This is a genomic window from Aminomonas paucivorans DSM 12260, from assembly GCF_000165795.1.
In the GTDB taxonomy this organism is placed as follows: Bacteria; Synergistota; Synergistia; order Synergistales; family Synergistaceae; genus Aminomonas; species Aminomonas paucivorans.
In genome coordinates, this window is the sequence record NZ_CM001022.1 from 1,965,812 (window position 1) to 2,078,717 (window position 112,906).

Below are 112,906 nucleotides of genomic sequence, written 5' to 3' on the forward strand. Positions count from 1 at the left end.
GGATACGACGTGGCCCTCATGGCGGACTCCACCAGCCGCTGGGCGGAGGCCCTCCGGGAGATCTCCGGTCGCCTGGAGGAGATCCCCGCGGAGGAGGGCTTCCCCGCGTACCTGCCCACCCGTCTGGCGGAGTTCTACGAGCGGGCGGGGCGGGTGGTCACCCAGGGCGGGGAGACGGGGAGCATCACCATCATCGGCGCCGTGTCTCCCCCGGGGGGAGACTTCACGGAGCCCGTCACCCGACACACCAAGCGGTTCATCCGCTGCTTCTGGGGGCTGGACAAGAACCTGGCCAACGCCCGGCACTTCCCCGCCATCTCCTGGCTGGACTCCTACAGCGAGTACGCCCAGGAGGTGGAGGACTGGTTCTCCTCCCACGTGGACCCCCGATGGGGCTCCCTGCGGGACCGGGCCCGAGAGATCCTGGCGGAGGACGAGCGCATCCAGCAGATCATCCGCCTCGTGGGGGAGGACGTGCTCCCGGACGACCAGCGCCTCCTGGCCTTCACCGCCTTCCTGGTGAAGAACGGCTACCTCCAGCAGAGCGCCTTCGGGCCGGACTCCTACTCCCCTCCGGAGAAGGGCTTCGCCATCCTGGACCTGATCCTGCACTTCCACGAGAAGGCCGCGGGGCTGGTGAAGAAAGGGGTGCCCCTGTCCCTCCTGAAGGACGGGGAACCCGTGGACGCCATCACCCACCTGCGGGAGCTGAAGGCGGAGGACAAGGGAGCCTTCGAGGACCTGCGCAAGAGACTGGACGCCCACCTGGACCGGGTGGGGGCCGAGCGGACTCCCACCCGGGAGCCCCGACCCGGCGACGCGGGAGGAGATGCGTCATGGCGCTAGCGGAATTTCGCGGCATCCAGCAGATCAACGGGCCCTTCGTGCTGGTGGAGGCGGTCCCGGGGGTGGGGTACGGGGACCTGGTGGACGTGGTGGTCCCCGACGGCACCCTGCGCCGGGGACGGGTGGTCTCCCTCACGGAGAAGGCGGTGCTCATCCAGGTGTTCGCGGGAACGGGCGACCTGGTGCCCGCCACCACCCGGCTGCGCTTCCTGGGCAAGCCCCTGGAGATGCCCCTGGCCCCTTCCATCCTGGGGCGCACCTTCACGGGCCTGGGGGAACCCCGGGACGGCTGCGGCCCCGTGTACGGGGGCAAGCGGGTCAACGTCAACGGCCTGCCCCTGAACCCCATGGCCCGCAAGTACCCCCGGGACTTCATCCACACGGGGATCTCCGCCATCGACACCCTCACCACCCTGATCCGGGGCCAGAAACTGCCCATCTTCTCGGGCAACGGGCTGCCTCACAACCAGCTGGCGGTGCAGATCGCCACCCAATCCCGCCTGGTGGGGGCGGAGAACTTCGCCGTGTGCTTCGCGGGCATCGGCATCAAACACGACGACGCGGCCTTCTTCACCCAGGAACTCTCGGTGAAGGGACGCACCAACAGCATCGTCACCTTCCTGAACCTGGCGGACGACCCGGTGATCGAGCGGATCGCCACCCCCCGCATGGCCCTGACCGCGGCGGAGTACCTGGCCTACGAGCTGGGAATGCACGTGCTGGTCATCATCACCGACATGACCAACTACTGCGAAGCCCTGCGGGAACTGGGAGTGGCGGCGGGAGAGGTGCCCAGCCGGAAGGGCTACCCCGCCTACATGTACAGCGACCTGGCCTCCCTCTACGAGCGGGCGGGGGTGGTGCGAGACCTGAAGGGCAGCGTGACCCAGCTTCCCATCCTCACCATGCCCAACGACGACATCACCCACCCCATCCCGGACCTGACGGGGTTCATCACGGAGGGGCAGATCGTCCTCTCCCGGGAGCTGGACGCCAAGGGGATCTACCCCCCCATCGACGTGCTCACCAGCCTCTCCCGGCTCATGAAGGACGGCATCGGCAAGGGCTACACCCGGGACGACCACCCCGGCGTGGCCAGCCAGCTCTTCGCCTCCTACAGCCGGGTGCAGGACATCCGCTCCCTGGCGGGGGTGGTGGGGGAAGACGAGCTCTCCAAGAACGACAAGATGTCCCTGGAATTCGGCCGGTTCTTCGAATCCCGCTTCCTGAAGCAGGGAAGGGAGGAGGACCGGGACATCTCCCTTTCCCTGGACATGTCCTGGGACATCCTGCGGGCTCTCCCCAAGAACGAGCTGACCCGCGTCTCCATGGACGAGATCCGAGGACACCTCAAGCCGTGAGCCTCTCCCGGGGTCCCTTCCTCTCCCTTCGGGGGTGTTGGACCCTGGTGTGGCTCGCCTGCTTCCTGGGCGCGGCGCTGCCTGCCCTGGCGGCTTTCCGCGCCCAGGACCCGCGTTTGCTCTGGCTCTGGGTCCCCTCGGGAGCCCTCCTCTACCTGCTGGGCTCCCGGTGCATCGTGCGCCCCACCAAGGAGCTTCTGACCTGGGCGCAGACCCCCCTGGACGCGGCCCCTCCCACCTTCCCCCGGCTCCACCTCCTTTCCGTGGAGCTGGTGGACCACACCCAGAACCTGGTCTCCCTGGTCCAGCAGCTCTGGGCCAACGAGGAGAGCCTCCGGGATCAATACGAGCAGATCACCCGGCGGGAGCGACAGATCGACGCCCTCTTCCGGGCCGCCCGCATCCTGGGGGAGGGGCAGGAACCGTCGGTGTGGTTCCGCCTCCTGGGCTCCTTCCTGGGAGAGCGCTTCGACCTCCTGGGGGCGGACCTGTATCTCCACGATCCCCGGCAGAACCGCCTGGTGCGCCGGGCCTGCTGGGCCCGAGCCCAGGATCTCTACGACGACATGGAGGTCCTTCCCCTGACGGGGATCTCCTCCGTGTGCACCCAAGCCTTCCGCACCGGGGAGATCCAGAACGTGGGGACCGTGGAGAGCTGCCCCTTCTACCTCCCCGGAAACGACACCACACGAAGCCAGCTGTCCCTGCCCCTGTACCACTGGGGAAAGCCCCTGGGGGTGCTGAACCTGGAGAGCGCGACCCCCAACGCCTTCCCGGAGGAGGACTCCCTCTTCTACCAGGGCCTGGCGGAGCTGACCTCCCAGGAGATGGACAACTTGCTGCACCACGAGGGGCAGCAGGCCCACATCGTCCAGGCCCTCACGGGCCTGGCCCGGGCGGTGGAGCTGCGGGACCCCTACACGGGGCAGCACCAGGAGCGGGTGGCGGGACTGGCGGTGCAGCTGGGGGAAAATCTGGGGCTGCCCTGGCCTCAGGTACAGGACCTGAAGACCGCGGCGCTGCTCCACGACATCGGCAAGATCGGCATCGCCGACACCCTCCTGCTCAAGCCTGCGGGGCTGAACCCCCAGGAGTTCCAGCAGGTGCGCACCCACGCGGAGAAGGGAGCGGAGCTGCTGCAGAACCTCCGGTTCCTGGAGAACTGCCTGGCGGGGGTACGGCACCACCACGAACGCTGGGACGGCAACGGCTACCCCGACGGCCTTCGGGGGGAGGACATCCCCCTCATGGCCCGGATCATCGCCCTGGCGGATTCCTACGACGCCATGACCACCCAGCGGGTCTACCGAACCCCCCGCACCCCCAAGGAGGCCCTGTCGGAGATCCGCCGGTGCGCGGGGAAGCAGTTCGACCCCCGGCTGGCCCGACAGTTCTGCTCCCTGATGGAGTCCCAATCAGCGCCCCACCCCCACGGGGTCTTTTCCTGAGGCAAAGGCATAAAAAAACGGAGCCGACCGAAGTCGGCTCCGCAGTCTCCATTCAACTCCGTCCCCAGGTCCCGGACCTCGTTCCCGAAAGGGGCGCCGCCTCGACGGGCGGTTTCGGTCCTTGCGCCCCCCGCAGGAACCAGGCTCCCCGGGAGTCTTTCTCCCAGCCGCTTCCCCAAGCCGTTCCCACGAGACCGTTTCCCGAAGCCTCTTCCGTACCTTTCCATCCGTTCTGCATCATGCCCCTCCACTCCTCCCGAAACATCGTCCCCGGCACATTTCCGGCTCGTCCAGGCTGATCTCGATGTTCCGTTCGTCGTCGTCGCAGGCCGCAGCGGATCGCAGGCTTCATGGCGTCTTCCTCCTTCGAGGCCCCCGAAGGGGCTCGGAGGCTTTATACCACCCCGGAGCCGGCACGTCAACGTGGGTTCACTAAACATGACCAAGTAAACCAAAATCCCCTATGGTTTCCTCTTCTCCTCCCGGGGCAGGGGTTCTCCTCGGGAATCCCGGGGGTGCACCAGCCACCGCAGCTTGGGAAAGAGCGCTTCGGGATGCCGCAGGCGTCTTTGCAGAAGCCGCCCCGCGGCGACGCCGATCTCGAAGGCCCCCCAGGGAAGACAGCAGAGCCCCAGGAGGGCGGCGATCCGGGCGTCGCCGCACCAGAGGGAAGGGCCGGGGGGCAGCGCCTGCGCTCCGTCCACCAGGGCCAGGGGAAGCCCCTCGCCCTCCTCCTCCAGCCGGGAGAGGAAGGGGAACAGGGCGCCGGGTCCCCCGCAGTAACGGAAACGTCGGCCCGGAAAGGCCCGTCGGACGCCCCGGAGCACCCCCGGGGCGTCCAGCCCCAGGCAGGCTCCCTCGTCGGCCCCCCAGCGCACCGTGGGAAGGAAAAACCCCTCCGGGGGCAGGATGCGCCCCTCCGCCCACAGGACCCCCTCCACCCTTCGGGCGACGAGGCGCTCCGCCCCCCGAAGGGCTCCCCGGGGATCCCGCCCCGATTCCAGGGGCAGCAGGTCCCACCCCGCAGATCCCAGGCTCCGACGGGCTCCCTCCAGAAACGGGCCCACCCACCACTCCCCCAGGGAGGGCACCAGGACCCCCGCCAGGCCCGTGCGCCCGCTGGAAAGCCCCCGGGCGGTGACGTCCATGCGGTAGCCCAGCTCCCGAGCGGCCTCCCAGACCCGTCGTCCCGTGGCGTCGGAGATGCGCGGGTCTCCCCGAAGCACCCGGCTCACCGTGCCCTTGTCCACCCCCGCGACCCGGGCCACGTCCTTCATGGTCACCCCAAGGGCGCTCCCCCCCTTCCCCCGGATTATGGACAAAGCGTCCCCAGGCGTCCACGGCGGGTTTGACGGGCCCGGTGCCTTTCGTTAGGCTGTGCTGCGACAAGCCATCAACCCAAGGAGGCCCGCGCCATGACCCACCCCACCGTCCCGACCTGCCCCGCTCCCCCATCCTCCCCAGGGTTCGCCTCTTCCCGAAGGCCCCACGAGGCGTCATGAGGGATCGGGTGCGGCCTCACCTCCTCTTCTGGACCCCCTGTCTTCTGGGCCTGGCCCTGCTTTTTCTCCCCAGCTCCGCTCGGGGGGACGACCGCATCCTGGCCTTCGACAGCGTGGTGCGCGTCGCCGAAGACGGGACCCTGAAGGTCACGGAAAACCTGCGTCTGGTCGCGGAGGGGGACGGAGCCCGCAGGGGGCTCCTCCGCGTCTTCTCGAGCCCCTCCCGGGAGGCAGCCGCCCCGCCGTCGGAGATGGGGTTGGAGGTGCTGGAGGTGCTGCGGGATGGGGAGAAGGAGCCCTGGCGTGCGGAAAGCCGGGGGGGGACGGTCCGGCTCTTCCTGGGGGAACCGGGACGCCCGGCCCCCCCGGGGGTGCACACCTACCTGATCTCCTACCGCACGGCGGGACAGATCGCCTTCCGGCCGGACCGGGACGAGCTGCGCTGGAACGTCACGGGGTGCGGCTGGACCCTCCCCGTCGAACGGGCCACCTGCCGCGTCCTCCTGCCCGAGGATTCCGGGGAGGTCCCCCCGTTTCTGGATCTCTCGGCCACCACGGGGCTGGGAGAGGATCGGGAGGGAGATGTTTCCTACCGGGTGGACGCCGACGGCAGCGCCGCCTTCGAGTCCACCCGGACCCTCCAGCCCCGGGAGGACCTGAGGGTGACGGCCTCCTGGCCCAAGGGGACGGTGATCTCCTCGGAGGAGGCGGCGGAGCGTCTGGAGACCCGGAGAGGACACGGCTGGTTCCTCGGGGGGTGCGCCCTCTCCGTTCTGACACTTTTGTACTTCCTGGGGGTGTGGAGCCGGGTGGGCCGACCTCCCCGCCCGGAATCCCTGACGCCCCGCCTCGCCCCGCCGGTGGACTTCTCCCCGGCGGCCTGCCGCCTGTTCCGCCGCAGGGATTTCGACGGGAGGACCTTCGTCTGCGCCCTCCTGGACGGGGCGGTGAAGGGTGCCCTGCACCTCCGCCGGGAGGGGGAGGACTACGTCCTGGAGCTGCGGGACCAGGGATGGGAGAACCTCGCCCCGGAGGAGACGGGGCTGCTGCGGTCCCTTTTCCCCGGGACGGACAAGGTCTTCCGGGCCTGTCCTCCGGGGGGACCGGCCCTTCGGGACGCCCGGGATCGGGTGCGAGCGGCCCTGGAGAAGGGGCTGGAGGACCTCCTGGGGGACTCCAACCGGGGGTGGTGGCGGGGGGGCGTCCTCCTTTCCCTGCTGGCGGCGGGGGTCCTGACGGCGGGGCGCCCGGAGGCGCCCTGGGCCCCCCTCCTGGGGGCGGCCTTCCTGGCCTGGACCCTGGGGGTCCTGGGGCTGCTCCAGAAGGTCCGGTCCCGATGGAGCCTCTGGTGGAGGGCCTCGGAGGGGCGCACCCTCCGGCTCCTCCAGGCCCTGACCACCACCCTCCTGAGCCTGCCCTTCGTGGTCGGGGAGGTCCTGGGGGCAGGACTCCTGAGCCAGGAAGCAGGGGTGCCGGCGGCGGGAACGGTGGCCCTCCTGGGGGGGCTGGACGCGGTCTTCCGCAGGCTCCTGGCCACCCCCGGCGGGAGGGGGCTGCGCATCCTCCGCCAGATCGAGGCGTTCCGTCTGTACCTCGCCTGCGGGAAGGGTGGCCCGGGGGATCGGGACAAGCCGCCGACCCGCACGCCGGAACTCTACGAGCGCTTCCTCCCCTACGCCCTGGCCCTGGACGCGGAGCGTCCCTGGGGGGAGTCCTTCGCCCCCCCTGCGCCCTCGCCGGAGGTGGCAAGGCGGATCGAAGCCCCCTTCTGGTACGAGGGGGAGGACTTCGACCCGACCCTCCCGGGGGCCTTCCTCCCCGCACTGGAGGGTCGCCTCCTGACCCTCCTCCAGCCCCCCTCCCCCGAGGAGGAGGCAAGGACGCCCAGGGAGGAGACCGACACGGAGGGGGCGGCCCCGCACATTGACGACGCCCCCGGAAATGGTTAGGCTGCGGTCGAATCCACCCACTCCACGAGGAGGCCCGAACCCATGAAATGGATCGTGCTCGGCATCGTCGCCGCCGTCGCCCTGTGGTTCCTTGGCATCTACAACCGCTTCGTCCGGCTGCGCAACCTGGCCCAGGAGGCCTGGAGCGGCGTGGACGTGCAGCTCAAGCGGCGCTGGGACCTGGTGCCCAACCTGATGGAGTCCGTCAAGGGCTACGCGGCCCACGAGAAGCAGATCTTCGAGGACGTGGCGAAGCTGCGGAGCGAATCCCTCTCCGCCACCACCCCTTCGGCCAAGGCGGCGGTGGAGAACGCCTTCACCCAGTCCCTGCGCAGCGTCTTCGCGGTGGCGGAAGCCTACCCGGAGCTGCGGGCCACGGAGAACTTCCAGGACCTCCAGCGCAACCTGGCGGAGCTGGAGGAGCAGATCCAGATGGCCCGGCGCTACTACAACGGCTCCGTGCGGGATTACAACATCCTGGTAGACTCCTTCCCCAGCCTGCTGGTGGCCCGGGCGTTCTCCTACGGCAAGATGGACTTCTTCGACCTGGACGAGGCGGAGCGGGCCGTCCCGAAGGTGGCGTTCTGACCCCATGAACCGCACCCCAAGCCGCGCCTCCTTCGGGGGGCGCGTTTCCTTTGCGGCCCTGGTCCTGACCTTGACCCTGCTCCTTTCGGCCCTCCCCGGGGGGGCGGAGGAGCGGATCCTGGGCTACGAAAGCGTGGTGCGCGTCGCCCCCGACGCCTCCCTGGAGGTGACGGAGACCCTGAAGGTCCGGGCGGAGGGGGATCAGATCCGCCGGGGCATCTACCGGGACTTCCCCACCCGCTACCGGAACGCCCAGGGGAAGAGGGTCCGGGTGCCCTTCGACGTGCTCCGGGTCCTCCTGGACGGGCACCCCGAGGACTGGCACACCGAGGACCGGGACAACGGGGTGCGCCTCTACGCGGGAAGCCGGGACCGGACGGTGGTCCCGGGGGTGCACACCTACACCCTCGTCTACCGCACCGCCCGGCAGGTGGGACACTTCGAGGGCCACGACGAGCTGTACTGGAACGTCACGGGCAACGGCTGGGTCTTCCCCATCGACCGGGCCACCTGTCGCATCCTCCTCCCCCGGAAGGAGGGGGGGACGGCACCCTTCCTCCGCCAGGCCGCCTTCACGGGCGCCCAGGGGGAACGGGGCTCCGGTGCGATCTGGCGGATCGGCGGGGACGGCTCCGCCTTCTTCGAGACCACCCGGCCCCTGGGGCCCCACGAGGGGCTCACGGTGGTGGCCTCGTGGCCCGCAGGGGTGGTGGCCCCCACGGAGGAGACCCGGGCGGGGGCGGAGGAGGGACGAGGGCTGATCCTGGCGGGCTGGGCCCTGGGAGGGCTCACCTTGCTGGCCTTCGTCCTGGCCTGGGTGAAGGTGGGGCGGGACCCCAAGAAGGGCACCCTGGTCCCCCGCTTCGCCCCCCCCGAGGGTTTCTCCCCCGCCGCCTGCCGAACCCTCTGGCGCATGGGAGGGTTCGACTCCCGCACCTTCGCCTGCGCCCTCATCCACGGGGCGGTGAAGGGAGCCCTGACCCTGGTCCAGGAGGAGGACTCCTTCCGCCTGGAGCTGCGAAACCGCAACCTCCCGGGGCTGGCCCCGGAGGAGGCCCTCCTGGTGCGGTCCTTCTTCCCCGGGGACCGGGGAGCCTTCACCTTCGGGGACGAGGAGGACGAGACGGTCCGGGCAGCCCAAGACGGGGTCCGCCGGATCCTCAAGAGAGGCACAGAGGGGACCTTCTTCTCCTCCCATCGGGGCTGGTGGGCCCTGGGGGCGTCCCTCTCCCTGCTGGCCGCCGGAACCCTCCTGATGGGGGAAGGGGGAGGCGATCCGGGCCCCCTCGCCCTGGGCGTGGGGGCGCTGGCCCTCCTGGGGGTGACGGGGGTGCTGATCCGCAACGTTCCCGCCGCCTGGAGACGCTTTCGGGAAAGCCGGGGCCTCCGCAGGGGGCTCTCCCGCCTCCTGGGGCTGGTGGGGGCGGTCCTCGCCGTCCCGGCGTTCCTGGCGGCGGACCTGGTGCTCCTGGCCCTCCTGGCGGAGGAGGGCTCCCCCGCCGCCGCCCTGATGACGACGGTCCTGGGAGCCGCCGACGCCCTGTTCTTCTGGCTCCTCAAGGCCCCCAGCGTCGCGGGGAGGAAGGCCCTGGACGAGCTGGAGGGCTTCCGCATGTACCTCTCCGTGGCGGAGAAGGACCGCATGAACCTGCTCAACCCGCCGGAGCGCACCCCGGAGCTTTTCGAGCGCTTCCTCCCCTATGCCCTGGCCCTGGACGTGGAGCAGCACTGGTCGGAGCAGTTCGCCGACGTGCTGGCCCGGGCCGCCCGGGAGCCCGGAGGGTACACCCCCCTCTGGTACGCCGGGGGGAGCTTCGACCCGACCCGGCCGGACCGGTTCGCCTCCTCCCTGGGGGACAGCCTCTCCTCCCACATCGCCTCCGCCGCCACGCCCCCGGGAAGCGAGTCGGGCTTCAGCGGCGGCTCCTCCGGGGGCGGGGGAGGAGGCGGGGGAGGCGGCGGCTGGTAGGGATCAAGCCCCCGAGGCCGCGCCGAGGGAGCGGGGCTCTCCTCGATGCGGCCGGGAACGGTCAGTCCCCCTCGTAGAACGCCCGGTAGGCCTCCCGGGAGGCCAGCACGTCCGCCGTGCTCACCAGCTCGTAGGGGGCGTGCATGGACAGAAGCGCGGGCCCCAGGTCCAGCACGTCCATGCCTGAGCGGCTCAGGTACTTGGCCACGGTGCCGCCGCCCCCCTTGTCCACCCGCCCCAGGCTCCCGGTCTGCCAGGGCACGTTCTCCCCCTCCAGTGCCCGGCGAACCCGGGCGACGAACTCCCCCCGGGCCTCGCTGGCGTCGTACTTTCCCCTCTGCCCGGTGACCTTCATCATCGCCGGGCCGTCCCCGGGCCGGGGGGTCTGCCGGGGATCGAAGGACTCCTTGTACAGGGGGTTGCCCCCCTCGGTGACGTCGGCGCTCAGGGCCTCCGAGGCGGCGAGGCACCGCCGCAGGTCCAGGACGGAACCGCACCCCTCCCGGCCGAGCAGCTCCCCCAGGAACAGCTCCAGCAGGGCCCCCTGGGCGCCTCCCACCCCCTCGCTGCCGATCTCCTCCCGGTCCAGGGCCAGGAAGACCGCCCCCCGGGGCAGGTCCCGAGCCTCCAGGAACGCCTCGAAACCGCAGAAGACGCAGACCCGGTCGTCCAGGCCGTAGGCCCCCACCAGGGCCCCGTCGACCCCCACCCTTCGGGCGGGCCCCGCGGGAACCAGGGCCAGGTCCGAGGAGGTGAGGTCTTCTTCCCCGAAGCCGTAGCGCTCCTCCAGCAGGGCCAGCACCGCCGCCTTCACCGGGTCCTTCTCCTCACCCGTCCGGGGACGATGCCCCAGAAGGGCGTCCAGGTTCTCCCCCGTCACGGTCTCGCTGGCCTTGCGGTTCTCCTGCTCCCGGTCCAGGTGGGGGGCCAGGTCGGGCACCAGAAGCACCGGATCTGACGGGTCCTCCCCCAGGGCCAGTCGCACCGTCGTGCCGTCGGTGCGGTGCACCTCCCCGTGGAGCGCCAGGGGCAGGTTCACCCACTGGTACTTCTTGAGCCCCCCGTAGTAGTGCCCGTCCCCCATCAGGAGCCCCCCGTCCTCGTAGAGGGGACGGGGCTTCAGGTCGATGCGCGGGGAGTCGGCGTGGGCCGCCACCAGGCGAACCCCCGCGCCCAGGGGCTTCCTCCCCGATCGGTAGGCCGCCAGGGCCCGATCCTTCCAGTTCAGGAAGACCCCCTTGGGGCCCGGGGCCTCCAGGGGGCCGAAGCCCTCCTCCCGAAGCCGCCCTTCCAGGTGCCGCACCGTCTCCCGCTCCGTCTTGCACCGGGTGACGAAGTCCATCAGCCCCTCCACCGCCGCCTCCCTGCGGGGATCGTCCCCGTAGCGCTCCCAGGCCTTGCTCCCCGGGGCGGGGGCGGCCTTCCGACCCTTCTCCTCCATGACATCGCGACCTCCCTTCGTCCGTTCCGCACCAGGGTACCACGACTCCCTCCGGGAACGGGGCAACGTGGTAGGATGGGAACACCACGCCCCTCAGGAGGGATGAGGCATGATCTGCGAACAGTGCGGCTTCACCAACGCTCCCGACGCCCGGTTCTGCATCCTCTGCGGCGGCGCCCTCGTCCCGCCCGAAGCCTCCGCCCTCCAGGACCCGGACCCCAAGCTCTGCCCGGGCTGCGGAACCCCCAACGAGGGACTGGCCCGCTTCTGCTCCCGATGCGGGGCCTCCATGGAGGGGGCACCCAGACGCTCCGAGGCGCCGGAGGCCGCAGCCCCCCTCCCCCACGACCCGGAGGAGGTCCCCCCTGCCCCTCTGACCGAAACGCCTTCCGTCTCTTCCCTCCCGGAGGATCCGTCCCCCCAGGAGGTTTCTTCCCCCGAGGGGGCACCCGCCCCGGAGCCGGAGGAGCCCTCGGACCAGGAAGAGGATGCCCTTTCCCCCCCCGAGGGGGAGGAGCCCGATCTGCCAAGCTCTCCCGAAGACGAGCCCCTTGCCGACGATCTCCCCGAACCCTCTTCGGGCCCCGAGGGCGAGACCGCCCTTCTCCCCCCCGAGGCCGCGCCGCCCGAGCCGACAGGCCCCGAACCGGAGGCCCCGGCGAGGGAAGACGAGGCGTCCCTCCTGGACGAGGCCCTCTTCCCCCGGGAAGAACCGCAGGTCCCCGAATCCCCCGAGGAGGGCCCCAGGGAGGAAGCGCCGGAACGCCGGGACGACCCCGCCCCGGAACCGGAGGCTACGCCCGAGGCCGCGGCCTCTCCCTCCCCCGAAGAGGAGATAGGCATGGGGCGTCGCCTTCCCCGCCTCTCCCTGCCCCGCCTCTCTGCGGGAAAAATCCTCCACGCCCTGGCTCGGTTCCTGGTCCTGGCGCTGCTGCTGGCGGTGGGATTGGGCATCGGAGTGCTCTGGTCCTTTTTTCAGGGCGGTTGACAGACGGGGAAAAATCGTCATAATGGTTCGGTAGCTTCGATGGGCGGTTCGAGGGAGCGTGCCTGAGGAAGGACGCTCCCCTTTTTTGTGCCGCCTCGAGGCGCCATCCACCGGATGGCGCGCAGGGATTCCGTATCGCCCGCTCAAGAGAGCCCGTCCCGAAGGACGAGCCCGCCCCGCCCGGGGCGCTGAAGGAGGGACGCTGCGGACGACGGAAACCGTGCCGCAGACACCCACACCTTCAGGAGGTACATCCATGACCACCCCGCGATTCGATGAGTTTTCCCTTCGGCCCGAGCTGCTCCGCGCCTTGGAGCGCAAGGGCTTCGAGAATCCCATGCCCGTGCAGGTCCGCATCCTTGAGGACGACACCCTGCTGGACGGGGACCTGATCGTCCAGGCCCGCACCGGCTCCGGCAAGACCCTTGCCTTCGCCCTGCCCCTGCTCCAGAGGATGGAACGGGGCGAACGGACCCCCCAGGTCCTGGTGCTCTCCCCCACCCGAGAGCTGGCCCAGCAGACCGCCCGGGAGTTCCAGTGGGTGGGCGGCGAGATGGGCATCCGCCCCGCCAGCCTGGTGGGAGGCATGGACATGGACCGGCAGATCCGTTCCCTCCGGGACGGGGCCGCCGTAGTGGTGGGCACCCCGGGACGGGTGCTGGACCACCTGCGCCGGGGCACCCTCCGGCCCGAGGGCATCCAAAGCCTCATCCTGGACGAGGGGGACCACATGCTGGACCTGGGCTTCCGGGACGAACTGGAGTCCATCATGAGCGCCCTGGGGACGGTGGAGCGCACCTGGCTCTTCTCCGCCACCATGCCCGAGGACGTGGTGACTCTGGCCCGGAAGTACCTCAACGCCCCCCGGAAGATCTCCCTGGTCACCGACGCGGCCCGACACGAGGACATCGCCCAGCGGGCCTACGTGATCCCTTCCCGCCGCCGCTTCGAGGGACTGGCCAACGTGCTCCTCTGCGAGCACCCCAAGCGGGCCCTGCTGTTCTGCGCCACCCGCATGGAGACCCAGGAACTGGCGGAGCGTCTGGGGGACGAGGGCTTCCGCGCCATGGCCCTCCACGGGGACATGACCCAGAGGGAGCGGAACAACGCCCTGGAGTCCTTCCGCCGCGGTCGGGTGGACCTGCTGGTGGCCACGGACGTGGCCGCCCGGGGCCTGGACATCGACGGCCTCTCCCATGTGATCCAGTACGGCCTGCCCGGCTGCCTGGAGACCTTCATCCACCGCAGCGGCCGCACCGGCCGGGCGGGGCACGAGGGGCGCAACGTGATCCTCCTCACCGCCCGGGAGGCCCGGCAGTTCAAGAGCCTGGTGTCCCACACCGCTCTGGACATCGAGTGGCTCCCCGCCCCGGACGCCTCGGAGGTGGAAGGCATTTCCCGGGCGGAGTTCGAGAAGACCCTCCTGGAAAGCCCCGAAGACGAGGAAGCCTACCGGGAATGGGCCCAGCAGCTCCTCCAGAGGGAGGACACGGAGGAACTCCTCGCGGGGCTCTTGGCTCGGGCCTTCGGCAGCCAGGCCCGGGGCTACGCCATCCGGGAGGACGTGGAGGCGGAGATGGCCCGGGAGCAGAACCGGCGCTACGACCCTCGCCCCACCGGACGGGGTTCCGACCGTCCCCTGCGCAAGCTCCTGGACGGAGCGGTGACCATGAAGTTCGCCCAGGGCCGCCAGGACGGCTGGGAGGTGGGAGCTCTTCTGGGCGCCCTCTGCCGGGGTCTGGGGGTTCGCCGGGAGGACGTGGGGAACATCCGGCTCCGGGACCACTGCGCCTTCGTGGAGCTGTCCCCCCACGCCGCCGCCCAGCTGGAGGGCCGCCGGGAGCGTCTGGCCCGGGAGGGACTGAACGGCGCCCAGGAAGCGGACGCCCTGCCCCCGCGTCCCCGCCGGGACGGCGCCCGGCCCGCCCGGACTCGCCGCTAGAACCGTCCCCATCCGGAAACGTGCTATGCTCCTCCCCGAGGCATCCGCCTCGGGGAGGTTTTTTCATGGTCCCATGCCGATCCTTCCGTGCCCTCTTCTGGCTTCTTCTCGCCGCGTCCCTCCTTGGGGCGCTTCCCTGCCTCGCCCAGGAACCCGTGGCGGACCTGGAACGGCTCCCCCAGGACGTGCGGACCTACCTGCCCCCGGATCCGGACCGACCCCTGCTGGAGGGAGCCGCCCGGGAGGAGGCCACCGACCGGTTTCTGAAGCGCCACTTCTCCCCCTGGGCCCCGGACTTTCCGCTGCCCGACGCGGCGAAAACCCGAAAGGGCTGGCAGGAACTGGCGGGATCGGAAGGGCTGGGGGAGAACCGCCGCCCCGTCCCCGCCTCCCTCCGGCGCTCCTGGCTGGAGGCGGCCTGCGCCGCCCCCTTCGGGGAGGAGAACCGTTGCGGCGTGGTGCTCCTCCCGGCGGACCTGCGTCTCCTGCCCACCTCCCGAGCCCTTTTCGAACCCCTCACCCGGGACGGGGGCGGAGGCTACCCCTTCGACCAGCTCCAGAACAGCACCCTCAAGCCCGGGGAGGCGGTGCGTCTCCTCCACCGCACCCCCGACGGAGCCTGGGCCTTCGTGGCGGCGGGAACCGCCAACGGCTGGGTGGAGTCCTCCCGGGTAGCCCCGGCGGACGAGGCCTTCCGCTCCCTCTGGCTGGCGGGACCCTACCTGGCGGTCCTGGACGACCCCACCGCCCTCAAGGACGAGACGGGACGCTTCCGATGCCTGGCCCCCCTGGGGACCCTGCTCCCCCGCACACCCGACGGCGCGGCGCTGATCCCCGTGGCGGACGAGGCCACGGGGCTGGCCAGGGGGATCCCCGTGCACCTGCCCGAGGGATCCGCCGCCCCCTTCCCCCTGGAGGCGACACCCCGCAACCTGGCGGAGACGGCAAACCGCCTGGTGGGTCAGACCTACGGGTGGGGCGGCTCCTTCGGCCTGCGGGACTGCTCCGCCACCACCCGGGACCTCTTCCTCCCCTTCGGGGTCTGGGTGCCCCGCAACTCCGGCGAGCAGGCCAAGCTGCCCGGGCGGGACCTGGCCTCCCTGTCTCCGGTGGACCGGGAGGCGGCGCTGATGCGGGAGGGGGTACCCTTCGCCACCCTGGTGCACATGAAGGGACACATCCTCCTCTACCTGGGTCCCTACGAGGGGAGGCCCCTGGTACTGCACAACTTCTGGAGCCTCCGCACCCGGGACACCGGGCGGATCCTGGTGGGGCGCTGCGCCGTCACCACCCTCACCCCCGGGGCGGAGCGCCGGGACCTGGACCCGGAAAAGAGTCTTCTGCATCGGGTCCGCCGCATGGTCTTCCCCCTGGAGGGAAGGGATCTCCCGTGAAGGACCGTTCCCGTTTGCCCCGTACCGGGACCGGCGGTATACTGACCCACGGACCCAAGACCCAGAACCACCACGGACCACGAGGGGGAGGAATGGATTGATGACCTGGAAACTGGCTCTGGCGGGCTGCGGCAACGTGGGAACGGCCCTGCTGGAGATCCTGCACCGCAAGGGGGCGGAGCTGGCGACGCGCCACGGTTTCGACTGCCGGGTCTGCCTCGTCACGGACCCCCTGCGGGGGGTGGCCCTGAATCCCGAGGGGCTGGACCTGGGGACGCTGCTGGAGAAGCTGCGCAACGGGGGCACCTTCAACGGCCTGCCCGAGGGCCTGGGCTCCTTCGAGTCCCTCCTGGCCCGCTCCGGGGCGAACCTCTTCGCCGACGCCACCCCCACCAACCTGACCACCGGCGAGCCGGGGCTGACCCACCTGCGGGTGGCCCTGTCCCGGGGAGTCCACGCCACCACCAGCAGCAAGGGCCCCCTGGCGGTGGCGGCGGAGGAGCTGGAGAGCCTGGCGAAACGCCACGGCGCCCTCTTCCGCTACGAGGGGGCCGTGATGAGCGGCACCCCCCTGGTGGCCCTGATCCGGGAAAACCTGGCGGGCTGCGCCGTCACCAAGGTGGAGGGCATCCTCAACGGCACCACCAATTACATGCTCACCCGCATGGAGGAAGGGCTCTCCTACGGGGAAGCCCTGGCGGAGGCCCAGGGAAAGGGCTACGCCGAGGCGGATCCCACGGCGGACGTGGAGGGATGGGACGCGGCGGTGAAGGTGGCCATCCTCTCCCGGGTGGTCTCCGGCGTCGCCCTGCCCGTGGACCGGGTGGACCGGACGGGCATCTCCGCCCTCACTCCGGAGGACCTCCGCACGGCCAAGGAGGAAGGGCGGCGGATCCGGCTGGTGGCCACCCTGATCCCCGACCCGGAATCCCCGGTGGCCAAGGTGGCCCCGGAACGCCTGCCCCTGGACCACCCCCTGGCTTCGGTCCGGGGGGCCACCAACGCGGCGACCCTCCACACGGACCACCTGGGCCCGATCACCATCACCGGCCCCGGGGCGGGACGCACCGAGACGGGACAGGCCCTGCTGACGGACCTGCTGGCCATCGCCCGCCTGGCGAGAGAAGAGAACTAAAAAGACACGACACAGGATGGCGCTCCCGTTTGCCCGCCGAGGCAAACGGGAGCGCTTCTTCATGGGGGGACCGTTCCCCAGAAGGCGGCACCCGGGACTTCCACCGACGGTGCCACGTTCGCAGCTCGCGGTAAAATGGGGGTGCCCCTTCTGGGGCCCGAAGGAGGGATACCCATGTCTCGGGTAGTGTCGGAAACAGCCGCTGGAAAGGAACTGTACCGCCGTTTCCGGCGTCTCTCGGAACGAGACGCCGCCCGGGTGCTCGGCTACATGGACGCTCTGGAGGAAAAGCACCCCAACGAGGAAACCCAAGCCGCACTGCATGAGGCGGAGCGGATCGCCCGAGACCCCTCGGTGAAGGGGTTCACCGACGTGGCCGAACTGATGGATTCGATTCTCAACGATGTACGTGATTAAACCCACATCGCGTTTCAAGAAAGACATACGGGGGATCGCCAAGAGCGGGGGCGATCTCTCGCGCATGGTTCGCGTGGTGGAACTGTTGGCTCAAGACATCCCCCTGCCATCTCGCTACCGAGACCACGAACTCAAGGGGGAGTGGCTCGGACACCGGGAGTGTCATCTCGCCCCGGACTGGTTGCTGATCTACATGAAGGACCGGGAGATTCTCGTCCTGACCCTCACCCGTACCGGAACCCACTCGGAGCTTTTCAAGGAGTAGCCTCAAGGGCTCCACTCCAGACGCGGCAGACCCCGTCCTGGACCCTCGCCAAGGGGCATCGCAGCAGCCGCCACGGCGACGACGAGGGTCCTGTCCGGGACAATCCCGCTGCCCTGCGTTCCAGCCCTACTTCCTGGGACCGACCTTCAGGGTACCGTGGGCCTCGCCCCGGGCGTGGATGCCCTGGCCGTCCACCCGGACGCCCACCACCCCCAGGCCTTCCACCTTCCCCGTGAGGACCAGGTCGCCGTAGGGACGCCCGCCCGCCAGGGCTCCCTCCAGGAGGGAGCGAAGCTGGTCCAGCCTCTCTCCCACCGGAAAGACCAGGCTGTCCCCCAGGGCCTGGATCCAGGGCCCCTCCAGCAGCCACGCCGCCTGGGCGGAGACCGCCCGGACCGTTCCCGGGTCCGCCGTCAGCCCCGTGACCCGAAGGGTCCGGGTGGCGGGGTCGTACACGGGCTTCCCGGAGAGCTGCATCCGCCCCTGGGCGGACCGGCCTTCGGAACCCGTCCCGGTGACCTCCGCGGTGATCACGAACCGGTCCCCGCTGCCCCCCACGCCGAATCGCTCCAGGTGGACCTTGCCCCCCATGGGCAGATCCACGTCCCGGCCGGACCAGTTCTGGGCGATGAGGCCGTTGATGAAGGCATAGTGCACCGTGGCGGGGAGGATCACCCGGAAGGCCCCGTCCAGAGGCCCCCCGGTGGCAAGGGGGGGAAGGGAGGGGTAGGCCAGGGGAAGCACCGGGATCGCCCCGGCCAGGGCGGTGATCCGGGCGTCCAGCCCCGCGGAGAGCTTCACGCCCCCCGGCCCCGTCTCCAGAGCGGAGGCTCGGAAGCGCTCCGGCCGCACCACCAGCCACAGGGGAGGCTCCTCCCCGATCTTCAGGGGCTTGCCCAGGTCCTTCCAGACCTTCTCGGCCCGCTGCTTCAGCTTCAGGTTCTCGTTGAGGATGGGGTCCAGTCGGGCCTTCTTGGACTCCACCCAGTCGTTCAGGAACCGGTCCGCCAGGCCCTGGAAGGTGAGTCGCGCCCCCAGGACGTGGATCCCCGGGGCCTTGCGCCAGGCCAGGCGCACCACCGGCCGGGTGGAGACGGTCCAGTCCGGGTTCAGGACGGGCCGGGTCACCAGGGTGGCGGTGAGGGAACCGTCCGCCTCTGCGGAGAAGGGAAGCCCCAGCCCCCCCGCTCCCCCGGAGAACCGGGCCTTGAAGGCCAGGGGCACCTCCAGGGCGATGCCTCCCCCCTCGGGGCGCACCTTCAGTGCCCCCTCCCGGGTCACGGTGTAGCGTACCTCCCCGGTGAGGGAGCCCTGGGTCACCCGGTCCTTGCCTTCCAGCCGCCGGGGGAGCTTTCGGTCCCCCAGGGCCTGAAGTTCCCCGTAGGTCGCCTCAAAGGTCACCGCCAGCTGGGATAGGGTTCCCGCGTCCTCCGGGACGAAGGGAACCTGCTCCGGCTCCGGGGGCGTCCAGGTGACCGTCTCCTCGGCCGAGGCCGAAAGGGCCCCTCCCAACAAACAACACAACAGACCCAACGCGCACAGAACCTTCACTCGTCCATGCCTCCTGAATGCCGCAGCCGCTCCGCCAAAGCGCCGAACCGGGCGCGGATCGTCTCGTTGTGCACCGCCAGGGACAGGGCCCTCCGGGAGCCCACCAGCACCACCAGGCGCTTGCCTCGGGTGACGGCGGTGTACAACAGGTTCCTCTGGAGCAGCACGTAGTGCTGGGTCACCAGGGGGACCACCACGGCAGGATACTCGCTTCCCTGGGCTTTGTGAACCGTCACGGCGTAGGCGGGCATGAGGCAGTCCAGGTCCTCGTCCAGGCAGGGAACCTCCCGCCCCTCGAAACGCACGTGCAGCAGGTTCCCCTCCGGGGCCACCCAGGTGATCCGCCCCAGGTCCCCGTTGTAGATCTCCCGGTCGTAGTCGTTGCGCAGCTGCATCACCCGGTCCCCCTCCCGGAAGACGCGGCTTCCCCGGCGCAGTTCCCGGCCGAAGGGGTTCAGGGCGTGCTGGAGCCGGGCGCCCAGGCTCTGGGCCCCCGCATCTCCCCGGTGCATGGGGCAGAGCACCTGGATGTCCAGCAGCGGGTCCAGGCCGAAGCGGGCGGGGATGCGGGAGGAGACCAGTTCCACCACCAGCTCCGCCGTGCGGACCGGGTCCTCCTGAGGGACGAAGTAGAAGTCCTGCAGCTCCGGGGTGTTCTCCCACTCCGGAAGGTGCCCCCGGAGGATGCGGTGGGCGCTGCGGACGATGCGGCTCTCCTCCGCCTGTCGGAACACCTCCTGGAGGGTCACGGAGGGGACGGCCCCGGAGGCCAGGAGGTCCCGGAGCACGCTCCCCGGTCCCACGGAGGGGAGCTGGTCCGCGTCCCCCACCAGCACCAGGGAACCGTGTCGGGGCAGGGCGGAGAGGAGGCACGAGAAGAGGGGCAGGTCCACCATGGAGACCTCGTCCACCACCAGGCGGCTTCCCTCCAGGGGGTTGGAGGCGTTCCGCTGGAAGCGTCCCGTGTGGGGCTCGAACTCCAGGAGGCGATGGAGGGTCTTGGCCTCCCGGCCCGTGGCCTCCCCCAGGCGCTTGGCCGCCCGGCCCGTGGGAGCCCCCAGGAGCACCGATTCCCCCCGGGCTTCGCAGAGGTTCACCAGGAGGCGCACCAGGGTGGTCTTTCCCGTCCCCGGTCCCCCGGTGACCACCACCACCCGGGAAAGCAGGGCCGCCAGCACCGCCTCCCTCTGGGCGGGGGCCAGGGTGATCCCCAGGGAGGCCTCCAGCTTTCCCAGGTCTTCCTGGGCCTCCCGGGGATCCTCCGAAGAACCCGGCCGAGCCAGGAGATCCCGCAGGCGGGCCGCCGCTGCCTCCTCCGCCCGGCAGAGGGAGGGGACGTAGACCCCTCGGGCCTCCCCCTTCCAGGGCTCGGGGGAGAAGGTCTCCTGCACCAGGAGGCCGTCCTCCAGGGCTCCCTCCAGGGCCGGCTCCAGATCCGCCGTCAGGTCCAGCAGGTCCCCCGCCCGGCGCAGCAGCTCCCCCCGGGGAAGGAGCACGTGCCCCTCCTCGGCGGCCTTGCGGAGGGCAAAGAGAAGCCCGGCCCGCACCCGAGCCGGGTCTCCGGGGTCCAGGCCCCCTTTGAGGGCGATGCGGTCCGCCGTGGCGAAGCCGATGCCCTCCACGTCCTCCGCCAGCTGGTAGGGGTTGGCCCGCACCACCCGCTCCGCCTCGTCCCCGTACCGGCGCACGATGCGGTTCGCCGTGGCCGCGCCGATGCCGTGGTCGTGGAGGAACAGCAGCACTCCCCGCCTCTGGCGGTGGGCCTCCCAGGCCAGGCGAAACTCCTCCCGGCGGCGCTCGCCGATCCCCGGGACCTCCCGCAGGCGCGGGAAGTCCTCGTCCAGGACCCGGAGGGTATCCGCCCCGAAGACCCCCACGATGCGGGCCGCCAGCACCGGGCCGATGCCCCGGATCACCCCGGAACCCAGGTAGCGGATCAGCCCCTCCTCGGACACCGGCGCCTCGGCCCGACAGAAGGAAACGTCGAACTGGGGGCCGAAGCGGGGGTGCACCTTCCAGCGTCCCTCGAAGCGAAGCCGCTCCCCCGGGGAGGGGAGGGGGAAGCACCCCACCACGGTGGCTTCCTCTCCCCGGGAGGTCTCGACCCGGGCCACGGTGTACCCCGTGACGTCGTCCCGAAAGGAGACCGACGTCAGCTCTCCCTCCAGGGACGTGCGGTCCTCCAAAGAGGCCGTCCCGGGGTCCCGGCCCATGCCCTAACGGGCGAGGGCGTGCCGCTGATCCAGGATGTCGATGATCACCCGATCCACGGTCTTCATGCCCTCCCGGTTCACCCGGGCCACGTTCTCCACGGTCTGCTCCAGGGAGGCTCCCACCACCCCCTGGGGGAGGCTCAGGGCGCGTCCCTCCAGGGCGAACCGGGCGGACAGGAACGCCTCGCAGGCGCCGACCCCCACCTTGAGGGCACAGCTCTCCTTGGCCCCGTCGCAGAGCATCCCCGCCAGGTTGGCCAGAAGCAGCTCCATGGACGCGGACACCACCTCCGGGGTGCCGTCCAGGAGGGCCGTGATCCCCGCGGCGGCCCCCGCTCCGGCGGCCACGGCGCAGCCGCACACCGGGGAAAGGCGTCCCAGGCGGCGCTTCACGAAGCTGGTGGCCAGGTGACTGGCCCCCAGGGCCCGGGCGATGTCCCGGCGGCTCTTGCCCAGGTGCTCCCCCGTCAGGGCCACGGGCAGGATGGCGGTGATGCCGTGGTTGCCGCTGCCGGCACTGCTCATCACGGGAAGCAGCGCCCCCGCCATGCGGGCGTCCGCCGCGGCGGTGCAGGCGACGCGGATGCGCGTGGGGAGGTCGTCACAAACATCCCCCGAGGACAGGAGGTCCTGCAGCGCCCGGCCGAAGCCCGCCGCCCCCACGTCCCCCTCCAGGCCCACGTCGGCCATGGTCCGGTTCATGACCACCCCTTCCATGAGGAAATCCTCGTCCTCCCGATCCATCTGGTCCAAGAGCTTCAGGGTCTCCTCCAGGGTCTCGGGAAGGTCCTCCTCCGAGGCCGCTCCGGACGGCGAACCCGGAGTCTCGGGGAGTTCGAAGGTCCTCTGGCCGTCCAGGGTCACCTGGACGATCCGGTCATGGCTTCCGGAGATGAGGCACACCGCCTTGTGGGTGGGGGTGAACACCGCCGCCAGCACGTAGACCCCCGTGCGTTCGGGATCGCAGACCACGGAGACCCGCTCGTCCTCCACCCAGCACTGGGCCTTCCGCACGTCCTCGTCCGTCGTGTCCCGCAGCACCTCCAGGCCGTAGGCGGACCGCCCCACCAGGGCTCCCAGCCCCGCGGCCAGAGCGTTGCCCCGAGCCCCCTTGGCCCCGGGGATCCCCACGGCCATGCCGTTCTTGTAGATGCTGCCGCTCACGGTGACCCGGATGGCGGCCACGGATTCCCGGTCGGTGAGTTCCTCGCAGGCTCGCGCCACCGCAAGGGCCACCGCGCCGGGCTCCGTACAGCCCAGGGCGGGCCGAACCTCTCTGCGAAGAAACGCCTTCAGTGTGGTCATCTTTTCTTCTCCCTCCCGAAGTGAAATGGTCAGACCAGATGCCTCAGGACCCCGCCGCAAATCGTGAGCCCCACGGGGATGGCCCCGATCTCCTCCCCCTCCACGCGGAAGGGGTCTTCCATGAGCACCACCAGATCCGCCGCTTTGCCGGGCTCCAGGGTGCCACGCCGCCTTCCCTGTCCGCAGACGTGGGCCGCCCCGCCGGTGTAGAGCCAGAAGGCCTCGGGCACCTCCAGCCGCTGCTGGGGCATCCAGCCGTAATCCGGCTGCCCCGCCAGGTCCTTTCGGGTCACCGCCGCTCGGATCCCCTCCAGGGGACCGGGGGTCTCCGCCGGGGCGTCGGATTCCCCCGCCAGGACCACCCCCCGGTCCAGGAGGCTCTTCCAGGCGTAGCCCGTGCGGGCCCGATCCGCCCCCAGGCGGTCCAGGATCATGGGCCAGTCGGAGGCCACGAAGGCGGGCTGCACGTCCGCCGCCACCCCCAGGCGGACCATGCGGTCGTAGAGTTCCTCGTCCCCCACCTGACAGTGGAGGATCCGGGGGGGGTGGCCGCAGCGCGTCCCCGCTCCGGTAGTCTCGAAAGCCTCCAGAGCCTGCTCCAGCGCCGCGTCCCCGATGGCGTGGCAGGCCACCTGACACCCCGCCGCTTCAATGCGCCCCACCAGGTCCACCAGCTCCCGGGTCTCGAAGGCCAGAAGCCCCCGACCGGGACCGTCGGCGTAGTCCTCCCGAAGGGCCGCGGTGCGGGCCCCGAGGGTCCCGTCCAGCACCAGCTTCACGGGGCCCAGGCGGCAGAGCCGCCCCTGGTGCGCCTTGGCCCGGGCGAGGATGCGGGACAGGGCCTCCAGGTCCCGGTGCCCCGAAAGGAGGAGCTGGAGGTCCACCCGCAGGGGCAGCCGCCCCGCCGCGTCCTCCTCGAAGTAGAAGTCCGTCAGGCGCTCCAGGTCCCCCACCAGGGAGAAGTCGTCGGTCTGCACCGTCGAGACCCCCCCGCGGGCCAGTCCCTCCGCCCCCAGACGCAGCCACTCCCGAAGCTGCTCCTCCTCCGGGGGGGGAAGGTGGGCCTGCACCCAGTTCAGGGCGCCCTCCCGCACCACCCCCGTGGGTTCCCCCCGGTCGTCCAGATCCACCACGCCCCCGTGGACGTGCAGGTCCCCTCGGACTCCCAGCCGCTCCAGGGCGGGGGAGTTGAGGACCCCCACGTGCCCGCACACCCGTTCGTAGAGGATGGGCCGGGTGTCGGAGATCCGGTCCAGATCCTGCCGGGAGGGGAACCGCTCCTCCGCGAGGCGGTTCTGGTCCCACCCCCGACCGAAATGCCACAGTTCCCTCGCCCCGGCGCTTCGAGCCAGGGCATCCCGTCCCCGCTGCACCATCCCTTCGATGGAGGTCACGTCCCGCAGGTCCGGGGACACCAGGGACCGCCCGTACTCCAGCAGGTGCAGGTGGGTGTCCTGAAAGCCCGGGAAGACGTAGCGTCCCCGCAGGTCCAGCACCACCGTCCGGGCGTCGCACCGTTCCAGCACGTCCCGATCGTCCCCCACCACCTCCAGGACCCCGTCCCGGGAGAAGACCCCCGAGGCCTTCCCCGGGGCGGCGAAGGGGTAAACCGTTCCGTTGATGAGCGCCAGGGTCGGTCCGGAGCGTTCCATGGGCCTACAGGGTTTCCAACCAGGAGGCGAGGCAGCGGACCCCGAAGCCCGTGGCCCCCTTGGGGGACCACCCGAAGGGCTCCTTCACCGTGTCCACCCCCGCGATGTCCAGGTGGGCCCAGGCCGTCCCCGGGGGCACGAAGGCCTCCAGAAACAGGGCCGCGGTGATGGCCCCGCCCCACCGGGACCCGCAGTTCACCAGGTCCGCCACGGGAGACTTGAGCTGCTTCTTCAGCCGCTCGTCGTCCATGGGAAGCCGCCACAGCCGCTCCCCCGAGGCTCGGGATGCCCCGGCAAGGGCCTCCGCCAGGGCGTCATCGGGGGAGAAGAGCCCCGCGGTGTTCTCCCCCAGGGCCACCACGCAGGCCCCCGTGAGGGTGGCCAGGTCCACCAGCCGGTCGGGATGCTGTTCTCCCGCGTAGGCCAGGGCGTCCGCCAGGGTGAGGCGCCCCTCCGCGTCCGTGTTGTCCACCTCGATGGTCTTGCCGTTGTAGGCCCGGAGGATGTCGTCGGGACGGAAGGACCCCCCGTCGGGCATGTTCTCCGCCGCCCCCACCACCACGTGAAGCTCCAGGGGCAGGTCCAGCTCGCAGACCGCCCGGAAGACCCCCAGGGCGACGCAGGCCCCGGACTTGTCCCCCTTCATGGTGCGCATGGAGTCCCCGGGCTTGATGTTGAGCCCTCCGCTGTCGAAGGTGACCCCCTTGCCCACCACGGCCACCCGCACCCGGGCCTCGGGGTGCCGACGGATCAGGTGCACCAGCCGGGGAGGGTTCGCGGACCCCCGCCCCACCGCCAGGAGGGCGTTCATGCCCTTGGCGGCCAGCTGTCCCTCGTCCAGCACCACGCAGGTCCCGTCGTACCGCCGGGCCAGGGCCCGAGCCTCCCGGGCGAAGGCCTCCGGGGTGACCACGTTCCCCGGCTCGTTGGCCAGATCCCGGGCGTAGTTCTGGCACGCCCCCAGGATCGCCCCCCGACGGCACCCCTCCTCGTTCCCCCCCGCCACTGCCACCCGGTCGGGCAGGCGAAATCGGTCCTTCTCGTCCCGAGCCTTGTACTTGTGGAAGCGGTAGGTCCCCAGGACCACCCCCTCCGCCAGAGCACGGCTTCGGACGGGGTCCGAGGCTCCGGGAGCGGCCAGAATGATGGAGACGCACCCCTTCTCCGCGGCCCGCCGAGCCACTTCCGCCGCTCCGGCCCGGAAGAGGTCCTCCCCCCGGGCCTCCTCGGGCTTGCCCAGCCCGACGAGGAAAAGCCGCGTCCCCCGGGAGTCCTCCACGAACCCCTGGGCGTGGGCCCCCTTGGCCCCGGTGAAAGCCTCCCGCTCCGCCAGGACCCGACACCGGGTCTCCAGCTCCGGGGCAAGCAGCCCCTCGCAGCTCTCCATCCCTTCCCGCCAGAAGACCCCCAGGGCCTCCGCCTCGTCACCCCGGACCGGACCGGGGACATAACTCCACTCCATACCGACACCCCCATGGGCGACCCGACAATCCGCCCCAAGATTCACGAAACGATGATACACCAAGGGGCTGCCGGCCCGGAAAGCGTTTCGAAAAGCAGGGACCCTGGAGGCGCGGCGACGTTTTCTGCTATCATGACGGTGAAGCGAAGGGAGGCGACACCCCATGGCCGAAACCACGGAAACCCTTTTCCCCATGAGGAAGTTCTTTGCCCCGGAGTTCGTCTTCGGCGTGGGGGCCTTGGACCTGGCGGGGCGTTACGCCCGCAACCTCGGGGCCAGCCGGGTCTTCCTGGTGAGCGATCCGGGAGTTCGGGAGGCGGGCTGGGTCAGGGACGTGGAGGCCAGTCTGGAGGCGGAGGAACTCCCCTGGGTCCTCTTCGACCAGGTCTCCCCCAACCCCCAGATGGAGGAAGTGGAAGCGGGGACCCGGGCCTTCGAGGAACACCGGTGCGACATGATCTGCGCCGTGGGGGGCGGTTCCCCCATCGACTGCGCCAAGGCCGTCTCCGTGCTCTCCACCAACGGGGGAAACATCCGGGACTACCTGGGGGTGGACCAGGTACCCCAGCCGGGGTGCCCCCTCCTGATGATCCCCACCACCGCAGGCAGCGCCGCGGAGGTCTCCCAGTTCGCCATCCTCTCGGACCCCCGGGCCCGGCGCAAGTGCGGCATCATCAGCAAGCTCATCGTCCCCGACGTGGCCCTCGTGGACCCCCGGACCCCCTGCAGCCTGGACACCCATCAGGCGGCGGGAGGGGCCATGGACACCCTGACCCACGCGGCGGAGGCCTACGTGTCCAACGCCCACTCCCCCGTGACGGATCTGCTGGCCCTGGAGGCGATCCGCCTGGTGGGGGCGCATTTCGAGGAGGGCATCGCCCACCCCGCCCGGCCGGAACACCGGGGACACCTGCTGAAGGCCAGCCTGCTCTCGGGCCTGGCCTTCTCCAACGCCAGCCTGGGGCTGGTGCACGCCATGGCCCACGCCCTGGGGGGGATGCTGGACTCCATCCACGGGGACAGCAACGCCCTGCTCCTGGACGGTGTGGTGCGCTTCAACCTTTCCTCGGCGACCTCCCGCTACGCCCGGGTCGCCGAGGCCCTGGGGGTTTCCCCGGAGGGTCTGATCCCCCGACTCCGGGAACTCCGGGGGCTGGCGGGGCTGGGGGAGGGGATCGCGTCCCTGGGAGCCACGGAGGCGATCATCCCGGACCTGGTGGCCCGGGCCATGGCGGACCCCTGCCTGGTCACCAACCCCAGGCAGCCCCGGCCGGACGAGGTGGCCCAACTCTTCCGGGAGGCCCTCTGAGCATGGACACCCCCTGGAACAAGGACCTCCGAGACCAGATCATCGGCCTGGGGGAGCGCTCCGTCCACAAGAGCTACTACACCCAGATGCGCCGCCGCATGGCGGAACTGGAGGACCTGTTGGAAGGAGCCATCGCAGCCCTGTCCACCATGTCGGAGATCCGGGATCCCTACACGGGGGGACACCAGCAGCGGGTGGCGGAGCTGGCGGAGGGACTGGCCCGGACCATGGGGCTGGACGGCCCCACCTGTCGCCTCCTCCACGTGGCGGGGATGCTCCACGACATCGGCAAGATCTCCGTGCCCTTTGAGATCCTCAACAAGCCCCGATCCCTCACGGAGGCGGAATTCTCCCTGGTGCGGACCCACTCCGAATCGGGCTACGAGATTCTGCGTCCCCTGCGCTTCGAGGGCCCCGTGGCGGAGATCGTCCGGGAACACCACGAACGCCTGGACGGCAGCGGTTACCCCCAAGGCCTCCGGGGGGACGGGCTGCGCCTGGAATCCCGCATCCTGGCGGTGGCGGATGTGGTGGAGGCCATGTCCTTCCACCGCCCCTACCGCCCCGCCCTGGGGATCTCCGCAGCCCTGGAGGAGATCCTCGCCGGGCGGGGAACCCGCTTCGACCCTCGGGTGTGCGACGCCTGCAGCGCCCTTCTGGGGGAGGGACGTCCTCCCTTCACCTTTTCCCGGGACGGGCTTGGCTCCCTGGGACCTTGCGGGTAGAATCCCCTGCCGGAGACCCACCCCAACACGAGGAGGTCCTGACGATGAAACCCTATGACGTGATCCTGGTGGGCGCAGGCCCGGCGGGCATCTTCGCCGCCCTGGAGCTGACGAAGGCGGGCAAGCGGGTCGCCCTGGTGGACAAGGGACGGGCCATCCGCAACCGGGTGTGCCCCCTCAAGGAGGGCTCCGTGGACCAGTGCATCCACTGCCGCCCCTGCAACGTGGTGTGCGGCTGGGGAGGCGCGGGGGCCTACAGCGACGGGAAGCTCACCCTCACCCCGGAGTTCGGGGGCAACCTGGAGCAGTACTGCGGGCGGGTGGACCTGGTCTCCCTCATCGCCGAGGTGGACCGGGTATACGTGGACCACGGAGCCAGCGAGGAAAAGTTCGTACCCGAGGGAACCTTCGCCAACCAGATCCTGGACCGGGCCCGCAGGGCAGGGCTGGAGGTCATCCCCGCAACCATCCGCCACATGGGCACGGACCGGTCCAAGGAGATCTTGAGCCGCCTCCGGGAGGACCTGGAGGGAAGATGCGACATCCTCCTGGACACCCCGGTGGAGGACGTGCTGGTGAAGGACGGCCGGGCGGCGGGGGTGCGCCTGGGGGACGGGACGCTCCTGGCGGCGGACACGGTGCTGTTGGCCCCCGGTCGAGAGGGAGCGGCCTGGATGGAGGACACGGTGCGCCGCCTGGGCCTGTCCATCGAGTCTCTCCCCGTGGACATCGGCGTGCGGGTGGAGATCCCCGCAGCCTGGGCCAAGGACATCACGGACCAGTTCTACGAGATCAAGGCCATCCTGGACACCCCCACCTTCGACGACCGGGTGCGCACCTTCTGCATGTGCCCCAACGGGGAGGTGACCACGGAGTACCAGACCCACCACGACATCCTCACGGTGAACGGCCACTCCAACCGGGACGAGGGCCGCAAGACGGAGAACACCAACTTCGCCATCCTGGTGTCCACCCAGTTCACCAAGCCCTTCAAGGACCCCAACGGCTACGGAAGCCACGTGGCGAGGCTTGCCAACATGCTGGGGGACACGGTGCTGGTGCAGCGCCTGGGGGACCTGAAGCGGGGTCGGCGCTCCACGGCGGACCGCATCGCCCGGGGGCTGGTGCGCCCCACCCTGAAGACCGCGGAGCCCGGGGACCTGTCCTTCGTGCTGCCCTACCGGCACCTGGTGGGCATCCTGGAGATGCTCGCCGCCCTGGATCCCCTCATGCCGGGGATCAACGGCAACCACACCCTCCTCTACGGGGTGGAGGTAAAGTTTTACAGTCTCAAGCTGGCCCTGGCCTCCACCCTGGAGACCAGCATCCCGGGGCTCTTCGCCGCCGGGGACGGGGCGGGGGTGACCCGGGGAGTCATCCAGGCCTCCGCCTCGGGTCTCTGGGCCGCCCGGGCCATGCTGCGCCGGGGCTAGGGCCTTTGTCCCCGAGGAAAACCGACAGGGGGAGGGGCGTACCCGCCCCTCCCCCTGTCCTGTTCATACGGCCCTCTTTCGACTCCCCGCCTCGCCTAGGGCTTCAGGTCCCCCGCCAGGACCACGGAAAAGGACCGGGGGTCCAGGTGGCGGCGCAACGCCGCCAGGGCGGATTCGGGGGTCACGGCCCGAAGGCGGGCCTCCAGCTCCTCCGTCCAGGCGAAGGTCCGGCCCAGGAACAGATCCCTAGCCAGCAGCCCCGCCAAGGCAGCGTCCCGGGAGCGATCCACCTTCATCCCCTCCAGGAGGTAGGACGTCCCCCGAGCCACCTCCTCCGGGGTGAACCCGTCCTTCAGGGCCCGCTGGAGTTCCTCGAAGAAGGCCCGCTCCACCAGGGGGACGTTCCGGGGGCCGGTGATGGCGGTGAAGTTCCAGCGTCCGAAGTCGTCCAGGTTGGAGGCCTCCAGGGAGAGGCGCACCCCGTAGCTCGTCCCCTCGGTGTGGCGGATCCGGGTGGCCAGCCTCGAGTCCAGCCAGCCTCCCCCCAGAACCGTGGCGGCCACCCACAGGTCCGGATAGTCCCGGTCCCCCCGGAGGATCTTCACGGGGGCGGAGGCGGCCACCACCGCGTTGGGTTTGTCCTCCACCCTCAGGGTCTCCCGTCGGGGGGGCACCTCCTCGAAGGGGCGCATCGCCCGGACGAAGGGCGTCGCGGCCCGCCAGGCCCCGAAGTGGCGGGACAGCAGGTCCTTCATCCGCTCAGGCTCGAAGGGACCCACCGCCGCCACCTCCCCCACGGACAGGCCGTAGAAGGTCCGGTGGAAGTCCCGCAGGTCCGGGACGTCGATCACCCGCGTCCCCTCGGCCTTCTCCTCCAGGGAGAGGGGACGTCGCACGTCCCCCGCCGGGTAGGGGGCAAAGATCCGCTCCAGACGATCCCAGGCTCGGGAACCCGGATCGTCCCGGCTCTCGTCCAACGCCGCCAGGGTCTCCCGCCGGAGCACCTCCACCTCCCGGGGGTCCAGGGCGGGCTCCTTCAGACACTCCGCCACCAGGGCCAGGGTCTCCTCCAGGTGTTCCTCCGGAACCAGCACGAAGACCCCCACCTGGTCCGCCCCGCCCCAGAAGGACACGGTGGCCCGCAGGCGGTCGAAGAGCTGCTGGATCTGCTCCCGGCTGTGTCTTGCGGTGCCCCGGTCCAGCATCCCCGCCAGGAACTCCCCGACGGCGACCCGCCCCGCCAGGCTCTCCGGGGTCCCCAGGTGCAGGGAAAGACGCAGGCTCACCATGCCCCCCCGGGTCTTGCGGGGAAAGAAGGCCCCCTTGAGCCCCGGCGCCACCTCGACCCGGGTCACCGACCGGTCCAGGGCGGCGCAGGACACGTCGAAGGAGGCCCCCAGTTTCGGCTCCTGGGAGAGGACGAAGGTCGACAGGGTCGCCTCCAGGGGACGGGGCTGCGAGACGACCACCCGAAGGGGCCGGTCCACGGGCACGAACCGCCCCAGGGTTCGGTTCTCCGCCACCAGGTAGCGCCGCGCCGCCCGCACCAGATCCTCCCCCGTGGCCCGGGCGATCCGGTCCCGGTAGAGGAAGAAGAGCCGCCAGTCCCCCCGGGCGATCCACTCGGACAGGCCGAGGGCGAAGCGGTCCAGGTCGGCGAACTCCGAGTCCAGGTACAGGAGGATCCGTTCCCGGGCCCGGCCCAGTTCCTCCTCCGAGGGGGGGTCCTGGGCGAAGCCCTCCACCGTCTCCAGAAGGACCTTCTGCGCCGCATCCAGGGACCGGTCCCGGGGCACCTGAGCCATCACGAAGGCAGGCCCGGAGGGGTCCCGGAAACCGAAGGAGGCCGCCCAGACGGAGCTGGCCAGCCCCTTCTCCACCAACCGTCGGTACAGCCGCCCCGAGGGGGCGTCTCCCAGAACCCCCAGGGCCAGGTCGAAGGCCGCCGCGTCGGGCTCCGAAACGGCGGGGCCGTGGTAGAGCAGCCCCAGGGCCTGGACTTCCCCCTTGCGGGAGAGGGTCACGGCCCGGTCCCCATCCTGCCCCACCTCCCGGCTGCGTCCCGCCGGGGGCTGCCCCGGTGCCTTGGGAAGGGGGGCGAAGTGTTTCGCCACCGCCCCCAGGGCCGCGGCCTCGTCCACCGCCCCGGCCACCACGATGGTGGCGGTGTCGGGACGCATGTGACGCCGGTAGAAGTCCACCACCTCCCGGTGGGTGACGGACTTCAGGTCTCCCGGGTTGCCGATGGTGGAACCCCCGTAGCCATGCCAGTCGTAGGCCACCGAGGCCATGCGGTCCATGAGGGTGGCCGTCGGATCGTTCTCCCCCATCTCCATTTCGTTGAGCACTACCCCTCGCTCCTTGTCCAGAAGCTCCGGGGTGATGCGCCCCCGGCTCATGCGCTCCGCCTCCAGGGAAAGGGCCCAGTCCAGGTTCTCCGCCGTGGCGGGAAGCACCTCGAAGTAGCAGGTCCGGTCCGCCCAGGTGTTTCCGTTGGCCCGTCCTCCCCGGGCGGCGATCTCTTTGGGGATGTCCGGGTGCGACGGGGTCCCCTTGAAGAGCAGGTGCTCCAACAGGTGGGCCAGTCCCTTCTCCCCGTCTCCCTCCAGGGCGGACCCCACCCGGTGCACCGCGTTCACCGTCACCGTGGGCTTGGAGAAATCCGAAACGATGAGGGTCGTGAGGCCGTTGGGGAATCGGTACTCCGCCACGCCCCCCATGCGGGGCCCCGCCACGGCTCCCCCGGGAAGGGGAGCGGCGACGGCCCCCGCCGCCAGGGACCACAGGAGCAGCAGGGCGCCCAGCCACGAGGCAGGGCGAGGGAATCGGATGGGCTTCATGATCGACACCTCCGGCGGGCCCGGGGAGCGACCCGGTTTTCGGGCCATCCTACCACGGAGGGGACGCGGTGAGATCCGAAGGTCTGCGGAGAGGGGGTGCGGCTTTCTCAGCTTTCGGGAAACCGGGAGGGGCCCCGAGGCTCCTTGGGTCCCCTTTGCATTTTTTTGCGAAAGGCCTCGCCTTCTTGGGCTTCCGGGAGCTTCTGCAAAAGGGACGGAGCGCCGAAACAGAACCGGAGTCGGGGATAAGGCGTCTCCGCGGCCCGGGACCGGGATCGTCCGCCCGGGGACACACCGAAGGCAAAGGAGAAAGAGGAGGGAACGCCCATGGATCTGCGCATCAACAGCGTCGGCAACGCGGCGGAACAGGCGGCCCAGGCCTCCGAGCAGGCGAAGAAGGCGGCCCAGCAGGAAAAGCCCGCCGAGTCGGCTTCCCCGGCGGCCCCCGCAGAGAGCAAGGAGGCACCCGGGGCCCCCGCCAGCACCGGAGGCGCGGGGGGAGCTTCCCAGCACTGCAAGACCTGCGGGGCTCCCATCTCCTCGGGAGCCACCGTGTGCGGCAAGTGCGGGGCCAAGGTGGAGACCGCGGCGGACCAGCTTCTCAAGGCCCTGACGGAATCGGACATCAAGTCCAAGTCCACGGACAACCGCATCGGCACCCTGCAGGCCCTGTCACAGCTGGAAGACCAGGAGGAGTCCGAGGCCTGAGCCCCTTCTCCCTCTTCCGAGTCCTCTCCCCCGGAGGGGGCTCGGAAGAGGGGCGTCGATCCCCCACGGCGACGACCTCCGGGTCGAAAGGGGAAACGGATTCCGCTTGCGGTAGCCCGACCCTACCCCGCTCCACCCTCTCGGCTTCCCGCTGCGTCCCCGTCCGGAACCACCGATCCGGCCCGGAAGGGAAACCCAGAAAAGGGGGGGGCCGAAGCCCCCCGTGCCTTCCCTTTCGGGCCACCGACCCGGGATGAGGCTACAGCTCCACCACCGAGTGGTGCAGCACCACGTTTCGCTTGCGCAGTTCCTCCATGAACCGCTCCACCGCCTTGTGGTTCTTTCCCACCGCCTCGGGAGGGTTGACCCCGGGCATCTTCAGGACCCCCTCGGCCACGAGACGCCCCACGATGACGCAGGGAAAGCCCGTGGTGCGGGACATGGAGGGGTAGCCCGTCACCCCGTCCCGCTCGTCGTAGAGGCTGTAGCGGTACTGGAGGCGTTTGCCGTCCTTCCTTCCCGTCACCTCCACGTGGTAGAAGGTGAACTCGTTCTCCCCCTCCTCCAGGCGCATCTTCGGGTACGCCAGGGCTCCGAAGAGGTCCCGAGGGACCACCTTGCACCCCTTCACGTCCACGGGCTCCGTGCCGAACAGGCCGATCTCCCGTAGGAACTCCATGCGCTCTGCCGTACCGGGGTAGCGCAGGGTGTACTCCGTCACGTTGGGGGAAGGGATGGTATCCAGCAGGGTGCGGGACCCGTCGGTGAAGAAGCCCTCCATCCGGGGAAGTTTGATCCCCGGCAGATCGAAATCCAGCATCTTGCGGCCCGACAGGGCGGAAACCGTGAGGATCCGGCCGTCCCGTTTGGTGCGGGCGGGGCGCACGTACTCCTCGATGAGGTCGTCGGGGCTGAACACCAGCTTGTAGTCGAAAGGAGGCTTCGGGTCCGCCGGCAGCCCGGTGACGTAGTAGGTCACGTCCTCCACCTGGTCCAGCAGGTCGCAGGCGTAGCCGATGAGGATGCTGGAAGACCCCGGCGCCACCCCCACGTCCTCGAAGGCCGTGACTCCCGCCGCCTTGGCCTGCCCGTCCCACTCCCGGTAGTCCTCCCCCATGAAGGAGATGTCCGACAGGTCCACCCCCGCCCGGATCACCGCCCCCACCATGGGGTAGCCCAGGAAGCCCGGGACGGCGCCGATGCACAGGTCCTGCCCCCTCACCGCCTCGGTGATGGAATCGGGGGAGGTGAAGTCCACGTCGGAACGTGTATCCACTTTCCCCCGCGACCGCTCCTTCGTCCTCCCCAGCCCCGCTTCGTCCCGGTCGCAGACCGTGACCTCGTACCCCTCGTCCTCCGCCAGATCCAGGGCCATCACCGAACCCACCAGCCCGTTACCCAACACGGTGACCTTCTTCTTCACGGGGAACCCCCTCCTCCTCCGGTCGTCTAGGTCTCGCCTGCCGCGTATATGTATACTTTTATTGCATCCAACTCTACCCTCCCTCCGCCGAGGCGTCAAGGCCTTCCGCTGGAAGCTCCAAAGCAAGACAGGCCTGGACAGCCCCCCCAAACGACGTATACTAATGAAAAGATCTATACGTCACGGGGGGATGACTCCATGCAGACCAAGCTGACCTTGCGGCTGGAGGAGGACCTGATCCGTCGGGCCAAACGGGCTTCCGCCCGCACCGGCAAGTCGGTCTCCCAGATGGTGGGGGATTTCTTTCGGACCCTGGAGCAGGACCCGGCGCAGGAGGAGCTGTCCCCCAGGGTGAAGGCCCTGCTGGGGGTTCTTCCTCCCTCGGTCTGCGAAGAGGACTGGAGAGCCCATCTGGAGGAAAAACACCAGTGAAGGTCCTCTTCGACACCAACGTGGTTCTGGACGTGCTCCTGGCCAGGGAACCCTTCGTCCGCCCGGCAACGCTGCTTCTGTGCATGGTGGACCGGGGGGAGATCCGGGGACTCTTGGGCGCCACCACGCTGACGACCCTTCACTACTTGGCATCCAAGGGGATCGGGAGAGAACGAGCCCGGGAGCAGGTACGGCGGCTTCTGGACCTCTTCGACGTGGCTCCCGTGGATCGAGAAGTGTTACACCAGGCCCTGGAGGTAGACTTCCCGGATTTCGAGGATGCGGTCCTCCACGAAGCCGCCCGAGCGGTGGGGGCGGAAGCCATCGTCACCCGAAACGGGAACGATTTCCGCCAGGCCACCCTTCCCGTATACACTCCGGAGGAACTCCTTCGGGCCCTTCAGGCGAAACGGGGGCTCTCGTAAACAGGCTGGGGCGGGGCCGGATGCCTCCGGCCCCGCCCCAGCGATTTCGCCCCGACGAGTTTTCCTCCCGCCTCAGTCCTCGAAGCAGCTGCCCCCCACGAACTCCCGGAGGATGGAGAGGTTCGGCACGTTCTCCGCGGGGATCACCGGCACGAAGCGCAGCATGGAGAGGAGGCGCTGGGCCTCCCCGTAGGCGGGGGACTCCTCCGGCACCGCCCGAAGCAGGGGCTCCGCGTAGCCCTTCAGCACCGGCAGCTCGTACACCAGGGCGGTGTTGAACATCACGTCCGCCCGTTCCTGGTAGGGGAAGATGTGCTTGTGGGACCCCCGGATCACCGAGGGCCACCGCAGCAGGGTGCCCTCCGGGGAGTGGCCCCGCCTCCGGTAGTCCCGCACCATCCGGCGCAGAAGCCGGTCGTCGGTGGTGCTGGTGCGGTTGTGCCGGTCCAGGCTCACCCCCGTGAGGGGGGAGATGAAGATGCGGTACTTCATCTCGTCGGGGATGGACTCGGTGAGGCGGTCGTTGAGACCGTGGATCCCCTCGATGATGAGCAGGTCTCCCTGGCGAAGGCGCAGCTTCTTTCCCGGAGCTCTCTGCCCTGTGACGAAGTCGAACTTCGGCAGCTGCACCTCCTCCCCCGCCAGGAGAGCCTCCAGGTGCTCGTTGATGAGCTTCAGATCCAGGGCCTCGAGGGCCTCGAAGTCGTAATCCCCCTTCTCGTCCCGGGGGGTGTCCTCCCGATCCACGAAGTAGTCGTCCAGGGAGATGGACACGGGGTGCCTGCCGCACACCTGGAGCTGGATCTGAAGCCTCCTGGCGGTGGTGGTCTTGCCGGACCCGGAGGGCCCCGCCAGACAGACCAGGCGCACGGAGGGACGGTCGCAGATCGCCCGGGCCATCCTCGCCAGGGCCTCCCCGTGGAACGCCTCGGAGATGAGGATCAGGTCCAGGGCCTTTCCCGTGGCCACCCGCTCGTGGATGCTGTCCATGGTGCTCACCCCCAGCACGTCCAGCCACTGGGAGTACTCCCGGAACACCTCCGCCAGGCTCTTGGCGGCCTGGAAGGGAGGAAGACGGTCGGGGAAGGAGACGGTGGGAAACTGAAGCACCATGCCCGGGGGGTAGCGGAGCAGGTCGAAGACCTTCACCTGCCCGGTGCTGGAGGCCAGGGGGGCGTAGAAGTAGCCGTAGGTGTCGGCGCAGCGGTAGACCACCGTGGGGTCCAGGGCGGTCCACTGGAGAAGCCGGGCCTTGTCGTAGTTCCCCTGGCGCTCGAAGATGCGCCGGGCCTTGTCCAGGGGCAGCACCTCCCGGTGGATGGGGATGTTCTGGTCCACCAGGTGGGCCATGCCCTGCTTGATGGCCCCCACCTGCTCCTCCGTGGCGGGACCGCCGGAAAGCTCGCAGTAGTAGCCGTCGCTCATGGAGTGGCGGATGGTCACGTCCTGCCCCAGGACCTTCTTGGAGGCCTGCACCAAAAGGAAGCTCAGGGTGCGCCGGTAGACCTCCATGCCCTCGAAGCTGCCCGTGTCCACGAACTCCACCGAGGCGTCCTCGTCCACCACCCAGCCCAAGGGACGGAGGTTGCGGTTCACCCGCCAGGCCACCACGTTGTTGGCCCCGCCATAGCCGGACAGGGAGAGCACCTCCGACCCCGTGAGGGGGGTTTCGCACCGGAGCTTGCCGTCTCCCGCCACATCCACCACAAAACCCATTCCCCTACCCCCTTCGGGGCCCGCAAAGGGCCTGAAAAACCCATGGTTTCATGGTTTCGATTCTAGCACGCCCCCCTCTTGGCCCCCCGGCATCCTTTCGCTCCCGAGTGTTCGCGCAATTCCGACGCATTGCGACCCCTTGAACGAATTGTCTGCTGATGCTATATAGTGCACTGGGTGGTCCACCAGAAGGAGGAGTCGGCGGATGGAAAACCAGCGACTGCGCCAGACCCGGATCTACGAAAAGGTGGTGGAGGAACTCAAGGGGGACATCGCCCGCGGAGCCCTCCGGCCAGGGGATCCCCTGCCTCCGGAGCGCAAGCTCATGGACGAGATGGGGGTCAGCCGCAGCTCCCTGCGGGAGGCCTTCCGGGTCCTGGAACTCCTGGGGCTCATCGAGAGCATCCCCGGGAAGGGACGGTTCGTCCGCCGGCCCCGAAGCGCCGCGGGGGAAGGCCGCAAGATGCCCCTGGAGGACGAGGCCATCCTGGAACTCATGGAGGCCCGTCGGCTTCTGGATCCCTCCATCGCCCGGGAGGCGGCCCGGCGCGCTCTGCCCGCGGACCTTACCCGGCTTCGGCGCATCATCTCCGTCACCCAGACGAACCTGGACGACCTGGACCACCGGGCCCAGTCGGACTTCGACTTCCACCTGGCCATGGCGGAGGCCACCCACAACTTCGTGTTCGTCAACATCATGCGGATGAACTTCAACCTCATCCTGGCCACCCACGACCGCATCTACCGCCTCCTGACGGACAAGGAGGCCTTCCTCCACGAACACATGGCCCTCTACGAGGCCATCCTGGACCACGACGGCTCCCGGGCGGCGGAGCTTTCCGCCTCGCACATCGAACGGATCTACAAGACCCTCCAGGAGGTCATGGCCCTGGAGAAACCGGTCTGACCACGAACGCCAGCCCCTACGGGGGAACCATCTCATACACACAGGAGGGAACGAAAATGAAGGAACGCATCATGCAGCTCCTCCCGGAGATCCAGTGGATCGGCGACCCCACCCTGCGGGCTCAGGTGGTGGCCAGCTACGAAGACGCGCTGAAGACCGGCGGGTGGGAACCCGACGACATGGCCAAGATCCCCTTCACCCTTCTCATCCCCAACTGCCCCGCCTCCTACCTCACCCACACCCGCGGGGTGGTCCGGGTGGCCAAGGCCTCCATGGACGAGTTCAACGCCCTCTACGAGAACGAGGGGGGCTTCAAGCTGGACAACGACAAGCTGGTGGCGGGAGCCCTGCTCCACGACGTGGGCAAGCTGGTGGAGTACGAGAAGACCCCGGACGGCAAGTTCGTGAAGTCCCAGATGGGCAAGGACCTGCGCCACCCCTTCTCGGGCACCGTCATCGCCCTGCGAAACGGCGTGTCCAGCGAGATCGGCCACATCATCGCCAACCACGCCCACGAGGGGGACGGCACCCTGCGCAGCCCCGAAGGGGTCCTGGTCAACAAGGCGGATTTCATCAACTTCGAGACCATCAAGTCGTTCCTGGGGATGAAGTAGGGACCCGGCGACGCCGGGCAGGCTGAGAAGACACACGGGAGGTGCAGGCCAGATGGGCAAGACGATGATCCAGAAGATCATGCAGCGGGCCTCGGGCAAGGAGGTGCAGATCGGCGACCGGGTCTGGTGCAACGTGGACCTTTCCACGGCCCGGGACTTCGGGGGACCGAACTGCGTGCTCCAGTTCGAGGAAGTGACGGACAAGCAGGGCAAGGTGTGGGATCCCAAGAAGATCGCCTTCACCTTCGACCTTCAGGCCCCCGCCCACTCCGAGAAGGTCTCCAACAACCAGAAGATCATCCGGGAGTTCTCCCGCAAGCAGGGCATCGACAAGGTCTTCGACATCAACTGGGGCATCGGGCAGCACGTGCTCCTGGAGAACGGCCACGTGAAGCCCGGGGACGTCATCCTGGGGACGGACAGCCACATGAACCTGCTGGGCGCCGTGGGGGCCTTCGCCACCGGCGTGGGCAACACGGACATCGTGGCCTCCTGGATCCTGGGGACCCTGTGGTTCCGGGTGCCCGAGACCATGAAGATCACCGCCACGGGCAAGTTCGCCAAGGGCGTGTACATGCGGGACCTCCTCACCCACCTGGTGGGGACCCTGGGAGCGGACGGCATGTTCTTCAAGGCCGTGGAGTTCTACGGCGACACCGTGGAGAACAGCACTCTGGCGGACCGCATCACCCTCTGCTCCATGGTGACGGAGATGAGCGGCAAGGTGGGGCTCATCATGCCGAGCGGCCCCGTGCTGGACTGGCTGGCCGCCCGGGCGGGAGACGAGGTCCGCCAGCGGGTGAAGGATCTGGCGGCGGACGCGGACGCTCCCTACTGCCAGGAGGTCTCCGTGGACGTGTCCAAGCTGGAGCCCCTGGCCTCCTGCCCCGACGCGCCGGACAACGTGAAGAAGGTCCGGGAGGTGGCGGGGGAGAAGATCCAGCAGGTGCACATCGGCTCCTGCTCCAACGGCCGGTTCGAGGACATCACCGCGGCCTTCGAGGTGCTCCAGGCGGGGGGCTTCCAGGTCTCCCCGGAGGTGCGCACCATCATCACCCCCAGCACCCGGGAAGTGATGAAGCAGTGCGCCGAGGCGGGGTACATCCAGAAGTTCCTGGAGGCGGGAGTGGTCTTCACCAACCCCACCTGCAGCCTCTGCACCGCGGAGCACTACGGCGCCCTGCCCTCCGGCGACGTGGCCATCTCCACCACCAACCGGAACTTCATCGGCAAGGTGGGCAAGGGCAGCCACACCTACCTCATGAGCCCCGCCTCCGCCATGGCGAGCGCGGTCCGGGGCGTCATCACCGACCCCCGGGACATCCTGGGCTAGGAACGGGACTAGGGAGGGAACGATCATGAGCGACGCGATCCTTCGCGGCAAGGCCTGGGTCTTCGGGGACGACGTGGACACGGACCTCATCTACCACAACAAGTACCTGGCGGAGACGGACCCCAAGAAGATGGCCCAGTACTCCTTCGAGTACTACCCCGGCAAGGAGCACTTCGCCAAGGAAGTGAAGCCCGGCGACTTCGTGGTGGCGGGGCGCAACTTCGGCACCGGCTCCAGCCGGGAGCACGCGGTGTACTGCCTCAAGGAGATCGGGGTGCCCGTGGTGCTGGCAGAGAACTACGCCCGCATCTACTACCGCAACGCCATCAACAACGGCTACCCGGTGCTCTTCGTGAACGGCATGTCCGACGCCATCAAGGCCGGGAAGATCCAGGACGGGGACGAGCTGGAGGTGGACCTCGCCACCGGCCGGATCAAGAACGTCACCAAGGGCACGGAGTTCCACGGCGACGCGGTGACGGACCTGGAGAAGGACATCATGGGCGCGGGGGGCCTGATCGAGTACCTCAAGGCCCAGGCGGCCAAGAAGTAGGGAGGGACGATCATGGGCAAGACCTTTGCCGAAAAGGTGCTGGGCAAGGCGGCGGGCTACGCCGTGAAGGCGGGGGACGTGGTGACCGTGGAGCCCCACTTCTGCATGAGCCACGACAACGCCGCCCCCATCGCCAGGACCTTCAAGAAGATCGGGGTTCCCAAGGTCTGGAAGCCGGACCACATCGTGTTCATCCTGGACCACGCCATCCCGGCCCCCACGGACGAGCACGCCCAGAACCACAAGGAGATCCGGGAGTTCTCCGCCGCCCAGGGCATCAAACACTTCTACGACGTCACCAGCAAGGGCGGGGTGTGCCACCAGAAGATGTGCGAGGAGGGCTTCGCCCTTCCCGGGCTGGTCATGATCGGCAGCGACAGCCACACCTGCACCTACGGGGCCTACGGGGCCTTCTCCACGGGCATCGGCCGCTCCGAGATGGCCGCCGCCTGGGCCACCGGCAAGATCTGGTTCCGGGTGCCCGAGTCCATCAAGATCACCCTCACCGGCTCCTTCCAGAAAGGGGTCTCCGCCAAGGACCTGATCCTGAAGATCATCGGAGACATCAAGGCGGACGGGGCGGACTACATGAGCGTGGAGTTCCACGGACCGGGGATCCACGCCATGTCCCTGGCGGAGCGCATGACCCTCTGCAACATGGGCATCGAGATGGGCGCCAAGAACGCCGTCTGTCCCCCCGACGACAAGGTGCTGGCGGACATCCAGGGCAAGGAGAAGACGAAGGACTGGGAGGCCCTGTGGGCGGACGACGACGCGGCCTACGCCAAGGAGCTGGCCTACGACCTGGGGACGCTGGTTCCCTGCGTGGCCAAGCCCCACACGGTGGACAACTACGCCTCCATCGACGAGGTGAAGGACACCCCCATCCACCAGGCCTTCCTGGGCAGCTGCACCAACGCCCGCATCGAGGACCTGCGGCTGGCGGCGGCCATCCTCAAGGGCAAGCAGGTGGCGGTGCGCACCATCGTCATCCCCGCCTCCTGGGTGGTGTACCGGCAGGCCATGAAGGAAGGGCTGATCGACGTGTTCCTGGACGCGGGCTGCGTCCTCGCCAACCCGGGCTGCGGGCCCTGCATGGGCAACCACGAGGGCATCCTGGCCCCCGGGGAGGCCTGCATCAGCACCGCCAACCGGAACTTCAAGGGGCGCATGGGCAACAAGGAAAGCTTCATCTACCTGGCCAGCCCCATGACCGTGGCGGCCTCCGCCCTGACCGGCAAGATCTCCGATCCTCGGGAGGTGCTGTAACCATGAAGATCCAAGGCAAGGTGTGGAAGTACGGCGACGACGTGAACACCGACGTCATCTTCCCGGGGAAGTACACCTACACCATCAAGGAACGCTCCGAGATGGCCAAGGTGGCCTGCGAGGACCTGGACCCGGAGTTCAACAAGAACGCCGCGGCGGGGGACATCATCGTGGGGGGCAAGAACTGGGGCTGCGGCTCCTCCCGGGAGCAGGCGGTGACCTGCCTGGTGGAACGGGGCATCGGGGCCATCATCGCCAAGGGCTTCGCCCGGATCTACTACCGCAACTGCCTCAACGAGGGGCTGCCCATCCTGGTCTCCCCGGAGGCGGTGGACGCCATCCAGGCGGGGGAGCAGGTGGAGATCGACTTCGACGCGGGGCAGATCCGCACCGCCTCGGGCAAGTCCTTCTCCTTCCCCCCCTACCCGGAGTTCGTCCGGGGGCTCATCGAGGACGGGGGCCTCATCCCCCACGTGAAGAAGTCCCTGGGGCTGAAGTAGCCCCTTCCGGAAGACACGGGAATCACCAAACGAAAGGGAGGTTTTTCGCATGGCCCGCAACGTGCTGAAGGTGAAGGAACAGAAGGATCGCTACCAGGTCTGCTACATGGCGGGGGACGACTCGGGCTTCGACATGATGGAGGGGGCCCTCCTGGTCCTGGAGTCCCTGAACCTGCCCATCGACTGGGTCCGCGCCGACCTGGGCTGGTGCATGTGGGAGAAGTCCATCCAGAAGTTCGGCGAGGGAGATCCCCGCTGCAACACCGTGCCGCCTGAGACCATCGAGTCCATCAGGAAGACCGACGCCACCCTCATGGCCGCCATCACCTCCAAGGCGGGGGTGAAGGGCTTCAAGTCCGCCATCCTCCAGATGCGGCAGCTCTTCGACCTGTACATCAACCTGCGCCCCGCCAAGACCCTCCCCGGCGTGGGCACCCCCCTGAAGGGCGACCCGAAGGTCGACATCGTCCTCTTCCGGGAGAACACCGAGGACCTCTACTCCGCCGTGGAGTTCTTCCCCCTGCCGGCGGAGCACTACGCGCTGCACAAGGGCATGGAGCGGTTCAAGAAGATGGGCGACGTGGCCGTCTCCTGGCGGGTCTTCTCCACCGTGGGCTGCGAGCGCATCATCCGGGCGGCCTTCGAGTACGCCAAGGCCACGGGCCGCACCACCGTGCACTGCTGCAACAAGGCCAACGTCATCCGGGAGACCGACGGTCTGATGAAGCGCCTCTTCCTCCAGATCGCCAAGGAGTACGAGCAGTTCGGCATCAAGGGGATCGAGGAGAACGCCGACGCCACCGCCATGTGGCTCATCAAGAACCCCCAGGACTACCAGGTCATCGTGGCCTCCAACGTCTTCGGGGACATCCTCTCCGACGAGGCCAGCCAGCTCACCGGCGGCCTGGGCTTCGCCCCCAGCGGCAACATCGGGGAAGGCACCGCCCTCTTCGAGCCCTCCAGCGGTTCCGTGCCCAAGTACGCCCACCAGTACCGGGTGAACCCCTCCGCCATGGTGCTCACGGCGAAGATGATGCTGGAGTACCTCGGCCTGGACGACGCGGCCAAGAAGATCGAGAAGGCCCTGGGTGAGGTGCTGGTGGAGAGCAAGCCCGGCACCCTCACCTACGACGTGCTGCGGGACTTCCGGGGCGATCCGAACTGGGAGAAGAACGCCGCCTCCACCATCGACATGGCCGCCGCCATCGCCGGGAAGATCAACCCGGCCTTCGCGGGCAAGGTCCTGGAGGACGCCAAGGCCAAGGTCCACGCCATGTGCGACTGGACCAAGACCGTGGGCTTCGAGGACTAGGGATTCCCGGGGGCGCAAGCCTCGACGGAACACGCCGGGGCCCGCTGATCCACAGGCGGGCCCCGTTTCCTTGGGGAGGGATGAACCCATGAAGACCGCACAGGCGGGGACGGTGGAGTCCATGGACTGCCTCGTCACCCTGAGCGAAGGAACCGCCGGGTCCGGCGTGGCGGTGCAGATCGCCGGGTCCGGGGCGGCGCGCTTCCGCACCGCCATGGAGAAGAAGGTCCGGCAGGTCCTGGAGAGCCTCCAGGCCTCGGACGTATCGGTGAACGTGCAGGACAACGGGGCCCTGGACATCGTCCTGGGGGCCCGAGTGGAGGCGGCGTACCGCCGCTTCGCGGGAGGTGAGGGGCGATGAGGCGCACCATGCTCTACCTGCCCGGCAACAACCCCAACATGCTGGTGCGGGGACACCTCTTCGGCCCCGACGGCCTGGTCCTGGACCTGGAGGACGCGGTGTCCGTCTCCGAGAAGGACTCCGCCCGGGTGCTGGTGCGGGAGATGCTTCGCCAGGGGGAGTTCGGCTCCTGCGAGGTGACGGTGCGCATCAACGGGGTGGACACGGAGTACTGGCGGGACGACCTGGCCGCCGTGGTCCCCGCAGGGGTCTCGGGCATCCGGGTCCCCAAGGTGGAGGGCCCCGAGACCATCCGGATCCTGGACGAGGAGCTTTCAGGCGTGGAGTCCAAGGCGGGGATCCCGGTGGGGCAGACCAAGATCTTCTGCCTCCTGGAGACCGCCCTGGGCATCTGGAACGCCTACGACGTGGCGAAGGCCTCCCCCCGGGTGGCGGCCATCATCCCCGGCGGGGAGGACCTCACGGCGGACCTGCGCACCAACCGGTCCCCGGAGGGCACGGAGCTGGAGTGGGCCCGGCGGATGCTGGTCTTCGCCGCCCGGGCCGCGGGGGTGGACGCCCTGGACACGGTGTTCCCCCGCATCACCGACGACGAGGGACTGCGCCGCGAGGTGGGCTTCATCAAGCAGTTGGGCTACGACGGCAAGAGCGTGATCCATCCCAACCAGATCCCCATCATCCACGAGGTCTTCACCCCCACGGAGGGGGAGATCGAGAAGGCCAAAAAGGTCGTGGCCGCCGCCAAGGACGCGGCGGAGCGGGGCCTGGGGGCGGTGTCCGTGGACGGACGCATGGTGGACGCCCCGGTGGTGAAACGGGCCCAGTACACCCTCACCCGGGCGGGCCTGTCGGAGGAGGTGCAGGGACATGGCTGTTAACGCCGCAGGACGGGACATCCCCTCCTCCATCCCCGGCTACGGGGAGGTGCGCCCCTACCAGGGGGCCTTCGCGAGGGTTCCCGAGGGCTTCCGGGCGGGGGGCAGGCTGAAGGCGGTCAACGGCTCCTGCCGGGACAAGCGTCTGAAGGACATCGAGGCGGCCATCGTCGCCTCGGGCCTCAAGAGCGGCATGACCGTCTCCTTCCACCACCACCTGCGCAACGGGGACTACGTGGTGAACCGGGTGATGGACGCCTGCGCCGCCCTGGGCATCCGGGACCTCACCCTCTTCCCCACGGCCCTCTTCGGGGTGCACAAGAAGCTCATCGACCACATCAAGTCCGGAGTGATCCGGCGCATCATGGGGTCCGTCAACGGCCCCATCGGCCAGCTGGTCTCCGAGGGAGGCATGGACGCGCCGGTGGTGCTCCGCAGCCACGGGGGACGCCCCCGGGCGGTGGCCGCCGGGGACGTGCACATCGACGTGGCCTTCGTGGCCGCCCCCTGCGCGGACCGGTACGGCAACCTCTCCGGGGCGGAGGGGCCCGGAGCCTGCGGCTCCCTGGGCTACACCTTCACGGACGCCCAGTATGCGGACTGCGTGGTGGCGGTGACGGACCACCTGCGCCCCTACCCCATCGCCCCCATCTCCATCCCCCAGTACCTGGTGGACTACGTGGTGGAGGTGGACAGCATCGGGGACCCCGCGGGCATCGTCTCCGGCACCACCCGGGTGACCCGGGACCCGCTGCGGCTGCTCATCTCCCAGTACGCCTCCCGGCTCATCGAGGCCTCGCCGTACTTCGTCGACGGCATCTCCTTCCAGACCGGCGCCGGGGGCATCCCCCTGGCGGTGACGGCCTTCATGAAGGAAGCCATGAAGAAGCGGGGCATCAAAGGCAGCTTCGGCCTGGGGGGCATCACGGGGTACTTCGTGGACCTGCTCAAGGAAGGCCTCGTGGAGAAGCTCATGGACGTGCAGTCCTTCGACCTGGAGGCGGTGAAGTCCATCGCCACCAACCCGAACCACATCGAGATCTCCGCGGACTGGTACGCCAACCCCTGGAACGGCGGCGCGGCGGTGAACATGCTGGACGTGGTGATTCTGGGGGCCACGGAGCTGGACCGGAACTTCCACGCCAACGTGAACACCGAGGCGGACGGGGCGCTCCTCCACGGCATCGGGGGGCACCAGGACACGGCGGCGGGGGCGAAGCTCACCATCATCGCCCAGCCCCTGCTCCGGGGCCGCATCCCCTGCGTGGTGGACAAGGTGCACTCCGTCACCACCCCCGGCGAGGTGGTGGACGCGGTGGTCACGGAGTACGGCGTCACCCTCAACCCCCGGCGGACGGACCTTCTGGAAGCCTGCCAGGCCGCGGGCAACGTGCCCCTGGTGTCGGTGGACGAGCTGGTGGACCGGGCGCACCGCATGGCGGGCCCCATGGACCCGGTGGCCCAGGAGGAGCGCATCGTGGGGGTCGTCGAGTGGCGGGACGGCACGGTGATCGACGTGGTGCGGCAGTTGAAACAGAAGGCCTGACGGAGACCGGAAGGCGAGGGGGCGGGGCTCGGTGAGGCCCCGCCCCCCTTCCTTTTCCGGAACCCATGGACCTCGCGGAGGGAAGGTCAGCCCCGAGGAACGATCCGCTCCAAAAGCCAGGCCATGTTCCGCCCCAGCACCCGCATGTTCTCCATGCCCTCCTGGTCCTCCGCCACATCCCCCGGTTTCATGCCGTAGCCCATGTTCCAGTAGGACGCCCCCACCAGGTAGGTCTGCATCATGTGGAGCCAGTGGTTGAGGGTGTCGAAGGCGTGGGTGGCCCCACCCCGGCGCACCGCCAGGACCGCCGCTCCCGCCTTGTGGCGGAACAGCCCCCCGTTGGCCCCGGAAACCAGCCCCGCCCGGTCCAGAAAGCCCTTCATCTCCGACGTGACGTCGGTGTAGTACACGGGAGAACCCAGGAGGATGCCGTCCGCTTCGGCCATCTTCGCCACCAGCTCGTTCAGGGGGTCTCCCTCCAGGACGCAGCGCCGGTCCCGGTTCTCGAAACACCGGCGACAGGCCACGCACCCCCGGAAGGGACGCCCCCCGATGCGCACCAGCTCCGTCTCCACCCCCGCCGCCTCCAGCTCCCCGAAGACCGTCCGCATCAGGATCTCCGTGTTGCCCCCCTCCCGGGGGCTGCCGTTGATGCCCAGAACCTTCATGGCCTCTCCTCCTTCGGGCCGGGTCGCGGCCTCCTCCGAAGGTTACAGGGCCTCCCGGTACAGCGCCAGCACCTGTTCCCGTGTGTAGGGGCGAGGGTTGGTGGCCCCGATGGCTTCCCGCATGGCCTCCTCCGCCAACCCGGGCAGATCCTCGGCCCGGACCCCCACGGAGGAGAGCCCCGAGGGGATCCCCACCTCCCGGGCCAGGGCGAAGAGGTCCCGCACCGCCGCCTCCCCGTTCTCCCGCTCGCTGTGCCACCCCTTCCCCACCCCCAGGGCCAGGGCCACCTCCCCCATCTTGAGGGGCGAGGCGTCCAGGTTGAACCGGGCCACGTGGGGAAGCAGCAGGGCGTTGCACAGACCGTGGGGCAGGTTGTACAGCCCCCCCAGGGGGTGGGCCATGGCGTGGGTCAGCCCGAGCCCCGCGTTGTTGAAGGCCGTCCCCGCCAGGAAGCTGCCGTAGCACATCCCCTCCCGGGCCTCCAGATCCTCCCCCTTCTGCACCGCCCGGGGCAGGTTCCGGCGGATCAGCTGCACCGCCTTGAAGGCCTTGCCGTCGGTGATGGGGGTGGCCCCGGTAGAGAGGAGGGCCTCCACCCCGTGGGTCAGGGCGTCCATCCCCGTGGCGGCGGTGAGGGAGGGGGGCATGGAGAGCATCATCTCCGGGTCGTTCACGGAGACGCAGGGGGTGAGACGCCAGTCGGTGATGGTAAACTTGGAGTGGTCCCGGTCGTCGGAGACCACCGCGAACTGGGTCACCTCGCTGCCCGTGCCCGCGGTGGTGCTGATGGCCACCAGGCGGGGCAGGGGAACCGCCACCCGGCCATATCCCTCGTAGTCCCGAAGGTTTCCCCCGTTGGACACCAGGATGCCCACGGCCTTGGCGGAGTCGATGGCGCTGCCGCCCCCCACCGCCACCAGCAGGTCGCAGTCCCCCGCCAGGAAGGCCTCCGCCCCCCGCACCGCCACGTCCACCGTGGGGTTGGGCACCGCCTCGCAGAAGGAGACCGAATCCACCCCTCCCTCCCGGAGCAGCTCCCCGATCTGCGCCGCCTGGGCCTCTCCCACCTCGCCCCGGGAGGCCACCACCAGAGCCCTTTTTCCCCCCAGGATACGGGCCTCCCGCCGGATTTCCCCCACACACCCCGCCCCCAGCAGGTTGAGGCTGGGGATGTAGTAGCGACAACCGCCTACCCCGACCATGTCCATCCTCCCTTCCGCGCCCAGGAGGGCACACCGCTTCAGCGTCATGATAGGATCAAGGGAAGAGGATCGCTAATGGGCGATCAGGGGTTTTTTTGACCGCCCGCGAAGGAGGAAACCCCATGCCCGATGCCCCGAGGACCTACCCCCAGCCCGACGACGAGACCCTGCGCCGGGTTCTCACGCCCCTGCAGTTCGCCGTGACCCGGGAGAACGCCACGGAGCCTCCCTTCCGCAACCCCACCCACGACGAACGCCGGGAGGGACTCTACGTGGACGTGGCCACCGGGGAACCCCTCTTCTCCTCCCGGGACCAGTTCGACGCGGGCTGCGGCTGGCCCAGCTTCTCCCGCCCCCTGGACCCCGGGGCGGTTCGGGAGCGGGAAGACACAAGCCACGGCATGGCGCGCACGGAGGTGCGCAGCCGAAGCGGAGACAACCACCTGGGACACCTCTTCGACGACGGCCCTCCGGACCGGGGGGGCCTGCGCTACTGCATCAACAGCGCCGCCCTGCGCTTCATCCCCCGGGAGAAGCTGAAGGAAGAAGGCTACGGGGAATACGAAGACCGGTTTCGCTAGGGGACGGGAACCGGGGTCCTGCGGTATCATGCCTGAGGCCCCTGGGGCACACTGGAACAAGCGGAGGCGCGGAGAGGATGCCGCAGAAGAGTCTCAACGCGGAGGAGCGGGCCTATCGCTCCATCATCAAGCTGATCCTCTCGGGGTTCTACCGCCCCGGGGATTTTCTCCTGGAGGTGGAACTGGCGGAACGCCTCCAGATGAGCCGGACCCCCGTGAGCCGAGCCCTGGCCCGGCTGGTGGTGGAGGGCTTTCTGGACAAGATGCCCAAGAAGGGGTGCTTCATCCCCGTCCCCACCCCGGAGGACGCGGCGCAGGTCTTCCGCGCCCGCATCGCCGTGGAGAGCGAGGCGGCGGCCGGAGCCGCCCGGCTCGCCACGGAGGAGGAGATCCGCCATCTGGAGGACCTGGTGGCCCAGGACGAAGAGGCGGTACGCACCCTGGCCAAGGAGTCCTTCTCCGCCATCAACGAGGCATTGCACCTGGGCATCGCCCGGGCGTCCCGCAACGCCTACCTGGAGCGCTGGTGCCGCTACATCTTCTGGCGGTCCAATCTCTACGTCTTCTACCTGGACAGCTTCTACCGATCCGTGGAACGCAGCCAGGTGCCCCCCCAGAAGACCCCGGCACAACACCGGACCCTGGTCCAGGCCATCCGGGAGCACGACCCGGAGGAAGCGGCCCGGCTCATGCGGGTCCACATCGAACGCAGCTACGAGGTCCTCCTCTTCCGCCCCGAAGACCCCAGACCCTAGACTCGCCCCTAACAGAGGGCCCCGTATCTCTCCGGGGCCCTTTCGTTTTTTCTTTCTCCAAGTTGACCCGCTTCCCCCGTCGTGGGTAAAATCAGACAAGTGATCATTGATGGATACATTACCCCGTCCCGGACGGGGTTCTTCTTTTCTCTCTAGATATGGATACATCAATCCACCCACAAGGGAGTGACGGGCATGGCGGGAAAGCAGGTTCTTCTTCTCGGCCTGGGAAAGCAGGGACGGGCAGCCCTCTGGGATCTCTCGCGGGACCCGAGCATCGAGACCCTTCGGATATGCGACCCTTCCCCGGAAACCGCCGAGGTGGCCTCTCGCTACGGCGGGGGAAAGGAGACGATCCTTCCCCTCTCCGCAGAGGACCCGAAGGGTCTTCTGCGGGAGATGGAACGGGCGGACGGGGTCCTGGAGACTCTCCCGGGGCGGTTGGCCCTCCCCGTGGCCCGTCTGGCCGCCCGGGCAGGGGTCCCCACGGTCAGCACCATGTACCTGGCCGATCCGGGGGAGCGGGACCCGCAGCGGCGTCTGGCCCAGCAGGAGGAGCTGATCGCCCTGGACGAGGAAGCCCGGCGGACCGGGGCCATTCTGCTCCCGGAGTGCGGCATGGACCCGGGGCTGGACCTGGTGCTCTGCAAGGAGGCCCTTCGGGGGTTCGAGACGGTGGAGTCCCTGGTCTCCTACGGGGCGGGGTTTCCCGAGGCCGCCGCGGCGGACAACCCCCTGGGCTATCGGTTCACCTGGTCCATCCCGGGGGTGATGCGCTCCTACCTGCGTCCCGCCCTGGTGATCCGGGGAGGGAAAGCCTGCCCCATCCCGGCGGAGGCGGTCTTCGCCCCGGAAAACACCAGACCCCGGCACGAGGAGGAGGACAAACGGCCATGAGTAACCTCGCACCATCTGAACTGCGACCCCTAGCACACATCGGGGTCCTCTGCTGGGAGGCGGGCAAGGTGCCCCGGGGGCTGGTGCAGCTGGAAGCCCTGCGGGGGAACAGCACCAACCCCCTCACCTATCCCTTCCCCGTGGCGTTCCGGCGGGTGGAGGGGGCCTGCTGGGACACCATCCTGGAGCACCCGGACCCGGAGGTGCACCGAAGGATGGTGGAGGCGGGGCGGGAACTGGTGGCCTCCGGGATCCGGGGGGTGACCACCAGCTGCGGCTTCAACATCCTGCTTCAACAAAGGCTGGCGGAGGCTCTGGGGGTGCCGGTCTTCACCTCCAGCCTCCTCCAGGTCCCCTGGGTGGCCCGTCTTCTGGGCCCCCGGGCCCGGATCGGCGTCCTCACCGCCAAGGAGGACGCCCTGACGGAGGAACACCTGCGCTGCGCCGGCATCGACCCGGCGTCGACCCACATCCGGGGCCTCGACGCCTGCCCCCAGTGGAGCCGGATCTTCCGTTTCCCGGAGGAGCCGGTGGATCTGGAGGCGATCCGAAAGGAGGTGGTGAACACCGCCCTCGACGCCCTCAAGACCGCCCCGGACATAGGCGCCTTCGTCCTGGAGTGCACCGACCTGCCCCCCTTCGCGGAGGCGATCCGACGCGCCACGGGAAGGCCGGTCTTCGACTTCGTCACCCTGGTGGGATGGGTCCATTCCGCCTTGGGCATCCAAACCCCCGATCCGGTGGGGGGAACACGTACATTCGGCCATGGGAGGCATGGATCATGAAGAGCATTCTGGTTCTCGGAGCGGGACGGGTGGCCCGCCCCTGCGTGCAGTATCTGTTGGGAAAGGGACATGCCGTCACGGCGGTGGATCTGGCCCAGAAGAACCTGGACCAGGTCCTGGGAGGGCACCCCCAGGGTACGGGGCTGCTCGGCGACGCGGGACGGGAGGCCGCCGCCCTGGTGGCGACACGGCATTCGGATCTGGTGGTCTGCCTGCTCCCTCCCCGGTTCATGGGCCCGGTGGCCCGAATCTGCCTGGAGGCTCGGGTCCCCTTGGTGCACCCCGCCTACCTGGACGAGGAACAGCGATCCCTGAGCGCGGGCTTCGAGGCGGCGGGGGTGACGATGCTGCCGGAGCTGGGGCTGGACCCGGGGATCGACCACATGTCCGCCGCCCGAACGGTGCGGCGCATCCGAAGCCTGGGGGGCCGGGTGCGGTCCTTCCGCTCCCTCTGCGGGGCCCTGCCCGCGGCGGAGGCCAACACCAACCCCTGGGGGTACAAGCTCTCCTGGGCCCCGGAAAGCCTCATCGGGGCCAGCCTGCGCAGCGCCGCCATCCTGGAGGGGGGACTGGCGGTGCACCGTCCCGACGGGACGACCTACCGCCACCCGGAGCTGGAGGAGATCGAGGGCCTGGGGTGGTTCGAGGTGTACGCCAACGGCGATTCCCTCCCCTACCGGGAGGCCTACGGCATCCCGGAGGTTCGGGATCTCTACCGGGGGACCCTGCGCTATCTGGGCTGGTGCGAGACCATCTGCGCCATGAACCGCCTTCGGCTGGTGAGCGGCGAACCGGAAGACCTGGGGGGGATCCCCCTGCGGGACCTCCTGGCCCGCCGCCTGGGATGCGGGAGCGACCAGGTGGAGGGGGCCTTCTGTGCCGCCCTGGGCCTGGAACGGCACTCCGCGGTGTTCCTGCGCTTCGCCTGGTTGGACTTCTTCTCCCGCCGGCCCATCCCGACCTCCTGCGCCACCCCGCAGGACGTGGTGTCCTGGCTCTTCGGGGAAAAGCTGGTCTACACCCCGGAGGAGCGGGATCTGGTGGTGCTGCGGGACCAGTTCCTGGTGGAGGTCCCGGGAAGCGCCAAACTGCTGCGCCTGCGCTCCACCCTGGTGGACTTCGGGGAGCCGGGAGGGGACAGCTCCGTGGCCCGCACCACCGGTCTGCCCCCGGCCATCGGCGCCCACCTGATCCTGGAGGGGCGCATCCGCACCCCGGGCATCCACACCCCCGTGCTCCCGGAGATCTACGAGCCCATCCTGGAGGAGCTGGCAGCCCAGGGGGTGGCCCTACGGGAGGAGGAGACGGAAGTCTAGCTCCTCTCCCACACGCAAGAGGGGGCGGCCACCAGGCCGCCCCCTTTCGCGTCGCCCCGTGGGGTGTTCCTCCCCTTCAGCTCCGGTCCCGCAGGAGGGGCAGGGAAGAGCAGTGCAGCCCCCCGCCGTGCTTGCGGCACTCCTCGTAAGGGGTGGTCAGCACCGTGCAGCCTCGCTTCGTCAGCAGCTCCGCCGTCCAGACCGCCGAGGCGTCCAGGATCACCTTCCCCGGGGCCACGGCCAGACAGTTGATGGCCGCTCCCCCGTCGTCCCGGAAATCCACGGGAATCGCCTCGATGCCCAGCTCCGCCAGTTTTTCCAGGAACCAGAAGGGCAGCCGCTCCACCTGCACCAGGGCCTTGTCCCGGTCCACCATCAGAAGGGCCCCGTCGATGTGCATGCTGTAGCCCACCAGGGGCACCTCCAGAAGCTCCGTATCCTGGTGCCGCAGGACGCACCGGAGCTGGTCCACCCCCGCGGCGTTCTGCCGGGAGCTGGTGCCCACCACGGCGGTGCGCTCGTTGAGGAAGGTGAAGCTCCCTCCCTCCAGCAGCCCCGCCCCGTGGACGGTGTGGAGGATGGGCATCCCCAGCTCCGCCAGCTTGCGGGAAAGGAAGGCCTCCTCCCCCCGCCGTCCCGTCCCATAGGGTTTCCCCACGGGTCCCATGCGACCCACCACGGCTCCACCCTTGACCACGATCCCGTTGTCCCGGACGAACATGGCGTTGGGGTCCCGGGGACCTCCTTCCAGATAGACCACCTCCGTCCCGCAGCCCCGCAGGACCTCCGCGAAGGCGTCGTGCTCCCTCTGCATGGCCCCCAGATCCGGCCCGCGATCGGAGCGGAAGTACCACTGTTCCTCGTCGTCGATGAGGGCGTCCAGCTCCGGATCGTACCGGTCCGAGGTCATCCGCAGGATCTCCTCCCCCGGACGGTGGAGCAGCACCGTCCGCAGGGGCCCCACGTCGTCGTAGACCCCCCAGCGTCGGCCCCAGACCCGGGCCTGCATGTCCTCGTCCTCGAAGGCCGGCAGGGCCCGGGAAGGGATCCTCCGGAGGACCAGATGGTAGTATTGGGCGCTGTCTCGCAGCTTCATGCTTCCCCTCCCTTTCCTTCGGACGTGCCCATCAGGCTTCGTCGGGACGCCGCCGTCCCAGGATCGGTTCTCCCCTCTTGCCCAGCCAGGCGATGCCGATGCCCAGGTAGGCGGTCAGGATCGACACGATGGGGTTCATCCAGTTCAGGAACGCGTAGGGCAGGTACTCCAGGGTGGGCACTCCGAAGAGCCCCGCGTGGTAGGCCCCGCAGGAGTTCCAGGGCACCAGCACGGAGGTGATGGTGCCAGCGTCCTCCAGGCAGCGGGAGAGCATCCGGGGGTGCAGCCCCTTCTGGGCGAAGGTGGTCTTGTACATCCGCCCGGGGATCACGATGGCCAGGTACTGGTCCCCCAGAAGGATGTTGCAGGAAACGCTGGAGAGGATCACCGCCGTGACCAGGCCGCCCACGGTGCGAACCCTCGCCAGGACCTTCTCCAGGATCACATCCAGGAAACCGCACTTCTCCATGACTCCGCCGAAGGCCAAGGCGCAGAAGCTCAGGGAGACGGTCCAATTCATGGCCTGCAGCCCTCCCCGGGCGAGGAGGTCCTTGAGCATCCCTCCCACCTCCTTGGCCAGGTCCGGCCGGATGGAGAGGTTGTTCTCTCCCAGCACCTTCAGGGCCGCGGCGGTGTCGGAGGCGTCCGCCAGGGCGGCGGACAGGGCGGGGGAATAGCCGTTCTGCAGCACGTTCAGCATATCTGCGATCCCCACCCCCTGGAGCAACGCCATGGCGCTCCCCGCCAGAACTCCGGCCATGAGGCCGGGCAGGGCGGGGATCTTCATGGCCACCAGGGCGATGACCAGCACCGGGGGCAACAGTCCCCAGGGAGACACGTGGAACTCCCGGGCCATCACCGCCTGGATGGCCTGGATGCGCTCCACCTCCAGGGTCCCTCCGGCGAAACGCATCCCCAGTGCCAGGGCCAGGATCAGGACGATGACGTAGGTCGGGCCGGTGGTCCACAGCATGGCCCGGATGTGCTGGAACAGGTCCGCTCCCGCCACGGCGGGGGCCAGGTTGGTGGTGTCCGACAGGGGAGACATCTTGTCCCCCAGGTAGGCCCCGGAGATGATGATGCCCGCCGCCAGGGGGGTGGGGATCTTCAGACCCGCGGCAATGCCGATGAGGGCGATCCCCACGGTTCCCGAGGTCCCCCAGGAGGATCCCGTGGCCAGGGAGACGATGGAGCAGATCAGCAGGGTGGACACCAGGAACACCCGGGGGGAGAGGATCGAAAGACCGTAGTAGATCATGCTCGGGACGATGCCCCCCTGGATCCAGGACCCCACCACGAGACCGATGGTGTACATGATCAGGATGGCCGTCATGGCCATGGTGATGCCTCCGACGATGCCTTCCTCGATGACCGCCCAGGGCCGACGGAGCACGAAGTAGCCAACCGCCGCGGCGAAGACCGTGGCCAGAAGCACGGGGATGTGGACGTCCACCTTCCACAGCAGCACCCCCGCCCCAATCACCGTCACGGAAAAAGCCACCACGATCAGCGCCTCCAGAAACGTGGGCGCCCGTCCGGTTCTCTCTGTCATGGGAAACCCTCCTTTCGGTCCTTCCGGTTCCGTTCCTTCCCGCTTTTCCTTCGGGGTGTCCCTAGATCGGGTCCCTCCTGAGGAACGCGGTGAGGCAGTGGGTGGCCCCCCAGGCCTTCACGATCTCCGAGAGGTCCGCCTCCACGCACTCCACCCCCGCCTCCTCCAGGAGGGCCCGGGTCCCGGGGTTCCCCGAGGGAAGCACCACCTTTCCGGGACGCAGGGTCACGAAGTTGATCCCGAAGGTGAGCTTCACCTCCTCCACGTGGGGGTTCTCCAGGATCCGAAAGCCTCGATCGAGGAGGGGGCGGCAGACCTCGTAGGGCACCTGCCAGGGGAAGACCATGACTGTCTTCCGGTCCGGGAAGTTCATCAGCCCGTCCAGATGGGCGTGCCCGAAGGGGATGGGGAAGCGCAGGAAATCCGTCACCCCGATCTCCCGGAGTTCCCGTTCCACCTGCCGTGCCCCCGCCTCGTTTGCCCGGCAGCCCGTCCCCAGGATCACCGTCCTGCGGTCCACCCACAGGAGGCAGGCCCCCTCGAAGATCCCATCCCCGTTGACCGTCTTCAGGATGGGCACCCCCAGCCGGGCCAGGGCCTCAGCGGCGAAGCGCTCCTCCCCCCGCCGGGCCTCCATGGCGGGACGGCACACGATGGCCCCCTCGGGAGTCATGAGCACCTGATCCCGCATGAACAGGGCGTTGGGCCGGTCGGGGCGGTACCCCTCCACGTAGTGCACCGTCACCCCGTGGGCCCGGTAGAGGTCCGCCAGCGCATCGTGCTGCCTTCGGGCCGTCTCCGGATCCACGGGGGCCTTGAAGCGCACCGCCGCAGGGTCCGTCACCCCGTCCAGCTCCGGCCCGGGCCGACGCATGAGCACCGCTTTCAGAACCCCCGCCTCGGAGTCGCAGTACCAGTCGCCCCAGTAGTCCCCCAGGCTCTCCGCAAAGTTCCGCTCGCTGGGGTACCACCGCTCCCCCCGTACCGTCACCTGCTGCATGATCCTTCCCCCTTCCCGTCGTCCCTCAGGTCCCTCTCGAAGTAGCTGAACCGGCAGGGGCGTCCCTCTTCCAGCGCCGGTTCCCCCGCCAGGTAGACCCGCTCCAGTTCCCAGTTCTCCCCGAACACCGCCAGATCCGCGTCCGCCCCCGCCCGAAGGGCTCCCTTGCGGGGATACAGGCCCAGGCGCTTGGCCGGGTTGGCCCCCGTCAGGGCGAAAGCCGTCTCCGGGGGAAACCCTCCCCGAAGCAAGGCCTGCAGGTTTTCCAGAAGGGAATCCGTCCGCTCCAGGTACAGCCCCAGATAGGTTCCCTTCGCATCCCTCCGGGGCAGCCCCACGTTGCCGTCGGAACTCAGGGTGATCCGTTCCGGAGCCACCCCCCCCGCCACCAGCTGCTCCACCGCCTTTGATGCCTTGACGGAAACCAGGCAGCCCCGATCGGGTTCCAGGATGGTGCTCAGGTCCACGTTGCCCCCCCGGAGGGCATACCCCCGGGCCTGCTCCAGAAGGTCGGCGTTGGTGTTGCAGTGGGTGGGGAGGGAGCGGTCCAGGGGGACTCCGCTGCGGCGGTGCGCCTCCTCCAGGAAGGCGAAGGGATCCCCGTACTCCGCCACGTGGAGGTGCATCAGCCCGGGTTTGCCGCTCTGCAGCCCCGCCACGTACACCTCGCTGGAGAGGCGACAGAATTCCTCCAGGCTGGGATGGGAGGAGAACCGGTCCGTCAGGGCCACCTTGCAGCCCAGCACGTAGGGCAGAAACACCACGTCCTCCCCGGGGCTTCCCAGGATGGAAGGGGCGGGGAAGCGAAAATTCCCCGTGTGCATGTAGGCCCCCAAACCCTCATCCCGGAGAGCGAGGACCTTGTAGGCCAGCGCCTTTAGGTCCTCGCATCCGTAGCCCATGCCCAGAAGCCCCACAGCGGTGGTGATCCCCGCACGAAGGAAGTGGGAGAGGAAAATCTCCGGGGTCTTGCTGGTGTACCCCTCGTCCCAGGTGGCTCCGGTGAAGTGCACGTGCCCGTCCACCAGTCCCGGGGCCGTCACCCGCCCCTCCAGGTCCGTCTCCTCCGCAGGGCACCCCGAAACCCGAAGTCCCCTTTCCATGGCCTGGATCCGTCCCCCCGCAAGCAGCAGGTCCACGGTCCGCCACTCCCCCGTGCCCCCCGGCTCGGGGGCCACCCTCGCGTTGCGCAGGATCCTCATGCTTTCCACCTCCCGATGATCGATCGTCTACTCCTCCAGAAGCGACACTCCCCCGTAGGCCCGGAGGGACTCGGAGTTGTGCAGCAGCATCGCCACGGTGGAGTGGATGTGGTCCTCCATGATCTCCTTGGCCTCGTTGGGACGGTTTTCGAAGATGGCCCGCACCAGGTCCCGATGCTCCCGGTGGCTTTTCGACCGGTCCGGATCCCGGAGCAGCTCCACCTTTCCCGCGCGTCGGAAGAAGTTGTCGAAGAACAGCACGTAGAGTTCGCAACGCCAGAAAAGCTGCTTCACCTGGTGTTCCATGTGCCGGTTTCCCGTGAGTCGGGCGATCCCCAGGTGGAGGTCCTTGTTCACCTCGTAGATCTTCGGGTCCCCGGAGAAGTAGCACTCCCGCTCCCGGAGGATCAGGTTTTCGAAGACCTCCCGCTCCTCCTCCCCGGCCTGTCGGGCCGCGTCGTAGGCCACCCAGGGCTCCGCGATGAGACGAACCCGGTAGAGATCCTCCAGGTCCTTCCGGGAAAGCCCCGGAAGCACACAGCTCCGGCCGGTCCGGTTCTCCAGAAGCCCCTCCGCCGCCAGGCGGCGCAGGGCGTTGCGCACCGGGGTACGGCTCAGCCCCAGTTCCTCCGCCACCTGCTGCTCCACCAAGGGAAACCCCGGCGGGATGCGCCCCTCCAGGATCAGGCGGATGACCCCCTCGTAGGCTTGCTCTTCCGCAGTGCTCTGGTCGCCCCTCATCCCTCGCCCCCCCCAATTCTTAATCATTCGGTATCCCGTTTCGTATCCTGAATCATTACGCAGGCCCGGCCTTCTGTCAACTTCTTTTTCCTTTCCCCAAGGTTGGCAAATCCCCCCGAAGGAGCTAAGGTGAATCCACTGAATTCACCACGAAGGAGGGATTCCATGGCCCGCATCCGCATCCTCAACGCGGCGCAGGTGGGACAGCTTCTGGTCATGAAGGACGTGGTCGAGGGGGTGGAGCGGATCTACCGGCTCTACTCCACCGGTCGGGCGGGGCTGTGGCCCACGGTGTTCCACGAGTTCGACCCGGGGGTCCGGGACATGGACATCAAGTCGGGCTACCTGGACGGGGCGGGGATCTTCGGCCTGAAGATGGTGGCCTGGTCGGCGGGCAACCCCGCCCGAGGGCTCCCCGCCCTCTCCGGGGTGGTGGTGGTGGCGGACACGGACACGGGGCTTCCCCTGGGGATCGTGGACGGCATGAGCCTCACCTCCCTGCGCACCGGGGCCGCCGGGGCGGTGGGGGCGGCCCGGCTTGCCCGGCCCGACGCGACCCGGGCCCTGATCTGCGGCACCGGGGCCCAGGGCCGGGCACAGCTGGCGGGCCTGGCGGAGGTCCTCCCCTCCCTGAAACACGTGGACGCCTCCAGCCCGGATGCGGCGGGCGCCCAAGCCTACGCGGAGGAGATGGGACACCTCCACCCGAACCTGACGGTGCGGGCGGTGCCCTGGGAAGAACGGGGCGCGGCGGCGCAGCAGGCCCAGGTGGTGGTGGCCTGCACCCCCTCCCGGGAGGCCTACCTGAAATCGGAGTGGATCCGACCGGGAACCCACATCAACGCCATCGGCACCGACGCCCGCACCAAGCAGGAGCTGGAACCGGAGCTGGTGAGGCGCTGCCGCCTGGTGGCGGACTCCCGGGCCCAGACCCTGGACCACGGGGAGCTGTACCACGCCTATTCCGCGGGGCTGGTGCGGCGGGAGGACGTGGCGGAGATGGGAGAGGTGCTGGAGGGACTGGCCCCGGGGCGGAACTCCCCGGAGGAGATCACCCTCTTCGACAGCACCGGCATGGCCCTTCAGGACCTGATCTGCGCCCACCGGGCCCTCCAGAGGGCGGAGGAGCGGGGCGTGGGCACCCTGGTAGAACTTTAAGAGGAGGAGAGACCCATGAAGATCGCACCCTTCGGCGTGGAGCAGTGGATGAACGCCTACGAGGTCGGGGCAGACGCCAACCTGGGGGAAACCTGCGTGGACTCCCTCACCCTGGAGGGGCTGCTGGACCTCACGGGGCGGAAGGAGGAGATCCTTCGGGAACTCCTGGCCCTGCGGCTTTCCTACGGGGACATCCCGGGAAGCGACGAGCTGCGGGACCGGGTGGCGGGGCTGCACGACCGCCAGGGACGGGAGAACGTGATGATCCTCAATGGGGGGTCCGCGGCCAACTTCCTGTCCCTGTACACCCTGGTGGAGCCGGGGGACGAGGTGGTGGCGGTCTACCCCACCTACCAGCAGCTCACGGGCATCCCGGAATCCTTCGGGGCGGTGCTGCGCACCCTGCCCCTGCGCCCGGAGCAGGGTTTCCTGCCGGACCCGGAGGAGCTGGCCGCCCTGGTCACTTCCCGCACGAAGCTGATCTGCCTGAACAACCCCAACAACCCCACGGGGGCCCTGATGGAACGTCCCCTGCTGGAGCGGATCGTCCGGATCGCCCGGGATGCGGGAGCCTGGATCCTCTGCGACGAGGTGTACCGCTTCCTGGTGCACAATCCCAAGGTCCGGGTGCCCTCGGTGGCGGACCTCTACGAGCGGGGGGTGGTCACGGGAAGCCTTTCCAAATGCTTCTCCCTGGCGGGGCTGCGCATCGGCTGGGTCGTGGGGCCGGAGGCCTTCATCGGGGACCTGTTCTCCCACCGGGACTACACCACCATCAGCTGCGGCCGCTTGGACGACCGGCTGGGATGCCTGGCTCTGGAGCACCGGGGGGCCATCCTGGGGCGAAACCTGGCGCTGCTTCGACGCTGCGCGTCGGTCCTGGAACGCTGGGTGGACTCGGAACCCCGGGTCTCCATGGTGAAGCCCCGGGCGGGCACCACCGCCTTCCTGCACTACGACCACAACCTGGACTCCCAGACCTTCTGCCGCCGTCTCTACGACCGGGACCGGACCCTCCTGGTGCCGGGAACCTGCTTCGACCGGGACCGGTGGCTTCGGGTGGGCTACGCCTTCGCCCCCGACGACCTGGAGACGGGGCTTGGGCGGGTGTCCTCCTTCCTGCGGCAGCTGGAGTCCGAGGGGCTGTGAGGGAGACGGAAGGGGCGGCGGAGCGGGCCTACGAGGGCCTGCTCCGCCTGATCCTCACGGAGGAGCTGGAGCCGGGGGACAACCTCCCCGCCCTGACCCTGGCGGCCCGGCTGGGCACCAGCCGCACCCCCGTGCGGGAGGCCCTGCGCCGTCTGGCGGGAGAAGGGATCGCGGAGCTGATCCCCGGCGGGGGTGCCCGCCTGGTGGACCCCACCCCTCGGGGCATCCGGGAGACCTTCGCCATCCGGGAGTGTCTGGAGGTCCTGGCGGTGCGGGAGGCGGCGGCATACCGGGACCCGGTGGCCCTGGCCCGGCTGGACCAGTGCCTCGGGGAACCGGAGGAGGTCCCCCTGGACCCCCTGGAGGCCTTCCGACGCTCCCTGGCCTTCCATCTCCTCCTGTCGAAGGCTTCGGGGAACCGGGAACTGCCCCGGGTTCTGGGGGGCGTCCTGGCCCAGGCCCAGGTATTCCTCCTCTTCTACCCTCCTCCTCCCGGGGAGACGGGAGCCTCCCGAGAGGAACACCGGCGGATCCTGGAGGCGATCCGTCGGGGAGACCCGGAGGGGGCGGAGGCCCGGATGCGGGACCACCTGCGTCTGGGGATGGAGGAGCTGGGGGCCCCCTGAGGGGGCCCCCACCCTACAGCATCCGGCGAACGTCCTCCAGGGCCATGGAGGTCCTTTCGGCAATGGCCTCCGCCCCCATGCCCCCTTCGGCCAGACGGCGCACCAGGGTTTCCAGGGGCTCCGCCACCTCCACCAGATTGCCCTCCGGGTCCTCCACCCGCAGGGAGCGCTGTCCCCAGGGGGCCTCGTGAACCCCCTGCACCCACCGCACCCCGGCCGTCCGGAGTCTCTCCGCGAAGGCGTCCAGCTCCGGGGTCTCGAAGTACAGCTCCAGGTCCCGCCCTCCCCGAGGGACCGGGCCTTCTCCGGTGAGGGCCAGGGCGGCCTCCCGCAGCCAGAGGGAGAGCCCCCCCTCGAACCCCACGCAGGGCCCGTAGTCCGTCACGACCTTCATGCCGAAAAGACCCTCGTAGAACCTTCGAGAAGCTTCCAGATCCCCCACCAGCAGCACCGAGCCCCCGTATCGAGGTGTTTCGCCCATGTCCTTCCCCCCCACCGCAGATGTGCCCCCATCCTACCCCACGGAAGAACCGGCGGGGAGGGGAAGGGGCAGGGAACTCTCCCTCCTGATCCTCTTCCTGCGCTGCCTCATCAGGGGGATAATGGACCCATTCTCTCCGAGGAGGCGGTGATCCGTCATGACCCGACGTTTTTCGTGGCTCTGCGCGACCCTTCTGGGAAGTCTCCTCCTTGCCCCGATTCCCGTCGCGGCGGCCCCCCTCACCCCCGAGGCGAACTACCGCAAGGCCCTGGACTATCAGGCCGCCTACCCCGGGGAATCCTGGACCATCAAGAACCTGGGATACGCCCTGTTGGCCCTGGGGAAGGGGGACGAAGCAGCCCGGGCCTTCCGTCTGTACCTGTACGACGAACCCCGGGACCCGGGAGGCTGGACGGGGCTGGGCTACTCCCTGGCGGCGGCGAATCGTCCCGCCGAGGCGGTGGAGGCCTTCCTGAAAGGGGAGGGTCTGCAACCCGGCAGCGCCGACCCCAACCAGATGGGGTACCTGTACCGCCTCCTGGGGCGTACCGACGACGCCGTCGCCTGGTTCGACCGGTCCCTGGCCCGAGACCCCCGGGACCTCCAGGCCCTGCTGGGCAAGGCCTACGCCTACGGGGAGGCGAAGCGCACTGAGGAGGCCGCGGCGGCCTTCCGGGCAGCCTTGGAAGCAGACCCGGCCCGGGGAGACTACGTGAGCCTGGGCTACGCCCTGGGGACCCTGGGGCGGTTCGACGAGGCGGAAGGGGCGTTTCAGGCGGGGCTGGACCGGGGACAGGAACCCTTCCCGCTTCTCCTGGGGCTGGGCTATGCCCGCATGGGGCAGAAGCGCTTCCCCGAGGCGGCGGAGGCCTTCCGCAAGGCCCGAGCTCTGCGCCCGGAGGACCCGGAGGCGGCGGCCAAGCTGGGCTACGCCGCTGGCGCCGCAGGGCTGCACCAGGAAGCCCTGGAGGCCTTCCTGACGGTGCGCCGGGTCGCCCCGGAGCAGTGTCCCTGGACCAGCCTGGGCTACGCCTTCCAGGCCCTGGGGCGATACCCCGAGGCGGCGGAGGCCTTCGAGGAGGCGGTCCGCAAATCCCCCGACGACCCGGAACCCCTGAAGGGGCTGGGGTACACCCGGCTCTCCCAGGGTAAGACCGGGGAAGCCCTGACGGCCTTCCAGCGGCTCCTGACCCTGCGCCCCGACGGGGAAAGCTACGCCGCCCTGGGCCGAGCCTTGGGGGAACGGAAGGTCCCCGGCGAGGCGGCGGAGGCCTTCCGTCGAGGCCTGGCCCTCGCCCCGGGCAACCCGAACCTGGCGGAGGGGCTGGCCCGCGCCCTGGCGGCCTCGAGGAATCCCAAGGCGGCCCGGGAAGCCCTGAGAATCCTCCTGGGGCTGGACCCGGCCCGGGGGGAGCGGGTGGCCCGGGAGCTGGGGCTGAAGCCCTAGAAGACCCTCCTCAGCCCGGGAAGACGCCGAAGCACCCGCAGCGACAGGAGCTGCCCCACCCAGAGGGTGGCTCCCACGGCCAGGAGGAACTTGACCCAGGGCGACCAGGGCAGGGGGACCAGCAGCGCCTCCAGGGGCAGGAGGAGCATCTGGTGCAGCCAATAGAGGCCGTAGGACCCCCGGGCTGCCTCGGAGACCCGGGCGCTCGGGGCGTCGCCGAACCGGCGCAACAACGCCGCCAGGGCCAGGGGGACCAGCACCGCCGCCCCCTCGTGGGCCAGGGCGTACAGCCACAGCCCCCCTCCTCGGGGCGCTTCGGGCAGACGGAGCCGCAGGACCACCGACAGGAGCAGAAGCAGGGTCGCCGCTCCCCCCAGTCCCGCCAGGCAGCCCGGGGAGGGGGGGCGTTCGAGCCAGCGGTTCCGCCAGGCCAGGGCCCCCAGCAGGAAGAGGAAGAAGTATCCCCCCACCCGGAGGGGCTGGAAGACCAGCACGTAGGCCGGGTGGACCCACACGTCCAGGGGATAGCGGGTTCCCAGAGCGCCGAACCACAGGGCCGCACCGACGACGCAGCAGGCCAGGGGCAGCCCGATCGGCCGGGGCTCGGGGGTCCGCTCCCCGAGGCGCCTCCCCAGGGGGAGGAAGAGCAGGAAGAAGGCCAGCAGCACCCCCAGGAACCAGAAGTGGGCCTGCTGGTACGCGGGGCCCAGGAAGACGGTCCGGTAGAAGGCCCCCAAGTGCCCCACGGGGTACCCCAGCGCCAGCAGGCTGGCCCGGGCGAACCAGGGGGCGACGAGGAGGCTCCCCAAGACCCAGGGGATCCCCAGCCGCAGGGCCTTCTCCCCCAGGAACCCCCGCGTTCCCCGCCTGGCCAGGGAGGGGGGGGCGAAGTACCCCGCCGCCAGGAACATCCCCGGCATGAGGAAAACGTCCAGGGCCAGCACCATCAGGGTGAAGGCCGGAGACCGCACGGGATCCTGGACATACCACCACCCCGGGGCCCCGACCATGTAGGTCATGGCCCCGTGCAGCGCCACCACTCCGTAGACCGTCCAGGTGCGGAAACGGTCCCCATGCGCCAGGCGCTCCTCCACGGCCCCTCGCCTCCCTTCACGATGGGGGACGCTATTTCAGGTGCAGGAACAGGGGGATCACCTCAAGGGCGATGAGGAGGATGACGATCCACTCCAGCACCGTGGAGCGGCTGGTGTGGATCTCCCCCTCCATGAGGTCGCAGGCCTCCTTCATGGCCCGGAGCTTCTCCTCCACATTGGCGAGCCACTGGCCGGTGCGGAAGATCCGCAGTGCCCGGTTGTAGACCTGGGCGTAGTACACGTCCTCGGTGACCCGCACGGAGGAGGTGAGGTGGTCCGTGGCCAGCCGGGTCTCCAACATCAGCTTCATGGCCCGTCGGGTGAGTTCCCGGTAGCGCTTGGTGAAGAGCACCTCCCAGACGGTGGACTTCTTGTCCATCTCCCGGTAGAGGGCCCGGAGCTTGTCGTTGAGGGTCTCGTCGTAGTAGCGGGCCTCCAGCACCTGGGCCACGGCGTACTCCACCAGCAGCAGGATGTCCACGGGGTCCGCGTCGTCCACCACCAGGGCGTTGTCGTAGTTCAGCACCACCAGGTCGTTCTCGAAGAAGGAGAGGCTGTTCTCGCAGAGCAGGGCGGTCTGCTGGCCGCTCAGGGAACGGGACTCCCCGTGGAGCATGGCCACCAGCTCCGGGAACTCCTCCAGATTCTCCCGGCGAATGGGCCGGTCGGTCCTGCGGAGCACGTAGAAGGCGAACTCCTCCTCGAAGCCCTCGAAGTCGTGGGCTCCCACCACCGCATCTCCCATGACCCCCAGGATCTGCCGCAGCTCCCGGTCCAGCAGCTCGTCCACCCGGGGGTCGTAGTCCAGCTTCAGGGCTCGGTCGATGAAATCTTCCTGGGGCAGATCCCGGACGGGGAAGTGGGCCACCAGGGCCACCACCCCCACCTCGTAGAACCGGGCCCCCAGGCGCACCCGCTCCCGCCCCGTCTCGAAGGAGGACTCCCGCTCCCCCAGCTCCACCACCATGGGGGGCCGGACCAGTTCGATGGATTGGATCTGGGCGCGGCTCAGGGGCTGCCGCACCGGAAGGCGCCCCTCGAACATGGAGGGGGCCAGGGCTTCCAGACGGATCTCCTCCGCCACGTCGTAGAGTTTCATCCGCACGATCTCGCCTTCCAGAACCCTCAAGGGGAAGGCCTCCCTTCCGGAACCGGTTTCGGTGGATTCTATGGCGCAAAGGTTTGCGCAACCACCCTTTCCGCCTATAATAACGCCAACCCGCTCGACGCCAGTGTAGCACCTTCGTAAACACCGAACGCCAGTCCGGAAATGAGGTTCGACCATGGAACGAAACGACCCCGGTCCTTGTCGTCCTTCCTCCTCGCCCCCACGCGAGGGTTTCGCCTCCTCCGAGGACCGCGCCGCCTTCCTGTCCGCCCACCTTCCCCTCTTCGAGGGGTTCCCCCTGGCGTTGCTCCTGACGGACCAGGAGGACGGGCGCACGGTCTTCGCCAACCGGGAGGCCCTGTCCCTCCTGGCCGCGGCCCCGGAGGACCTGCTGGACCGGGTCTTTCCCCATGGATGGGAACCCCTCGCCACCCTGGATGGGACCCCCCTGGTCCCGGAGAAGGCGATCCCCCGGGACTTCCGGGAGGGAACGACGGGCCCCCTGTCCTTCACCCTCCCCTCCCGGAAGGGGGAAACCCTGGCCTTAAGCCTTCGAAGCGCCCCCCTGCGCAACCAAGAGGGCGCCGTACTCTGCGGCATGATCCTCCTCATCAACGTCACCCCCCGTTGGCGCTACGAACAGGCCCTCCGGGAAAGCGAACGACGCCACCGGGAGGTCTCCACCCTGCTTCGCTCCCTCTGCGACAACGTCCCGGACCTGCTCTGGGCCAAGGACCTCCAGAAACGGTTCCTCTTCGTGAACCGGGCCCAGGCGAAGATGCTGCTCAACGCCAAGGACACGGAGGAACCCCTGGGAAAGACGGACCTCCACTTCGCCCTTCGGGAGCGGGCGGCCCACCCGGAGGACCCGGGGTGGCACACCTTCGGGGAGATCTGTCGGGACTCGGACACCCTCACCCTGGAGGCCATGGCCCCCTCCCGGTTCGACGAGTGGGGCAACGTGAAGGGGGAGTTCCTCTACCTGGACGTGCACAAGGCCCCCTTCTTCGACGACCAGGGCAACCTGCTGGGCACGGTGGGGTGCGGCCGGGATGTGACCCGGGAACGACACATGGAAGAGGCCCTGGCGGAGAGCGAAAAGCGCCTCAAGCTGGCCCTGGAGGGGGGGGAGATCCTGGCCTGGGACTGGGACATCCCCACGGGGCGGGTCCACCTCACCCCCCACCCTTTCGGGACGGACCTGCCGGAGAACCCGGAAGGCTACCCCCTGGAGCAGCTGGTGGGGATGGTGCACCCCGACGACCTGCCCGGCCTGGAGGAGACCTACCAGAACCTCTTCCAGAAGAAGGACCTCTCCCGGATCGACCAGGTCTACCGCTGCGCCCTGGGGGAGGACCGCTGGGTCTGGTCCCGAGGGTTTGTCAGCCAGAGGGACGAGGAGGGCAAGCCCCTGCGGGTCACCGGGGTGGCCCAGGACGTCACGGACCGGATGAAGATCCGACAGAGGCAGGAGCGCTCGGAGGCTCGCTACCGGACCCTCTTCGAGGGGGCGTTGGACGCCTTTTTGGTGGTGGACGAGAAGACGGACCAGATCCGGGAGGCCAACCGGGAGGCGGAGCGCCTGTTGGGCTACCCGGAACGGGGGCTTGTGGGCACCCCGCTGCGCCTGCTCCCCACCGCCACGGGACCGGAGGGCCCCCTGGCCCTGCGGGATCTCCTTCCCTTGAAGGGAAACGCCTCCCCCCGGGAGCTGTTCGTGCTGAACCGCCAGAACCGTCCCATCCCCGTCCAGACCACGGGCAAACGCATCGCCCTTCCCGACGGGGAGGAGGCCCTCCTGGTGATCCTTCGGGACCTGACCCCCATCCTCCGGCTCCGGGGGGACCTGCTCCAGAGCCAGAAGATGCAGGCCCTGGGGACCCTGGCGGAGGGGATGGGACACGAGCTGAACAACCTCCTGGCCCCCCTGCAGGGCTACGCAGAGATGGGGGCTTCGGGGCACCAGGACCCGGCCTTCTGTTTCTCCCGCATCCTGGAGGGCACCAAGCGGGCACGCAACCTGGTGCGCAAGCTCCTCCTCACCAGCCGCCCCTCCCGGGAAGACCACCCGAGGCTGGACTGGAGGCGGTTCCTGGAGGACCACGTCTCCTTCCTCCAGGACGGACTGCCCCCGGAGGTGCGGGTGGAGATCCTCCTGGGGAAGGAACCCTTCCCTCTGGCGGCGGACCCCGCCCATCTGCGACAGATCCTCCTCCACCTGTGGTCCAACGCCCTCTGGGCCACGGGCACCCAGGGCACCATCCGCATCCGCCTGGAGCGGGTGGAGGTGGACCCCACCCTGGCGGCCCTCCACCCGGGCCTGGGGCTGGGCCCCCACGGGATTCTCTCCGTGGAGGACGAGGGGTGCGGCATGTCCGAGGAGGTGCGCAGCCGGGCCTTCGAGCCCTTCTTCTCCACCCGGGAGGCGGGGCAGGGGACGGGCCTGGGGCTCTCGGTGGTCCACGGCCTGGCGATCCACTACCGGGGGACCGTGGAGGTCCTGTCCCGTCCCGGGGCGGGCACCCGGGTCCGCCTCCTGCTGCCCCTGGTTTCCGCCGATATCCCCCCAGAAGGAGGCGATGCGCCTTGACCCCCCGAAACGGTCCCCGCACCCGTCGATGTGCCCTGCTTGCCGCCCTGCTCCTGGGACTTGCGGCCGCTCCCTCCGGAGCCGCCGCCCCTTCCCCGGAGGAGGCGCACCTCTACCCCCGGGGAGCCCAGGCGGTCTTCCGGATCCCCGTGACGGGAGAGACCACCCTGGAGATCCCCGGCACCTTCGACCCCGCAACCCTGGAGGTCTCCGTGGAGGGGACCTCCCTCCTGGGGTTGGAAACCCAGCCGGTCCGGAGGGGCGGTTGGGTTCCTCCCTCCGCTTCGGAGCTGGCCGCCCGCATCGGCGCCCTCTCGGGGCGCCTGACGGGGGTGGAAGCCCGCCTGGCGGCGAAGCTCCAGAGCCGTCGGGACTACGAGAGCTGCCGCCCTGCCACCGCCCGGGAGCTTGCGGCCCGGCTGGCCTCCCGTGAGGCGGCCCGGACCCGCCTGGAGACGGAGATCCGCGCCCTGGAGGGGCAGAGGGACGCCCTGGGGCGGGACCTGCGGTTTCTCCAGGACCAGCTCCAGGCCCAGCTTCCCCCGGACCCGGAGCGGTTCCTCCAGATCCGCCTCCGCACCTCCGGAAGGGGCACCGCTCGGGTGGCCGGGACGGTGCAGGACGCCTCTTGGCGCCCCACCTATCGGGCCTCGGTGGACACCGCCACCGGGAAGGTTCGCCTGGAGGAGTTCCTGGAGGTGCGCCAGAAGAGCGGCCTGGACTGGAAGGGCACCTTGGTGTGCCACACCGCCTCCCCCTCGGACCGCCACGGCCTGCCGGATCTGAACCCCTGGGTGGTGGACCTGGCCCGACCGGAGCGTCTGGATCGGGGCATGGCCAAGATGGCCCTCTACGCCGGGGGAGCCCCGGCCCCGGAGGCGAACTTCGCCCTCTCGGAGACGGATCTCTCCTTCCGCACCCAGGGCCTCGTCCCCGGCACGGGCAACCCGGTACAGCTCGCGGGGGGAACCTTCGACCTGGCGGGGAACGTGGAAGTCCGGGCGGTTCCCGCCCTGGACCGGGAGGCCTGGATGACCGTGCGCACCTCCCCTCTCCCCCGGCCCCTCCTGGGGGGAGAGACGAGCCTCTCCGTGAACGGCCTGCCCACGGGCAAGGCATCCCTGCCCCCCACGGCGAAGGGGGAGGAGCTGACCCTGCCCTTCGGCCGGGTGCCGGGGGTGACGGCGGACCGCCGGGAGGAGATCCCTCGGACGTCCCGGTCCGGGGGAACCTGGACCTGGACGGGAGGCTATTCCCTGCGGGTGCGCAACAGCCTGGACAAGCCCATGGACGTGACGGTGGAGGACCGGATCCCCCGAAGCGCCACCGACCGGATCCGGGTGGAGGCCACTCCCTCCCCCAAGCCGGACGACACGGACAGAAGGACCGGCGTGGTGACCTGGAAGCTGCGCCTCGCCCCGGGGGAGGAGCGGGTCCTCAAAATGGAACTCCTCCTGCGGCACCCCGAGAACACGGAGCTGGCCTTCCGCTGAAGGCCCCGGAACGGTTCGAGGCGGGACCCCTCGGGGCCCCGCCTCGCTTTTTTTCTCCCCGAGAAGCCCTTCAGCCGATCCGGGGGACCCAGTTGAGCCGCTCCGGGGCGAACCCGGCCTTGCCTCGGCGCAGCACGTGGACCCCGCAGTAGCCCTGGGGGAAGCGGCCGAACCGGTCCAGGGGCACGTCGGCGTAGCGGCTCACCAGGGTCCAGAAGAACCCCGTGTGCCCCACCAGCAGCACCGGCCCCTCCTCCGCCTCTTCCATGAGAACCTCGAAGGCGGCCACCGCCCGGGCCTGCAGGTCTCCGAAGCTCTCCCCCCCGGGGGGACGAAACCCCGCGAAGTCCGCCCCCCGGGCGGCGAAGGCCTCGGGCTCCCGGGCCGCCACCTCCTCCACCGGCAGGCCGTCCCACTCCCCCAGGAAGATCTCCCGCAGCTCCTTCCGGGGCTGGGCCTCCACCCCCAGAAGCTCCGCGGTCTGGCGGGTCCGGAGCAGGTCGCTGCACCAGACCCGTCGGAAGGGGATCCCCCCCAGGGCAGTCCCCAGCTCCCGGGCCTGCTCCTTCCCCTCCCGGGACAGGGGCAGGTCCGTCCAGCCCAGCAGGTAGGCCCGCCGGTCCGGGAAGTCCGGGCGACCGTGGCGGGCCAGGAAGACCCGTCCCTCCAAGGGGATCACGACGCCACCTCCCCCACGTCCCGACGCAGCAGAGCCTCCACCCGCTCCTGGATGCCCTTGGCCCGGCGGATGCGGGTTCGGGCGGCCTTCCACGCCTCCGGGTCCTCCCGGAAACGCTGGCGCATCCGCTCCATCCGGGCCTCCAGGGTGGAGAGGCGCTCCCCGTCCACCAGTTTGTCCGCCAGGTAGAGCAGCTCCGCCTCGGGGGTCCGGGTGCGGGAGGGGAGGTCCTTGTGGGACCCCACCAGGGCAGCCAGATCCCGATACCCCAGGCGGCGGAGCCTTCGGGCCCCCTGGGCCTCGTGACGGGGCTGTCCCTTCGCCAGATCGTGGAGCAGCGCCCCCGCCTGGAGGAGGTCCAGGTCCAGGACCATCCGGTCCTCCAGGGCCCGTCCCAGGGCCAGGGCCACACGGCAGACCTCCCGGGCGTGACGCGCCACCCGCTCCGGGGTCCCCTCCAGGGCCAGCAGGGCCTCGCACTCCTCCCGGTCCGGCACCCCTTCCCGGACCAGCAGCCCCCGAACTTCCCCGTAGGCCTCCGGGGTATCCATGTCCCGCAGCACCCCCCGATCCGCCACGGGAACCTCCCGTACCCGATCCCCCCTCTGGACCAGAAGGGCCCGCAGCCCCCCCTCCCCCCGATAGCCCACCAGGGGACCGAAGAGGCGGCGGGAGAGCAGGGGCGGGTGCCCCCGGAGTCCCTGAAAGGTGGGGATCCAGGCATCCCAGGAGTCCTCCCCCTCCTCCCGGAAACGATCCAGGAGGGCCGCCACGGTTCGAGGCTTCACCAGGGGGACGTCCACGGGAAGGAGCACCGCTCCCCGCAGATCCAGCTCCTCCAGGGCCAGCACCCCCGTCCGGATGGAGCTGAACATCCCCTCGGGGTAGTCCGGGTTGGGCACCGGCACCGCCCCGTGCCGCCGGGCCTCCTCCGCCACCTCCTCCCCCCGGTGGCCCGTCACCACCAGGAGCGGGGAGGCGCCCCCCCCGCGGAGACGGCGCAGAACCTGCCCCAGCACCGTGGTATCCCCCAGGGGCAGCAGGGGCTTGGAGGTTCCCATGCGGCTGGAGTACCCCGCCGCCACCACCAGCCCCGCCACCCGAGACCGCGTCGCTTTGCCCATGAACGCTCCCAGCTCCCTTCGTGCCGTCCTTCCCTTCGGGGCTACCAGCCCCGGCGCAGGGACTCCAGATCCGCCCCCCGGCGAACCGCCACCACCTCCGCCATCACCGACAGGGCGATCTCCTCCGGCGTCTCCGCCTTGATGGGCAGCCCCACGGGCTGGCGCACCCGGTCCAGGTGGGCCTGGGAGACCCCTCGGGCCAGCAGCGCCGCCCGCACCGCGGCGATCTTGCTCCGGGAACCGATCATGCCCACGTAGGCCGCGGGGCGGCCGTCCAGCAGGGCCAGGGCCTCCCCGTCCAGGGCGTGTCCCCGGGTGGCCACCACCGCATAGGTGCGCCCGTGGGTGGACAGCTCCCGAGCGAACTCCTCCAGGGGCAAGGCCACGGTACGCCCCCAGGGGATGCGCTCCGGGTTGGCAAACTCCTCCCGATCGTCCCACACCGTCACGGCGAACCCCGCGAAGGCCGCCGCCTGGGCCAGGGCCCGTCCCACGTGCCCCCCTCCGAAGACCAGCAGCTCGTCGTCCTGTCCCAGCACCTCCAGGTAGACCCGCACGCTGCCCCCGCAGACCATCCCCTCCTCCCCCGCCTGGGAGGCGTCCAGGGCCTTGGAGAACAGCTTGGATCCCCCTCCGGAATCCAGCAGGGCCAGGGCCTCCCGGATGGTCTCGTGCTCCAGCAGTCCCCCCCCCACGGTCCCCTCGATGGACCCGTCGGGGCGCACCCACATGGAGGCCCCCCGGCTTCGGGGGGAGGATCCCTGCTCGTCCACCACCGTGGAGAGCACCCCGTAGCGCCCCCCGTCCAACTCCCGGTGCACCACCTCCAGCAGCCTTCGATCCACCACCAAGCCCTCCTTCGTGCCGTCTCGTTCCGGCGGTCCGCCGTCGGTACGATTCTAGCCCCCCGGGGCAGGGAATCGCGAACCGCCGGGCATCTTCCTGGGGGTTTGGGGGAACTGCGGGATCCCATCGGGGCGTGGGAGGGGAGTCGGGGCTAGAGGGTCGTGGCGGCCCGGGCGAGGCGAAGCAGGGCTTCCCCCTCCATCCGTTGGAGGAGGAACCGGTCCTGGGGGCACGCTCCCATGGAGGCGTAGAACTCCCGGGCGGGGGTGTTCCAGACCAGGACCCCCCATTCGAACCGCCCCCCCTTGCGCCCTGCCGTCAGGGCGGCCAGGTGCGCCAGGAGGGCCTTGCCGATGCCTCGTCCCCGGTAGGGGGGACGCACGTACAGGTCCTCCAGATAGAGACCCGGGCGTCCGGTGAAGGTGGAGAAGTTCCAGAAGTACAGGGCGAAGCCCACGGGTTGCCCGTCCCAACAGGCGAAAAGGACCTCGGCGCAGGGCCGCGGGCCGAAGAGGTGCTCTTCCAGCAGGGCCTCCGTGGCCTCCACCTCGTCCCCCAGGGTCTCGTACTCCGCCAGCTCCCGGATGAAGCCCAGGATCAGGGGGACCTCCTCCCGGGACGCGGGGCGAATTGAAAAGGCCCCTCCGGTTTCGTCACTCACCTGCATGCTCCTCTCCCCCGTTTCGTCGACGAATCGCCTTGCTAACGGGAGATTACTCCTTCTTCTGGCAGGGAGGCAAGACGGCCGGCAGAGGCCCCCTTTCTCAGAATCCGGTGCGGAGCCAGAAACCCCGGAGGATCTCGTCCAGCTGGTCGAAGTCGATGAGGAAGGAGTCGTGTCCGTTATCGCTTTCGATCTCCTCGTAGGCCCCCTCGGCCCCGGCGGAGGATGCCAGACGGGCAACCTCCTCCACCTGCCAGTTGGGGAAGAGGAGGTCGCTGGCGATGCCCACCGCCAGGAGGGGCTTGCCCCGGAAACCCCGAAGGGCCTCCACGGGGTCCCCCCGCCCCGCCGCCAAGTCATGGAGGTCCATGGCCCGGGTGAGGTAGAGGTAGCAGTTGGCGTCGAAGCGCCGCACCAGCTCCGCCCCGTGGTGGTGGAGGTAGCTCTCCACCTGGAACTGCCCGTCCCACTCGTGGGGGTTGCCCCGGGCCACGTCGCGCATCCAGCGGCTGGAGAAGGACCGTTCGCTTCGGTAGGTGATCATGGCCAGCATCCGGGCGTTGGACAGCCCGCGCACGGGGCCGGGGCCGGGGGCGTAGTTCCCCTCCCGCCAGTCCGGATCCGCCAGGATGGCCTGGCGCTGCACCTCGTTGTAGGCGATGGCCTGGGGGTAGACCCGGGCGGGGGCGGCGATGACGGCGCACCGGTCCACCCTCTCGGGGAACTGGGCGGCCCACTCCAGGGCGATCATCCCCCCTAGGGAGCCCCCCACCACTGCCCCCAGGCGGGGGATGCCCAGGGCCTCCAGCCCCAGGGCCTGGGCCCGGGCCATGTCCCGACAGGAGACCACGGGAAAGGCCATGGCCCGGGGGCATCCCGTGGCGGGGTCGGGGGTGCAGGGGGCGGTGCTTCCGTAGGGGCTGCACAGGTTGTTGAAGGCCACCACGCAGTGGCGGTCCGTGTCCAGGGCCTTTCCCGGCCCCACCATGGTGTCCCACCAGGCCCCGGGGAGACCCGGCACGTCGGGTCCCACCAGATGGTGGCTTCCCGTGAGGGCGTGGACCACCAGAACCACGTTGGAACCGTCCGGGGCGGGGTCTCCGTTGACGGAGTAGGCCAGCTCCAGGGGGGCCAGGGTCTTCCCGGAATCCAGGGTCAGTTCGGGCAGGACGAGGCGGCCGAGGCGCTCCGGCAAGGGACTCCCTCCTACCGGGCGGCGGAGAAGGCCCGGTCCAGGTCCTCCACCAGGTCCCGGGGGTCTTCCAGCCCGACGCTCAGGCGGATGAGGCCGTCCTCGATGCCCCCGGCGAGGCGCTCCTCCCGGGTGAGCTGGGAGTGGGTGGTGCTGGCGGGGTGGATGGCCAGGCTCCGGGAGTCTCCCAGGTTGGCCATGTGGCCGAAGAGTTCCAGGGCGTCCAGGAACCGCCGTCCCGCCTCCACGCCCCCCCGGATGCCGCAGGCCACCATGCCCCCGCACCCGTCGGGAAGGTAGCGCTTCGCCCGCTCCCTCTGGGGGTGGGAGTCCAGGCCGGGGTACCGGACCCAGTCGATCTGCCGGTGGTCCTGGAGGTACCGGGCCACGGTCAGGGCGTTCTCGCTGTGCCGGGCCATGCGCAGGGGCAGGGTGCCCAGGCTCTGGCGGAGCAGATAGGAGTCGAAGGCCGAGGGGGTGCCCCCCAGGTCCCGCAGGAGGGTGGCCCGCAGCTTCGCCGCCAGGGCGGCGGGGCCGAACCGGTCGGAGAAGACCACCCCGTGGTAGCTGGGGTCCGGCTGGGTCAGGAGGGGCCAGCGCCCCGATGCCTTCCAGTCCATGGTGCCCCCGTCCACCACCATGCCGCCGATGACGTTGCCCTGGCCGGAGAGGAACTTGGTGGTGGAGTGGACCACCACGTGGGCCCCCCACTCGATGGGACGGCAGAGGCAGGGGGTGGGGAAGGTGTTGTCCACCACCAGCACGGCGTCCCGGGCCCGGGCGATCCGCCCCAGCTCCTCCAGGGGAGCCACGTTGAGGGCCGGGTTGCCCACGGTCTCCGTGAGGATCGCCCGGGTGGCGGGGGTGCAGGCGCCCTCCACCTGATCGGGTTCGTCCGTGTCCACCAGGGTGTGGGTCACCCCGAACCGGGCGAAGGTGTTCTTCACCAGGGTGAGGGTCCCCCCGTAGAGCTTCCGGGAGACCACCAGATGATCCCCGGCGCTGCACAGGGCCGCCAGGAGATGGGTGAAGGCCGCCTGGCCGGAAGAGGTGGCCAGGGCCCCCACTCCTCCCTCCAGATCCGCCACCGCCGCCTCGTAGGCCGCCACGGTGGGGTTGGAGAGGCGGGAGTAGAGGTGCCCCTCCTCCTCCAGCTCGAAGAGGCGCACGGCGTGTTCGCTGTCCCGGAACTGGTAGGCCGCGGTGAGGTAGATGGGCAGCCCGAAGGCCCCCGTGGCGGGATCGCTGCGCCAGCCCGCGTGGAGCGCCCGCGTGGCCAGGCCCTGCTTGGTCCGATTCGTCATGGAGGTGCACCTCCCGTTTGGATGGTTCCACAAGGACACGGGTCGGAGGGAGGACACGAAAGAACCCCCCACCGAGAGGAAGGGGGTTCGCCAGACCTTGCCTCTCTTATCAATCGGTCGTCTCGACCGCAGGTGTTGGCACCACGCCCCTTGCGGGCAGGTTGCCGGGCTTCATCGGGCCAGTCCCTCAGCCACTCTGGATAAGAGCCGTATTCGATTGTGGGTTGCGTTGCCAGCGATTCTACGAACAGGGCAGGGGGACTGTCAAGCTCCCGAGAAGGCGCTGGGCGTTGCCTCCCAGCAGACGGGCCCGGTCCTCCTCCCCCAGGCGGGAGCCCTCCAGGAGGCGGCGGTACCGGGGCAGGCCCAGCAGGGGGAAGTCGCTGCCGTAGAGGAGCTTGCCCCCCACCCCGGAGGCGAAGAGGGCGTCGAAGACCCCCGGGCGGTAGAGAAACGGGGCGGCGGCGGTGTCGTACCAGGCGTTGGAGAGGATGCGGCGCATCTCCGGCATCTGCTCGTAGAGCCACAGCCCCCCGCCGAAGTGGGCGAACACCACGGGCGTCTCCGGGTGGTGCTCGCAGAAGGCGGCGGCCTCCCGGGGGCCCACGTCCCCTTTGCCGGGGTAGTCGTGTCCCACCGGTTCGGCGGTGTGCACCAGGGCAAACAACCCTCCCTCGTGGCAGACCCCGGCGAGACGCCAGGTCTGGCGCGGGTCCGTCAGGTCGAAGCCCTGTCCCTGGGGAAAGAGTTCCCCCACCCCGATGGCCCCCCGGGAGGCGGCCCGCTCGATCTCCCCCATCGCCCCCCGAGCCAGGGGAGGGACCACCGCCAGGGGGCGCAGGCGCCCCCCGGATCGCTCGGCGGCCTCCAGGACATAATCGTTGCAGAGACGGCACAGCCCCAGGTCTGCGAAGGCGAAGCCGCAGGCCCAGGACTGGTCCACCCCGTCGGCGTCCATGCGGGCCAGCAGGTCCTCCGCGGTACCCCAGCGGTGCACCGGGGAGGAGGTAAGTTTGCGGAAGTAGGGTTCCCTCTCCCCGATGGATTCCGCGTCTCGGACCACCTCGGGGGGGTAGATGTGGACGTGGCTGTCGATGATCATGAAAAACCTCCCTTCGAACCCACGTGTTCGGCACACGATGTTTTGTTCGTTATACCAAAAAACGGGGGCCGCGACCAGCGCGGCCCCCGTCGAGGTTCCCAGGGAAGGGAAAGGGCTACTTCAGTTCGATCTTCGCTCCCGCCTCTTCGAGCTTCTTCTTCATCTCCTCGGCCTCTTCCTTGGCGACGGCCTCCTTCACGGGCTTCGGGGGGGTGTCCACCAGGTCCTTCGCTTCCTTCAGGCCCAGGCCGGTGATCTCGCGGACCACCTTGATGACGTTGATCTTGTTCGCGCCGTGATCCACCAGCACCACGTCGAACTCCGTCTTCTCCTCCTCCGCGGCTGCGGGAGCGGCGGCTCCCATGGCCATCATGGGCATGGCCATGGCGGGGGCGGCGGCGGACACGCCGAACTTCTCCTCCAGGTCCTTCACGAGCTGGGACAGCTCCAGGACGGACATCTCTTCGATCGCTTTGATCAGGTCTTCGCGGGTCATGACATTTCCTCCTTAGGCGTTCTTCGCAAGATGGTCCCCTTGGGGACGGGGGGCCGCTTAGGCGGCCTTTTCCTTCTTATCCTGGATCTGGGACAGACAGGTGACGAGACCCCGGGCGGGCCCGGAGAGCACCGTGACGAAGCTGCGCAGGGGCGCGGCGATGGTGCCCACCACCTGGGCGAGGAGCACGTCCCGGGAGGGCAGATCCGCCAGGGCCAGAACCTGTTCCTTGTTCAGGAGGTCCTTGCCCATGACTCCTCCCTTGAGGATCAGGGCCTCGTTGCCCTTCTCCTTGGAATAGTCCCGAAGGGCCTTGGCCACGGCGGCGATGTCCCCGTAGACGAGGGTGTAGGCGTTGGGCCCCGTCTCGTAGGGGTCCGCAGTGGGAAGCCCCGCCTGCTGGAGGGCCAGGCGCATGAGGGTGTTCTTGGCCACCTTCATCTCGCCTCCGGCCTTGCGGATCCGGGCACGCAGATCCGTGACCTTCTTCACCGTCAGGCCCCGGTACTCGCAGATGAACACCGCTTCGCTCTTGCCCAGCATTTCCGCCAGTTCCGCGATCTTTTCCCTTTTCGCTTCTGTCGGCATGTAGTTTTCACCTCCTCCCGTGGCAGCTTGAAAAAAAGACTCCCGGCCTCAGGATGAGGACCGGGAGTCGGCGCACGCCGTAAAGGGGCGGACCAGGCCGCCGCTTTCTCCGGACCTCGGCGGGGTGGGATTTCAAGCGCCCGAGGGCGCCCCCGCTGTCTTGAGTCCTGGGTACCTATGGGGCCGTCGCAAAAGGACCGCAACGGCGTCTCGAAAAGGGAGGTTACTCCCCGGAGACTTCCTTCTGGGCCAGGTTGGGATCCACGGAGATCCCGACGCCCATGGTGGACGACACGGTGAGGCTCTTCACGTACTGCCCCTTCACCGCGGAGGGCCGGGCCTTGAGGATCGCCCGAAGCAGGGTCGCGGCGTTCTCCTCCAGCTGTTCCTTGGAGAAGGATGCCTTGCCCACGGCGTTGTGGGTGATCCCGGTCTTGTCCACCCGGAACTCCACCCGCCCCGCCTTGATCTCCGCGATGGCGGCGGCCACGTCGAAGGTGACCGTGTTGGTCTTGGCGCTGGGCATGAGGCCCCGGGGACCGAGGACCTTCCCCAGCTTCCCCACGACCTTCATGACGTCGGGAGTGGCGATGACCGCGTCGAAGTCGAGCCAGCCGCCCTCGATCTTCGCCACCATGTCCTCGCCGCCCACGAAGTCCGCTCCCGCGTCCTCCGCCTCCTTGACCTTCTCGCCCCCGGCGATGACCAGCACTCTCTTGGTGCGGCCGGTGCCGTGGGGAAGGACCACGGTGCTGCGGACCTGCTGGTCCGCGTGGCGGGGGTCCACCCCGAGGCGGACGTGGAGTTCGATGCTCTCGTCGAACTTCGCGGTGGCCAGCTCCTTCGCCAGGGCCACTCCCTCGCCGAAGCCGTAGAGCCGATCCTCCACCTTTTCCTGGATACCCTTGAAACGCTTGCTCACCTTGGCCATCCTTCGTACCTCCTCGTGGTCAGACGGAGCCGGTCGGCCCCTCCCACAGCGGGGGATCGGCGCTAGCCGACCACCTCGACGCCCATGGAACGGGCGGTTCCCTCCACCATCCGCATGGCGGCCTCCACGTCGTTGGCGTTGAGGTCCACCATCTTGAGCTGTGCGATCTCCCGAACCTGGTTGCGGTTGATCTTCGCCACCTTGTTCTTGTTGGGGACCGAGGAGCCCTTCTCCACGTTCACGGCCTTCTTGATCAGGACGCTGGCGGGAGGGGTCTTCATGATGAAGGTGAAGCTGCGGTCCGCGTAGACCGTGATGACCACGGGGATGATGAGCCCCGCCTGGTCCGCGGTCTTCGCGTTGAACTGCTTCACGAACTCCATGATGTTGACACCCCGCTGCCCCAGGGCCGGCCCGACCGGGGGAGCCGGAGTGGCCTTCCCCGCGGGAAGCTGCAGCTTGACTTCGCCCACGACTTTCTTTGCCATGTATCCTGTGACCTCCTTAGACGCCTATGGCGCTTAAGGCGGGCGTTTCGGCCCGCCGATGGTTCGATGCTAGAGGATCTTCTCCAGGTCCGTGTGGTCCGCCTCCACCAGGGTTTCCCGTCCGAAGACGGTGATGGTGAACTTCACCTTGCCCTTGTCCGGGACGATCTCCGCCACGGGCCCCACCTGACCCTCGAAGGGACCGGCCTTGACCCGCACGGTATCGCCGATCTTGAAGGCGATCTCCATCTTCGGCTTGGCCTGATCCTTGCCGATCTTCCCCATGATCTCGGCGACTTCCTTCTCCGTGAGGGGGATCGGGTGGTTCCCGGAACCCACGAAACCCGTGACGCCGGGGGTGTGGCGCACCACGTACCAGGACTGGTCGTCCAGGATCATCTCCACCAGGACGTAGCTGGGAAACACCTTGCGGCGCATCCGCTTGGTCTTCCCATCCTTCACGTAGACCCGTTCCTCCACGGGAACCAACACCCGGAAGACCCGTTCCTCCATGCCCATGGTGGCGATCCGTTGATCCAGATTCGCCTTCACCTTGTTCTCGTAGCCCGAATAGGTCTGTACGATGAACCAGCGTCGTTCGTTTTTTTCGCTCATCAGTCAAAAGGGGGCCTTGGGCCCCCTCACCTCCAGGTTCGTATCGTCGTGACAGGACGCTTCAAGCGGCTGGCCCCGTCAGTGGATGATCTTGGAAAAGATGCCGGTCAAAACCACGTCGACCAAGCCGAGGTAGGCAGAGACCGCGAAGGTGACGAACAGGACGACGAGGGTGGAGTACCACACTTGCTGCTTGGTCGGCCAAGCGACTTTCTTCAGCTCCGCTCTGGCTTCCCGAAGGAAGCTGGAAACATTTTCCACCACGCTGGCCTCCCCATGATCGAAACGAATAAAATGGCAGGCCCGGAAGGATTCGAACCTTCAACCCCCGCATTTGGAGTGCGGTGCTCTAACCAGTTCGAGCTACGGACCTGCACGCAAACGGGATTTTACCCTATTTCGTCTCCTTGTGCAAGGTGTGCTTCCCGCACCACTTGCAGAACTTCTTCTTTTCCAGCTTCTTCTGGGACTTCTTCTTGTTGACCATGGTCACGTAGTTCCGCCGCTTGCACTCGGTGCATTGAAGCCCGATGATGTCCGCCATGTCACTTCACTCCAGACCGTTGGGATTGGCAAAGAGACGCGGCCCGCGAAGCCCGCGGGCCGCGCCGTCGGATACGGGATGCCTACTTCTCGAGGATTTCGGTGACGACTCCGGCGCCCACGGTACGGCCGCCTTCCCGCACCGCGAACCGAAGGCCCGGCTCCAGAGCCACCGGCACGATCAGCATAACTTCGAACTGGCTGTTGTCTCCCGGCATGACCATCTCCACGCCCTCCGGAAGCTTGATGTCCCCCGTCACGTCGGTGGTCCGGAAGTAGAACTGGGGCTTGTAACCCGTGAAGAACGGGGTGTGACGGCCCCCCTCTTCCTTCTTCAGGACGTACACTTCCGCCTTGAAGTGCTTGTGCGGCTTGATGCTCCCGGGCTTCGCCAGAACCTGGCCCCGCTCCACGTCGTCCTTGCCTGTCCCCCGAAGCAGCACGCCCACGTTGTCCCCCGCTTCGGCGTCGTCCAGGATCTTCCGGAACATCTCCAGGCTGGTGGCCACGGTCTTCTGGGTGTCCTTCATACCCACGATCTCCACTTCTTCACCCGGCTTGATGATCCCCCGCTCCACTCGCCCCGTCACCACGGTGCCGCGGCCGGTGATGGTGAAGACGTCTTCGATGGGCATCAGGAACGGCTTGTCCGTCTCCCGCGTGGGAGCCGGGATGTAGTCGTCGCAGGCGTTCATCAGTTCCCAGATCTTCGCCGTCCAGTCGTCTTCCGTCTCGCACTCCAGGGCCTTCAGCGCAGATCCCCGGATGATGGGGATTTCGTCTCCCGGGAACTGGTACTTGTTCAGCAGGTCCCGGATCTCCATCTCCACCAGGTCCAGCAGTTCCGGGTCGTCCACCATGTCGCATTTGTTCATGAACACCACCAGCGCAGGCACGTTCACCTGGCGCGCCAACAGAACGTGCTCCCGCGTCTGAGGCATCGGACCGTCCGCCGCCGACACCACCAGGATCGCTCCGTCCATCTGCGCCGCCCCGGTGATCATGTTCTTGATGTAGTCCGCGTGACCCGGGCAGTCGATGTGCGCGTAGTGACGATGGTCCGTCTGGTACTCCACGTGGGCGATGTTGATGGTGATCCCGCGCTCCCGCTCCTCCGGCGCCTTGTCGATCATGTCGAACGGCGTGAAGTCCGCGTACCCCTTCTTCGCCAGCGTACGAGTGATCGCCGCCGTCAGCGTCGTCTTCCCGTGGTCGATGTGTCCGATGGTCCCGATGTTCAGATGCGGCTTCGACCGGTTGAACTTCTCCTTCGCCATCTCCTGCGTACCTCCCTGATGTACGTTATGAACCCTCTTCGGGGTTGGTGTCCACGACACAAAGAAGCGCCCGCAGGCGCCCATTTGCGATTGTACCATAGGCCCGGCGTGCCCAAAAGGGCAACCAGCTCCCAGGAACGGCTGCAGGATGCGTTGCAAGAGGGGGTGCAGCCGTCGGCGCCGTCCATCTTACCGGATCGGGGGGGATTGGGGTAGGGGGAATCGGACGCCCGGAAGGAGAAAAAGCCCGTCCCCGTCAGCCCTCTGGAGGGGGCCGTACGGGGACGGATTGTGTTCTGGAGCCGACTTCCGGACTCGAACCGGAGACCCCATCCTTACCATGGATGTGCTCTACCTACTGAGCTAAGTCGGCCCCCAAGAAGTGGTGGTGGGAGAAGGATTTGAACCTTCGTAGGCGCTAGCCGGCAGATTTACAGTCTGCTGCCTTTGACCACTCGGCCATCCCACCACGTCAACGCTTGGTTCCTTGGAGCCGGCGAGAGGGTTCGAACCCCCGACCTGCTGATTACAAGTCAGCTGCTCTACCTGCTGAGCTACGCCGGCACGACGCGAGTGCTATTATATCGGGCGCTCCGGGGTTGTCAATGAGAAAAAGCGCCGTCCCCGGTCTCCCGCTTCTCCTGAACCCTCTCCCCCTCGGGAACCGGCTCCCCCAGGGCGTACCGCAGGTTGGAGATGGCCCCGGCGGTGTCGTACACCGCATCCACCAGCTGGGTGCGGGAGTTGTTCAGGGCCACCCGGGCGTCCAGCACGTCTAGGTTGGTGCCCACCTGGGCCTCGTAGCGCTTCAGGGCCATGCGGTAGTCTTCCTCCGCCAGGGTCACCTGGGTACGCGCCACCTCCACCCTGGCCCGTCCCTCCTCCAGCCGCTGGGTCGCCTCGATGACCTCCTGGCGCACTTGGATGCGCAGATCGTCCAGCTGATGCAGAAGCTCCTGGGCCGCCGCCTTTCCCTGGCGAACCTTCGCCTCCGTCTCCCCGAAGTCGAAGAACCGCCACTGGAGGTTCAGGGCCAGGCGGTAGTCGTCCTGCTCCGTGGGCCAGAACCCGTTGTCCGTCACGTTGGCTTCCCCTTGGAAGGACAGATGGGGGCGCCCCTGCCCCGCTGCGGCCTCCGCCACCTGCAGGGCCTGGTTGCGCGCCGAGGCGAGGCCCTTGAGTTCCGGTCTTCGGGTCTCCGCCAGGGAGACGGGGTCTCCGGGCACATCGTAGACGGGAGGGGTGGCTTCCGGAGGCGGCAGGACGTAGCGGTCCTGGGACAGGGGGGCCCCCACGGCCCGCTCGCAGGCCGTCCAGGCCTGCGCCACGGCGCTGTTGGCCCGGATCAGATCCAGCTCCGCGTTGGACACGGCCACCTGCACCCGAAGCACCTCGTTCTTCGCCACCACCCCGGCGCGGTGGAAGGCCTGAACCTTCAGAAGGTGCTGCTTCGCCAGGTCCAGGGCCTGGATCGCCACCGTCTTGCGGGCGGCGGCCCTCTGGTGGGCGTAGAAGGCCGCCCGAACGTGGTGCAGCACCGTCTGGACGGTCCGCTCCCCCTCCGCTGCAGCGGTCTGGACGCCGAACTCCGCCGCCTTGCGGTTCGCCGTCAGGGACCCTCCGGAGTAGAGCACCTGGGTCAGGGTGAGGGCTGCCTTGTACGTCTCCCGATACCCCAGGGGGACCACCGCCACCGCCTTCCCCGTCACCGGGTCCAGGGCCAGGGTCTGGGGGGCGTCCTGCACCCGGACCCCCGCCACTCCCGCGTCCAGCTTGGGGCCGAAAGCCGAACGGGCTTCCGCCAGCTTGGCCTCTGCCCGGTCCTGACGGCTTCGGGCGGCCTGGATCAGAGGGTGCCCCGAGAGGGCCAGGGATTCCAGACGGGGCAGGTCCAACAGGGTCCGCTCCTCCGCCCAGGCGTTCCGGCCCAGCAACAGCACCGCCAGGCACAGCCCCCCCAGGCACAGAAGGAGGGGCAAGGCTCTACGCTGCATAGCTGGGGCCTCCTTCGATGATCCGCTTCATGGCCAGCCGCCACAGGGCCTTGCTGGTCTCCAGGTCCGTGCGCAGGGAGAGGTTCGCCACCATCCCGTCGAAGAAGGTCTCCACCAGCAGGGCCAGATCCTCCGATCGGGGGATCCCCGACCTCTTCCCCAGGGAGGGGAAGGCCCGCTCCAGCAGGGGCATGATCTCCCGGCGCACCATCTCAAAGAGTTCCCGGGCCAGAACAATCATCTCCTCCCGCCCCCGGTGGCCTCCGGCGCACAGCTCCAGCCACAGCAGGTGGGACTGTCGGTCGGCGCTCATCCTCTCCAGATACTCCTCCCCCTTGCGCATCAGCGTCTCCAGGGGCCGGGCCAGCTCCTCCTCCGAGATGAGGAAGAACTCCCGCACCTGGCGGATTTCCTCCTCCAGCAACATGCGGAACAGGGAGAACTTGCTGTCGAAATGCCAATAGAAGGCTCCCTTGCTGACCCCGGCGGCCCGGACGATGGCGTCCACGCTGGTGCCGTCGTACCCCTTCGCCGCGAACTGGACCCGCGCCTCCCCCAGGATCAGCTCCCGGGCGTCCGTCGTGCCTGCCACATCTTCACCTCCCCGTCGATTGCAGTGCGGCCACACGATCCCACATACCGACCGGTCTGTCAAGCCGTCGCAAAAAAAGGAGGACCCCGAAGGGTCCCCTGCGCTGCCGGCTCGGAAGGGCAGGCTAGAACATCCGCCTCTTCCAGAGGTACAGGCCGCTTCCCGCCGCCAGGACGAGGGCTCCCGTCACCACCAGGAGGAACCCGGCGGGGTGGTTCTGGAACGGGACGGGGACGTTCATGCCGAAGAAGCTGGCCACCAGGTTGGGGACGGCGATGATGATGGTGGCCGCCGCCAGGAACTTCATCACCATGTTCAGGTTGTTGCTGATGATGGAGGCGAAGGCGTCCATCATGCCCGCCAGGATCTCCCCGTGCATCTGGACCATCTCGATGGCCTGGTCGTACTCGATCTTCACGTCGTCGAAGAGGTCCTCGTCCTCCTCCCGCAGCTTGATCAGGTGGTGGAGCTGCGTGTTGCCGCTGAGGCGCAGCAGTTTCTCGATGACCACCCGGTTGGACCGAAGGGAGGAGGTGAAGTACGTGAGCCCCTTCTGCAGGTCCAGAAGCTGGAAGAGTTCCTTGTTTTTCATGGACTTGCGCAGATCCCGTTCGATGTCGTCGGTCCTCCGGTTCATCTGCTGGAGGTCCTTCAGGTACAGCGTGGCGGTCTTGTAGAGCATCTGCAGCAGGAAACGGGTCCGCTTGAAGGTGTGGAAGGCCTTCCGGGTGCGGACGTTGAAGTCCCCCAGGACCTCGTTCTCCTCCAGGCAGACCGTGACGATGTGCCCCTCCGAAAGGATGATCCCCAGGGGGAGGGTATCGTAGTTGTTCTTCTCCCGGGTCTTGGGGATGTTGGTGATCACCAGAAGGTGATGATCCTCCACCTCGATGCGGCTGGTCTCCTCCGGGTCCAGGGCGGCCTTGAGGAGGTCCATGGGGGCATCCGTGAGGGCCCGGACGGTGTCCAGCTCCTCCTGGGTGGGGTTCACCAGGCTGAGCCAAACCCCGGCCTCGCAGGTCTCCGGGGTCAGCTCCCGGTAGCCGTCGACGCTGCTTCTTACGATCTTGAGCAAGGTTCATTCCCCCCTCGGGCGGGCCACACCCACCGGAGCCGAGCCCGGGGGGCACGGCAGCGCGGAGGACGGGGCACCGTCATGATCTGGATGTGATGTCGATCTGGGGCGGAAGGATGCGGCTCTTCCACGCCCGGCTGACCGCCGGGCGCCGCCGCGAGGGGAGGGAACCCGGAGGGTCAGGAGTTCAGGGTCGCCGGTTCAGGACCTTGAGGACTGGGACTAGGACTGCCTTCCATCTCGAATTGGGTCCTCTCCTTCCAAGGGAGGATGGGTTCTTCCCTGCGAAAGTCTAGCCACAGGGAAGAGGACGGTCAACCGGAAGGGACAAAAAAAGGGCGCCCGAGGGCGCCCCTGCTTTCGTTCTTCGATGCCCTGCGGACTAACGCTTGGAGTACTGGAACCGGGCGCGGGCACCCTTCTGGCCGAACTTCTTCCGCTCCACCATGCGGGAATCCCGGCAGAGCAGGCCCGCCTTCTTCAGGGCGGGACGGGACTGCGGGTTGAGCTTCAGCAGAGCCCGGGCCAAACCCAGACGGATGGCTCCGGCCTGGCCGGTGAGGCCACCGCCGTGGGCGCGCACCAGCACGTCCACCTTGCCCTCCACGCCGGCGACCTTCAGTGCCTCCAGGGCCTGGGTCTTCCAGAAGAACCGGGGCAGATAGTCTTCGATGGTCCGGTTGTTGACGAGGATGGTACCCTCGCCGGGACGGATCCGGACCCGAGCCACGGCGTTCTTCCGTCGACCGGTACCCCAGAAATACATCGCGGGAGCTTGCACGTTCATTTCCCCCCTTTTCCTAGAGTTCCAGGGTCTCGGGCTTCTGGGCGGCGTGCGGGTGGTTCGGCCCAGCGTAGACCTTGAGCTTCTTGTACATGGCCCGCCCCAGGCGCGTCTTGGGGAGCATGCCCCAGACCACCCGCTCCACGAGCCGTTCCGGGCGCTTAGCCAACACCTCTCCATAGGTGGTGGTCTTGAGCCCGCCGGGATAGCCGCTGAAGTGATGCAGCACGGACTGCTGGCGCTTGTTTCCCGTGAGGCCCACCTTCTCGGCGTTGATGATCACGACGAAATCCCCCGTGTCCACATGGGGGGTGTAGGTGGGACGGTGCTTGCCTGTGAGGACCAGGGCGACCCGGGCCGCCAACCGGCCAAGATGCTTGTCCGTGGCGTCGATGACGTACCACTTGGGCTCGGTCTGTTCCTTTTTGGCCATGAACGAGCGAATTCCGATCATGGGGTCTCCTCCTTCGTGACTGCTGACGCAGGTACTCGACTTCGGGCGCTTGGTCTCCCCGCAGCAAAGCGTAGGATAGAATACGGGAGAAGGCACATTCCTGTCAAGGCCAAAAGCTGGACAGTCCCTCGTGGGGGCGAAGGAGCGCCGGCTCTCGCCTGCCTCTTCCGTTCGGGGTCAGCGCACGCGCTTCAGTCGTTCGTTCGGCAACGGACCGGGCAACCGGCCGCGCTTGGCCACCGGCTTCCCGTCCACTTCCTTCAGATCCATGGTCATGTCCCGGGGCGTGGCGTGGGTGATGTAGCTCCCCACCCCGAAGCCAGCAGCCCCCGCTTCCGCCAGGAGGCGAATCCGATCGGGACTCAAGCCTCCGGACACCAGGACCGCCACATGACCGTACCCCGCCAGGTTGAGGCGGTAGCGAACCTCCCGCACCAGGTCGGGGGTCACCCCTCCCCGTTCGCCGGGGGTGTCCAGCCGGACCGCCGAGAGGCGATCCCCCAGGGCTTCCGCCACGCGAAGGGCCTCCTCCGCCTCGTCCTTGAAGGTGTCCACCAGGACGGTGCGGGGCTCCCCTTCCGGGAGCAGACCGTCGTAGACCCGGGCCAACTCCACCGTGTCCCCCGCCAGAAGGATGGCGGCATGGGGGATGGTGCCCTTGGGGTCTTTCCCCAGGAGCTTGGCTCCCAGGATGCAGCTGGCGTCCACGCAGCCTCCCACCACCGCAGCCCGCTCCATCACCGGGGCCACGGCGGGGTGCACGTGTCGGGAACCGAAACAGATCACCGGAAGGCCCTCGGCTGCCTCGACGCAGCGCCGCGCCGCGGTAGCCCAGCCGGTGGAACTGGCCAACATGCCCAGCAGGACCGTCTCGTAGAGACCGAAGGCCTCGTAGGTCCCCCGGATCCGCACCAGGACCTCCTTGGAGGCGAAGGACTCCCCTTCCGGGAGGGCCTCCACGGCCAGATCCGTCCCTTTGCGGTCCAGGAGGCTCAGGACCTCCCCCAATCCCGCGAAGACCCCCTCCTGGCGGGCGAAGATCTCCGCCGTGACGGGCACGTCGAGACGCCCCGCGGCGCGCAGGACGTCCCGGGTCTTGAGGAAGTAGATGTCCGTGGTCCACCCCCCGAGGATTTCCTCGTGGGTGGCGGAATAGAGGCGCCCCGGATCGACCTTCAGGGCGCGGAGGTCCTCCAGACGGTCCAGACGGGGAGGGGATTGCAGATCCAAGGCTCCGTGCCCCTAGGAGGGAAGGACCACCAGGACCAGGGAGAACAGCATGAACAGGGCCGTGAGGACCACCGTGGCCTTGTTCAGCCCGTTCATGCGCTGCCAGGAGCCGCCGCCGGCGTCCGCCTGGGTGCCGCCGCCGAACATGCCCGAAAAGCCGCCGGTCTTGCGGTGTTGCAGAAGGATCACTCCCATCAGTCCCACGCTCAGCAGGATCTGAAGAATGCTCAAGAAGGCTTTCACTGGACGCACCCCCTGGATGATCGCCTTGCGGCGTGGTCGAACAAGGGAAGACCGCCCCTTCCGAGCCCACAGGCCGAAGGGACGTCAACCAAGCAATGATTCTACCACAGAGGGGAGAGCCTGGACCATCCTTTTGGCCGCAGCCCCCCGATGAGAGAACCGTTCCTTTTCCTCCGGGCTCATTTCCCCGAAGGTCCGTTCCTCTCCCCGGGGGCAGAAGACCGGATCGTAGCCGAATCCCCCGTCCCCTCGGGGTTCCCGGGCGATGGTCCCCTCGCAGGTTCCCGTGAAGACCCAGCTTCGGCGGCGGTCCGGCGCCAGGAGCACCGCCGTGCAGACAAACCGGGCCTCCCGGCGGCGGCACGATCCCAGGGCATCCAGGAGCCAGCGGATCCGTTCTCCGTCGTCCCGGCCCATGCGCGCCGAGAAGACTCCGGGACGTCCTTCCAGGGCGTCCACCTCCAGCCCCGAGTCCTCCGCCAGGACGGGCAGGTCGGTGACGTGCCCCCAGGCCTCCGCCTTGATGCGGGCGTTGGCCTCGAAGGAGTCCCCGTCCTCCTCCACCGGGGGAAGATCCGCTCCCAGCGCCAGCCGCAACGGGGCCCCCCTCAGGAGGCGGCTCCACTCCCGCAGCTTGCCCGAGTTGGTGCTGGCCAGCAGGACCAGAGGCGTCATCCCCCCAGGATTCCTTCCTCCGGGGACAGGTCCAGGGTGGATCGCTGGAGCCGATGGAGCGCGGCGATCCCCTGGCGCGCCAGGTCCAGGAGGGCATCGAAGGAGGCCCGGGAGAAGAGGGCGTCCTCCCCCGTCCCCTGGATCTCCACGAAACGGCCGTCCTCGGCCATCACCACGTTGCAGTCCACCTCCGCCCCCGAATCCTCCTCGTAGCAGAGGTCCAGGAGGGGGCATCCCCCCAAAAGGCCCACGCTCACCGCCGCCACCTGGTGGCGCAGGGGAAGGGACGGCAGGCCGTTCCGGTCTCGGATCCAGCGCAGGGCGTCCACCAGGGCCACGAAGGCCCCGGTGATGGAGGCGGTGCGGGTGCCCCCGTCCGCCTGGATCACGTCGCAGTCGATCCACACGGTACGCTCCCCCAGGGCTTCCAGGTCCACGGCGGCCCGCAGGGAGCGCCCGATGAGGCGCTGGATCTCCTGGCCCCGGGCATTGGGGCGTCCCCGGGTGCTGTCCCGGGGGGTCCTCTGGTGGGTGGCTCGGGGAAGCATGGCGTACTCTGCGCTGACCCACCCCTTGCCGCTGCCCCGCAGGAAGGGGGGGACCTTGTCCTCCACCGTGGCGGTGCAGAGGACCTGGGTGTGGCCGAAGGCGATCCGAGCGGACCCCTCGGCGTAGCGGTTGCAGCCCCGCTCAAGCTCCAGAGGGCGCAGGGCGTCGAAGGACCTGCCGTCGATGCGGTTCACGGCTTCCCCCCTAGGACTTCAGGACCCAAGGCTTGCTCAGGTCCAGGGGCTTCCTGTCCGGAGCCTCCCGGCCCTCCACGTAGACCTTCACCTTCCGCAGGGGAGCGAAGTTGTCCCCCACGGTCTTCACCAGCCCGGTCATGACCAGCCCCGCCCTCTTGGGATCCAGGGCCTTGAGCCCCCCGGCGAAGGAGGACCCCAGGTCCAGGTACAGCCACTCGCCGCTGCGGAACAGATGGCGGATCGGCACCTGGTCCGCCATCCACCCGGAACTCTTCAGCTCCGTCATGTAGGCGTCCAGGACCTTCTTCAGGTCCTCCTCCACCAGCCCGCCCCCCAGAACCTGGATGCTCCGGTTCTCGAAGGCCTCTCCCGCCGGGACGGACAGGGTGAAGGTCACCTGTCCCTGTTCGGGACGGTCCTGATCCTGGGAGACCAGCTCCTGGGCCTCCCGGCTGTTGGCCACGGTCTGGTCCGCCCGGGTTCCCTTGGCATCCAGCCACTGGAACACCAGGGACGTGGCCCCGTAGCCCACGGCGAAGAAGATGGCCACCAGGGCCCCCCAGGCCAGAAGGCGAAGGGGCCAGGGGGCCTTGCGCGGGGGTTCCTGGTCCTCCTCCTCCCGGCGCGTCGCCCCGAAGTCCCTCCGGGGACGCTCCGTGGCTCGGTAATTCCGGTCTTCCTCTTGATCCCGCATGGTCCGTACCTCCTCGACGATCTCCGTATCCTTCGGCTCCCGGGTTCAGGAGCCGTCCGGTTCCCTCATCGCTTCAGGTAGTTCACGATCCCCCGGGCCAGGGAGGAGGCGATGCGCTCCTGGTAGCCCGGCTGGTTCAGCAACGCCGCCTCGTCCCTTTCCGTGAGGAAGCCCATCTCCACCAGGAGGGCGGGCATGGCGGCCCCGCGAAGCACGAAGAAGGGGGCCTGGGCCACCCGCTTCATGGGGAGCCCCCCCTGCTTCCCCGCCGCGAAGAGGACCTCCGCCACGGAGGTGCTCTCGCTGATCTTCTCGTTCTGCTGCATGTCCCCCAGAATCTGGAGGAGGAGCTTGGTCCGCCTGTCCGAGGCGGCCTGGCCCTCCTTGCCCCCCTCCCCCAGCTCCTTGTTCTCGAAGAGGGCCAGACGCATGGCGTCCTTGTCGGAGGGCAGAGCCATGAGGTAGAGTTCCACTCCCTTGGAGTGGCGTCCCGCGGGAAGGGCGTTGCAGTGAAGGCTGACGAAGAGATCGGCGTTCCAGTTGTTGGCCAGCTGGGTTCGCTCTCCCAGTTTCAGGTAGCGATCGTCCCCCCGGGTCAACCGGGCGTCCACGCCGTACTGCTCCAGGATGCTCCGAAGGAGGAGTCCCACCTTCAGGTTCACGTCCTTCTCCCGGAGGCCGTTGGCCATGGCTCCGGGGTCCTTGCCCCCGTGTCCCGGGTCCAGGGCCACCACGGGGCGTTTGCCCTTGAAGACCCGTTCCATCCGTTCCGTCCCTCCAGTAGGTTCCGGGGCCGCCGTGGGAGCGGAGGGCCGTTCCCCTTCCGAGGCCGCCGTGGGGACGGGGGACAGGGCCGCGCCTCCCCCTCCGGTTCCCCGAAAGTCCAGCACGAGCCGGGGGGGCTTCTGGAGGGTGACGGCCCGCACCCCCGAGGTCCGGTGCGGGAACGCCAGCACCGTCCGATCCCCGTAGACCGTGGCCTGCACCTTCACCCGATCCTCCTGGGGGGAAGTCAGCAAGACCCCTCCGGGAACCGCACCGGGGAGGATCACCTCCACCCGTCCCGGGAGGTTGCGCACCTCCACTCCCTCCGAGGTCTCCAGATCCAGCACGGCACGCAGGGCGTCCCCCTGGTCGCCCCAGCGGAGCCCCTTGAGGACGTTCTTCGTTCCTCGGGAGGCGGAAGCGGGGGAGGGCGAAGTCGCCCCCCGAGAGGGGGGGGGAGAAACCGCCCGTTCCGGAGCGGGGGAGGGAAGCTCACCCACTCCCTTCCACTGGAGATCTCCCGGGCGTCCCGCGGAGACCAGGAACTGGTTGAACAGCCGGAGGGCCGCCGCGGCGTCCACCCACCAGCGATCCCCTTCCTGGACGGGGGGGGAGGGCAGGGGGACCAGGGCGCCGTTGAGGCGCGCCACGGGAGAGTCCACCCAGAACTCCAGCTTCTTTCCCTCGAAGGCCACCACCAGGGCGTCGTTTCGCCCCCGGGGGGCCAGCCCCAGGGAGGAAACCATCACGTCCGCCGCCGCCAGGGTCTGCCCGGCCTCCCGGCGCACCGGAACCTCCCCCTTGCGGACCGACCCGCTCCAGAGAATCCAGGTGTCCTGTCCCGCCGCCACCCCCGCCGCCCATAGACAAAGCAGGGCGGCCAGGAGAAGCCTAACTGCCCGCGACGGCCACATGGTCCACCACCACCGTGCAGGCCCCCACGGAGCCGAAGAAGGTCAGGTCGTTGCCCACCGCCACGATGCGCTGCAGGAAATCCACCAGGTTTCCCGCCATGGTGACGCCCCCCACGGGTCCTCGGGGCTCCCCTCCCCCGATGGCCCACCCCTTGACCCCCAGGGAGAACTCCCCGCTCACCGGGTCCAGGGTGTGCAGGCCCAGCAGCTCCGTCACGTAGACCCCCCGGCTTACCCCGCGAAGCAGGGTCTTCGGCGAATCGGTTCCCGGCAGGAGCACCAGGTTCGTGGTGCCCACGTCGGGGAGGGAGGAGAGGCTGCGGCAGGCGTTTCCCGTGGAGGAAACCCCGTCCCGCCGGGCGTACTCCAGGTTGTAGAGGAAGCCCCGGGCCACGCCCCCCTCCACCAGGACGGTGCGCCCCGTGGGAACCCCTTCTCCATCCAGCAGGGACGAACCGATGCCCCAGGGGATGCGTCCCTGGTCCTCCAGGAAGACCGCGGGAGACGCCACGGGATGGCCGAGCTGCCCCTTCATGAGGGATCGGTTCTTGTGGACGTTGGAGACGCAGAAAAGGTCCCCCACCTCGTCCACCAGGGAGGCCGCCACCTCCGGGTCCAGGATCAGGGTGTAGGTCCCCGTGGGGACCGGCTCGCCTCCCAGAACGCACCGGGTGCGGTCCACCGCCTTTCGGGCGATGGAAACCTCCTGGAGGTCCGCCAGCCTCCGGGACTGTTCCCCGAAGCCCCCCATCTCCACCTGATCCCCCTCCTGCAGCACCACCGCCGCCGAGCACCCGGCGAAGGTCCCCCGCTCCCAGGAGGCGTGCCCCGCCGTGGAGGCGTAGAAGGACTCCCCCCATCCGTCGTGCCAGGAGGCCCCCCGAACCGAAACCACCCGGGGATCCGCCTCCCGAGCCGCTTCGGTCATGCGAAGGCACCTTTGTGTCCGCTCCTGAGGGGTCAGCCCCCCCATCGACGGGTCCTCCAGGGGAAGGGGTTCCCCTCCTGGAGCCTCCGGGCGTCCCAGGGCGATGCCCTCCCGGGGCTCTCCCCGGCGACAGTTGTTCCAGCTCCACTGGACCAGATCCAGCAGGGTCCGTCGGTCCAGGGCGTTGGCGTAGGCCACCCCCTGTCGTCCCTGCCCGTCCAGGGTCCGCAGGCCGATCCCCTGAGACACGCCGGAGGACTGGTCCTCCGGTTCTCCGTCCCGAAGCTCCAGGCTGTGGGACTCTCCCGTGGAGTAGATCAGGTCCGCCTCCGCGACCCCCGTGGACCGTGCCGCGTCCAAAAGCCACTCCCCCAGGGATTCCACCTCCCCCCGGGACGGGAAAAAGCTCATGGGCAAGCCACCGTTTCCAGAACGATCCGGGCCGCGGCCTCCACATCCTGCCGGGACACGTCCAGGTGGGTCACCATCCGGATGCGCTCGGGCCCCGCGACCCCCAGCTGCAGCCCCCGCTCCTCGCAACGCTTCTGGAACGCCCCCTCGGACACCCCCGTGCCGGAGAGACGGAAGTACACCATGTTGGTGCGCACCCCACAGGGTTCCACAGCCAGTCCTCCTTCGGAGAGGAGTCGCGCCAGCAGGGCCGCGTTCTCGTGGTCCTCCGCCAGCCGGCTTCGCATGTCCCGCAGGGCCATCAGGCCAGCGGAGGCCACCACCCCCGCCTGCCGAAGCCCTCCCCCGATGCACTTCCGCCAGTGTCGGGCCTCCTCCACGAACCCCCGGGGACCGCACAGCACCGATCCCATGGGGGCGCCCAATCCCTTGGACAGGCAAAGCTGCACCGAATCCACGAAACGGACGTACTCCCGGGCCTCCACCCCGAAGGCGGCGCAGGCGTTGAACAGACGAGCCCCGTCCAGATGCACCTTCAGCCCCAGACAATGCCCTTCCTCCGCCACCGCCCCCAGGGCCTTAGGGGAAACGGCCACCCCTCCCGCCCGATTGTGGGTGTTCTCCAGACAGAGCAGGGAGGTGGGGGCAAAGTGCACGTTGTCCCGTCCCCGAACCGCCCCCGCCAGGGAGGCCACCTCGGGCAGACCGCTTTCATCGTCCAGCGCGTAGGGCAACAGCCCCGCCAGGGCGGAGAGCCCCCCCACCTCGTAATGGTAGATGTGGGACTGGGCCCCCAGGAGGACGCTTTCCCCCCGGCGACCGTGCACCAGGAGGGCCAGAAGGTTCCCCATGGTCCCGGAGCAGGCGAACAGGGCCGCCTCCGTCCCCGTCAGATCTGCGGCGTACCGCTCCAGCTCCGCCACGGACGGGTCGTCCCGGTAGACGTCATCCCCCACCGGGGCCGCCGCCATGACGGCGCGCATGCTCTCCGTGGGGCGGGTTACCGTATCGCTTCGGAAATCCATCCGTCTCTCCCCTTCCTCTTTTCTTCTATCCCAGACGAATCCCCAGGCGCGCCCAGGGAAGCAAGTCTTCGCTCACCGGCACGCCCAGGTCCACGCCCGGTCGGTTCTCCCCGTGGAAGTCCGATCCCGCGGTGGGGTACAGACCGAAGCGGGAGGCCCGCTCCAGGTACCGGAAAATGGTCTCGGAGGAGTGGTGGGAGGAGAGGCACTCCAACCCCCACAGTCCCTCGTCCGTCAGCTTTCTCAAAAGGTCGTCCAGCGCATCGTCGTCCAGGTTGGTCTGGCCGGGATGGGCCAGCACCGGGAAACCGCCGCTCTCCCGGATGAGGCGCAGACAGTGGGCAGGGGAAAGACGCCTTCGCGGAACGTAGGCGACCCCGTCTCGCCCCAGGTAACGGGCAAAGGCGGCGAGCAGGTTCGGGACATAGCCCTTGCGAACCAGCACCCGGGCCATGTGGGGCCGGGCCACCACCTCCCCCCCCGCTTCCCGCTCCACCTCCTCCAGGTCCACCGCGCACCCCGCCTCCCGAAGACGGCGGCAGATGGTCTCGTTCCGTTCGTCCCGGTAGACCCGGATCTCCTGGAGGGCCGTCTGGAGGGGTACATCATGGGGGTTGATGCGGTAACCCAGGATGTGGAGGGTGTAGGGCGCCTCCGCGGAGAGCTCCACCCCCGTCAGGCTCTGAACCTCCGCCCGGGCGCAGGCGCGGCGGAACTCCTCCTGCCCCGAGGTGGTGTCGTGGTCCGTGAGGGCCACGACGGAGACCCGCCTTCGCCGGGCCAGTTCGGCCAGGGAGGCGGGGGAGAGGGTGCCGTCGGAACAGCGGCTGTGGATGTGCAGGTCGATGAGGATCATGACCCTGATTATAGGAGCGCGGCGGGAACGCGCAAGGAAAGGGGCCTCCTGCAGGAGGCCCCGGGGGAGCGCTTCCAGGGACAGAGAGGGGTCAGATCTCCTCCTCCACCAGTTCGGTGATGCCGAAAAGACCCGCCAGGTCCAGGAGGACGATGAGCCGGCCGTCCTCCAGCTTCGCCACCCCGAGGACGTAGTCCTTGCCGATGCCCACGTCGTTGCTCATGCCCGACTCCACCTGGGCCTCGTGGATGGTGCGGACCTCCCGGACCGCGTCCACCAGGACCCCGAAGAGGATCTCCTCGAACTCCGCCACCACGATGCGGGACTCGTTGGTCTTCTCCGAGGCTTGATTGCCCATCTTCACCGCCATGTCCAACACGGGGATCACCGTGCCCCGAAGGTTGATGACCCCCCGCACGTAGTTGGGGGCGTTGGGCACCCGGGTGATGGAGGGGGGCACATGGACGATCTCCCGCACCATGTTGACATCCAGGCCGCAGTACTCCCCCACCAGATCGAAGACCAGCAGGATCCGCTCCGCCCCGGTCGCCTCCTTGTCATGGTCGGGCTTCTGCAGGTTAAGGGTTTCGAGGTTCGTCGCCACGTTCCATCCCTCCCTGTTCGTTCTGCCGTTTCCGGTCGTTTTTCTCCTGATACATGCGTTCATCCGCCCGTCGGATCAGCACGTCCCCGTCCTGTCCGTCCTGGGGGTACAAGGAGATTCCCACATCTATGGGCAAGGGGCCGATCCCCTCGATCACCAGGCTGCGGACCCCGGAGCGGATCCGATCCGCAGCGCTTCTCGCCCCCGCCTCGTCGGTTTCCGGGAGGACCAGGACGAACTCGTCCCCCCCGTACCGGGCCAGTACATCGTACTCCCGCAGGTTCCTTTCGAGAAGCCGGGCCACCTTCTTCAGCATCTCGTCCCCGAAGAGGTGTCCCATGAGGTCGTTGACCACCTTGAATCCCCCCAGGTCCATCATCAGGAAGGCGAGGGGAACCTGGCGGCGTTCCGCCCGGGCCAGCTCCTCGGCGAAACGGATGCGGAAGTGGCGGATGTTGGCCAAGCCCGTGAGGGCGTCGTGGGTCGCCTCCTCCCTGATTCTCTCAAAGGAATCGATGAGACGCCACGTGGTTCCCAGATGTCGGGCGAGGATGGAAAAGAGTTCCTCGTCCTCCCCGTGGAACGCCCTGGGGCGGGAATCCTCCAGACAGAGGACCCCGTACCCCTTCCCCTGAAACTCCACGGGGATGTCCAGCTGGCTTCGCACCGTGGGGACCAGGGGGATCCACTCCCGCACCTCCGCCACGTCGGGGGTGTTCTGGAGGACCCCCGTCCGGGCACAGCGACTGGTGAGGCTGGCCCCTCGAAGGAGCAGCTCCTCCGCCGCCTCGGGCTGCTCGTAGGGTTGGGAGGTGGCCACCACGCGGACTCCCCCCTGGGGGTTGACGGTCCGAAAGAGGGTCACCGCCTGGTAGCCCAGACGGTCGGCGATGAGCCGCACCGCGCAGGCCCCCATCTCCTCCACGTCGGTGCACCGGGAGGTCTCCTGCACCACGTCGTGGAGCATCCTCATCTGCCTGGCCCGACGGGCCATGGCCTTCACCTGGTAGGCGTGCTCCAGGATGCCCCCCAGGTGGTAGGCGATGCCCTCCAGGAGGCGCAGGTCGTCCTCGTCGAAGGCATCCGGTTCCTCCGCCTGCAGGTCCAGGATGCCCCACAGCTCGTCGCTGGAGAGGATGGGCATGGTGAGTTCCGAAAGCACCGAGGCGTTCCCCTTGCGGTAGTGCGGGTCCTCCCGGGTATTCCGGCAAAGGTAGGGCTTCCGGCTGGACACCACCTGCCCCCAGATTCCCTCGGGGTTCTCGAAGGACAGGGTGTGCACGTACTCGTCCTGCGGCAGACCGCAGGACGAGGCGAGGCGGAAGGCCGGGTCCTCGTCCCGGGACTGCTGGAGGTTGCGCACCAGCAAGTACACGTTGGGGTAGCTGAGCTTCTCGTGGATCAGGTCCACCACCCGACAGCACAACCGGGGGATGTCCTGGAGGTTGGTGGGATCCTCCAGCAGGGAGAGAAGGGTGTTGGCGATGCGGGCCTTGCGCTCCAGCTCGTCCCCCGTCCGCCCCTGCTCCTGCAGGGCCTGCTGCAGGGTGGTGCTGCACTCCTTCTGCTCCGCCGCCGCGGTCTTCTGCCGTTTGAGGGACTGTTCCAGGTTCAGCCGCTGTTCCAGGTTCAGCAGGGCATGGGAGAGCATGGAACCCAAGATGGAGAGGAACCACAAGTCCCGCAGGGAAAGGCGCCGGGGGCTGCCGGATTCCACGTTCAGCACCCCCAGGCGCCGCCCCCCCACCAGGAGGGGCACCGCCACCTCCGAACGGGTGGGCATCTGGCTGGGGACGAAGTCCGGATCGCAGGTGACGTCCTTGACCAGGATCGGCTTGCCGGAGGCGAAGGCCCGCCAGACCACCCCTTTCCCCCGGGACAGGCGAAGCCCCACGTCGAAATGCTCCGACCCCGCCACCTGGTGAAGCTCGTCTTTCTCCTTTTCCCAGAGAAACACGGAGGCGTCGGAATACCACCCCAACCCCTGGAGGGACCGCAGGGCGGATCGGGCGGCGTCCTCCGGGGAGGCGCACTCCGACACCTGCTGGGAGAAGGCGTCCAGGAGCTTCAGAAGTCGGTCCGAAAGGGATCGGAAGCGGTGGAGAAACAGCGCGGGGACCCCCATGATGAACAGCACCATGATCAGCTCCCAGGGCTTCATGCGCGACAGGGCGGCGGTGAAGGCCGCGGCGCTGCCCAAAAGCAGGTAGAGAACCGGCGTGGGGAACAGGCCCCGCCCGTGGAGCAGGAGGAACGCGGTCATGCCCGTCACGGCCACCAACACCGGGGAACCGTAGTACCCCGCAGCGACGAAGCCCAGGGCGGCGGCGGCCAAAACCGTCCCCTCCCAGAGGAACTCCCCCCGCCCGACGATCCGACGCCCGCCTTTCCCCTTCCAGAAGGGAGCCACCTAGTCCCAACCTCCTTGGGACAGGATCTCCCCGTCCAGCGTTCGGATCTCCATCCCCGCCTCCGAGATCAGGGCAAAGCTCTCCGGGTCCTTGCCCTTGGGAAGGCTCAGGGAGCCGGGATTCAGGAACCAGGTGCTTCCTTCCCGCACCAGGGAAGCCACGTGGGTGTGCCCGGAAAGGGCCAGGTGCGCTCCCATGCGCAGAGCTTCCTCCCGAAAGGTGGTGAAGTCCTCCCCATGGGCCGCCAGGACCGTGCGTCCCCTCCACCAGAAGGCCACCCGGGAACAGAGGGGACGCTGGAGGACCAGCGCGTCCACGTCCGCATCGCAGTTGCCGCGAACCAGAAACAGGGGGAGAGACTCCTGGAGCAGCAGAGAGGCCAGGGAAGCGGGATCGTGGGCTGAGGGCAGGGGATTTCGGGGACCGTGATAAAGCACATCGCCGCAGTGAAGGATGGCCTCCGCCCCGGACCAGAGGGGGCGTGCCTTCGTCCAGGCTCCGACGCTGCCGTGGGTGTCCGAAAGGACCGCGAAAAAGGGGTGGTCTCGGTGCGGGCGACACGTCATGTTTCTTCTCCCTCCTGGGTTCCCCATTCCATCCCCTCGATTATAAAATGAACATTGCAAACCTGCGAACCCCGCAGGATGATTTCCTTCCCTACTTTTCTGGAGGTGTCTGCGGTGGAAGAGAAGCAACGAAACGCAACGGAAGACCTGATCCAATCCCTGGAGAAGGTGTCGGCGCGGATGATCGAAGCGGTGCTGCAGACCGCGCAGCTCGCCGCCACCGCCTCCCCGGAGGTGCAGTCCCTGTTCCACCAGTGGGTTTCCTGCCTGGAGGAGCAGATCCTGGAGGAGTTCCGGGGGGAGCGGAAGACCCTGGACCTGGAGGCCTGGGCAGGGCGCATCGGCGTGACCCCCACCTCCCTTGCCTCCCTCCTCTTGTCCCTTCAGCGGAAGGGCTCGGTGCGCATCCTCCGGATGGAGGTGGAACCGGGGGGCGGAAGAAACGAGGACCTCTGCGACTGCCTCCGCTAGGGGCCTGGACAGGCTCCCTCCCGAAGGCCGAGTCAGGTCTCCTCACGAAACGAGTAGGGGGGCCGTCCGGATGGACGGCCCCCCTACTCTTGGGGTAACTAATTCTGGCGGCGACCTACTCTCCCACGGGTACCCCCCGTAGTACCATCGGCGCTGGAGGGCTTAACGGCCGGGTTCGGCATGGATCCGGGTGTGTCCCCTCCGCTAGGGCCACCAGAAACTTGTCTGCAATCGCTCCTCCAAGATCCTGTCCTTCCGGACAGGCCGGAGACCGACCACAAGAGAAAGATGAGGTTAAGGCCTCGGCATATTAGTACCGGTCAGCTCAACGGCTCACACCGCTTACACCCCCGGCCTATCAATCCTGTCGTCTTCAGGATGCCTTACCTGGCTTCCCAGTGGGGGATCTCATCTCGGGGCCGGCTTCCCGCTTAGATGCCTTCAGCGGTTATCCGATCCGAACATGGCTACCCGGCTTATGCAGCTGGCGCCACAACCGGTACACTAGCGGTTCGTCCACTCCGGTCCTCTCGTACTAGGAGCAGATCCCCTCAAATCCCCTACGCCCGTGGTGGATAGGGACCGAACTGTCTCACGACGTTCTAAACCCAGCTCACGTACCGCTTTAATGGGCGAACAGACCAACCCTTGGGACCTGCTTCAGCCCCAGGATGCGACGAGCCGACATCGAGGTGCCAAACCTCCCCGTCGATGGGAACTCTCGGGGGAGATCAGCCTGTTATCCCCGGGGTAGCTTTTATCCGATGAGCGATGGCCCTTCCACTCGGAACCACCGGATCACTAGGACCGACTTTCGTCTCTGCTCGAACTGTCGCTCTCGCAGTCAAGCCACCTTATACCCTTGCGCTCAGTGCGCGATTTCCATTCGCGCTGAGGTGACCTTCGCGCGCCTCCGTTACTCTTTGGGAGGCGACCGCCCCAGTCAAACTGCCCACCTGACAGTGTCCCGCCTAGCGCTTCAGCTATGAGCGGTTAGAACCCCAGCACTCCAAGGGTGGTATCCCAACGGCGACTCCACCACAGCTGGCGCCATGGCTTCTACGTCTCCCACCTATCCTGTACAGAGAGTACCGAAATCCAATATCAGGCTACAGTAAAGCTCCACGGGGTCTTTCCGTCCCACCACGGGTAACTGGCGTCTTTACCAGTACCACAATTTCGCCGGGTCCCTCGTCGAGACAGCGCTCAGATCGTTACACCATTCGTGCAGGTCGGAACTTACCCGACAAGGAATTTCGCTACCTTAGGACCGTTATAGTTACGGCCGCCGTTTACTGGGGCTTCAGTTCAAAGCTTCGCCTTGCGGCTAACCTCTCCCCTTAACCTTCCAGCACCGGGCAGGTGTCAGACCCTATACCTCGGCTTGCGCCTTGAGCAGAGTCCTGTGTTTTAATTAAACAGTCGCCTGAGCCTGGTTTCTGCGGCCTCCAGCGGCTCCACATGCGTGACGCTTCACCGCGGAGGCACCCCTTCTCCCGAAGTTACGGGGTCAACTTGCAGAGTTCCTTAACGAGGGTTATCCCGTCCGCCTTGGCCTGCTAAGCCAGCCCACCTGCGTCGGTTTGGAGTACGGGCGCTCGAGCTCCTCCCTAGAGGCTTTTCTTGGCAGCCTGGCTTCAATGCCTTCCCACGATCATTCGTAGTCCCCATCAGCTCTCAGGGTACCGGTACCTCGGATTTCCCTGAAGTACCCCCCTACGGCCTTGGACCGGGACGTCCAGCACCCGGCGCACCTAGCCTCCTGCGTCACCCCATCGGTACAAGCGTTGCTCAAGCGGGGCCGGAATGTCTACCGGCTGTCCATCGAGTACGCCTTTCGGCCTCCCCTTAGGTCCCGCCTAACCCTGGGCGGATGAACCTTCCCCAGGAATCCTTGGGCTTCCGGCGAGCAGGTTTTTCACCTGCTTCTCGCTACTCATGCCGTCATTCTCACTTCCGTACAGTCCACAGTCCCTTACAGGCCTGCTTCACCCCGTACGGAACGCTCCCCTACCCATCAGACCCCTAAGGTCTGATGCCGAAGCTTCGGTGCCATGCTTAGCCCCCCACATTTTCGGCGCAGAGGCGCTCGACCAGTGAGCTATTACGCACTCTTTCAAGGGTGGCTGCTTCTAAGCCAACCTCCTGGCTGTCTGGGCTCCTCCACATCCTTGCAACACTGAGCATGGGCTTTGGGACCTTAGCTGTCGGGCTGGGTTGTTTCCCTTTCGACCACGGATCTTCTCACCCGTAGTCTCACTCCCGTGCATCCCGTACCGGTATTCGGAGTTTGATTGAGCTCGGTAGACCCATCGGCCCCCTCACCCATTCAGTGCTCTACCCCCGGTACGTTCGTCGCACGAGGCTGCACCTCAATGCATTTCGGGGAGAACCAGCTATCACCGCACTCGATTAGCTTTTCACTCCTATCCACACCTCATCCAAGCCTTTTTCAACAGGCCCTGGTTCGGTCCTCCATCCGGTGTTACCCGGACTTCAACCTGGACATGGATAGATCGTGCGGCTTCGGGTCTATGGCTTGCGACTGGACGCCCTATTCAGACTCGGTTTCCCTGCGGCTCCGGACCTTGCAGTCCTTAACCTCGCCACAAACCATAACTCGACGGCTCATTTTCCAAGAGGCACACCGTCACCCCACGAAGGGGCTCCGATTGCTTGTAGGCACGCGGTTTCAGGTCTATTTCACTCCCCGCCAGGGGTGCTTTTCACCTTTCCCTCTCGGTACTGCTTCACTATCGGTCGCCAGACGTAGTTAGCCTTGGACCGTGGTCGGCCCGGATTCAGACGGAATTCCACGTGCTCCGCCCTACTTGGGTGTCTTCCACAGGCAGGACGCACCCTGTCGCGTACAGGGCTTTCACCTTCTGCGGCCCGCTTTCCCAACACGGTTCCGCTAGAGTGCGCCTTTGTAACTGCCCGAGCCCTTTGCGGAAGGCTCCTGGAAGATCCCGCAACCCCACGCACGCAACGCCCGCAAGCTTGACACGTGCATGGTTTAGGCTCATCCCCTTTCGCTCACCACTACTTGGGGACTCTCTTCGATTTCCTCTCCTCCGGCTACTGAGATGTTTCACTTCACCGGGTGCCCGCCCTCATTCGAGGGCGACGGGACTGCTCCCGTCAGGTTGCCCCATTCGGAAATCCTCGGATCAATGGATGCTTGCTCCTCCCCGAGGCTTATCGCAGCTTGCTACGTCCTTCTTCGGCGTCTGGCGCCAAGGCATTCCCCGCGTGCCCTCTGTACCTTAACCTCATCTTTCCCCTATGGTCCCGCCTCCGCAGACAAAACATCCCCCCTCGCGAGGGGATCTCTTGATTCCGCTTGGTCGGTGTCATGGTGCGTCACGTTCCGGCGACAAAGAAGGGTGGGCGGTCCCGTACTTGGGCTTTCGTGCTCCTTAGAAAGGAGGTGATCCAGCCGCACCTTCCGGTACGGCTACCTTGTTACGACTTCACCCCCCTTACCAGGCATACCTTCGGCACCTCCTTCCCTTACGGGTTAGGCCGGTGACTTCGGGTACCCCCAACTCGGGTGGTGTGACGGGCGGTGTGTACAAGGCCCGGGAACGTATTCACCGCGGCTTGGCTGATCCGCGATTACTAGCGATTCCAGCTTCATGCAGTCGAGTTGCAGACTGCAATCCGAACTGGGACCGGCTTTACGGGATTCGCTTGCGCTCGCACGCTTGCTGCCCTCTGTGCCGGCCATTGTAGCACGTGTGTCGCCCTGGGCATAAAGGCCATGATGACTTGACGTCATCCCCACCTTCCTCCGTCTTGTCGACGGCAGTCTGGCTAGAGTGCTCGGCTCTCCCGTTAGCAACTAACCACAGGGGTTGCGCTCGTTGCGGGACTTAACCCAACATCTCACGACACGAGCTGACGACAGCCATGCAGCACCTGTGCACGCTCCCTGAGTTGCCCCAGGGTCCTTCGACTTTCATCTCCGTACCACGTGCATGTCAAACCCAGGTAAGGTCCTTCGGTTTGCATCGAATTAAACCACGTGCTCCACCGCTTGTGCGGGCCCCCGTCAATTCCTTTGAGTTTCAGCCTTGCGGCCGTACTCCCCAGGCGGGATGCTTATCGCGTTAACTCCGGCACGGATACCCTACGATACCCACACCTAGCATCCATCGTTTACGGCTGGGACTACCGGGGTATCTAATCCCGTTCGCTCCCCCAGCTTTCGCACATGAGCGTCAGTCACGAGCCAGGAAGCCGCCTTCGCCACTGGTGTTCCTCCCGATATCTACGCATTTCACCGCTACACCGGGAATTCCACTTCCCTCTCTCGTACTCGAGGCTGCCAGTATCGACCGCAAGACACAGGTTGAGCCCGTGCTTTTCACAGCCGACTTAACAACCCGCCTGCGTGCGCTTTACGCCCAGTAATTCCGGACAACGCTCGCCCCCTACGTATTACCGCGGCTGCTGGCACGTAGTTTGCCGGGGCTTCCTCGTGCGGTACCGTCACGTCCTTCGTCCCGCACAACAGAGGTTTACATCCCAAGGGATTTCGTCCCTCACGCGGCGTCGCTGGGTCAGGGTTGCCCCCATTGCCCAAGATTCCCCACTGCTGCCTCCCGTAGGAGTCTGGACCGTGTCTCAGTTCCAGTGTGGCCGTGCGCCCTCTCAGGCCGGCTACCCGTCATCGCCTAGGTGGGCCGTTACCCCACCTACTAGCTGATAGGCCGCGAGCCCCTCCCTCCCCGGATTGCTCCTTTCACGCATCTCTGCGCCTATGGGGTATTAGCAGGCGTTTCCACCTGTTGTCCCCCGGGTCGGGATAGGTTCTCACGTGTTACTCACCCGTCCGCCACTAACTGTTAGATCCAGCAAGCTTTCACTAACAGTCCGTTCGACTTGCATGTGTTAAGCACGCCGCCAGCGTTCGTCCTGAGCCAGGATCAAACTCTCCGAACAATACTGGTCTTTTGCACACTCAAAGGTACGGGGTCTTGCTATGCCCCCCCGGAAATCCCTCGCTTTCGAAGCTCTCGCTCCGGCCGCTTGCGGGCCCCTGGAATGGGCTTGCCCTTCCTTCTTCGTCGCCTTTATCAGGAACGTGTCATGGTGCATGTCCGCCCCGCGCTCGCTGCCCGCCGAGGCGAACAGGGCGTAGTGTAGTACGCCCCCGGACCTTCGTCAAGGCCGGGGGCGTGGATACTTTTCAGGACGCACGGCCCCGTGGTGGAGGCACTAGGCCGTAGTGTCCTTGGCCACCGCTTCTAGGGCCGCCAGGGCCTCCTGAACCTGCTCCCCCTCCGCACGGATGCGGATGGTCTCCCCGGGCTCGATGGCCAGGGACATGATGCCCAGGATGCTCTTGGCGTCGGCGCTTCGCTCCCCCTTGAGAACCTGGACGGAGCAGGGGAAGGAGGCGGCCTTCTGCACGAAGAGGGCGGCAGGACGGGCATGGAGGCCGTGGGGGTTGCGGACGGTCACTTCGATTTCGGGCATGTCAGGACTCCTTTCTTTCGAGGCTGCGGCTGGCCACCAGGTCCACCCCGGTGCCGCAGACGTCCGGGAGGATCACCTGTCCGATGCGGACGGGGGCGGGGAGGACGACCTTTGCCAATTCCCGGGCCACGTCGAAGACCTTGGCCAGGGGCAGGGGAGCCCGGCTGCGGACGGGACACACGGAGAGGGCTCCGCCCTCCACCCGGACGGTGGAGGCAAAGACCCGAAGGGGATTGCTCACCTCCGCCTCCGCGTAGGCCACCCCCCTGGGGCAGGTGTTGCCCTCCACGGAGAGGACCCTCGTGCCCTCCACCTCCACGGTGAGGGCGCAGCCCACGGGACAGGACACGCACAGGAAGCGTTTCGTCTCGCTCATCAGCGCACCTCCTCCAGGCTCACCCGGACGACGTCCACTTCCGGAGGAAGGGCACGAAGCTGCTCCGCCTTGAGGTGGATCTCGTTCATCTCCCCGGGACGAGCGTACCGGAGCACGGAGCTGGAAAGCCCCGGCTCGGCCACAAGGCGACACCGGGTCTCCACGGGTACCGCCACCCGCAGGAAGAGGGTGACGTCCTCCTCCCCGTGGAGCGTCTGGGGGGAGAGGATGCGCACCCCCTTGCCCGCCTCCACCCGAAAGGTCCGTTTCGGGGAGGGCAGGGACCCGGCGGCGTAGCGGGCGGCGTTGCGCCCCGCCCTCAAGCCCTCCTCGCTGACCCAGTCCACCAGATCGTACACCACCACCACGTTCCCCGCCGCGAAGACCCGGGGCTGGGTGGTCTGGAGCCATTCGTTCACCACGGGCCCCCCGGTGACGGGGTGGATCTGGATGCCCGCCATGCGGGAGAGTTCGTTTTCCGGGATGAGCCCCACCGCCAACAGGAGGGTGTCGCAGGGGATGGTGCGTTCCGTGCCGGGGATGGGACACTTGCAGGCGTCCACCCGGGCCACCGTGACGGCCTCCAGCCGGTCCTTTCCGTGGAGTTGGGTGACTGTGTGCTCCAGATGGAAAGGGACTCCGAAGTCGTCCAGGCACTGGGCGATGTTCCGCTTGAGCCCCCCGGGCCAGGACAGGAGCTCGAAGACCCCCTCCACCTTGGCCCCCTCCAGGATCATGCGGCGCACCATGATGAGGCCGATGTCCCCGGACCCCAGGACCACCACCCGTTTGCCCGGCATGAAGCCCTCCATGTTGACGAAGCGCTGGGCGGTCCCGGCGGTATAGACCCCCGCGGGACGGGAACCGGGCACCGCCAGAGCCCCCAGGGGGCGCTCCCGGCACCCCATGGTGAGCACCACCGATCGGGGAGACACGTGTTCGATCCCCCGTTCGGGGTTCATGGTCCAGAAGGACCCGTCGGGCTCCATGTGGAAGACCATGGTGTTGGTGACAAACTCCACCCCCGCCTCCCGGGCCCGCTCGATGTAGCGGTGCACGTACTCCGGACCCGTAAGCTCCTCCTTGAAGGTGTGCAGGCCGAAGCCCGGGTGGATGCACTGCTGGAGGATGCCCCCCAGGTCCCAGTCCCGTTCGAAGACCACCACCCGCTCCGCCCCCTGGCGTCGGGCTCCCACCCCGGCGGCGATGCCCGCAGGCCCTGCGCCGATGACCGCCACGTCGATGTTCCGGGCTGCGCTCATGCCTCCTCACCTCCCAGCCAGGGTTCCTTGGTGGCTCCGGTGAGGAGCCGGGAATGGCCTCCGTGACGGGTGATCTCCTCCGGGGAGACCCCCAGCTCCCGGGCCAGGATCTCCACCACCCGGGGACCGCAGAAGCCCCCCTGGCAGCGCCCCGCTCCGGCGCGGGTCCAGATCTTCACCGCCGCCAGGGTTCGGGCGCCCCGGCGGATGGCCTCCAGCACCTGGGCCTCCGTGACGGTCTCGCACCGACAGACGATCTGTCCGTACCGGGCATCCTGACGGGTCAGGGCGATGCGCTCCTCCATGGGCAGCTCGGCAAAGCGGGGGATGTGACGGCGCTCCGGCACGAAGGCGGGGTCTTCCGCCAGGGGGATCCGGTCCCCCAGTTCCTCGCGGAGCAGCTCCACCACGTGGAGGGCGAGGGCGGGAGCGCTGGTGAATCCGGGAGACTTGATGCCCGCCACGTTGACGAAACCCCGAAGGCTCTTCACCGCGCCGATGTGGAAGTCCCCCGTGTCCGTGTTGGCCCGGATCCCCGCAAAGGTGGTGATGGCCAGGTTTCGGGGGATGGAGGGGATGAGCTTCTTCGCCCCTTCGAAGACCTCCTCCAGCCCCTCCCGGGTGGTGGAGGTATCCTCCCGAGCCTCCTGGGGCACCGAGTTGGGACCCAGCAGGAGGTTGCCGTCGGCGGTGCGGGCCACGGTGATCCCCTTGCCCCTCTTGGAGGGACAGGGGAAGAAGAACCCCTTCACCAGACCGTCGGTGGCCTTGTCGAAGATGTAGTACTCCCCCCGGGTGGGGGTGATGCGGAAGCTCTCGTCCCCGGCCATGCGGGACAGTTCGTCGGAGTGGATCCCCGCGGCGTTCACCACCACGGGAGCCCGGAACTCCCCTCGGTTGGTGGCCACCCCCTGGACCTCCCGGCCGTCGGGGGACTTGAGGAGACCCGTGACGTCCGTCTCCAGGAACAGCTCCGCCCCGTTGGCCTGGGCGTTGTCCAGGAAGGCCAGGACGGCCTCGAAGTTGTTCACGATGGCCGCCGAAGGACACCAGAGGGCGGCGGTGATGGCTTCGGAGGCGTGGGGCTCCCGGCTGCGCAGTTCGTCCCCCGAGAGGATCTCCAGCTTCGGAACCCCGTTGGCCCGCCCCTGCTCCCGCAGAAGCTCCAGGTGGGCGTGTTCCTCCTCCCCCACGGCGCACACGTAGGAACCGCAGGGAACCAAACGGAAGTCCAGAAGATCGCAGAGTTCGTGGTACAGGCGGTTCCCGGCGGCACAGAAGGAAGCCTTCACCGTTCCGGGCTTGTCGTCGAAACCCCCGTGGACCATGGCGCTGTTGGCCCGGCTGGCCCCGGAGGGCAGGTCCGAGGCCTTGTCGAGGACGGCGATCCGCAGCCGGTAACGGGACAGTTCCCGAGCGATGGCGGCGCCGACGATCCCCCCCCCGACGATGATCACGTCGTGCTGTCTGTAGCCTTGCGACATCCCTTCACCTCCCCGCCTCGCTCCCGACAAAAAGGGAGAGAGGACATGCACGTTCGTAACGTGCATCCTCTCTCCCTCTGGTCCGCACGAACCCCGATACGATCACGCTTGTTCTACAGGGGGGCGCCGCCTGCTGGGCGACGCCCCGAAAAGGGGCCTAGTCGATCCAGCCCTTGGCCTTGGTGACGGCCTTCTGCCAACCCTTGTAGCGCTCCGCCCTCTTGTCGGCGGCGAGGAGCGGGTCGAAGCGGCGGTCCTCCGCCCAGTGGTCCGTGAGTTCGTCCGTGGACTTCCAGAAGCCCGTGGCCAGTCCCGCCGCATAGGCCGCCCCCAGGGCGGTGGTCTCGTTGACCTCCGGACGCACCACCTTGGTGCCCAGGATGTCCGCCTGCATCTGCATGAGCAGGTCGTTCTTCACCGCCCCGCCGTCCACCTTCAGCTCCGCCAGGGGCACGCCGGAATCCTTGTTCATGGCCTCCACCACGTCCCGGGTCTGGTAGCAGATGCTCTCCAGGGTGGCCCGGATGAGGTGCTCCTTGCGGATGTACCGGGTCAGCCCCACGATGGCTCCCCGGGCCTCCATGTCCCAATAGGGGGCGTACAGACCGGAGAAGGCGGGGACGAAGTAGATGCCCCCGGAATCCTCCACCTTGCGGGCGAAGTACTCGCTGTCCGGGGCCTCGTCGAAGAGGCGCAGGTTGTCCCGCAGCCACTGCACCGCCGCGCCGGTGATGGCGATGGAACCCTCCAGGGCGTAGGTGCACTTGCCCTCCTGGAGGCTGTAGCCCGCCGTGGTGAGCAGGCCGTTCTTGGAGAGCACCGGATCCTCGCCGATGTTGAGGAGCAGGAAGCTGCCGGTGCCGTAGGTGTTCTTGGCGTCTCCCTTGCCGAAGCAGGCCTGGCCGAAGAGGGCCGCCTGCTGGTCTCCCAGGTCTCCCGCCACGGGGATGGCGGCGCCGAAGGGGCCGTCCGCCTTGGTGTGGCCGTAGACGAAGCTGGAAGGCTTGATGGCGGGCAGCATGGCCGCGGGGACGTCGAGGAACTTCATCATCTCCTGGTCCCACTGGAGGGTCTTGATGTTCATGAGCAGGGTCCGGGAGGCGTTGGAGACGTCGGTGACGTGCACGCCCCCGTTGGGGCCTCCGGTGAGGTTCCAGATCACCCAGGTGTCGATGTTGCCGAAGAGGATCTCTCCCTTGGCAGCCCGCTCCCGGGCGCCGGGCACGTTGTCCAGGATCCACTTGATCTTGGTCCCGGAGAAGTACGGGCTGATGAGAAGCCCCGTGTGGTCCTTCACCTTGCCTTCCCCGGAAGCGGTCTGCTGCCAGCCGGGGGTGCGCTGCCACTCGCCGCAGAAGTCCTGGGTGCGCATGCACTGCCAGACGATGGCGTTGTAGATGGGCTTGCCCGTGGCCTTCTCCCACACCACGGTGGTCTCCCGCTGGTTGGTGATGCCGATGGAGGCGATCTCGTCGGGGGCGATGCGCCCCTTCTCCAGCGCTCCACGGATCACGTCCTGGGTTCGGGACCAGATTTCCAGGGCGTCGTGCTCCACCCAGCCCGGCTTGGGATAGATCTGGGCGTGCTCCATCTGCTGGGAGCACACGGGGAGCCCCTTCGCATCGAACACCATGCAGCGGGTGCTGGTCGTGCCCTGGTCAATGGCCACCACGTACTTCTTCGCCATCCAGATCTCCTCCTTCGTATCCCTCCGACCCGGCTCCCCGAAGGGTCAATGTCGGGTCTTCTCCAGGTTCCGGGCGCCCTCGGCGGTGGCCACCACCTTCGCCAGATCGGACCCCAGACTCGACTCCACCGCCCCCATCATGGCCCCTTCCAGGGCGGGGGCGTCGGCCACGGCCACCCGGGCCGCCTCCGACGGATCGAGAAACTCCAGGGCCGACCGGGCGGAGAGCACCGCGCTGCCCAGGTCCGGAACCACCGCCACGCCTTCGCAGGCCCCCAAAAGCTCCTGCAGGACCTCCAGGATCTGGGGGACGCTGGTGCCCAGCCCCCCGTCTTCGGAACCTCCCACCCCGCGCACGAACGCCCCGCCCCCGGACATCTGGGAGGCGATGAGGGCGATGCCCCGGGCCGCTTCGGCGCTGTGGGAGACCACCAGGATGCCGATCACCTCAGGATTCCCCCAGCGCCGCAGCCCGAAGGCAGTTCAGCAGCAGGTAGGTGGACGTGGCCCCCGGGTCCTGGTGCCCCGCGGAGCGCTCCCCCAGGTAACTGGCGCGCCCTTTTCGGGCCACCAGGGGGATGGTGGAGGTCATCCCCTGCTCCGCCGCCGCCACCGTCTTGTCCCAGGCGGACCGTTCGTCTCCCTCCGCCTCCGCGGCCAAGGTCGACAGAGCGGGCACCAGGGTATCCACCATGGTCTTGTCCCCCACCTGGGCCTTCCCCAGGGCCACAATCCCGTTGAGCCCCTCTTGAAGGGCCTCCGCCAGCTGGGGAAGCTCCACCTGATCCTTGCCGGCGAGCTTCTGGGAAACCTTCATGAAGAAGGTCCCGTAGAGGGGACCCGAGGCCCCCCCCACGCTGCCCATCATCACCATGGCCACATCCCGGAACAGAGCCCCCAGATCGGGGTGCTCCGCCCCCTGGATCTTCTCCATGGTCTTGCGGAATCCCCGGCTCATGTTGATGCCGTGGTCGGCGTCCCCGATGGCGGAATCAAGCTCCGTGAGGTACTCCCGGTGGGACTCCACGGCCTGGTCCATCTTCGCCAGGGCGATGCGGCCCATCTCAAGGGTGAAGGGCATGGATCTACTTCCCCCACCGCAGCGCCGGGGTGTGCACCGGGTAGTCCCAGAGGGCCTTCAGCTGGCTGTCCAGTTTGAGCAGGGTGATGGAGCACCCCTGCATCTCCAGGCTGGTGATGTAGTTCCCCACCAGGTTGCGGGCTACCTGAATCCCCTTCCCGTTCAGGAACCGAACCAGGTCGTTGTAGACCAGGTACAGCTCCATGAGGGGAGTGCCCCCCATGCCGTTGACGAAAGCCAGGACCTCGTCCCCCTTCTGGAAGGGCAGGTCGTTCACGATGACCTCCGCCATGGACTCCACGATCTCCCGGGCGGTCTTCATCTTGAGACGTTGCCGCCCCGGCTCCCCGTGGATGCCGATGCCCAGCTCGAACTCGTCCTCCCCCAGCTCGAAGGTGGGCTTGCCCGCCGCCGGGACCGCGCAACTGGTGAGGGCCATGCCCATGCTCCGCACCTGAGCGTTGCACTTCTCGCAGACCTGCTTCACTTCCTCCAGGGGTGCCCCCAGCTCCGCCAGGGCCCCCACGATCTTCTCGATGAGCACCGTGCCGCCCACGCCGCGACGCCCCGCGGTGTAGAGGGAATCCTGCACCGCCACGTCGTCGTTCACCACCACCTGGGCCACGGGGATGCCCTCGGCGGCCAGCATGTCCGCCGCCATCTGGAAATTCATCACGTCCCCGGTGTAGTTCTTGACGATGAAAAGGACTCCCTTGCCGCCCTGCACCGCCTTGGCGGCCTCCAGCATCTGGTCGGGAGTGGGGGAGGTGAACACCTCGCCGGGGCAAGCCGCGTCGAGCATCCCGAACCCCACGAATCCCCCGTGAAGGGGTTCATGACCGCTGCCGCCGCCGGAGATCACCGCCACCTTGGGGTTGGGCGCATCCGCCCGAAGCACTCCCTTGACGGAGGGATGGAGCCGCACCAGATCGCCGTGGGCCGCCTGCATCCCCGCCAGGGACTCGACCACCACGTCGTCGACCTTGTTGATGAGCTTCTTCACTCGGTTCACCTCCCGGATAAAATGGGGGTCCTGCGAAGAGGACCCCTTCGTTCGAAACGAAGCCTAGAGGATTCCCACAGCCTTGGCGACCGCGTAGGCCACCAGACCGCCGAGGAACGGACCCACCACGGGCACCCAGGAATAACCCCAGTCGGAATCGCCCTTGCCCGGGATGGGCAGGATCGCGTGGGCGATGCGGGGACCCAGGTCACGGGCGGGGTTCAGGGCATACCCCGTGGGGCCGCCCATGGCGGAACCCAGCACGTAGATCAGTCCGGCCACCATGAAGGGGCCGACTCCGGGGGCGATGCCCCCCACCTGCTTGGAGAAGATGCAGAAGATGCCGACGATGAGGAACGTGGTGGCGATGACTTCGGTGAGGAGGTTCGCCATGGGGTTGCGGATGGCGGGACCCGTGGAGAAGACCGCCAGCTTCAGGCCGGGATCCTTCGTTTCGCCCCAGTGGGGAAGGTAGAGGAGGTAGACCAGGACGCCGCCCACGATCCCCCCGACCAGCTGGGCCACCATGGTGATCAGAGCCTGACTGCCGGTGTAGACGCCGTTGAGGGCCTTGGCCAACGTGACCGCCGGGTTGATGTCCGCCTGGGGGGCACCCGTGGCGATGGCGGCGAAGACCCCCAACATGACCGCGAAGGCCCATCCCCAGTTGATGTGGACCCAACCGGCGTTCTGTCCCTTGGACTTCTCCAGGAGCGCGCAAGCCACCACTCCGTCGCCGAAGGCGATCAGAACCATGGTGCCGAAGAACTCGCCGAATACCTGACCGTTCATGTCCTATCCCTCCTTCGTTGTTTCGTTGCCCTCGTCCTTACGTCCGCTGCGATGTACCCCAAACGTCTCCTGCGATCCACCTCCTCTCCATCAAAAAAAGAGCAAGTACCCTCTACCGGCGCAGGCCGACAGCGGACACTTGCTCTCTTCTTCTCTTAGGGAGCCCCTATTCGGTTGTCGTCGTCCCCTAGGGGAGACGTGGCACTACCAGAGCGAACGAGTGCTTGTGGAGACCCCCAGGACCCCTCTCTTGAGAATGGCCCCGACCTGGGACTTGTCCTCCACCAGCCCCCCGGCGATGAGCCCTGCCCCGAACTCCCGCAGCCGGGACTCGCCAAGCCCCACCAGCGCCACGCCGGGAAGCAGCTCCAGCAGGTCCGGGCGCAGATGGGAGACCAGCTGGCGCCCCTTGCGGAGCGCCTCGGAATCCAAAAGGAAGACTCGAAGGATCGTGAGCAGCCCCTGTTCCCGGGCCTGTTCCACCACGCTGCGGTGGGTGCTGATGACCCCCGTGGGCTTGGCGTGCTCCGCCAGGAAGCTGAGACCTGCGGCGTCGGGCTTGAGCCCTTCCACCAGGTCCACGTGGACGAAGACGCTGTGTCCTTTGGCAGAAAGGGAGGACACGGACTGGGGGACTTCGCGCAGAGTGGTCCCCAGGAGGAAGACGCACCGGGGACCCTCCAGCTGTTGCGCACAGCGCAGATCCTCCGAAGTGCGGACGGCGCAGATGACGGGGTGCTCGGCAAGGCGCTGCCGTAAAACCTGTAGGCGATTCATCAACGGCACCTCCCGGGCGATTTGATCAGGCAATTCCGGATGCCGCACACCGCAGCGTCACGGGTTGATCGTGACGGCGGATTCATCGTAGCCCATCCTCTCGGTTTCGACAAGTCGGGAAAAGAAACGGGACGCCACTTGAGGAGCCCCACTGCATCGCCACTTCCCCACCCTCGGCCGTGGGGGAACGCAAAAATGGGGCCGAGAGGGGCTCCCCCCTCCCGGCCCCGACGCAGGTCCCTTGAGGGAATCCCCTCAGACCGCGGTCGCCGTCTTGCCCTTTTCCGTAGGGATCTCCAGGCCGTAGAACCGCCAGCTCCGCCACGTCTCGTAGGCGTCGGCGTAGCCCCAGGCGGCATGGACCATCTCCTTGAGGGAGAGGCCGTGCTTGCCCCTGAGGTCCGTCCAGGCCGTCAGGGGGACGAAGAGGAGCAGCCGCAGGGAGGTTCCCTCCAGGCCGGGCTCGTCGTGGGTGCTGTTCCAGAACTGGATCAGGTATCCCCGGTCGTTGCGAAGGACGCAGGGATTGGTGTCCTCCAGATCCAGCTGCCGGATGCGCTCCGGAAGGAAGCCCAGAGCGGCCAGGTCCTGCACCACGTCCTCCTCCAGGGAGGGGGGAAACCGCTTCCACAGGCGAATCCCCGAGGAGGGACCGAAGGCGTCCCGGGCCTCCCGAAGCCAAAGGGCGATGCGCGTCAGGCAGGCCCGGTCGTTCCAGAACAGGGCCGACCGGATGCCGCAGTAGGCCATCCGCCTCCAGGGCCGATCCTCCTCCCCCGAAAGGGCGGGATTCTTGGATCGGGTCAGGCACTCCGCCAAAAAGGACTCCGTCTTGCCGTGGTCTCCCGGGGGGGCCACGTGGGCCTGAAGGGTCGCGAGGAGCTGGTTGACCCCCGGCGCAGGAAGTTCCACCCGCTCCCCCTCCAGGGTCAGGGCGGCGGGCAGATCGGGATAGAGGAACACCTCGCGCCACTGGACCCGGGGGCCGGAGCGCCCCACGTACCACGCGTCGAAGCGTCCCA

The 112,906-nt window shown here is 68.3% G+C and carries 103 protein-coding genes, 4 tRNA genes, 3 rRNA genes and 1 riboswitch (2 of these 111 cut by a window edge); of the genes, 40 read left to right on the top strand and 70 right to left on the bottom strand.

What is annotated here, in order from left to right; all coding sequences use genetic code 11:
- The 3 genes in view from APAU_RS09355 to APAU_RS12660 are tightly spaced (each overlapping or abutting the next) and all read left to right on the top strand, a layout consistent with a single transcriptional unit that may run on beyond the window.
- A protein-coding gene (locus APAU_RS09355) for a V-type ATP synthase subunit A (protein WP_232207730.1) crosses the window boundary here: on the top strand, positions 1-846 show its 3' portion. It extends 810 nt beyond the left edge of the window; 846 of the gene's 1,656 nt are visible here — the last part of the coding sequence; its start codon lies beyond the left edge, outside the window; it ends in the stop codon at positions 844-846.
- Positions 837-2,207, top strand: a complete 1,371-nt coding sequence (locus APAU_RS09360) for a V-type ATP synthase subunit B (protein ID WP_006301504.1) — start codon at positions 837-839, stop codon at positions 2,205-2,207. The genes APAU_RS09355 and APAU_RS09360 overlap by 10 nt, the downstream gene beginning before the upstream one ends.
- The gene (locus APAU_RS12660; RefSeq protein ID WP_006301505.1) at positions 2,204-3,655 is read left to right on the top strand and encodes an HD domain-containing phosphohydrolase; all 1,452 of its coding nucleotides are present in this window, start codon (positions 2,204-2,206) and stop codon (positions 3,653-3,655) included. The genes APAU_RS09360 and APAU_RS12660 overlap by 4 nt, the downstream gene beginning before the upstream one ends.
- A 461-nt stretch (positions 3,656-4,116) precedes the next feature.
- Here the strand turns inward: APAU_RS12660 and APAU_RS12665 are convergent, their stop codons facing one another.
- Positions 4,117-4,932, bottom strand: coding sequence for a LacI family DNA-binding transcriptional regulator (locus APAU_RS12665; RefSeq protein ID WP_050792503.1), 816 nt, complete (start codon positions 4,930-4,932; stop codon positions 4,117-4,119).
- Positions 4,933-5,153: 221 nt separating this feature from the next.
- Here APAU_RS12665 and APAU_RS09375 point away from each other — a divergent pair, with 221 nt between their 5' ends.
- Genes APAU_RS09375 through APAU_RS09385 form a run of 3 tightly spaced genes read left to right on the top strand, consistent with a single transcriptional unit; the run spans position 5,154 to position 9,663 of the window.
- Positions 5,154-7,106 (top strand): DUF2207 domain-containing protein, encoded by a 1,953-nt coding sequence (locus APAU_RS09375; RefSeq protein ID WP_006301507.1) that lies wholly within the window; start codon positions 5,154-5,156, stop codon positions 7,104-7,106.
- A 42-nt stretch (positions 7,107-7,148) separates the two neighbouring features.
- A complete protein-coding gene (locus APAU_RS09380) occupies positions 7,149-7,694 on the top strand; it encodes a LemA family protein (RefSeq protein ID WP_006301508.1) in 546 nt (181 codons plus the stop codon).
- Between the two features lie 4 nt (positions 7,695-7,698).
- Positions 7,699-9,663 carry a DUF2207 domain-containing protein gene (locus APAU_RS09385; protein ID WP_006301509.1) on the top strand — a complete coding sequence of 655 codons (1,965 nt, stop codon included), beginning with the start codon at positions 7,699-7,701 and terminating at the stop codon, positions 9,661-9,663.
- A 61-nt stretch (positions 9,664-9,724) separates the two neighbouring features.
- Here APAU_RS09385 and APAU_RS09390 read toward each other — a convergent pair whose 3' ends face one another.
- Positions 9,725-11,104, bottom strand: a complete 1,380-nt coding sequence (locus APAU_RS09390; protein WP_006301510.1) for a zinc-binding metallopeptidase family protein — start codon at positions 11,102-11,104, stop codon at positions 9,725-9,727.
- Positions 11,105-11,213: 109 nt separating this feature from the next.
- Between APAU_RS09390 and APAU_RS09395 the strand changes: the two genes are divergently transcribed.
- The 6 genes from APAU_RS09395 to APAU_RS09420 all read left to right on the top strand — a co-directional run bounded on the left by APAU_RS09395 (position 11,214) and on the right by APAU_RS09420 (position 17,245).
- Positions 11,214-12,092: a zinc ribbon domain-containing protein gene (locus APAU_RS09395; protein WP_006301511.1), complete on the top strand. Its 879-nt coding sequence runs from the start codon at positions 11,214-11,216 to the stop codon at positions 12,090-12,092.
- A gap of 256 nt (positions 12,093-12,348) precedes the next feature.
- Positions 12,349-14,034, top strand: coding sequence for a DEAD/DEAH box helicase (locus tag APAU_RS09400; RefSeq protein ID WP_006301512.1), 1,686 nt, complete (start codon positions 12,349-12,351; stop codon positions 14,032-14,034).
- A gap of 65 nt (positions 14,035-14,099) precedes the next feature.
- Complete coding sequence (locus APAU_RS09405; RefSeq protein ID WP_006301513.1) at positions 14,100-15,428, top strand: SH3 domain-containing C40 family peptidase; 1,329 nt, start codon at positions 14,100-14,102, stop codon at positions 15,426-15,428.
- 100 nt (positions 15,429-15,528) lie between these two features.
- A complete protein-coding gene (locus APAU_RS09410; RefSeq protein WP_006301514.1) occupies positions 15,529-16,563 on the top strand; it encodes a homoserine dehydrogenase in 1,035 nt (344 codons plus the stop codon).
- 174 nt (positions 16,564-16,737) lie between these two features.
- Positions 16,738-16,980, top strand: a complete 243-nt coding sequence (locus APAU_RS09415; RefSeq protein ID WP_006301515.1) for a hypothetical protein — start codon at positions 16,738-16,740, stop codon at positions 16,978-16,980.
- Positions 16,967-17,245 carry a type II toxin-antitoxin system YafQ family toxin gene (locus tag APAU_RS09420; RefSeq protein ID WP_006301516.1) on the top strand — a complete coding sequence of 93 codons (279 nt, stop codon included), beginning with the start codon at positions 16,967-16,969 and terminating at the stop codon, positions 17,243-17,245. Before APAU_RS09415 ends, APAU_RS09420 begins: the two co-directional genes overlap by 14 nt.
- 126 nt (positions 17,246-17,371) lie before the next feature.
- Here the strand turns inward: APAU_RS09420 and APAU_RS09425 are convergent, their stop codons facing one another.
- The 5 genes from APAU_RS09425 to APAU_RS09445 are packed head-to-tail and all read right to left on the bottom strand — an operon-like array spanning position 17,372 to position 25,428.
- Positions 17,372-18,796, bottom strand: coding sequence for a DUF4403 family protein (locus tag APAU_RS09425; protein WP_006301517.1), 1,425 nt, complete (start codon positions 18,794-18,796; stop codon positions 17,372-17,374).
- Positions 18,793-21,009, bottom strand: a complete 2,217-nt coding sequence (gene recD2, locus APAU_RS09430; RefSeq protein ID WP_006301518.1) for an SF1B family DNA helicase RecD2 — start codon at positions 21,007-21,009, stop codon at positions 18,793-18,795. Before recD2 ends, APAU_RS09425 begins: the two co-directional genes overlap by 4 nt.
- A 3-nt stretch (positions 21,010-21,012) precedes the next feature.
- Positions 21,013-22,314, bottom strand: a complete 1,302-nt coding sequence (locus APAU_RS09435) for an L-cysteine desulfidase family protein (RefSeq protein WP_006301519.1) — start codon at positions 22,312-22,314, stop codon at positions 21,013-21,015.
- Positions 22,315-22,343: 29 nt separating this feature from the next.
- Complete coding sequence (locus tag APAU_RS09440) at positions 22,344-23,966, bottom strand: amidohydrolase (RefSeq protein ID WP_006301520.1); 1,623 nt, start codon at positions 23,964-23,966, stop codon at positions 22,344-22,346.
- A 4-nt stretch (positions 23,967-23,970) separates the two neighbouring features.
- On the bottom strand, positions 23,971-25,428 hold the full coding sequence (locus APAU_RS09445) for a leucyl aminopeptidase (protein WP_006301521.1): 1,458 nt from the start codon (positions 25,426-25,428) through the stop codon (positions 23,971-23,973).
- 163 nt (positions 25,429-25,591) lie between these two features.
- Here APAU_RS09445 and APAU_RS09450 point away from each other — a divergent pair, with 163 nt between their 5' ends.
- From APAU_RS09450 to APAU_RS09460, 3 genes are read left to right on the top strand one after another with little or no spacing between them, the layout of a single operon-like run.
- Entirely contained in the window at positions 25,592-26,737 is a 1,146-nt protein-coding gene (locus APAU_RS09450) for an iron-containing alcohol dehydrogenase (protein WP_006301522.1), read from the top strand.
- A 2-nt stretch (positions 26,738-26,739) separates the two neighbouring features.
- Positions 26,740-27,462, top strand: coding sequence for an HD-GYP domain-containing protein (locus APAU_RS09455; RefSeq protein WP_006301523.1), 723 nt, complete (start codon positions 26,740-26,742; stop codon positions 27,460-27,462).
- Positions 27,463-27,506: 44 nt separating this feature from the next.
- Complete coding sequence (locus APAU_RS09460; protein ID WP_006301524.1) at positions 27,507-28,895, top strand: NAD(P)/FAD-dependent oxidoreductase; 1,389 nt, start codon at positions 27,507-27,509, stop codon at positions 28,893-28,895.
- A 95-nt stretch (positions 28,896-28,990) separates the two neighbouring features.
- Here APAU_RS09460 and APAU_RS09465 read toward each other — a convergent pair whose 3' ends face one another.
- The gene (locus APAU_RS09465; RefSeq protein ID WP_006301525.1) at positions 28,991-31,735 is read right to left on the bottom strand and encodes a M16 family metallopeptidase; all 2,745 of its coding nucleotides are present in this window, start codon (positions 31,733-31,735) and stop codon (positions 28,991-28,993) included.
- A 327-nt stretch (positions 31,736-32,062) separates the two neighbouring features.
- Here APAU_RS09465 and APAU_RS09470 point away from each other — a divergent pair, with 327 nt between their 5' ends.
- Entirely contained in the window at positions 32,063-32,443 is a 381-nt protein-coding gene (locus APAU_RS09470; protein ID WP_006301526.1) for a zinc-ribbon domain-containing protein, read from the top strand.
- Between the two features lie 259 nt (positions 32,444-32,702).
- On the opposite strand, the gene APAU_RS09475 is transcribed toward APAU_RS09470, so the two are convergent.
- The gene (locus APAU_RS09475; protein WP_006301527.1) at positions 32,703-33,866 is read right to left on the bottom strand and encodes a saccharopine dehydrogenase family protein; all 1,164 of its coding nucleotides are present in this window, start codon (positions 33,864-33,866) and stop codon (positions 32,703-32,705) included.
- Between the two features lie 198 nt (positions 33,867-34,064).
- Between APAU_RS09475 and APAU_RS09480 the strand changes: the two genes are divergently transcribed.
- Together APAU_RS09480 and APAU_RS09485 are read left to right on the top strand one after the other, a co-directional pair.
- Positions 34,065-34,298 carry a DUF6364 family protein gene (locus APAU_RS09480; RefSeq protein WP_006301528.1) on the top strand — a complete coding sequence of 78 codons (234 nt, stop codon included), beginning with the start codon at positions 34,065-34,067 and terminating at the stop codon, positions 34,296-34,298.
- Entirely contained in the window at positions 34,295-34,723 is a 429-nt protein-coding gene (locus APAU_RS09485) for a PIN domain-containing protein (protein ID WP_006301529.1), read from the top strand. The genes APAU_RS09480 and APAU_RS09485 overlap by 4 nt, the downstream gene beginning before the upstream one ends.
- A 72-nt stretch (positions 34,724-34,795) precedes the next feature.
- Here APAU_RS09485 and APAU_RS09490 read toward each other — a convergent pair whose 3' ends face one another.
- Positions 34,796-36,439, bottom strand: a complete 1,644-nt coding sequence (locus APAU_RS09490) for a nucleoside kinase (RefSeq protein ID WP_006301531.1) — start codon at positions 36,437-36,439, stop codon at positions 34,796-34,798.
- A gap of 205 nt (positions 36,440-36,644) precedes the next feature.
- Here APAU_RS09490 and APAU_RS09495 point away from each other — a divergent pair, with 205 nt between their 5' ends.
- From APAU_RS09495 to citF, 10 genes are all read left to right on the top strand, one after another.
- The gene (locus APAU_RS09495) at positions 36,645-37,346 is read left to right on the top strand and encodes a FadR/GntR family transcriptional regulator (protein WP_006301532.1); all 702 of its coding nucleotides are present in this window, start codon (positions 36,645-36,647) and stop codon (positions 37,344-37,346) included.
- A 56-nt stretch (positions 37,347-37,402) separates the two neighbouring features.
- Positions 37,403-37,960 (top strand): HD domain-containing protein, encoded by a 558-nt coding sequence (locus tag APAU_RS09500; RefSeq protein WP_006301533.1) that lies wholly within the window; start codon positions 37,403-37,405, stop codon positions 37,958-37,960.
- 52 nt (positions 37,961-38,012) lie between these two features.
- Positions 38,013-39,293 (top strand): 3-isopropylmalate dehydratase large subunit, encoded by a 1,281-nt coding sequence (locus APAU_RS09505; protein WP_006301534.1) that lies wholly within the window; start codon positions 38,013-38,015, stop codon positions 39,291-39,293.
- Positions 39,294-39,318: 25 nt separating this feature from the next.
- Positions 39,319-39,846: a LeuD/DmdB family oxidoreductase small subunit gene (locus tag APAU_RS09510; protein ID WP_006301535.1), complete on the top strand. Its 528-nt coding sequence runs from the start codon at positions 39,319-39,321 to the stop codon at positions 39,844-39,846.
- Positions 39,847-39,858: 12 nt separating this feature from the next.
- Positions 39,859-41,115 carry a 3-isopropylmalate dehydratase large subunit gene (locus APAU_RS09515; protein ID WP_006301536.1) on the top strand — a complete coding sequence of 419 codons (1,257 nt, stop codon included), beginning with the start codon at positions 39,859-39,861 and terminating at the stop codon, positions 41,113-41,115.
- A 2-nt stretch (positions 41,116-41,117) separates the two neighbouring features.
- A complete protein-coding gene (locus APAU_RS09520; RefSeq protein ID WP_006301537.1) occupies positions 41,118-41,615 on the top strand; it encodes a LeuD/DmdB family oxidoreductase small subunit in 498 nt (165 codons plus the stop codon).
- A gap of 49 nt (positions 41,616-41,664) precedes the next feature.
- Positions 41,665-42,927, top strand: coding sequence for an isocitrate/isopropylmalate dehydrogenase family protein (locus APAU_RS09525; protein ID WP_006301538.1), 1,263 nt, complete (start codon positions 41,665-41,667; stop codon positions 42,925-42,927).
- 88 nt (positions 42,928-43,015) lie between these two features.
- The gene (locus tag APAU_RS09530) at positions 43,016-43,288 is read left to right on the top strand and encodes a citrate lyase acyl carrier protein (protein WP_006301539.1); all 273 of its coding nucleotides are present in this window, start codon (positions 43,016-43,018) and stop codon (positions 43,286-43,288) included.
- Positions 43,285-44,166 carry an HpcH/HpaI aldolase/citrate lyase family protein gene (locus tag APAU_RS09535; RefSeq protein WP_006301540.1) on the top strand — a complete coding sequence of 294 codons (882 nt, stop codon included), beginning with the start codon at positions 43,285-43,287 and terminating at the stop codon, positions 44,164-44,166. Before APAU_RS09530 ends, APAU_RS09535 begins: the two co-directional genes overlap by 4 nt.
- Positions 44,156-45,709, top strand: coding sequence for a citrate lyase subunit alpha (gene citF, locus APAU_RS09540; protein ID WP_006301541.1), 1,554 nt, complete (start codon positions 44,156-44,158; stop codon positions 45,707-45,709). The genes APAU_RS09535 and citF overlap by 11 nt, the downstream gene beginning before the upstream one ends.
- Before the next feature lie 86 nt (positions 45,710-45,795).
- Here the strand turns inward: citF and APAU_RS09545 are convergent, their stop codons facing one another.
- Both APAU_RS09545 and APAU_RS09550 read right to left on the bottom strand, forming a co-directional pair.
- Positions 45,796-46,377, bottom strand: a complete 582-nt coding sequence (locus APAU_RS09545) for a flavodoxin family protein (RefSeq protein ID WP_006301542.1) — start codon at positions 46,375-46,377, stop codon at positions 45,796-45,798.
- Between the two features lie 42 nt (positions 46,378-46,419).
- Positions 46,420-47,580, bottom strand: a complete 1,161-nt coding sequence (locus APAU_RS09550) for an iron-containing alcohol dehydrogenase (protein WP_006301543.1) — start codon at positions 47,578-47,580, stop codon at positions 46,420-46,422.
- Between the two features lie 122 nt (positions 47,581-47,702).
- Between APAU_RS09550 and msrB the strand changes: the two genes are divergently transcribed.
- The 5 genes from msrB to APAU_RS09575 all read left to right on the top strand — a co-directional run bounded on the left by msrB (position 47,703) and on the right by APAU_RS09575 (position 51,914).
- The gene (gene msrB, locus APAU_RS09555; protein ID WP_040345055.1) at positions 47,703-48,161 is read left to right on the top strand and encodes a peptide-methionine (R)-S-oxide reductase MsrB; all 459 of its coding nucleotides are present in this window, start codon (positions 47,703-47,705) and stop codon (positions 48,159-48,161) included.
- 77 nt (positions 48,162-48,238) lie between these two features.
- The gene (locus tag APAU_RS09560) at positions 48,239-48,916 is read left to right on the top strand and encodes a GntR family transcriptional regulator (RefSeq protein ID WP_006301545.1); all 678 of its coding nucleotides are present in this window, start codon (positions 48,239-48,241) and stop codon (positions 48,914-48,916) included.
- A gap of 195 nt (positions 48,917-49,111) precedes the next feature.
- Positions 49,112-49,813, top strand: coding sequence for a saccharopine dehydrogenase family protein (locus tag APAU_RS09565; protein ID WP_006301546.1), 702 nt, complete (start codon positions 49,112-49,114; stop codon positions 49,811-49,813).
- The gene (locus APAU_RS09570; RefSeq protein WP_006301547.1) at positions 49,810-50,598 is read left to right on the top strand and encodes an aspartate/glutamate racemase family protein; all 789 of its coding nucleotides are present in this window, start codon (positions 49,810-49,812) and stop codon (positions 50,596-50,598) included. Before APAU_RS09565 ends, APAU_RS09570 begins: the two co-directional genes overlap by 4 nt.
- Positions 50,595-51,914, top strand: coding sequence for a saccharopine dehydrogenase C-terminal domain-containing protein (locus APAU_RS09575; RefSeq protein ID WP_006301548.1), 1,320 nt, complete (start codon positions 50,595-50,597; stop codon positions 51,912-51,914). Before APAU_RS09570 ends, APAU_RS09575 begins: the two co-directional genes overlap by 4 nt.
- 76 nt (positions 51,915-51,990) lie before the next feature.
- Here the strand turns inward: APAU_RS09575 and APAU_RS09580 are convergent, their stop codons facing one another.
- From APAU_RS09580 to APAU_RS09600, 5 genes are all read right to left on the bottom strand, one after another.
- Complete coding sequence (locus tag APAU_RS09580; protein WP_006301549.1) at positions 51,991-53,010, bottom strand: dimethylarginine dimethylaminohydrolase family protein; 1,020 nt, start codon at positions 53,008-53,010, stop codon at positions 51,991-51,993.
- Between the two features lie 31 nt (positions 53,011-53,041).
- Positions 53,042-54,562 carry a Na+/H+ antiporter NhaC gene (nhaC, locus tag APAU_RS09585; RefSeq protein WP_006301550.1) on the bottom strand — a complete coding sequence of 507 codons (1,521 nt, stop codon included), beginning with the start codon at positions 54,560-54,562 and terminating at the stop codon, positions 53,042-53,044.
- A 61-nt stretch (positions 54,563-54,623) separates the two neighbouring features.
- A complete protein-coding gene (locus tag APAU_RS09590; RefSeq protein WP_006301551.1) occupies positions 54,624-55,562 on the bottom strand; it encodes a dimethylarginine dimethylaminohydrolase family protein in 939 nt (312 codons plus the stop codon).
- Complete coding sequence (locus tag APAU_RS14700; protein WP_006301552.1) at positions 55,550-56,764, bottom strand: amidohydrolase family protein; 1,215 nt, start codon at positions 56,762-56,764, stop codon at positions 55,550-55,552. Before APAU_RS14700 ends, APAU_RS09590 begins: the two co-directional genes overlap by 13 nt.
- Positions 56,765-56,791: 27 nt before the next feature.
- Positions 56,792-57,505 (bottom strand): GntR family transcriptional regulator, encoded by a 714-nt coding sequence (locus APAU_RS09600; RefSeq protein WP_006301553.1) that lies wholly within the window; start codon positions 57,503-57,505, stop codon positions 56,792-56,794.
- A gap of 165 nt (positions 57,506-57,670) precedes the next feature.
- Between APAU_RS09600 and APAU_RS09605 the strand changes: the two genes are divergently transcribed.
- Genes APAU_RS09605 through APAU_RS09615 form a run of 3 tightly spaced genes read left to right on the top strand, consistent with a single transcriptional unit; the run spans position 57,671 to position 60,438 of the window.
- Positions 57,671-58,663 carry an ornithine cyclodeaminase family protein gene (locus tag APAU_RS09605; RefSeq protein WP_006301554.1) on the top strand — a complete coding sequence of 331 codons (993 nt, stop codon included), beginning with the start codon at positions 57,671-57,673 and terminating at the stop codon, positions 58,661-58,663.
- A 15-nt stretch (positions 58,664-58,678) separates the two neighbouring features.
- Complete coding sequence (locus APAU_RS09610) at positions 58,679-59,812, top strand: aminotransferase class I/II-fold pyridoxal phosphate-dependent enzyme (protein WP_006301555.1); 1,134 nt, start codon at positions 58,679-58,681, stop codon at positions 59,810-59,812.
- A complete protein-coding gene (locus tag APAU_RS09615; protein WP_006301556.1) occupies positions 59,809-60,438 on the top strand; it encodes a GntR family transcriptional regulator in 630 nt (209 codons plus the stop codon). The genes APAU_RS09610 and APAU_RS09615 overlap by 4 nt, the downstream gene beginning before the upstream one ends.
- Positions 60,439-60,451: 13 nt before the next feature.
- Here APAU_RS09615 and APAU_RS09620 read toward each other — a convergent pair whose 3' ends face one another.
- Positions 60,452-60,919, bottom strand: coding sequence for a VOC family protein (locus tag APAU_RS09620; RefSeq protein ID WP_006301557.1), 468 nt, complete (start codon positions 60,917-60,919; stop codon positions 60,452-60,454).
- 157 nt (positions 60,920-61,076) lie between these two features.
- Here APAU_RS09620 and APAU_RS09625 point away from each other — a divergent pair, with 157 nt between their 5' ends.
- Positions 61,077-62,366: a tetratricopeptide repeat protein gene (locus APAU_RS09625; protein WP_006301558.1), complete on the top strand. Its 1,290-nt coding sequence runs from the start codon at positions 61,077-61,079 to the stop codon at positions 62,364-62,366.
- On the opposite strand, the gene APAU_RS09630 is transcribed toward APAU_RS09625, so the two are convergent.
- Both APAU_RS09630 and APAU_RS09635 read right to left on the bottom strand, forming a co-directional pair.
- Positions 62,363-63,460 (bottom strand): acyltransferase family protein, encoded by a 1,098-nt coding sequence (locus tag APAU_RS09630; protein ID WP_006301559.1) that lies wholly within the window; start codon positions 63,458-63,460, stop codon positions 62,363-62,365. The genes APAU_RS09625 and APAU_RS09630 overlap by 4 nt on opposite strands.
- A gap of 31 nt (positions 63,461-63,491) precedes the next feature.
- Positions 63,492-64,589 carry an RMD1 family protein gene (locus APAU_RS09635; RefSeq protein WP_006301560.1) on the bottom strand — a complete coding sequence of 366 codons (1,098 nt, stop codon included), beginning with the start codon at positions 64,587-64,589 and terminating at the stop codon, positions 63,492-63,494.
- A 154-nt stretch (positions 64,590-64,743) separates the two neighbouring features.
- Between APAU_RS09635 and APAU_RS09640 the strand changes: the two genes are divergently transcribed.
- Both APAU_RS09640 and APAU_RS09645 read left to right on the top strand, forming a co-directional pair.
- Positions 64,744-67,158 carry a PAS domain S-box protein gene (locus tag APAU_RS09640; protein ID WP_006301561.1) on the top strand — a complete coding sequence of 805 codons (2,415 nt, stop codon included), beginning with the start codon at positions 64,744-64,746 and terminating at the stop codon, positions 67,156-67,158.
- Positions 67,155-68,651, top strand: a complete 1,497-nt coding sequence (locus APAU_RS09645) for a DUF4139 domain-containing protein (protein ID WP_006301563.1) — start codon at positions 67,155-67,157, stop codon at positions 68,649-68,651. The genes APAU_RS09640 and APAU_RS09645 overlap by 4 nt, the downstream gene beginning before the upstream one ends.
- A 70-nt stretch (positions 68,652-68,721) precedes the next feature.
- On the opposite strand, the gene APAU_RS09650 is transcribed toward APAU_RS09645, so the two are convergent.
- The 36 genes from APAU_RS09650 to yfcE all read right to left on the bottom strand — a co-directional run bounded on the left by APAU_RS09650 (position 68,722) and on the right by yfcE (position 97,467).
- Positions 68,722-69,330 carry a histidine phosphatase family protein gene (locus APAU_RS09650; protein WP_006301565.1) on the bottom strand — a complete coding sequence of 203 codons (609 nt, stop codon included), beginning with the start codon at positions 69,328-69,330 and terminating at the stop codon, positions 68,722-68,724.
- Positions 69,327-70,454, bottom strand: coding sequence for a DVU_1551 family NTP transferase (locus APAU_RS09655; protein ID WP_006301567.1), 1,128 nt, complete (start codon positions 70,452-70,454; stop codon positions 69,327-69,329). Before APAU_RS09655 ends, APAU_RS09650 begins: the two co-directional genes overlap by 4 nt.
- Before the next feature lie 41 nt (positions 70,455-70,495).
- Positions 70,496-71,299: an XdhC family protein gene (locus APAU_RS09660; protein WP_040346023.1), complete on the bottom strand. Its 804-nt coding sequence runs from the start codon at positions 71,297-71,299 to the stop codon at positions 70,496-70,498.
- 152 nt (positions 71,300-71,451) lie between these two features.
- Complete coding sequence (locus APAU_RS09665) at positions 71,452-71,967, bottom strand: GNAT family N-acetyltransferase (protein ID WP_006301569.1); 516 nt, start codon at positions 71,965-71,967, stop codon at positions 71,452-71,454.
- A gap of 97 nt (positions 71,968-72,064) precedes the next feature.
- Positions 72,065-73,159, bottom strand: a complete 1,095-nt coding sequence (gene metX / locus APAU_RS09670) for a homoserine O-acetyltransferase MetX (RefSeq protein WP_006301570.1) — start codon at positions 73,157-73,159, stop codon at positions 72,065-72,067.
- Positions 73,160-73,170: 11 nt separating this feature from the next.
- Positions 73,171-74,460, bottom strand: a complete 1,290-nt coding sequence (locus tag APAU_RS09675; RefSeq protein WP_006301571.1) for an O-acetylhomoserine aminocarboxypropyltransferase/cysteine synthase family protein — start codon at positions 74,458-74,460, stop codon at positions 73,171-73,173.
- Between the two features lie 103 nt (positions 74,461-74,563).
- A riboswitch (SAM riboswitch) is annotated at positions 74,564-74,667 on the bottom strand.
- 34 nt (positions 74,668-74,701) lie between these two features.
- Positions 74,702-75,562 (bottom strand): amidohydrolase family protein, encoded by an 861-nt coding sequence (locus APAU_RS09680; protein ID WP_006301572.1) that lies wholly within the window; start codon positions 75,560-75,562, stop codon positions 74,702-74,704.
- A 115-nt stretch (positions 75,563-75,677) separates the two neighbouring features.
- On the bottom strand, positions 75,678-76,058 hold the full coding sequence (gene rplL / locus APAU_RS09685) for a 50S ribosomal protein L7/L12 (protein WP_006301573.1): 381 nt from the start codon (positions 76,056-76,058) through the stop codon (positions 75,678-75,680).
- Between the two features lie 57 nt (positions 76,059-76,115).
- Complete coding sequence (gene rplJ / locus APAU_RS09690) at positions 76,116-76,646, bottom strand: 50S ribosomal protein L10 (protein ID WP_006301574.1); 531 nt, start codon at positions 76,644-76,646, stop codon at positions 76,116-76,118.
- 223 nt (positions 76,647-76,869) lie between these two features.
- Positions 76,870-77,577, bottom strand: a complete 708-nt coding sequence (rplA, locus tag APAU_RS09695; RefSeq protein WP_006301575.1) for a 50S ribosomal protein L1 — start codon at positions 77,575-77,577, stop codon at positions 76,870-76,872.
- Positions 77,578-77,639: 62 nt separating this feature from the next.
- Complete coding sequence (gene rplK, locus APAU_RS09700) at positions 77,640-78,065, bottom strand: 50S ribosomal protein L11 (protein WP_006301576.1); 426 nt, start codon at positions 78,063-78,065, stop codon at positions 77,640-77,642.
- A gap of 69 nt (positions 78,066-78,134) precedes the next feature.
- Entirely contained in the window at positions 78,135-78,680 is a 546-nt protein-coding gene (nusG, locus tag APAU_RS09705) for a transcription termination/antitermination protein NusG (protein ID WP_006301577.1), read from the bottom strand.
- 78 nt (positions 78,681-78,758) lie between these two features.
- Positions 78,759-78,941 carry a preprotein translocase subunit SecE gene (secE, locus tag APAU_RS09710; RefSeq protein ID WP_040345058.1) on the bottom strand — a complete coding sequence of 61 codons (183 nt, stop codon included), beginning with the start codon at positions 78,939-78,941 and terminating at the stop codon, positions 78,759-78,761.
- Positions 78,942-78,975: 34 nt separating this feature from the next.
- Positions 78,976-79,053 (bottom strand) — tRNA-Trp (locus APAU_RS09715).
- 21 nt (positions 79,054-79,074) lie between these two features.
- The gene (gene rpmG / locus APAU_RS09720) at positions 79,075-79,224 is read right to left on the bottom strand and encodes a 50S ribosomal protein L33 (RefSeq protein WP_006301579.1); all 150 of its coding nucleotides are present in this window, start codon (positions 79,222-79,224) and stop codon (positions 79,075-79,077) included.
- 82 nt (positions 79,225-79,306) lie between these two features.
- Positions 79,307-80,500, bottom strand: coding sequence for an elongation factor Tu (gene tuf, locus APAU_RS09725; protein WP_006301283.1), 1,194 nt, complete (start codon positions 80,498-80,500; stop codon positions 79,307-79,309).
- Between the two features lie 297 nt (positions 80,501-80,797).
- A tRNA-Thr gene (locus APAU_RS09730) sits at positions 80,798-80,873 on the bottom strand.
- 10 nt (positions 80,874-80,883) lie between these two features.
- A tRNA-Tyr gene (locus APAU_RS09735) sits at positions 80,884-80,969 on the bottom strand.
- 19 nt (positions 80,970-80,988) lie between these two features.
- Positions 80,989-81,064 (bottom strand) — tRNA-Thr (locus APAU_RS09740).
- Between the two features lie 38 nt (positions 81,065-81,102).
- Positions 81,103-82,494: a TolC family protein gene (locus tag APAU_RS09745; RefSeq protein WP_006301580.1), complete on the bottom strand. Its 1,392-nt coding sequence runs from the start codon at positions 82,492-82,494 to the stop codon at positions 81,103-81,105.
- Positions 82,484-83,086, bottom strand: a complete 603-nt coding sequence (locus APAU_RS12670) for a TetR/AcrR family transcriptional regulator (RefSeq protein WP_006301581.1) — start codon at positions 83,084-83,086, stop codon at positions 82,484-82,486. The genes APAU_RS09745 and APAU_RS12670 overlap by 11 nt, the downstream gene beginning before the upstream one ends.
- A 124-nt stretch (positions 83,087-83,210) precedes the next feature.
- The gene (locus tag APAU_RS09755) at positions 83,211-84,161 is read right to left on the bottom strand and encodes a magnesium transporter CorA family protein (RefSeq protein ID WP_006301582.1); all 951 of its coding nucleotides are present in this window, start codon (positions 84,159-84,161) and stop codon (positions 83,211-83,213) included.
- Between the two features lie 382 nt (positions 84,162-84,543).
- A complete protein-coding gene (rpsI, locus tag APAU_RS09760) occupies positions 84,544-84,927 on the bottom strand; it encodes a 30S ribosomal protein S9 (protein WP_198004008.1) in 384 nt (127 codons plus the stop codon).
- A gap of 34 nt (positions 84,928-84,961) precedes the next feature.
- Positions 84,962-85,399 carry a 50S ribosomal protein L13 gene (rplM, locus tag APAU_RS09765; protein ID WP_006301584.1) on the bottom strand — a complete coding sequence of 146 codons (438 nt, stop codon included), beginning with the start codon at positions 85,397-85,399 and terminating at the stop codon, positions 84,962-84,964.
- 177 nt (positions 85,400-85,576) lie between these two features.
- On the bottom strand, positions 85,577-86,629 hold the full coding sequence (locus APAU_RS09770) for a nicotinate phosphoribosyltransferase (RefSeq protein WP_006301585.1): 1,053 nt from the start codon (positions 86,627-86,629) through the stop codon (positions 85,577-85,579).
- Between the two features lie 12 nt (positions 86,630-86,641).
- The gene (gene secG / locus APAU_RS09775) at positions 86,642-86,860 is read right to left on the bottom strand and encodes a preprotein translocase subunit SecG (protein WP_269490171.1); all 219 of its coding nucleotides are present in this window, start codon (positions 86,858-86,860) and stop codon (positions 86,642-86,644) included.
- A gap of 96 nt (positions 86,861-86,956) precedes the next feature.
- Positions 86,957-87,547 carry an RdgB/HAM1 family non-canonical purine NTP pyrophosphatase gene (gene rdgB / locus APAU_RS09780; RefSeq protein ID WP_006301587.1) on the bottom strand — a complete coding sequence of 197 codons (591 nt, stop codon included), beginning with the start codon at positions 87,545-87,547 and terminating at the stop codon, positions 86,957-86,959.
- Positions 87,544-88,290, bottom strand: a complete 747-nt coding sequence (gene rph / locus APAU_RS09785) for a ribonuclease PH (RefSeq protein WP_006301588.1) — start codon at positions 88,288-88,290, stop codon at positions 87,544-87,546. Before rph ends, rdgB begins: the two co-directional genes overlap by 4 nt.
- 10 nt (positions 88,291-88,300) lie before the next feature.
- On the bottom strand, positions 88,301-88,987 hold the full coding sequence (locus APAU_RS14705) for a hypothetical protein (RefSeq protein WP_006301589.1): 687 nt from the start codon (positions 88,985-88,987) through the stop codon (positions 88,301-88,303).
- Positions 88,988-89,052: 65 nt separating this feature from the next.
- Positions 89,053-90,666 carry an N-acetylmuramoyl-L-alanine amidase family protein gene (locus APAU_RS14710; RefSeq protein ID WP_006301590.1) on the bottom strand — a complete coding sequence of 538 codons (1,614 nt, stop codon included), beginning with the start codon at positions 90,664-90,666 and terminating at the stop codon, positions 89,053-89,055.
- Complete coding sequence (locus APAU_RS09800; RefSeq protein WP_006301591.1) at positions 90,644-92,005, bottom strand: TldD/PmbA family protein; 1,362 nt, start codon at positions 92,003-92,005, stop codon at positions 90,644-90,646. The genes APAU_RS14710 and APAU_RS09800 overlap by 23 nt, the downstream gene beginning before the upstream one ends.
- A complete protein-coding gene (locus APAU_RS09805; protein WP_006301592.1) occupies positions 92,002-93,030 on the bottom strand; it encodes a GntG family PLP-dependent aldolase in 1,029 nt (342 codons plus the stop codon). The genes APAU_RS09800 and APAU_RS09805 overlap by 4 nt, the downstream gene beginning before the upstream one ends.
- A gap of 25 nt (positions 93,031-93,055) precedes the next feature.
- Positions 93,056-93,886 (bottom strand): PHP domain-containing protein, encoded by an 831-nt coding sequence (locus APAU_RS09810; protein WP_006301593.1) that lies wholly within the window; start codon positions 93,884-93,886, stop codon positions 93,056-93,058.
- A gap of 91 nt (positions 93,887-93,977) precedes the next feature.
- On the bottom strand, positions 93,978-94,490 hold the full coding sequence (locus APAU_RS09815; RefSeq protein ID WP_006301594.1) for a chemotaxis protein CheW: 513 nt from the start codon (positions 94,488-94,490) through the stop codon (positions 93,978-93,980).
- Positions 94,465-96,900: a GAF domain-containing protein gene (locus APAU_RS09820; protein ID WP_006301595.1), complete on the bottom strand. Its 2,436-nt coding sequence runs from the start codon at positions 96,898-96,900 to the stop codon at positions 94,465-94,467. Before APAU_RS09820 ends, APAU_RS09815 begins: the two co-directional genes overlap by 26 nt.
- Positions 96,901-97,467, bottom strand: coding sequence for a phosphodiesterase (yfcE, locus tag APAU_RS09825; protein ID WP_006301596.1), 567 nt, complete (start codon positions 97,465-97,467; stop codon positions 96,901-96,903).
- 114 nt (positions 97,468-97,581) lie between these two features.
- On the opposite strand from yfcE, the gene APAU_RS09830 reads away from it, so the two are divergent.
- Entirely contained in the window at positions 97,582-97,938 is a 357-nt protein-coding gene (locus APAU_RS09830) for a hypothetical protein (protein ID WP_006301597.1), read from the top strand.
- Positions 97,939-98,040: 102 nt separating this feature from the next.
- On the opposite strand, the gene rrf is transcribed toward APAU_RS09830, so the two are convergent.
- The 14 genes from rrf to APAU_RS09900 all read right to left on the bottom strand — a co-directional run.
- Positions 98,041-98,156, bottom strand: a 5S ribosomal RNA gene (gene rrf, locus APAU_RS09835).
- Positions 98,157-98,228: 72 nt separating this feature from the next.
- Positions 98,229-101,210 (bottom strand): 23S ribosomal RNA (locus APAU_RS09840).
- 151 nt (positions 101,211-101,361) lie between these two features.
- Positions 101,362-102,885 (bottom strand): 16S ribosomal RNA (locus APAU_RS09845).
- Together the 16S, 23S and 5S rRNA genes form the textbook arrangement of a ribosomal RNA operon.
- A 276-nt stretch (positions 102,886-103,161) precedes the next feature.
- On the bottom strand, positions 103,162-103,422 hold the full coding sequence (locus tag APAU_RS09850; RefSeq protein WP_006301598.1) for an HPr family phosphocarrier protein: 261 nt from the start codon (positions 103,420-103,422) through the stop codon (positions 103,162-103,164).
- 1 nt (position 103,423) lies between these two features.
- Positions 103,424-103,798 (bottom strand): DUF1667 domain-containing protein, encoded by a 375-nt coding sequence (locus tag APAU_RS09855; RefSeq protein ID WP_006301599.1) that lies wholly within the window; start codon positions 103,796-103,798, stop codon positions 103,424-103,426.
- Positions 103,798-105,060, bottom strand: a complete 1,263-nt coding sequence (locus APAU_RS09860) for an NAD(P)/FAD-dependent oxidoreductase (RefSeq protein ID WP_006301600.1) — start codon at positions 105,058-105,060, stop codon at positions 103,798-103,800. Before APAU_RS09860 ends, APAU_RS09855 begins: the two co-directional genes overlap by 1 nt.
- Positions 105,057-106,544, bottom strand: a complete 1,488-nt coding sequence (locus APAU_RS09865; protein ID WP_006301601.1) for an NAD(P)/FAD-dependent oxidoreductase — start codon at positions 106,542-106,544, stop codon at positions 105,057-105,059. The genes APAU_RS09860 and APAU_RS09865 overlap by 4 nt, the downstream gene beginning before the upstream one ends.
- 157 nt (positions 106,545-106,701) lie before the next feature.
- Positions 106,702-108,231, bottom strand: a complete 1,530-nt coding sequence (glpK, locus tag APAU_RS09870) for a glycerol kinase GlpK (RefSeq protein WP_006301602.1) — start codon at positions 108,229-108,231, stop codon at positions 106,702-106,704.
- A gap of 45 nt (positions 108,232-108,276) precedes the next feature.
- Positions 108,277-108,678 (bottom strand): dihydroxyacetone kinase phosphoryl donor subunit DhaM, encoded by a 402-nt coding sequence (gene dhaM, locus APAU_RS09875; RefSeq protein ID WP_006301603.1) that lies wholly within the window; start codon positions 108,676-108,678, stop codon positions 108,277-108,279.
- A gap of 1 nt (position 108,679) precedes the next feature.
- A complete protein-coding gene (gene dhaL / locus APAU_RS09880; RefSeq protein WP_006301604.1) occupies positions 108,680-109,312 on the bottom strand; it encodes a dihydroxyacetone kinase subunit DhaL in 633 nt (210 codons plus the stop codon).
- Positions 109,313-109,316: 4 nt separating this feature from the next.
- Positions 109,317-110,324 carry a dihydroxyacetone kinase subunit DhaK gene (gene dhaK, locus APAU_RS09885; RefSeq protein WP_232207732.1) on the bottom strand — a complete coding sequence of 336 codons (1,008 nt, stop codon included), beginning with the start codon at positions 110,322-110,324 and terminating at the stop codon, positions 109,317-109,319.
- Positions 110,325-110,378: 54 nt separating this feature from the next.
- A complete protein-coding gene (locus APAU_RS09890) occupies positions 110,379-111,107 on the bottom strand; it encodes an MIP/aquaporin family protein (protein ID WP_006301606.1) in 729 nt (242 codons plus the stop codon).
- Between the two features lie 204 nt (positions 111,108-111,311).
- A complete protein-coding gene (locus APAU_RS09895) occupies positions 111,312-111,884 on the bottom strand; it encodes a glycerol-3-phosphate responsive antiterminator (RefSeq protein ID WP_006301607.1) in 573 nt (190 codons plus the stop codon).
- A 255-nt stretch (positions 111,885-112,139) separates the two neighbouring features.
- Positions 112,140-112,906: the 3' portion of a hypothetical protein gene (locus APAU_RS09900; protein ID WP_006301608.1), read on the bottom strand. 142 nt of this gene lie beyond the right edge of the window; 767 of the gene's 909 nt are visible here — the last part of the coding sequence; its start codon lies off the right edge, out of view; its stop codon occupies positions 112,140-112,142.

Coding starts and splice junctions, on each gene's coding strand:
- APAU_RS09360 (WP_006301504.1), top strand. CDS start 837: ATGGCGCTAGCGGAATTTCGCGGCATCCAGCAGATCAACGGGCCCTTC.
- APAU_RS12665 (WP_050792503.1), bottom strand. CDS start 4,932: ATGAAGGACGTGGCCCGGGTCGCGGGGGTGGACAAGGGCACGGTGAGC.
- APAU_RS09375 (WP_006301507.1), top strand. CDS start 5,154: ATGAGGGATCGGGTGCGGCCTCACCTCCTCTTCTGGACCCCCTGTCTT.
- APAU_RS09380 (WP_006301508.1), top strand. CDS start 7,149: ATGAAATGGATCGTGCTCGGCATCGTCGCCGCCGTCGCCCTGTGGTTC.
- APAU_RS09385 (WP_006301509.1), top strand. CDS start 7,699: ATGAACCGCACCCCAAGCCGCGCCTCCTTCGGGGGGCGCGTTTCCTTT.
- APAU_RS09390 (WP_006301510.1), bottom strand. CDS start 11,104: ATGGAGGAGAAGGGTCGGAAGGCCGCCCCCGCCCCGGGGAGCAAGGCC.
- APAU_RS09395 (WP_006301511.1), top strand. CDS start 11,214: ATGATCTGCGAACAGTGCGGCTTCACCAACGCTCCCGACGCCCGGTTC.
- APAU_RS09400 (WP_006301512.1), top strand. CDS start 12,349: ATGACCACCCCGCGATTCGATGAGTTTTCCCTTCGGCCCGAGCTGCTC.
- APAU_RS09405 (WP_006301513.1), top strand. CDS start 14,100: ATGGTCCCATGCCGATCCTTCCGTGCCCTCTTCTGGCTTCTTCTCGCC.
- APAU_RS09410 (WP_006301514.1), top strand. CDS start 15,529: ATGACCTGGAAACTGGCTCTGGCGGGCTGCGGCAACGTGGGAACGGCC.
- APAU_RS09415 (WP_006301515.1), top strand. CDS start 16,738: ATGTCTCGGGTAGTGTCGGAAACAGCCGCTGGAAAGGAACTGTACCGC.
- APAU_RS09420 (WP_006301516.1), top strand. CDS start 16,967: ATGTACGTGATTAAACCCACATCGCGTTTCAAGAAAGACATACGGGGG.
- recD2 (WP_006301518.1), bottom strand. CDS start 21,009: ATGGGCCGGGACCCCGGGACGGCCTCTTTGGAGGACCGCACGTCCCTG.
- APAU_RS09435 (WP_006301519.1), bottom strand. CDS start 22,314: ATGACCACACTGAAGGCGTTTCTTCGCAGAGAGGTTCGGCCCGCCCTG.
- APAU_RS09440 (WP_006301520.1), bottom strand. CDS start 23,966: ATGGAACGCTCCGGACCGACCCTGGCGCTCATCAACGGAACGGTTTAC.
- APAU_RS09445 (WP_006301521.1), bottom strand. CDS start 25,428: ATGGAGTGGAGTTATGTCCCCGGTCCGGTCCGGGGTGACGAGGCGGAG.
- APAU_RS09450 (WP_006301522.1), top strand. CDS start 25,592: ATGGCCGAAACCACGGAAACCCTTTTCCCCATGAGGAAGTTCTTTGCC.
- APAU_RS09455 (WP_006301523.1), top strand. CDS start 26,740: ATGGACACCCCCTGGAACAAGGACCTCCGAGACCAGATCATCGGCCTG.
- APAU_RS09460 (WP_006301524.1), top strand. CDS start 27,507: ATGAAACCCTATGACGTGATCCTGGTGGGCGCAGGCCCGGCGGGCATC.
- APAU_RS09465 (WP_006301525.1), bottom strand. CDS start 31,735: ATGAAGCCCATCCGATTCCCTCGCCCTGCCTCGTGGCTGGGCGCCCTG.
- APAU_RS09470 (WP_006301526.1), top strand. CDS start 32,063: ATGGATCTGCGCATCAACAGCGTCGGCAACGCGGCGGAACAGGCGGCC.
- APAU_RS09480 (WP_006301528.1), top strand. CDS start 34,065: ATGCAGACCAAGCTGACCTTGCGGCTGGAGGAGGACCTGATCCGTCGG.
- APAU_RS09490 (WP_006301531.1), bottom strand. CDS start 36,439: ATGGGTTTTGTGGTGGATGTGGCGGGAGACGGCAAGCTCCGGTGCGAA.
- APAU_RS09495 (WP_006301532.1), top strand. CDS start 36,645: ATGGAAAACCAGCGACTGCGCCAGACCCGGATCTACGAAAAGGTGGTG.
- APAU_RS09500 (WP_006301533.1), top strand. CDS start 37,403: ATGAAGGAACGCATCATGCAGCTCCTCCCGGAGATCCAGTGGATCGGC.
- APAU_RS09505 (WP_006301534.1), top strand. CDS start 38,013: ATGGGCAAGACGATGATCCAGAAGATCATGCAGCGGGCCTCGGGCAAG.
- APAU_RS09510 (WP_006301535.1), top strand. CDS start 39,319: ATGAGCGACGCGATCCTTCGCGGCAAGGCCTGGGTCTTCGGGGACGAC.
- APAU_RS09515 (WP_006301536.1), top strand. CDS start 39,859: ATGGGCAAGACCTTTGCCGAAAAGGTGCTGGGCAAGGCGGCGGGCTAC.
- APAU_RS09520 (WP_006301537.1), top strand. CDS start 41,118: ATGAAGATCCAAGGCAAGGTGTGGAAGTACGGCGACGACGTGAACACC.
- APAU_RS09525 (WP_006301538.1), top strand. CDS start 41,665: ATGGCCCGCAACGTGCTGAAGGTGAAGGAACAGAAGGATCGCTACCAG.
- APAU_RS09530 (WP_006301539.1), top strand. CDS start 43,016: ATGAAGACCGCACAGGCGGGGACGGTGGAGTCCATGGACTGCCTCGTC.
- APAU_RS09535 (WP_006301540.1), top strand. CDS start 43,285: ATGAGGCGCACCATGCTCTACCTGCCCGGCAACAACCCCAACATGCTG.
- citF (WP_006301541.1), top strand. CDS start 44,156: ATGGCTGTTAACGCCGCAGGACGGGACATCCCCTCCTCCATCCCCGGC.
- APAU_RS09545 (WP_006301542.1), bottom strand. CDS start 46,377: ATGAAGGTTCTGGGCATCAACGGCAGCCCCCGGGAGGGGGGCAACACG.
- APAU_RS09550 (WP_006301543.1), bottom strand. CDS start 47,580: ATGGTCGGGGTAGGCGGTTGTCGCTACTACATCCCCAGCCTCAACCTG.
- msrB (WP_040345055.1), top strand. CDS start 47,703: ATGCCCGATGCCCCGAGGACCTACCCCCAGCCCGACGACGAGACCCTG.
- APAU_RS09560 (WP_006301545.1), top strand. CDS start 48,239: ATGCCGCAGAAGAGTCTCAACGCGGAGGAGCGGGCCTATCGCTCCATC.
- APAU_RS09565 (WP_006301546.1), top strand. CDS start 49,112: ATGGCGGGAAAGCAGGTTCTTCTTCTCGGCCTGGGAAAGCAGGGACGG.
- APAU_RS09570 (WP_006301547.1), top strand. CDS start 49,810: ATGAGTAACCTCGCACCATCTGAACTGCGACCCCTAGCACACATCGGG.
- APAU_RS09575 (WP_006301548.1), top strand. CDS start 50,595: ATGAAGAGCATTCTGGTTCTCGGAGCGGGACGGGTGGCCCGCCCCTGC.
- APAU_RS09580 (WP_006301549.1), bottom strand. CDS start 53,010: ATGAAGCTGCGAGACAGCGCCCAATACTACCATCTGGTCCTCCGGAGG.
- nhaC (WP_006301550.1), bottom strand. CDS start 54,562: ATGACAGAGAGAACCGGACGGGCGCCCACGTTTCTGGAGGCGCTGATC.
- APAU_RS09590 (WP_006301551.1), bottom strand. CDS start 55,562: ATGCAGCAGGTGACGGTACGGGGGGAGCGGTGGTACCCCAGCGAGCGG.
- APAU_RS14700 (WP_006301552.1), bottom strand. CDS start 56,764: ATGAGGATCCTGCGCAACGCGAGGGTGGCCCCCGAGCCGGGGGGCACG.
- APAU_RS09600 (WP_006301553.1), bottom strand. CDS start 57,505: ATGAGGGGCGACCAGAGCACTGCGGAAGAGCAAGCCTACGAGGGGGTC.
- APAU_RS09605 (WP_006301554.1), top strand. CDS start 57,671: ATGGCCCGCATCCGCATCCTCAACGCGGCGCAGGTGGGACAGCTTCTG.
- APAU_RS09610 (WP_006301555.1), top strand. CDS start 58,679: ATGAAGATCGCACCCTTCGGCGTGGAGCAGTGGATGAACGCCTACGAG.
- APAU_RS09620 (WP_006301557.1), bottom strand. CDS start 60,919: ATGGGCGAAACACCTCGATACGGGGGCTCGGTGCTGCTGGTGGGGGAT.
- APAU_RS09625 (WP_006301558.1), top strand. CDS start 61,077: ATGACCCGACGTTTTTCGTGGCTCTGCGCGACCCTTCTGGGAAGTCTC.
- APAU_RS09640 (WP_006301561.1), top strand. CDS start 64,744: ATGGAACGAAACGACCCCGGTCCTTGTCGTCCTTCCTCCTCGCCCCCA.
- APAU_RS09655 (WP_006301567.1), bottom strand. CDS start 70,454: ATGGGCAAAGCGACGCGGTCTCGGGTGGCGGGGCTGGTGGTGGCGGCG.
- APAU_RS09665 (WP_006301569.1), bottom strand. CDS start 71,967: ATGCAGGTGAGTGACGAAACCGGAGGGGCCTTTTCAATTCGCCCCGCG.
- APAU_RS09675 (WP_006301571.1), bottom strand. CDS start 74,460: ATGACGAATCGGACCAAGCAGGGCCTGGCCACGCGGGCGCTCCACGCG.
- APAU_RS09680 (WP_006301572.1), bottom strand. CDS start 75,562: ATGATCATCGACAGCCACGTCCACATCTACCCCCCCGAGGTGGTCCGA.
- rplL (WP_006301573.1), bottom strand. CDS start 76,058: ATGACCCGCGAAGACCTGATCAAAGCGATCGAAGAGATGTCCGTCCTG.
- rplJ (WP_006301574.1), bottom strand. CDS start 76,646: ATGCCGACAGAAGCGAAAAGGGAAAAGATCGCGGAACTGGCGGAAATG.
- rplA (WP_006301575.1), bottom strand. CDS start 77,577: ATGGCCAAGGTGAGCAAGCGTTTCAAGGGTATCCAGGAAAAGGTGGAG.
- rplK (WP_006301576.1), bottom strand. CDS start 78,065: ATGGCAAAGAAAGTCGTGGGCGAAGTCAAGCTGCAGCTTCCCGCGGGG.
- nusG (WP_006301577.1), bottom strand. CDS start 78,680: ATGAGCGAAAAAAACGAACGACGCTGGTTCATCGTACAGACCTATTCG.
- rpmG (WP_006301579.1), bottom strand. CDS start 79,224: ATGGCGGACATCATCGGGCTTCAATGCACCGAGTGCAAGCGGCGGAAC.
- tuf (WP_006301283.1), bottom strand. CDS start 80,500: ATGGCGAAGGAGAAGTTCAACCGGTCGAAGCCGCATCTGAACATCGGG.
- APAU_RS09745 (WP_006301580.1), bottom strand. CDS start 82,494: ATGCAGCGTAGAGCCTTGCCCCTCCTTCTGTGCCTGGGGGGGCTGTGC.
- rpsI (WP_198004008.1), bottom strand. CDS start 84,927: ATGTATTTCTGGGGTACCGGTCGACGGAAGAACGCCGTGGCTCGGGTC.
- rplM (WP_006301584.1), bottom strand. CDS start 85,399: ATGATCGGAATTCGCTCGTTCATGGCCAAAAAGGAACAGACCGAGCCC.
- rdgB (WP_006301587.1), bottom strand. CDS start 87,547: ATGACGCCTCTGGTCCTGCTGGCCAGCACCAACTCGGGCAAGCTGCGG.
- APAU_RS14705 (WP_006301589.1), bottom strand. CDS start 88,987: ATGCGGGATCAAGAGGAAGACCGGAATTACCGAGCCACGGAGCGTCCC.
- APAU_RS14710 (WP_006301590.1), bottom strand. CDS start 90,666: ATGTGGCCGTCGCGGGCAGTTAGGCTTCTCCTGGCCGCCCTGCTTTGT.
- APAU_RS09800 (WP_006301591.1), bottom strand. CDS start 92,005: ATGAGCTTTTTCCCGTCCCGGGGGGAGGTGGAATCCCTGGGGGAGTGG.
- APAU_RS09805 (WP_006301592.1), bottom strand. CDS start 93,030: ATGGATTTCCGAAGCGATACGGTAACCCGCCCCACGGAGAGCATGCGC.
- APAU_RS09810 (WP_006301593.1), bottom strand. CDS start 93,886: ATGATCCTCATCGACCTGCACATCCACAGCCGCTGTTCCGACGGCACC.
- yfcE (WP_006301596.1), bottom strand. CDS start 97,467: ATGACGTGTCGCCCGCACCGAGACCACCCCTTTTTCGCGGTCCTTTCG.
- APAU_RS09850 (WP_006301598.1), bottom strand. CDS start 103,422: ATGCCCGAAATCGAAGTGACCGTCCGCAACCCCCACGGCCTCCATGCC.
- APAU_RS09855 (WP_006301599.1), bottom strand. CDS start 103,798: ATGAGCGAGACGAAACGCTTCCTGTGCGTGTCCTGTCCCGTGGGCTGC.
- APAU_RS09860 (WP_006301600.1), bottom strand. CDS start 105,060: ATGAGCGCAGCCCGGAACATCGACGTGGCGGTCATCGGCGCAGGGCCT.
- APAU_RS09865 (WP_006301601.1), bottom strand. CDS start 106,544: ATGTCGCAAGGCTACAGACAGCACGACGTGATCATCGTCGGGGGGGGG.
- glpK (WP_006301602.1), bottom strand. CDS start 108,231: ATGGCGAAGAAGTACGTGGTGGCCATTGACCAGGGCACGACCAGCACC.
- dhaL (WP_006301604.1), bottom strand. CDS start 109,312: ATGCCCTTCACCCTTGAGATGGGCCGCATCGCCCTGGCGAAGATGGAC.
- APAU_RS09890 (WP_006301606.1), bottom strand. CDS start 111,107: ATGAACGGTCAGGTATTCGGCGAGTTCTTCGGCACCATGGTTCTGATC.
- APAU_RS09895 (WP_006301607.1), bottom strand. CDS start 111,884: ATGAATCGCCTACAGGTTTTACGGCAGCGCCTTGCCGAGCACCCCGTC.